The 113684-nt window shown below is 68.9% G+C and carries 102 protein-coding genes, 1 other RNA gene, 1 pseudogene and 1 riboswitch (1 of these 105 running past the window's edge); of the genes and pseudogenes, 49 read left to right on the top strand and 55 right to left on the bottom strand.

Features of this window, described 5'->3' with window-relative positions; all coding sequences use genetic code 11:
• The 4 genes from WDW90_RS07545 to WDW90_RS07530 all read right to left on the bottom strand — a co-directional run.
• On the bottom strand, window positions 1-4331 hold the 5' portion of the coding sequence (locus WDW90_RS07545; RefSeq protein WP_336486723.1) for an NAD-glutamate dehydrogenase. 514 nt of this gene lie to the left of the window's left edge; the window shows 4331 of its 4845 coding nt (coding positions 1-4331); the start codon lies at window positions 4329-4331; its stop codon lies beyond the left edge, outside the window.
• 138 nt (window positions 4332-4469) lie between these two features.
• Window positions 4470-5246, bottom strand: coding sequence for a 5-oxoprolinase subunit PxpA (locus tag WDW90_RS07540; protein ID WP_336486722.1), 777 nt, complete (start codon window positions 5244-5246; stop codon window positions 4470-4472).
• A 53-nt stretch (window positions 5247-5299) separates the two neighbouring features.
• The gene (locus tag WDW90_RS07535; protein ID WP_336486721.1) at window positions 5300-6316 is read right to left on the bottom strand and encodes a 5-oxoprolinase subunit C family protein; all 1017 of its coding nucleotides are present in this window, start codon (window positions 6314-6316) and stop codon (window positions 5300-5302) included.
• A complete protein-coding gene (locus tag WDW90_RS07530) occupies window positions 6313-7056 on the bottom strand; it encodes a 5-oxoprolinase subunit B family protein (RefSeq protein WP_336486720.1) in 744 nt (247 codons plus the stop codon). Before WDW90_RS07530 ends, WDW90_RS07535 begins: the two co-directional genes overlap by 4 nt.
• Window positions 7057-7312: 256 nt before the next feature.
• On the opposite strand from WDW90_RS07530, the gene WDW90_RS07525 reads away from it, so the two are divergent.
• The 3 genes from WDW90_RS07525 (at window position 7313) to WDW90_RS07515 (ending at window position 9866) form a co-directional block, all read left to right on the top strand.
• A complete protein-coding gene (locus tag WDW90_RS07525; RefSeq protein WP_336486719.1) occupies window positions 7313-7564 on the top strand; it encodes a hypothetical protein in 252 nt (83 codons plus the stop codon).
• A gap of 144 nt (window positions 7565-7708) precedes the next feature.
• Complete coding sequence (locus WDW90_RS07520) at window positions 7709-8632, top strand: DUF6328 family protein (protein ID WP_336486718.1); 924 nt, start codon at window positions 7709-7711, stop codon at window positions 8630-8632.
• 103 nt (window positions 8633-8735) lie between these two features.
• Entirely contained in the window at window positions 8736-9866 is a 1131-nt protein-coding gene (locus tag WDW90_RS07515) for an acyltransferase family protein (RefSeq protein ID WP_336486717.1), read from the top strand.
• Here WDW90_RS07515 and WDW90_RS07510 read toward each other — a convergent pair whose 3' ends face one another.
• Genes WDW90_RS07510 through WDW90_RS07500 form a run of 3 tightly spaced genes read right to left on the bottom strand, consistent with a single transcriptional unit; the run spans window position 9867 to window position 12600 of the window.
• Window positions 9867-10736 (bottom strand): SDR family oxidoreductase, encoded by an 870-nt coding sequence (locus WDW90_RS07510; protein WP_336486716.1) that lies wholly within the window; start codon window positions 10734-10736, stop codon window positions 9867-9869.
• On the bottom strand, window positions 10733-11878 hold the full coding sequence (gene queG, locus WDW90_RS07505) for a tRNA epoxyqueuosine(34) reductase QueG (RefSeq protein ID WP_336486740.1): 1146 nt from the start codon (window positions 11876-11878) through the stop codon (window positions 10733-10735). Before queG ends, WDW90_RS07510 begins: the two co-directional genes overlap by 4 nt.
• A 29-nt stretch (window positions 11879-11907) precedes the next feature.
• Entirely contained in the window at window positions 11908-12600 is a 693-nt protein-coding gene (locus WDW90_RS07500) for a glutathione S-transferase family protein (protein WP_336486715.1), read from the bottom strand.
• 246 nt (window positions 12601-12846) lie between these two features.
• Here WDW90_RS07500 and WDW90_RS07495 point away from each other — a divergent pair, with 246 nt between their 5' ends.
• From WDW90_RS07495 to WDW90_RS07475, 5 genes and pseudogenes are all read left to right on the top strand, one after another.
• Window positions 12847-13650, top strand: a complete 804-nt coding sequence (locus WDW90_RS07495; protein ID WP_336486739.1) for an undecaprenyl-diphosphate phosphatase — start codon at window positions 12847-12849, stop codon at window positions 13648-13650.
• A gap of 118 nt (window positions 13651-13768) precedes the next feature.
• Complete coding sequence (locus tag WDW90_RS07490; RefSeq protein WP_336486738.1) at window positions 13769-15637, top strand: methylmalonyl-CoA mutase family protein; 1869 nt, start codon at window positions 13769-13771, stop codon at window positions 15635-15637.
• 94 nt (window positions 15638-15731) lie between these two features.
• Entirely contained in the window at window positions 15732-16118 is a 387-nt protein-coding gene (locus WDW90_RS07485) for a hypothetical protein (RefSeq protein ID WP_336486714.1), read from the top strand.
• A gap of 179 nt (window positions 16119-16297) precedes the next feature.
• Window positions 16298-16726 carry a hypothetical protein gene (locus WDW90_RS07480; protein ID WP_336486713.1) on the top strand — a complete coding sequence of 143 codons (429 nt, stop codon included), beginning with the start codon at window positions 16298-16300 and terminating at the stop codon, window positions 16724-16726.
• A gap of 61 nt (window positions 16727-16787) precedes the next feature.
• Window positions 16788-17512, top strand: a pseudogene (locus WDW90_RS07475) (glutathione S-transferase).
• An 88-nt stretch (window positions 17513-17600) separates the two neighbouring features.
• Here WDW90_RS07475 and WDW90_RS07470 read toward each other — a convergent pair.
• Window positions 17601-19139, bottom strand: coding sequence for a YifB family Mg chelatase-like AAA ATPase (locus tag WDW90_RS07470; RefSeq protein ID WP_336486711.1), 1539 nt, complete (start codon window positions 19137-19139; stop codon window positions 17601-17603).
• Between the two features lie 117 nt (window positions 19140-19256).
• Between WDW90_RS07470 and WDW90_RS07465 the strand changes: the two genes are divergently transcribed.
• The 5 genes from WDW90_RS07465 (at window position 19257) to WDW90_RS07445 (ending at window position 23978) form a co-directional block, all read left to right on the top strand.
• Window positions 19257-19523: a PepSY domain-containing protein gene (locus WDW90_RS07465; RefSeq protein ID WP_336486710.1), complete on the top strand. Its 267-nt coding sequence runs from the start codon at window positions 19257-19259 to the stop codon at window positions 19521-19523.
• Window positions 19524-19579: 56 nt separating this feature from the next.
• An RNA gene (gene ffs, locus WDW90_RS07460) (signal recognition particle sRNA small type) lies at window positions 19580-19675 on the top strand.
• Window positions 19676-19747: 72 nt separating this feature from the next.
• Window positions 19748-21583, top strand: a complete 1836-nt coding sequence (locus WDW90_RS07455) for a DNA polymerase III subunit gamma/tau (protein WP_336486709.1) — start codon at window positions 19748-19750, stop codon at window positions 21581-21583.
• 67 nt (window positions 21584-21650) lie between these two features.
• The gene (locus WDW90_RS07450) at window positions 21651-21974 is read left to right on the top strand and encodes a YbaB/EbfC family nucleoid-associated protein (protein ID WP_336486708.1); all 324 of its coding nucleotides are present in this window, start codon (window positions 21651-21653) and stop codon (window positions 21972-21974) included.
• A gap of 156 nt (window positions 21975-22130) precedes the next feature.
• The gene (locus WDW90_RS07445) at window positions 22131-23978 is read left to right on the top strand and encodes a CHASE3 domain-containing protein (protein WP_336486707.1); all 1848 of its coding nucleotides are present in this window, start codon (window positions 22131-22133) and stop codon (window positions 23976-23978) included.
• 73 nt (window positions 23979-24051) lie between these two features.
• On the opposite strand, the gene WDW90_RS07440 is transcribed toward WDW90_RS07445, so the two are convergent.
• On the bottom strand, window positions 24052-25671 hold the full coding sequence (locus WDW90_RS07440; RefSeq protein ID WP_336486706.1) for a phosphoenolpyruvate carboxykinase: 1620 nt from the start codon (window positions 25669-25671) through the stop codon (window positions 24052-24054).
• A 465-nt stretch (window positions 25672-26136) separates the two neighbouring features.
• Between WDW90_RS07440 and recR the strand changes: the two genes are divergently transcribed.
• On the top strand, window positions 26137-26742 hold the full coding sequence (gene recR / locus WDW90_RS07435) for a recombination mediator RecR (RefSeq protein WP_336486704.1): 606 nt from the start codon (window positions 26137-26139) through the stop codon (window positions 26740-26742).
• A 2-nt stretch (window positions 26743-26744) separates the two neighbouring features.
• Here recR and WDW90_RS07430 read toward each other — a convergent pair whose 3' ends face one another.
• On the bottom strand, window positions 26745-27257 hold the full coding sequence (locus WDW90_RS07430; protein ID WP_336486703.1) for a GAF domain-containing protein: 513 nt from the start codon (window positions 27255-27257) through the stop codon (window positions 26745-26747).
• 202 nt (window positions 27258-27459) lie between these two features.
• Between WDW90_RS07430 and WDW90_RS07425 the strand changes: the two genes are divergently transcribed.
• The 3 genes from WDW90_RS07425 to truA are packed head-to-tail and all read left to right on the top strand — an operon-like array spanning window position 27460 to window position 29730.
• Window positions 27460-27978, top strand: a complete 519-nt coding sequence (locus WDW90_RS07425; protein ID WP_336486737.1) for a peptide deformylase — start codon at window positions 27460-27462, stop codon at window positions 27976-27978.
• A 34-nt stretch (window positions 27979-28012) separates the two neighbouring features.
• Window positions 28013-28942 carry a methionyl-tRNA formyltransferase gene (gene fmt, locus WDW90_RS07420; protein ID WP_336486736.1) on the top strand — a complete coding sequence of 310 codons (930 nt, stop codon included), beginning with the start codon at window positions 28013-28015 and terminating at the stop codon, window positions 28940-28942.
• Window positions 28942-29730, top strand: a complete 789-nt coding sequence (gene truA / locus WDW90_RS07415; protein WP_336486702.1) for a tRNA pseudouridine(38-40) synthase TruA — start codon at window positions 28942-28944, stop codon at window positions 29728-29730. The genes fmt and truA overlap by 1 nt, the downstream gene beginning before the upstream one ends.
• Before the next feature lie 67 nt (window positions 29731-29797).
• Here the strand turns inward: truA and dapE are convergent, their stop codons facing one another.
• A complete protein-coding gene (dapE, locus tag WDW90_RS07410) occupies window positions 29798-30967 on the bottom strand; it encodes a succinyl-diaminopimelate desuccinylase (protein ID WP_336486701.1) in 1170 nt (389 codons plus the stop codon).
• Between the two features lie 133 nt (window positions 30968-31100).
• On the opposite strand from dapE, the gene WDW90_RS07405 reads away from it, so the two are divergent.
• Window positions 31101-31880, top strand: a complete 780-nt coding sequence (locus tag WDW90_RS07405; protein ID WP_336486700.1) for a HesA/MoeB/ThiF family protein — start codon at window positions 31101-31103, stop codon at window positions 31878-31880.
• Window positions 31881-32260: 380 nt separating this feature from the next.
• Window positions 32261-32551 carry a DUF6894 family protein gene (locus tag WDW90_RS07400; RefSeq protein WP_336486699.1) on the top strand — a complete coding sequence of 97 codons (291 nt, stop codon included), beginning with the start codon at window positions 32261-32263 and terminating at the stop codon, window positions 32549-32551.
• Window positions 32552-32569: 18 nt separating this feature from the next.
• Here WDW90_RS07400 and WDW90_RS07395 read toward each other — a convergent pair whose 3' ends face one another.
• From WDW90_RS07395 to rpmI, 5 genes are all read right to left on the bottom strand, one after another.
• Window positions 32570-33418 carry a DUF1186 domain-containing protein gene (locus tag WDW90_RS07395; protein ID WP_336486698.1) on the bottom strand — a complete coding sequence of 283 codons (849 nt, stop codon included), beginning with the start codon at window positions 33416-33418 and terminating at the stop codon, window positions 32570-32572.
• Between the two features lie 12 nt (window positions 33419-33430).
• Window positions 33431-35854 carry a phenylalanine--tRNA ligase subunit beta gene (pheT, locus tag WDW90_RS07390; protein ID WP_336486697.1) on the bottom strand — a complete coding sequence of 808 codons (2424 nt, stop codon included), beginning with the start codon at window positions 35852-35854 and terminating at the stop codon, window positions 33431-33433.
• A gap of 96 nt (window positions 35855-35950) precedes the next feature.
• Window positions 35951-37033 carry a phenylalanine--tRNA ligase subunit alpha gene (gene pheS / locus WDW90_RS07385; protein ID WP_336486696.1) on the bottom strand — a complete coding sequence of 361 codons (1083 nt, stop codon included), beginning with the start codon at window positions 37031-37033 and terminating at the stop codon, window positions 35951-35953.
• A 167-nt stretch (window positions 37034-37200) separates the two neighbouring features.
• The gene (rplT, locus tag WDW90_RS07380; protein WP_336486695.1) at window positions 37201-37572 is read right to left on the bottom strand and encodes a 50S ribosomal protein L20; all 372 of its coding nucleotides are present in this window, start codon (window positions 37570-37572) and stop codon (window positions 37201-37203) included.
• Between the two features lie 46 nt (window positions 37573-37618).
• A complete protein-coding gene (rpmI, locus tag WDW90_RS07375; RefSeq protein ID WP_336486694.1) occupies window positions 37619-37822 on the bottom strand; it encodes a 50S ribosomal protein L35 in 204 nt (67 codons plus the stop codon).
• Between the two features lie 429 nt (window positions 37823-38251).
• Here rpmI and WDW90_RS07370 point away from each other — a divergent pair, with 429 nt between their 5' ends.
• Entirely contained in the window at window positions 38252-39385 is a 1134-nt protein-coding gene (locus tag WDW90_RS07370; RefSeq protein WP_336486693.1) for a glycosyltransferase family 4 protein, read from the top strand.
• 156 nt (window positions 39386-39541) lie between these two features.
• Window positions 39542-41875 carry an amylo-alpha-1,6-glucosidase gene (locus WDW90_RS07365; RefSeq protein ID WP_336486692.1) on the top strand — a complete coding sequence of 778 codons (2334 nt, stop codon included), beginning with the start codon at window positions 39542-39544 and terminating at the stop codon, window positions 41873-41875.
• Between the two features lie 362 nt (window positions 41876-42237).
• Here WDW90_RS07365 and WDW90_RS07360 read toward each other — a convergent pair whose 3' ends face one another.
• The 3 genes from WDW90_RS07360 to WDW90_RS07350 all read right to left on the bottom strand — a co-directional run bounded on the left by WDW90_RS07360 (window position 42238) and on the right by WDW90_RS07350 (window position 45163).
• On the bottom strand, window positions 42238-43083 hold the full coding sequence (locus WDW90_RS07360) for an FkbM family methyltransferase (protein WP_336486691.1): 846 nt from the start codon (window positions 43081-43083) through the stop codon (window positions 42238-42240).
• Window positions 43084-43167: 84 nt separating this feature from the next.
• A complete protein-coding gene (gene infC / locus WDW90_RS07355) occupies window positions 43168-43689 on the bottom strand; it encodes a translation initiation factor IF-3 (protein WP_246696561.1) in 522 nt (173 codons plus the stop codon).
• A 241-nt stretch (window positions 43690-43930) separates the two neighbouring features.
• Window positions 43931-45163 (bottom strand): glycosyltransferase family 4 protein, encoded by a 1233-nt coding sequence (locus WDW90_RS07350; protein WP_336486690.1) that lies wholly within the window; start codon window positions 45161-45163, stop codon window positions 43931-43933.
• A gap of 172 nt (window positions 45164-45335) precedes the next feature.
• Here WDW90_RS07350 and WDW90_RS07345 point away from each other — a divergent pair, with 172 nt between their 5' ends.
• A complete protein-coding gene (locus tag WDW90_RS07345; RefSeq protein ID WP_431310995.1) occupies window positions 45336-46124 on the top strand; it encodes an alpha/beta fold hydrolase in 789 nt (262 codons plus the stop codon).
• Window positions 46125-46168: 44 nt separating this feature from the next.
• Here the strand turns inward: WDW90_RS07345 and WDW90_RS07340 are convergent, their stop codons facing one another.
• Both WDW90_RS07340 and WDW90_RS07335 read right to left on the bottom strand, forming a co-directional pair.
• A complete protein-coding gene (locus WDW90_RS07340; protein WP_336486689.1) occupies window positions 46169-46453 on the bottom strand; it encodes a BQ00720 family protein in 285 nt (94 codons plus the stop codon).
• Between the two features lie 96 nt (window positions 46454-46549).
• Window positions 46550-46978: an Hsp20 family protein gene (locus tag WDW90_RS07335; protein ID WP_336486688.1), complete on the bottom strand. Its 429-nt coding sequence runs from the start codon at window positions 46976-46978 to the stop codon at window positions 46550-46552.
• Window positions 46979-47406: 428 nt separating this feature from the next.
• On the opposite strand from WDW90_RS07335, the gene WDW90_RS07330 reads away from it, so the two are divergent.
• The 12 genes from WDW90_RS07330 (at window position 47407) to WDW90_RS07280 (ending at window position 56695) form a co-directional block, all read left to right on the top strand.
• Window positions 47407-47898, top strand: a complete 492-nt coding sequence (locus WDW90_RS07330) for a hypothetical protein (RefSeq protein ID WP_336486686.1) — start codon at window positions 47407-47409, stop codon at window positions 47896-47898.
• Window positions 47899-47980: 82 nt separating this feature from the next.
• Window positions 47981-48475: a Tat pathway signal protein gene (locus WDW90_RS07325; protein ID WP_431310996.1), complete on the top strand. Its 495-nt coding sequence runs from the start codon at window positions 47981-47983 to the stop codon at window positions 48473-48475.
• Between the two features lie 93 nt (window positions 48476-48568).
• Window positions 48569-49261 (top strand): MotA/TolQ/ExbB proton channel family protein, encoded by a 693-nt coding sequence (locus WDW90_RS07320; RefSeq protein ID WP_336486685.1) that lies wholly within the window; start codon window positions 48569-48571, stop codon window positions 49259-49261.
• 141 nt (window positions 49262-49402) lie between these two features.
• Window positions 49403-49891 carry a protein TolR gene (tolR, locus tag WDW90_RS07315; RefSeq protein WP_336486684.1) on the top strand — a complete coding sequence of 163 codons (489 nt, stop codon included), beginning with the start codon at window positions 49403-49405 and terminating at the stop codon, window positions 49889-49891.
• Between the two features lie 4 nt (window positions 49892-49895).
• Window positions 49896-50927, top strand: a complete 1032-nt coding sequence (locus WDW90_RS07310; RefSeq protein WP_336486683.1) for an energy transducer TonB family protein — start codon at window positions 49896-49898, stop codon at window positions 50925-50927.
• A 169-nt stretch (window positions 50928-51096) separates the two neighbouring features.
• A complete protein-coding gene (locus WDW90_RS07305; protein WP_336486682.1) occupies window positions 51097-52410 on the top strand; it encodes an MFS transporter in 1314 nt (437 codons plus the stop codon).
• A gap of 46 nt (window positions 52411-52456) precedes the next feature.
• Window positions 52457-53716 carry a metallophosphoesterase family protein gene (locus tag WDW90_RS07300; protein WP_336486681.1) on the top strand — a complete coding sequence of 420 codons (1260 nt, stop codon included), beginning with the start codon at window positions 52457-52459 and terminating at the stop codon, window positions 53714-53716.
• 26 nt (window positions 53717-53742) lie between these two features.
• Entirely contained in the window at window positions 53743-55011 is a 1269-nt protein-coding gene (locus WDW90_RS07295) for an arsenic transporter (RefSeq protein ID WP_336486680.1), read from the top strand.
• 51 nt (window positions 55012-55062) lie between these two features.
• Window positions 55063-55542, top strand: coding sequence for a DMT family transporter (locus WDW90_RS40695; RefSeq protein ID WP_431310994.1), 480 nt, complete (start codon window positions 55063-55065; stop codon window positions 55540-55542).
• The gene (locus WDW90_RS40690) at window positions 55539-55985 is read left to right on the top strand and encodes a DMT family transporter (protein WP_431310993.1); all 447 of its coding nucleotides are present in this window, start codon (window positions 55539-55541) and stop codon (window positions 55983-55985) included. The genes WDW90_RS40695 and WDW90_RS40690 overlap by 4 nt, the downstream gene beginning before the upstream one ends.
• Before the next feature lie 77 nt (window positions 55986-56062).
• Window positions 56063-56437 carry a hypothetical protein gene (locus WDW90_RS07285; protein ID WP_336486679.1) on the top strand — a complete coding sequence of 125 codons (375 nt, stop codon included), beginning with the start codon at window positions 56063-56065 and terminating at the stop codon, window positions 56435-56437.
• A gap of 9 nt (window positions 56438-56446) precedes the next feature.
• Window positions 56447-56695, top strand: coding sequence for a BrnA antitoxin family protein (locus WDW90_RS07280; protein WP_336486678.1), 249 nt, complete (start codon window positions 56447-56449; stop codon window positions 56693-56695).
• On the opposite strand, the gene WDW90_RS07275 is transcribed toward WDW90_RS07280, so the two are convergent.
• The 3 genes from WDW90_RS07275 to WDW90_RS07265 are packed head-to-tail and all read right to left on the bottom strand — an operon-like array spanning window position 56696 to window position 58464.
• Window positions 56696-57157: a YaiI/YqxD family protein gene (locus WDW90_RS07275; RefSeq protein ID WP_336486677.1), complete on the bottom strand. Its 462-nt coding sequence runs from the start codon at window positions 57155-57157 to the stop codon at window positions 56696-56698. It lies immediately after the preceding gene.
• The gene (locus tag WDW90_RS07270; protein ID WP_336486676.1) at window positions 57158-57379 is read right to left on the bottom strand and encodes a hypothetical protein; all 222 of its coding nucleotides are present in this window, start codon (window positions 57377-57379) and stop codon (window positions 57158-57160) included. It abuts the gene before it with no gap.
• Window positions 57379-58464, bottom strand: coding sequence for an adenylate/guanylate cyclase domain-containing protein (locus WDW90_RS07265; protein WP_336486675.1), 1086 nt, complete (start codon window positions 58462-58464; stop codon window positions 57379-57381). The genes WDW90_RS07270 and WDW90_RS07265 overlap by 1 nt, the downstream gene beginning before the upstream one ends.
• A gap of 245 nt (window positions 58465-58709) precedes the next feature.
• Between WDW90_RS07265 and WDW90_RS07260 the strand changes: the two genes are divergently transcribed.
• The gene (locus WDW90_RS07260; RefSeq protein ID WP_336486674.1) at window positions 58710-59564 is read left to right on the top strand and encodes an aldo/keto reductase; all 855 of its coding nucleotides are present in this window, start codon (window positions 58710-58712) and stop codon (window positions 59562-59564) included.
• Window positions 59565-59815: 251 nt separating this feature from the next.
• Here WDW90_RS07260 and WDW90_RS07255 read toward each other — a convergent pair whose 3' ends face one another.
• Both WDW90_RS07255 and WDW90_RS07250 read right to left on the bottom strand, forming a co-directional pair.
• Window positions 59816-61369, bottom strand: a complete 1554-nt coding sequence (locus WDW90_RS07255) for a GGDEF domain-containing protein (protein WP_336486673.1) — start codon at window positions 61367-61369, stop codon at window positions 59816-59818.
• Between the two features lie 148 nt (window positions 61370-61517).
• Window positions 61518-63737, bottom strand: coding sequence for a transglycosylase domain-containing protein (locus tag WDW90_RS07250; RefSeq protein ID WP_336486672.1), 2220 nt, complete (start codon window positions 63735-63737; stop codon window positions 61518-61520).
• 240 nt (window positions 63738-63977) lie between these two features.
• On the opposite strand from WDW90_RS07250, the gene WDW90_RS07245 reads away from it, so the two are divergent.
• Window positions 63978-64844 (top strand): glutamine amidotransferase-related protein, encoded by an 867-nt coding sequence (locus WDW90_RS07245; protein ID WP_336486671.1) that lies wholly within the window; start codon window positions 63978-63980, stop codon window positions 64842-64844.
• On the opposite strand, the gene WDW90_RS07240 is transcribed toward WDW90_RS07245, so the two are convergent.
• Both WDW90_RS07240 and WDW90_RS07235 read right to left on the bottom strand, forming a co-directional pair.
• Window positions 64832-65914, bottom strand: coding sequence for an acyltransferase family protein (locus WDW90_RS07240; protein WP_336486670.1), 1083 nt, complete (start codon window positions 65912-65914; stop codon window positions 64832-64834). The genes WDW90_RS07245 and WDW90_RS07240 overlap by 13 nt on opposite strands.
• A gap of 137 nt (window positions 65915-66051) precedes the next feature.
• Window positions 66052-66414 carry an HNH endonuclease family protein gene (locus WDW90_RS07235; RefSeq protein ID WP_336486669.1) on the bottom strand — a complete coding sequence of 121 codons (363 nt, stop codon included), beginning with the start codon at window positions 66412-66414 and terminating at the stop codon, window positions 66052-66054.
• Window positions 66415-66708: 294 nt separating this feature from the next.
• On the opposite strand from WDW90_RS07235, the gene WDW90_RS07230 reads away from it, so the two are divergent.
• Window positions 66709-69000 carry a TonB-dependent siderophore receptor gene (locus WDW90_RS07230; RefSeq protein ID WP_336486668.1) on the top strand — a complete coding sequence of 764 codons (2292 nt, stop codon included), beginning with the start codon at window positions 66709-66711 and terminating at the stop codon, window positions 68998-69000.
• Between the two features lie 240 nt (window positions 69001-69240).
• A complete protein-coding gene (locus WDW90_RS07225) occupies window positions 69241-70683 on the top strand; it encodes a hypothetical protein (RefSeq protein ID WP_336486667.1) in 1443 nt (480 codons plus the stop codon).
• Between the two features lie 199 nt (window positions 70684-70882).
• On the opposite strand, the gene WDW90_RS07220 is transcribed toward WDW90_RS07225, so the two are convergent.
• A complete protein-coding gene (locus WDW90_RS07220) occupies window positions 70883-71725 on the bottom strand; it encodes an alpha/beta hydrolase (protein ID WP_336486666.1) in 843 nt (280 codons plus the stop codon).
• 494 nt (window positions 71726-72219) lie between these two features.
• Here WDW90_RS07220 and WDW90_RS07215 point away from each other — a divergent pair, with 494 nt between their 5' ends.
• The 3 genes from WDW90_RS07215 to WDW90_RS07205 all read left to right on the top strand — a co-directional run bounded on the left by WDW90_RS07215 (window position 72220) and on the right by WDW90_RS07205 (window position 75324).
• Window positions 72220-72522 carry a hypothetical protein gene (locus WDW90_RS07215; RefSeq protein ID WP_336486665.1) on the top strand — a complete coding sequence of 101 codons (303 nt, stop codon included), beginning with the start codon at window positions 72220-72222 and terminating at the stop codon, window positions 72520-72522.
• A gap of 123 nt (window positions 72523-72645) precedes the next feature.
• Window positions 72646-72754, top strand: a riboswitch (TPP riboswitch).
• A gap of 71 nt (window positions 72755-72825) precedes the next feature.
• Window positions 72826-74718 carry a phosphomethylpyrimidine synthase ThiC gene (thiC, locus tag WDW90_RS07210; RefSeq protein ID WP_336486664.1) on the top strand — a complete coding sequence of 631 codons (1893 nt, stop codon included), beginning with the start codon at window positions 72826-72828 and terminating at the stop codon, window positions 74716-74718.
• 216 nt (window positions 74719-74934) lie between these two features.
• Complete coding sequence (locus tag WDW90_RS07205) at window positions 74935-75324, top strand: FlaG family protein (protein ID WP_336486663.1); 390 nt, start codon at window positions 74935-74937, stop codon at window positions 75322-75324.
• 12 nt (window positions 75325-75336) lie between these two features.
• Here WDW90_RS07205 and WDW90_RS07200 read toward each other — a convergent pair whose 3' ends face one another.
• From WDW90_RS07200 to WDW90_RS07190, 3 genes are all read right to left on the bottom strand, one after another.
• The gene (locus WDW90_RS07200; protein ID WP_336486662.1) at window positions 75337-77502 is read right to left on the bottom strand and encodes a tetratricopeptide repeat protein; all 2166 of its coding nucleotides are present in this window, start codon (window positions 77500-77502) and stop codon (window positions 75337-75339) included.
• Between the two features lie 129 nt (window positions 77503-77631).
• Window positions 77632-78831, bottom strand: a complete 1200-nt coding sequence (locus WDW90_RS07195; protein ID WP_336486661.1) for a flagellin N-terminal helical domain-containing protein — start codon at window positions 78829-78831, stop codon at window positions 77632-77634.
• Window positions 78832-79008: 177 nt separating this feature from the next.
• A complete protein-coding gene (locus tag WDW90_RS07190; RefSeq protein ID WP_336486659.1) occupies window positions 79009-80199 on the bottom strand; it encodes a flagellin N-terminal helical domain-containing protein in 1191 nt (396 codons plus the stop codon).
• A 189-nt stretch (window positions 80200-80388) separates the two neighbouring features.
• Here WDW90_RS07190 and WDW90_RS07185 point away from each other — a divergent pair, with 189 nt between their 5' ends.
• Window positions 80389-80790 (top strand): flagellar biosynthesis repressor FlbT, encoded by a 402-nt coding sequence (locus WDW90_RS07185; RefSeq protein WP_336486658.1) that lies wholly within the window; start codon window positions 80389-80391, stop codon window positions 80788-80790.
• Between the two features lie 19 nt (window positions 80791-80809).
• Here WDW90_RS07185 and WDW90_RS07180 read toward each other — a convergent pair whose 3' ends face one another.
• The 7 genes from WDW90_RS07180 to rfbF all read right to left on the bottom strand — a co-directional run bounded on the left by WDW90_RS07180 (window position 80810) and on the right by rfbF (window position 90156).
• Window positions 80810-81934 (bottom strand): FkbM family methyltransferase, encoded by a 1125-nt coding sequence (locus WDW90_RS07180; protein ID WP_336486657.1) that lies wholly within the window; start codon window positions 81932-81934, stop codon window positions 80810-80812.
• Entirely contained in the window at window positions 81931-82986 is a 1056-nt protein-coding gene (locus WDW90_RS07175) for an NAD-dependent epimerase/dehydratase family protein (RefSeq protein WP_336486656.1), read from the bottom strand. The genes WDW90_RS07180 and WDW90_RS07175 overlap by 4 nt, the downstream gene beginning before the upstream one ends.
• Window positions 82983-84845 carry a thiamine pyrophosphate-binding protein gene (locus WDW90_RS07170; protein WP_336486655.1) on the bottom strand — a complete coding sequence of 621 codons (1863 nt, stop codon included), beginning with the start codon at window positions 84843-84845 and terminating at the stop codon, window positions 82983-82985. Before WDW90_RS07170 ends, WDW90_RS07175 begins: the two co-directional genes overlap by 4 nt.
• A 204-nt stretch (window positions 84846-85049) precedes the next feature.
• Window positions 85050-87110, bottom strand: coding sequence for an N-acetylneuraminate synthase family protein (locus WDW90_RS07165; protein WP_336486654.1), 2061 nt, complete (start codon window positions 87108-87110; stop codon window positions 85050-85052).
• Between the two features lie 261 nt (window positions 87111-87371).
• The gene (locus tag WDW90_RS07160; RefSeq protein WP_336486653.1) at window positions 87372-88256 is read right to left on the bottom strand and encodes a class I SAM-dependent methyltransferase; all 885 of its coding nucleotides are present in this window, start codon (window positions 88254-88256) and stop codon (window positions 87372-87374) included.
• Window positions 88253-89404, bottom strand: coding sequence for a CDP-glucose 4,6-dehydratase (gene rfbG, locus WDW90_RS07155; protein ID WP_336486652.1), 1152 nt, complete (start codon window positions 89402-89404; stop codon window positions 88253-88255). The genes WDW90_RS07160 and rfbG overlap by 4 nt, the downstream gene beginning before the upstream one ends.
• Window positions 89389-90156 carry a glucose-1-phosphate cytidylyltransferase gene (gene rfbF / locus WDW90_RS07150; RefSeq protein ID WP_336486651.1) on the bottom strand — a complete coding sequence of 256 codons (768 nt, stop codon included), beginning with the start codon at window positions 90154-90156 and terminating at the stop codon, window positions 89389-89391. The genes rfbG and rfbF overlap by 16 nt, the downstream gene beginning before the upstream one ends.
• A gap of 166 nt (window positions 90157-90322) precedes the next feature.
• On the opposite strand from rfbF, the gene rfbH reads away from it, so the two are divergent.
• Window positions 90323-91675: a lipopolysaccharide biosynthesis protein RfbH gene (gene rfbH / locus WDW90_RS07145; RefSeq protein ID WP_336486650.1), complete on the top strand. Its 1353-nt coding sequence runs from the start codon at window positions 90323-90325 to the stop codon at window positions 91673-91675.
• Between the two features lie 26 nt (window positions 91676-91701).
• Here the strand turns inward: rfbH and flaF are convergent, their stop codons facing one another.
• Window positions 91702-92064, bottom strand: coding sequence for a flagellar biosynthesis regulator FlaF (gene flaF, locus WDW90_RS07140; RefSeq protein WP_336486649.1), 363 nt, complete (start codon window positions 92062-92064; stop codon window positions 91702-91704).
• An 85-nt stretch (window positions 92065-92149) separates the two neighbouring features.
• On the opposite strand from flaF, the gene WDW90_RS07135 reads away from it, so the two are divergent.
• The gene (locus WDW90_RS07135) at window positions 92150-92491 is read left to right on the top strand and encodes a hypothetical protein (protein WP_431310992.1); all 342 of its coding nucleotides are present in this window, start codon (window positions 92150-92152) and stop codon (window positions 92489-92491) included.
• 16 nt (window positions 92492-92507) lie between these two features.
• Here the strand turns inward: WDW90_RS07135 and WDW90_RS07130 are convergent, their stop codons facing one another.
• The 7 genes from WDW90_RS07130 to WDW90_RS07100 form a co-directional block, all read right to left on the bottom strand.
• Entirely contained in the window at window positions 92508-92642 is a 135-nt protein-coding gene (locus WDW90_RS07130) for a hypothetical protein (protein WP_336486741.1), read from the bottom strand.
• Between the two features lie 89 nt (window positions 92643-92731).
• Window positions 92732-93043 (bottom strand): hypothetical protein, encoded by a 312-nt coding sequence (locus WDW90_RS07125; RefSeq protein WP_336486648.1) that lies wholly within the window; start codon window positions 93041-93043, stop codon window positions 92732-92734.
• A 119-nt stretch (window positions 93044-93162) separates the two neighbouring features.
• A complete protein-coding gene (locus WDW90_RS07120; protein ID WP_336486647.1) occupies window positions 93163-93678 on the bottom strand; it encodes a metallophosphoesterase family protein in 516 nt (171 codons plus the stop codon).
• 162 nt (window positions 93679-93840) lie between these two features.
• Window positions 93841-94056: a hypothetical protein gene (locus WDW90_RS07115; RefSeq protein WP_336486646.1), complete on the bottom strand. Its 216-nt coding sequence runs from the start codon at window positions 94054-94056 to the stop codon at window positions 93841-93843.
• Window positions 94057-94618: 562 nt separating this feature from the next.
• Window positions 94619-95761: a response regulator gene (locus tag WDW90_RS07110; protein WP_336486645.1), complete on the bottom strand. Its 1143-nt coding sequence runs from the start codon at window positions 95759-95761 to the stop codon at window positions 94619-94621.
• Between the two features lie 15 nt (window positions 95762-95776).
• Entirely contained in the window at window positions 95777-96145 is a 369-nt protein-coding gene (locus WDW90_RS07105; protein WP_336486644.1) for a response regulator, read from the bottom strand.
• Window positions 96145-98571: an ATP-binding protein gene (locus WDW90_RS07100; protein ID WP_336486643.1), complete on the bottom strand. Its 2427-nt coding sequence runs from the start codon at window positions 98569-98571 to the stop codon at window positions 96145-96147. The genes WDW90_RS07105 and WDW90_RS07100 overlap by 1 nt, the downstream gene beginning before the upstream one ends.
• 242 nt (window positions 98572-98813) lie before the next feature.
• Here WDW90_RS07100 and WDW90_RS07095 point away from each other — a divergent pair, with 242 nt between their 5' ends.
• A complete protein-coding gene (locus WDW90_RS07095) occupies window positions 98814-99509 on the top strand; it encodes a Crp/Fnr family transcriptional regulator (RefSeq protein ID WP_336486732.1) in 696 nt (231 codons plus the stop codon).
• Window positions 99510-99524: 15 nt separating this feature from the next.
• Here the strand turns inward: WDW90_RS07095 and WDW90_RS07090 are convergent, their stop codons facing one another.
• Window positions 99525-101222, bottom strand: a complete 1698-nt coding sequence (locus tag WDW90_RS07090) for an SUMF1/EgtB/PvdO family nonheme iron enzyme (protein WP_336486642.1) — start codon at window positions 101220-101222, stop codon at window positions 99525-99527.
• Window positions 101223-101602: 380 nt separating this feature from the next.
• Here WDW90_RS07090 and WDW90_RS07085 point away from each other — a divergent pair, with 380 nt between their 5' ends.
• A complete protein-coding gene (locus tag WDW90_RS07085; RefSeq protein ID WP_336486641.1) occupies window positions 101603-102490 on the top strand; it encodes a DUF4399 domain-containing protein in 888 nt (295 codons plus the stop codon).
• A 103-nt stretch (window positions 102491-102593) separates the two neighbouring features.
• Here WDW90_RS07085 and WDW90_RS07080 read toward each other — a convergent pair whose 3' ends face one another.
• Complete coding sequence (locus WDW90_RS07080; protein WP_336486640.1) at window positions 102594-102884, bottom strand: hypothetical protein; 291 nt, start codon at window positions 102882-102884, stop codon at window positions 102594-102596.
• Window positions 102885-103180: 296 nt separating this feature from the next.
• On the opposite strand from WDW90_RS07080, the gene lexA reads away from it, so the two are divergent.
• On the top strand, window positions 103181-103909 hold the full coding sequence (lexA, locus tag WDW90_RS07075) for a transcriptional repressor LexA (protein WP_336486639.1): 729 nt from the start codon (window positions 103181-103183) through the stop codon (window positions 103907-103909).
• Here lexA and WDW90_RS07070 read toward each other — a convergent pair.
• The gene (locus WDW90_RS07070; protein ID WP_336486638.1) at window positions 103903-106176 is read right to left on the bottom strand and encodes a ComEC/Rec2 family competence protein; all 2274 of its coding nucleotides are present in this window, start codon (window positions 106174-106176) and stop codon (window positions 103903-103905) included. The genes lexA and WDW90_RS07070 overlap by 7 nt on opposite strands.
• A 159-nt stretch (window positions 106177-106335) precedes the next feature.
• On the opposite strand from WDW90_RS07070, the gene gltX reads away from it, so the two are divergent.
• Both gltX and gltA read left to right on the top strand, forming a co-directional pair.
• Complete coding sequence (gene gltX / locus WDW90_RS07065; protein ID WP_336486637.1) at window positions 106336-107763, top strand: glutamate--tRNA ligase; 1428 nt, start codon at window positions 106336-106338, stop codon at window positions 107761-107763.
• A gap of 225 nt (window positions 107764-107988) precedes the next feature.
• The gene (gltA, locus tag WDW90_RS07060) at window positions 107989-109278 is read left to right on the top strand and encodes a citrate synthase (protein WP_336486636.1); all 1290 of its coding nucleotides are present in this window, start codon (window positions 107989-107991) and stop codon (window positions 109276-109278) included.
• A gap of 191 nt (window positions 109279-109469) precedes the next feature.
• Here gltA and lpxB read toward each other — a convergent pair whose 3' ends face one another.
• The 5 genes from lpxB to WDW90_RS07035 all read right to left on the bottom strand — a co-directional run bounded on the left by lpxB (window position 109470) and on the right by WDW90_RS07035 (window position 113658).
• Window positions 109470-110627, bottom strand: a complete 1158-nt coding sequence (gene lpxB / locus WDW90_RS07055; protein ID WP_336486635.1) for a lipid-A-disaccharide synthase — start codon at window positions 110625-110627, stop codon at window positions 109470-109472.
• Window positions 110624-111505 (bottom strand): LpxI family protein, encoded by an 882-nt coding sequence (locus WDW90_RS07050; protein ID WP_336486634.1) that lies wholly within the window; start codon window positions 111503-111505, stop codon window positions 110624-110626. Before WDW90_RS07050 ends, lpxB begins: the two co-directional genes overlap by 4 nt.
• An 8-nt stretch (window positions 111506-111513) precedes the next feature.
• The gene (gene lpxA / locus WDW90_RS07045) at window positions 111514-112326 is read right to left on the bottom strand and encodes an acyl-ACP--UDP-N-acetylglucosamine O-acyltransferase (RefSeq protein WP_336486633.1); all 813 of its coding nucleotides are present in this window, start codon (window positions 112324-112326) and stop codon (window positions 111514-111516) included.
• A complete protein-coding gene (fabZ, locus tag WDW90_RS07040) occupies window positions 112323-112787 on the bottom strand; it encodes a 3-hydroxyacyl-ACP dehydratase FabZ (RefSeq protein ID WP_336486631.1) in 465 nt (154 codons plus the stop codon). Before fabZ ends, lpxA begins: the two co-directional genes overlap by 4 nt.
• 136 nt (window positions 112788-112923) lie before the next feature.
• Window positions 112924-113658: an ATP-binding protein gene (locus WDW90_RS07035; RefSeq protein WP_336486630.1), complete on the bottom strand. Its 735-nt coding sequence runs from the start codon at window positions 113656-113658 to the stop codon at window positions 112924-112926.
• Window positions 113659-113684 lie beyond the last annotated feature (26 nt).

Genomic DNA, 113684 nt, shown 5'->3' with positions numbered 1-113684 from the left:
TGCACGGCCGCGATGCCCTCGCGGTAGCGGGCGACGATCGGCGCGATGCCGCCGCCGAGGTCGAGGTTGCGGAGGAACCAGACGATCCGGTTGGAGAGCAGGGCCTGGACCTCGGCGTAGAGGCCGAGCTGCGCCTCGCCCGAGATCTTCCCGTCGAGGCTGTCGATGGCGAGGTTCAGCTCCATCAGGCCGAAGGCGTCGCGCGTCACCGCGTAGGCCTTGGCGATGGCCGCCGCGTCGGCGCCGGTCTCGTCCATGAGCCGCGTCACGAGGGCCGGCCCGCCCCGGTTCACGATGATGTTCGAGAGCGCGGTGGCGATGATCTCCCGGCGCAGGCGGTGGCCCCTGACGGCGTCGGGGAAGCGTTGCTTGAGCGCCTGCGGGAAGTAGCGCTGCAATTCGCGGTCGAAATAGGGATCGTCCGGCACAGCGCTCGCCAGGATCGCGTCGTAGAGGGCAAGCTTGGCGTAGGCGAGCAGCACCGCGTATTCGGGCCGGGTCAGGCCCTCGCCGCGTCGCAGGCGCTCGGCGAGGGCCGCGTCGTCGGGCAGGAACTCCACCGCCCTGTCGAGGCGCCCCTCCGCCTCGAGCGCCTGCATCACCCGCATGGAGAAGCCCGTCTCGGCCGGCCCGCGCCGCAGCGCGAGCGAGAGTGCGAGGGTCTGAAGCTGATTGTTGCGCAGCACGAGCGCCGCGACCTCGTCCGTCATGGCGACGAGGAGGGCGTTGCGGCCCTCCGCGTCGAGGCGCCCGTCGCGCTCGGGCGCCATCAGGGCGATCTTGATGTTCACCTCGACGTCCGAGGTGTTGACGCCCGCCGAGTTGTCGATCGCGTCCGTGTTGAGGCGCACGCCCGCGCGCGCCGCCTCGATGCGGCCGCGCTGCGTCAGGCCGAGATTGGCGCCCTCGCCGATCACCTTGGCGCGCAGCATCGCGCCGGTGATGCGGACCGCGTCGTTGGCGCGGTCGCCCGCCTCCTCGTCGGTCTCGGCCGCGGCGCGGACGTAGGTGCCGATGCCGCCGAACCAAAGAAGGTCGACCGGCGCCTTGAGGATCGCCTGGATCACGTCCGCGGGCGTCGCCTCCGCTTGGTCGAATCCGAGCGCCGCCCGGGCTTCGGGCGAGAGCGGGATCGTCTTGAGGCTGCGCGGGAAGACGCCGCCGCCGCGCGAGATCAGCGCCCGGTCGTAATCGGCCCAGGACGAGCGGCCGAGATCGAACAGGCGGCGGCGCTCGGCGAAGCTCGCGGCCGGGTCGGGATCGGGGTCGAGGAAGATGTCGCGGTGGTCGAAGGCGGCCACGAGCTTGAGGCTCTCGGACAGCAGCATGCCGTTGCCGAACACGTCCCCCGACATGTCGCCGACGCCCGTCACCGTGACGGGATCGGCCTGGACATCGACGTCCATCTCGCGGAAGTGGCGCTTGACCGCCTCCCAGGCGCCGCGCGCCGTGATGCCCATGCCCTTGTGGTCGTAGCCCTGGCTGCCGCCCGACGCGAAGGCGTCGCCGAGCCAGTGGCCGCGCTCGAGCGAGATGCCGTTGGCGATGTCCGAGAAGGTCGCCGTGCCCTTGTCGGCGGCGACGACCAGGTAGGCGTCGTCGGGATCGTGCCGCACCGTGTCGGCGGGCGGCACGACCTGGTCGCCGACGATGTTGTCGGTGAGCTCGAGCAGCGTGCGGATGAAGATTCGGTAGGCCGCGGTGCCCTCCGCGAGCCAGGCCTGGCGGTCGGAGGCCGGCGGCAGCCGCTTCGGGAAGAAGCCGCCCTTGGCGCCCACCGGCACGATCACGGCATTCTTGACCTGCTGCGCCTTCACGAGGCCGAGGATCTCGGTGCGGAAATCCTCCGGCCGGTCGGACCAGCGCAGGCCCCCGCGCGCGACGTAGCCGTAGCGCAGGTGCAGGCCCTCGACGCGGGGGGAATAGACGAAGATCTCGAAGAAGGGCCGCGGCAGGGGCATGGCCGAGACCTTGGCGCAGGCGAACTTGAAGGCGATCGTGCTGCGCGGGTGCCCGTCCTCGGCGCGCTGGTAGAAGTTCGTGCGGACCATGGCCTCCACGAGGTTGACGAAGCGGCGCAGGATCCGATCCTCGTCGAGGCTCGTGACGTCGGCGAGCCCGGCCTCGATCTCGGCCCGGATCGCGGCCTGCGCGGCCTCGCGGTCGCCGACGGCAACCGGGTCGAAGCGGGCGTGGAACAGGGCGACGATGCGCGCCGCGAGCGCGCCGTGCCGGCTCAGCGTGGCGGCGAGGTAATCCTGGCCGTAGCGGATGCGCAGCTGCCGCAGGTAGCGCCCGAGCCCGCGCATCAGCGCGGTGTCGCGCCAGTCGAGGCCTGCCTCGAGCACCAAGCGGTTGTAGCCGTCGGATTCCGCCCGTCCTTGCGAGAGCGCGAGCAGCGCCGCCTCCAGCGGCTTCTCGGCCCTGGCGAGGTCGATTGGCGCGCCGGAGGCGCGTTCCAGCAGCATGTCGTGCAGCCAGACGCTCGCCTCCGGCTCGCCGCGCTCGATCCGGTAGGTGCGCTCGTTGATGACCCGGAAGCCGAGATTCTCCAGCGCCGGCACCCGCTCGGAGAGCGGCAGCGAGGCGCCGCGCGAGAACACCTTGAGGCGCACCTGCGAGTCCGGGTCGGTGTCGCGCCGCCCGAGATCGACGGCGCGCGGCGCCTCGGGGCCGAGCCGCTCCAGGATCGCGATGTCGTTGACCGCCACGGTCGGTGCGTAGGATTCGCGGTAGCCCACCGAGAAGGCGTCGGCGTAGCGCGCCGCGAGCGACCGGGCGGCCCGGCCCGGCAGCGTCTGCGAGAGCGCCTCGCGCAGCGCGTCCGCCCAGGTCTGGATGAGGCGGGCGATGCCGGCCTCGAGTGCGGCCGGGTCGCGCTCGCGCGTGCCCTTCTCGTAGAAGCCGATGACGAAGTGGGTGCGCGCGAGCGGCCCCTCGGGGAAGGCCGGGTAGGCGGCCGAGAGGCGCCCGCCATACGCCTCGGCGAGATAGGCGCCGATCCGGGACCGCACGGTCGAATCGTAGCGGTCCTTCGGCACGTAGACGAGGAGCGAGACGAAGCGGCCGAACCGGTCGGGCCGCGACAGCACGCGGATGCGGGGGCGGTCGGCGAGGTCCATGATCGCCAGCGCGAAGCGGTGCAGGCGGTCGACATCGATCTGGAACAGGTCGTCGCGCGGATAGGTCTCCAGCACCTCGATCAGGGTGCGGCCCGCATGGCTCGTCGGGTCGAGCCCGGCGCGGGCCACGACCGCGTCGACCTTGCCCCGCAGATACGGCACCTCCCGGGCTTGGCTCGTATAGGCGGTCGCGGCGAACAGGCCGACGATGCGCAGCTCGCCCGAGAGCTGCCCGGCCTCGGTGTAGAGCTTCACCTCGATGTAATCGAGATGGGTCGGCCGGTGCACCCGCGAGCGGGCGCTGGCCTTGGTCACGATCAGCGCCTGCGGCCCTTCGAGGAAGGCCGCGATCTCGGGCGTCATGTCGACGAGACTGCGTCCGAGGCGCAGCACCTCGACCTTCGGGTCGCGCAGGAGCCCGAGGGCGGCCTCGCCGAGGATCGGGTGGGTGCGCCCGTCGAGGCCGTGGCCGCGCATGCCGAGCAGGGTGAAGTGGCCGTCGCGCAGCCATTCGAGGAAGGCGAGCGCCTCGCGCGCCTCGGCCTCGGCGACGGGCGGCGGCGCGCGGCGGTAGGATTCGATCAGGGCATCGAGCAGGCCGAGCATGGCGGCGTGGTCGTCCGTCGCCACCGCGACGTCCGTGTAGACCCGCGCCAGCCCGTCGGTGAGGCGGGTGCGCACCTCATCCTCGTCGATCCGGTCGAGGTGGATGTGGATGAAGCTCTCGCGCCGGAAGGCGCCCTGCACGTCCGCCGTGGTCTCGCCGACGACCCGGGCAAGCAGGCCCTGCGCGTCCCGCTCGACACCGAGGATCGGGTGGGCGACGAGCAAGGGGGCGAGGCCCTGGTTCGCGAGTTCGGCCAGCGTCGAATCGAGCAGGAAGGGCCGGTTGTCGTTGACGACCTCGAGGATCGTCAGGTCGCGCTCGCGCCCGCCGCGCTCCACTGTCAGGTCGCGCAGCCACAGGCCGGCCGGCGCGCCCGGCGGGTGCGGGTCCGCGAGGTGGCGGCGCGCCGCGGTCGCGATGGCGGCGAGCGCCTCGGCCGCGTAGGGCGCCAGATCCTCCGGCGGCACGCGCCCGAACAGGTCGTTGACGAAGCCGCCCGGGTGGCCCTGGCGCTCGACCAGGGCGGCGGCCGCCTCGATCAGCCCGGTTCGCGAGGCCTTTCCCTGGCTCGAGGCAAGGGCCGTTGCCGCTTCGACCGTCATGACGGGACCTCCCGAGTCGTCTGGCGCGGGCAAGCTTAGACCCACGCGCGCGCCGCAGACAGGCTTCGTGCGGGCCGGAGCCGCGCGAACGCTTTCAAACCGCGGCCGGATGACAGGGTTGTGTCGAGGCCGCGGGCGTCACGGCCGGGGCGCCGCCCCGGCGAAGGCCGCCAGCCGGATCCCGGCGCCGTCGAGCCGCTGCCGTACCGCGCGGGCGGTGGCGACGGCGTGGGCCGAGTCGCCGTGGACGCAGATCGAGCGGATCGGCGTCGGCAGGCGCGCACCGCCCGCCGTGACGATGGCGCCGGCCTCCACCATGGCGAGGACCCGGTCGGCGGCCTCATCCGCCCGCGTGATCAGGGCGCCGGGCTCGCCGCGCGGGATCAGCTGGCCGCCTTCCGTGTAGCCGCGGTCGGCGAAGATCTCCTGGTGCACGGCGAGCCCTAGCGCCTCGCCCGCGGGGACCTGCGCGCTGAGCGCGATGGCGAGCAGCGCGAGATCCGGATCGACGGCGCGCACCGCGCGCGCGACCGCGTCCGCGACCGCGGGCTCGGCCGCCGCGAGGTTGGCGAGCGCCCCGTGCGCCTTGACGTAGGCGACGCGGTGGCCGGCATAGGCCGCGAGCGCCTGCGCGGCGCCGACCTGATAGGCCACGAGCCGCTCGATCTCGGGCGCGGTGAAGGGGATCCGGCGCCGGCCGAAGCCCCAGAGATCCGGGAAGCCCGGATGGGCGCCGACCGCGACGCCGCGCTCGCGCGCGAGCCGGAAGGTCGCCGCCATGATCTCGGGATCGCCCGCGTGCAGGCCGCAGGCGACGTTGGCCGAGGTGACGATGTCGAGCATCGCCGCGTCGTCGCCGCAGGCATAGGCGCCGAAGCCTTCCCCGAGATCGGCGTTGAGATCGACGCTGGCCATCCTGGTCCTCCCTGTCGCGCGCCGCGATGGTAGCAGAGGCCCGGGGCCGGGCCCTACCCGACCACGCCGCCGATGAGGTTGCGGCCGAGCAGGAACTCGGAGCTGAAATCGGTGCGGATCACGGGCTCCAGGGCGACGGGGGCTTCGAGGGAAGCGGCCTCGGCTCGGCGCGCCGCGACGGCCTCCTCGACGGAGACCGCCCGGAAGCGCAGGCGCGTACCGCCCTGCGCCTGCGCCAGCCGGCCGAGATCGGCCCCGATCACGGTGGCGATCTTCGGGTAGCCGCCGGTCGGCTGGCGATCGGCCATCAGCACGACGGGCAGGCCCTCTCCGGGCACCTGGATCGCGCCCATGGCGATGCCGTCCGAGACGATGTCGTGCCCCCGCGCGTGCCGGAGCGGCTCGCCGTCGAGGAAGCAGGCCATGCGGTCGCCCATCGCCGTCACGCTCCAGTCCCGCGACAGGAAGGCGTCGATCTCGGAGGGCGCGAAGGCGTCCTCCTGCGGCCCGGGCACGACCCGGATCATGTCCGGCGGCCGCTCCAGCCAGGGGGCGACGAGGGCGGCGGCCTCGCCGAGGAACGCGCGCGCGTCGGCGACCGCGAGCCCGTCGCCGGCCGCGAGCGCGCGGCCCCCGAGCCCGCCCATCCCGGAGCGGGTGTGGGTTGCAGTCGAGCCGAGGGCCGGCGGCACGTCGATCCGGCCCGCCACCGCGAGGGTGCACCACGCCCCCGCCCGGCCGGCCCGGATCGTCAGGGTCATGCCGGGGCGCAGGGTCAGCGCCACGGCCGGCGGCAGGGGGCGGCCGTCGCAGTCGATCCGGAAGGCGCCCCCCGCGAGCGCCACGTCGACGGGCGCCTCCTCGGCCGTCGCCGAGAGGCCGCCGAGCCCGATCTCGATCGCGGTCGACCCGAGCGGGTTGCCGAGCGCGCGGTTGGCGGTCGCGTGGGCGAGCCGGTCCATCGGCCCGGCCGGGGTGATGCCGTAGCGCATGTAGCCGCGCCGGCCCCCGTCCTGGAGCGTGACGCCGCCGCCGGCCGAGAGGAGGCGCAGGGTCGCCCGCCCGGTCACGGCGCCTCCCTCCGGGCCACGATCTCGCCGGCCGCGGCGCGCCGCTCCAGATCGGCGAAGGCCGAAGCACCGACGGGCTCGAAGCTGAGCGCATCGCCGCTCTCGATCAGGAAGGCCGGGTCGCGCGCCTCCGCGAACAGGCGCTCGGGCGTGCGGGCGAGCACGTACCAGCCGGTCGGCATCGGGAAGGTGCCGATCGCGGCGAGCCCGCCCCCGATCAGGACCGCGCCCGGCGGGTGCGGCGGCCGCGGGCGGGGGCGGCGCGGCACCGCCAGCGCCTTGGGCAGGCCGCCGAGATAGGCGAAGCCCGGGGCGAAGCCGTACATGTAGACGCGGTACTCGGCGCCCGCGTGGAGCGCCGCCGCGGAGGCGGCGTCGAGGCCGGCGAGCGCCGCCGCCTCCGCGAGATCCTCGCCGAAGGCCGGGTCGTAGCAGCAGGGAATCGTCCAGCGCCGCCCCTCGCGGCGGGCGGCGCCTGCCTCCGCCAGCATTCCCTCGACCGCGCCGACGAGCGCCGCGCGGGTCAGAACGAGCGGGTCGTAGTGGATCATCAGCGAGCGGTAGGTCGGAACCGTCTCGGAGAGGCCGTCCGGCGGCCGGGCCGAGAGCGCCGCGTCGAGGGCGAGCACCCGGTCGTTGATCGCCGGGTCGACGGATGCGCCGAACTCCACCACCAGCGCCGCCTCGCCCGCGTCGAGGTAGCGGGGCGGAGCGATCGGGTCCGTGCCGGATGCCGTCATGGTTGCGCCTCTGCGGGGGTGCCTGCGTGTCCGCCCCCGGCACGCCGCGTCCGATCCTGAACCAGCCCCCGCCCCTGTGCACGCGGATTCGCGCGCCGGCGCCAGCACGAGGCTCGCCCAACCGCGCGGCACCTGTCGGCCGACGCCACCGCCCTGAAGTATCACGTTCGCGTGAAAGACAGATCTTCATTTTATCGGTTGTTGACCAGTAAATCATCCGGATCGATCATGGACTTACTGTCTTGGAGATTGCCGGATGGGTATTTGTGGAATCTGCGGCGGCACGGGTTACGTGAAGGACGAGGCCTGCAACGGCACCGGCCGCGTCCGAGGGGCCTGCTCGACCTGCGGCGGGAGCGGGCAGGTCTACAGCAACGGCGATTACGTCCCCTGTCCGAATCCCGAGTGCAGCCAGGGGAGCGTTCCGGTCGAACATTGGGATTGCAACGGGACCGGCCGGTTCAAGCACCAGCTCTGCAACGGGACGGGCCAGTTCCCGCCGCCGTGAGCGGGGCGCCCGCGGCAAGGCGGCGGGCCCGCTCGGGATGTGGCACCCGGGTTCCCGGATCATCGGCGATGCCCGATCGCGCGGGAACCGAGCGCGGCCATATTCTGTTGCAACAGCCCGGCCCGCATTGCCCGGTTGTCGCGTATGTCCCTGTCCAGAAAGGTGAAGATCGGTCTCGACGAGACGCGCATCCTCATCCTGGGCGTGCAGATCCTGCTGGGTTTCCAGTTCCAGGCGGCATTCCGGCCGGGCTTCGAGCGCATCCCGCTCCATGACCGCGTCGTCTGGCTCGCAGCGCTGGCGCTGATTGCCGTGACGGTCGCGCTCCTCATCACGCCGACCGTGCGGCACCGGATGGTCGAGCGCGGCCGGGACACGCGGAGCATCCTGGGCGCCATCGGGCACTTTGCGGGGCTGTCGCTCGCCCCCTTCGCCCTCGCCCTCGGCGCCGACCTGTTCCTGGCCGTCGAGCCGGTCCTCGGCCTTGCCGCCGCCATCGGAGCCGGCCTCGTCGCCGGCGGCCTCGCGCTCGCGTTCTGGTACGGGCTCGAGGCCCTGAAGGCCCGCACCATCGGAGACAGGGAGCGTGCCATGACCCACAGCGAACCCGACGGCGAGCACACGCCCCTGGAGCAGAAGGTCGAGCAGATGCTGACGGAGGCCCGGGTGATCCTGCCCGGCGCGCAGGCGCTGCTCGGCTTCCAGCTCGTCATCACCTTCACGGACGCGTTCGAGGAACTGCCCTTCCCGGCCAAGCTCGTGCATCTCGCCGCGCTCGGGTTCCTGATGCTGACCGTGATCTGGCTGATCGCGCCCGCCGCCTTCCACCGGATCGTCTACGCAGGCGAGGACACGCCGGGCTTCCTGACCATCGGGAGCCGCTTCCTGCTCGCCGCGAGCGTGACGCTGGCGCTCGGCATCGCGGCCGATCTCGGGGTCGTCGTGACCAAGGTCGCCGGCTCGGCGACCGCCGGCTCCGCGGCGGCCGCGGCGGCCCTCGCGCTCCTCGTCGGCCTCTGGCACGTCTACCCGCTGGTTCTGCGCGGGCGGAGCCACACCCCGCGCTGACACGAGCGGATCGGGCGGGATCAGCCGCGCTGCCGCCGCAATCGCCCTGCATCGCCGCGGGCGGCGGTCCGCGACGGGGCCGCCCGCTCACGGAGTCGGCGCGATGCGTGGCTATCGGTACGAGGCGCTCGACGGGGTGCGGGCGCTCGCGGCGCAGGTCGTGCTCGTGAGCCACGGCCTCGGCATGGCGTTCTTTCCGGTCCACAGCCCCGGTGCCGCCGCCGCGGAATGGTTCGGGCGGCTCGCCGTGATGGTGTTCTTCTCGCTCTCCGGCTTCGTCATCGCCACGAGCCTCGTCCGGCTCGTGGCCGCCGACGGCGCCCGCTTCGGCGTGGCCTACGCGGTCCACCGCCTCGCCCGGATCTGGCCGCCGCTGGTGCTCGCGATCCTCGTGACCTTCGCGGTCGGCTGGCTCGGGCAGAACGGGCTGCCGCTCCTGACCAAGACCGGCGATCCCTATCGGCTCGACGCGGTCGCCTTCCTGCGCGGCATCACCCTCACCTTCGCGCCGGGCGACGCCACCTTCGTGATCGACCGGGCGCTGTGGTCGCTGCGCCAGGAGGTCTACCTCTACGCGGTCGCGGCCTTCGCGGCGCTGGCCTACGTCGCCCGCGGCGCTCGCCGCCTCCTCGGGGGGCTCGCCGTGCTCGGGCTCGTCGCCCTGACGGCGGACCGCTTCTTCTACCTGCAATCGCTGGCGCTGTTCTCGGCCGGCGCGGCCGCGGCCCTCCTCGGCGGGCAGGCGCGCCTGCGCGCGCTCGCCGCCGCGCCCTGGCTCGGCCCTGCCCTGCTGGCGCTTCTCGCCGCGCCCCTGCTCTTCGTCGGGCATCCGGGCTTCATCGACGCGATGAGCGACGGATCGCTGTTCCTGGCCTACCAGGCCCTGCTCGGCATCCCCGTCGCCCTCTACCTCCTCGGCCTCGCGAGCGCGGACGGGCCGGCCGCGCGGGGCTTCTCGCGATGGAGCTCAGCGGCCGGCTTCTCGTACACGCTCTACGTCATACACGTACCCGTGATGACGCTGGTCTTCTCGCTGCGCGCCCATCTCGGGCTGGCGCAGGGCCTTGCCGGCACGCTCGCGACGCTCGTCGCGGCGCTCGTCGTGGCCGAGGCCGCCTCCTACGCCGCGGCCCGCGCGGTCGAGCGCCCGCGCGCCTTCCGCCGGGTCCTGTTCCGGCTGCTGACGGCCGCGGGCCTCGCGCGCGCGCCGCTGCGGCCGGCGCCCTCGTCCTGATCAGCCCCGCGCGTCGTCGACGAGCGCGGCGAGCCCCTCCCGATAGGTCGGGTAGGCGAGGTCGACGCCGAGCTCCTCCCGGATCAGGCGGTTGCGCACCCGCTTGTTCTCCCCGTAGAAGCTGCGCGCCATCGGGCTCAACTCCGCCGTCTCGAAGTCGACGGCCGGCGGCAGCGGCAGGCCGGCGAGATCCGCGGCATATTCCGTCACGAGCTGGGGCGGCGCCGGCTCGTCGTCGGTGACGTTGTAGATGCCGCCGCCGCGCGGCCGATCCAGCGAGGCGGCGAGGCTCGACGCGATGTCGTCGACATGGATCCGGTTGAAGACCTGATCCCGCTTGATGATGCGCTGCGCCTTGCCCTCGCGCAGCTTGACGAAGGGGTTGCGGCCCGGCCCGTAGATCCCCGACAGCCGGAACACCTGGACGGCCTTGCCGGTCTCGGCTCCCAGCGCCAGCCAGTCCCGCTCGACCGCGAGCCGCATCCGCGAGCGCTCGCTCCGCGGCGACGGCTCCGTCGCCTCGTCGATCCAGGCGCCGCCCTGGTCACCGTAGACCCCGATCGTCGAGAGGTAGCCGATCCAGCGGATCCGGCTCTCGCGGATGTGACTGGCATGGGCCGCCAGGACCGAGTCGCCGCAGCGGCCAGGCGGCGCCGAGACGAGGAGCGCGTCGCAATCCGCGAGGTCGGCCGCGATGGCGGGATCGTCGCGGTTCTCTGCGAAAGCGTACATGGTTTGTGCCGTTTGCGCGGCGAGCGCCCGGGCCTTGTCCGGCTCCGTCACGGTGGCGGCGATCCGTCCGAAGCGCCCGCGCTCGCGCTCGACGAAGCGCCGCGCCGTGAAGCCGAGGCCGAAGACGAAGAGGTTCATGAAAGCTCCCTGCTTAACCGCCGATCCTTGCCCTGTTCCAGCACGGCCCGCCACTCAGAGAGCACCTGCGCGTCCGTTTCGCCGGACGCGTGGTCCCTGAAGAGGTCGCGGCACTCGGCCGCGGCCAGCAGCCGTCCGCAGGCCCAGACCGCCATGCCGCGCACGAGCGGCGCCGGGTCGCGCAGGCAGCGCACGGCCTCGTCGGCGAGCGCGCGCGACCCGGAATTCCCGATCGCGATCAGCACGTTGCGCAGGAAGCGGTCGCGCCCCGTGCGCTTCACCGGCGTTCCCGCGAAACGCTGCCGGAAGCCCGCCTCGTCGAGCCGCGCGAGCTCGGCGAGCGGCGGCGCGGCGAGGTCCGGGCGCGCCGCGAGCCGTCCCTCGCGGGCCGTTTCGGCGAACTTGTTCCAGGGGCAGACGGCGAGGCAATCGTCGCAGCCGAAGACCCGGTTGCCGATCGCCGCGCGGAATTCCGGCGCGATCGGGCCGGCGTGCTCGATCGTCAGATAGGAGATGCACCGGCGCGCATCGAGCCGATACGGCGCCGGGAAGGCGTCCGTCGGGCAGATGTCGAGGCAGCGCCGGCAAGTCCCGCAATGGTCCCGCTCCGGCTCGTCCGGCTCTATCTCGGCGCCCGTATAGATCGCCCCGAGAAGCAGCCAGTTGCCGAGCGCGCGCGAGACCAGCACCGTGTGCTTGCCCTGCCAGCCGAGCCCGGCGGCCTCGGCGAGAGGCTTTTCCATGACCGGCGCGGTGTCGACGAAGACCTTGACCGGACAGGCGCTTTTCGCCGCGAGATACCCGCCGAGTTCCTTCAGCTTGCCCTTGATCACGTCGTGGTAGTCGCGCCGCTGCGCGTAGGCCGCGATGGCGCCGTGAGCCCGCTGCCCGAGGAGCGCGAGCGGGTCGTCGTCGGGCCCGTAACTCATCCCGAGCATGAGGATGGTGCGGACCTCGGGCCACAGGACCCTCGGGTCTGCGCGCTGATCGGCGCGCTCGGCCATCCAGCCCATCTCGCCCTGCGCGCCGGCTTCGAGCCATGCCGAGAGACGCCCCGGCAGGTCCGGCACGGCGTCCGGCCGGGTCACGCGCAGGGCGTCGAAGCCGAGGTGCCGGGCCCGCGCCTCGACCAGCCGGCGCAGCTCAACCCCTTGATAGATCGTGCGATCGGTCAGAAATCCAGGTCCGCGTAATGGTCGGCCGGAGCCATGCCCGGCACCCGGTCGGCGAGGAGCGCGCGGAAGGACGGGCGCGACTTCACCCGCGCATACCAGTCCCTCGCGATCTCGTCCTCGTCCCATGGCACGTCGCCGAGATAATCCACGCAGCTCAAGTGGGCCGCGGCCGCCAGATCCGCATAGGTCAGATGGTCGCCCGCGATCCAGCGGCGGCGGGCCATCAGGTAGCCGACATATTTGAGGTGATAGCGCACGTTGATGCGCGCGGCCCGGATCGCGTTCATGTCCGGCGGGCCGCCGCCGTCGGAACTTGTCATGAAACGCTTGGAGATCTTCTCGGTGACGAGGTAGCCGGTCACCTCGGCGTCGAACTTCACCAGGAACCAGTCGAGCAGGCGGCGCACCTCGACCCGCTCGGCGGTCGTGTCCGGCAGGAGGCGGCGCCCGCTCAGGCCCAGGCCCCGGGTCTCGTCGAGATACTCGGCGATGATGCCGGCGCCCGGCACGGCGAGCCCGCTCTGCTCCACTAGGACCGGCGTCGTGCCGGCGGGATTGAGCAGGAGGAACTCCTCGCGCCGCTCCCAGGGGCGTTCCTCCACGAGGACCGGCTCCATGCCCATCTCGGCGAGCACGAGGCGGATGAAGCGGGAATTCGGGCAGAAGGGAGAGTGGTGAAGCGTCGCCATCGAGGCCGTAGTCGGACGGGTGGATCTGCCGGCGGGACGCGCCTTGCGAGAGCCCCTGCGGGACCGAGCGCCGGATTAGAGTTATTGCTCGATCGTTGCCGCCTCATTAACACGCTGCGCTGGTGTCGGTAACCGCCCGTCAACCGTGATCGGCAAACGCTCGCGGCCGGTGCGTTTCCGCGCTCCGATCCATTCCGGACGCCCGGCTTCCGGGCCGCTCAACCCAACCGTCGAGGCAGCGAGATGATGGATGCGATGAGCATCGCGAAGGCGATCGTGCTCGCCGTGGTGGAGGGCGCGACCGAGTTCATCCCGGTCTCCTCGACGGGGCACCAGCTCCTCGTCGGCCACTTCATCGGGTTCCACTCGCCCAACAACACCTTCGAGGTGCTGATCCAGCTCGGCGCCATCCTGGCGATCCTCGCCGTCTACTTCCGGCGCCTCGTCGGCGTCGCACTCGCGGTGCCGACCGATCCGAAGGCGCGCCGCTTCGTCATCGGCATCCTGATCGCGTTCCTGCCGGCCGCCATCATCGGAGGCATCTTCTCGAAGATGATCAAGGCGTACCTGTTCAACCCCTGGATCGTCTGCGCGACGCTCGTCGCGGGCGGCCTCGTGCTCCTCGTCCTCGACGACACCGACCTCGAGGTGACGAAGACGGACGTGTACGACTTCACCCTGCCGATGGACCTGAAAATCGGCATCTTCCAGTGCCTTGCCATGATCCCGGGCGTCTCGCGCTCGGGCGCGACCATCGTCGGCGCGATGCTGATGGGCGCCGACAAGCGCTCGGCCACCGAGTTCTCGTTCTACCTCGCCATGCCGACCATGGCGGGAGCCTTCGCCAAGGATCTCCTCGACAACTACAAGAACCTCTCCTCCGACGATCTCGGCCTCATCGTGATCGGCTTCGTCGTGGCCTTCGTCTCGGCCCTGATCGTGGTACGGACCGTGCTCGACTACGTCTCGCGCCACGGCTTCTGGCTGTTCGCGTGGTGGCGCATCATCGTCGGCTCGCTGGGTTTCGCAGGCCTGATCATCTTCGGCTGACGATGGTGGGCAGGCACGCGCATCCGCCCTGATGCCGATTGCCTCGCTTGCGCCGTCGTGCCAGGGCTTGCCCGACGACCTGCAGGCCCGGCGCCTGCGCGAATGCAAGGCCCGCACGATGGAAGACAGACCGCTCGCCGACCTCTTCGAGCCCGCCACGCGCGAGCGCTGGCTCGGCCTCGTCGAGGGCGTTCTGAAGGGCGCGGATTTCGAGAAGCGGCTCGTCTCCAAGACCGCCGACGGGCTGCGCATCGAGCCCCTGTACGAGCCGGCCGAGCCCGTGGCGCAGCCGATGCGGGCGCCGGGCCCCTGGCGGGTCTCCCAGCGGGCCGATCATCCGGACGCCGCGAACGCGAGCGCCCTCGCGCTCGCCGATCTCGAGGGGGGCGCCGACGCGCTGACCCTGGTCTTCGCCGGTGCGCCCGCCTCCCGCGGCTTCGGGCTCACCGCCGCCACGGCCGAGGACCTCGACGCGGCGCTCCGGGGCGTGATGCTCCCCCTGGTCTCGTTGCGGCTCGACGCGGGCGGACGCGCGCTCGAGGCGGCAAACCTCGTCAGGAACCTGGCGGAGCGCCGGGGCGAGGCCCTCGGCACCCTCGACCTCGACCTCGGCATCGACCCGGTCGGGACGCTCGCGGCGACCGGCAGCCTCGGCGCGGTCTGGTCCGAGATCGCCCCGAAGCTCGCGGCGACGCTCGCTGAGTTCGATGCTGCGGGCTTCACGGGCCGGGCTCTCCTCGCGGACGGACGGCCCTACCACGAGGCCGGCGCCAGCGAGGCGGCCGAACTCGGCGCCGTCCTCGCCACGGCGGTGGCGTATCTGCGCGCCCTCGAAGCCGGCGGGCACGACCTGTCGCGCGCGCGAGACGCGATCGGCGTCCTGCTCGTCGCGGATTCCGACGAGTTCCTGACGATCGCGAAGTTCCGGGCGATGCGGCGTCTGTGGGCGCACGTCGAGGCAGCCTGCGGGCTGGAGGCGAAGCCGTTGCGCCTGCACGCCGAGACGGCGTGGCGCACCATGACCCGCCGCGATCCGTTCGTGAACATCCTGCGCGCCACGATGGCAGCCTGCTCGGCCGGGCTCGGCGGCGCGGATTCCGTCACCGCACTGCCCTACACCCAGGCGCTCGGCCTGCCGGACGGCTTTGCCCGCCGGGTCGCCCGCAACAGCCAGATCGTCCTGATCGAGGAATCGAGCCTCGCCAAGGTGGCCGATCCTGCGGCCGGCGCCGGCGGGTTCGAGAGCCTAACGGCGGATCTGACCCGGGCCGCCTGGGACGCCTTCCAGGCGATCGAGCGCGAGGGCGGCATCGTCGCGAGCCTGAGCCTCGGCAAGCTGCAGCGGCGCGTCGAGGACATCCGCGCGACACGCACCCGCAACGTCGCGACGCGCCGCGAGGCCCTGACCGGCGCGACCGAATTCCCGTTCCTCGCCGAGAAGCCCGTGACCGTGCTCGACGTCGAGGCCGCGACGGCGCCCCCGAAGCCCGGCTTCGGATCGGGACAGGCCGTCGCCTGCGATGCCCTCCCGAGCCAACGCCTCGCCGAGCCCTTCGAGGCCCTGCGCGACGCCTCCGACGCCTACGGGCAGCGCACGGGCAGTCGCCCCTCTGTCTTCCTCGCCAATCTCGGCCCGATCGCGGCCTTCAACGCGCGGGCGACATTCGCGGCGAACGCCTTCGCAGCCGGCGGCATCGAGGCGCCCGGCAACGACGGATTCTTGGACCTCGAGACCCTCGCCCGCGCCTTCCGCGACTCCGGCGCCACGCTGGCCTGCATCTGTTCGTCCGACACGATCTACGGGACGCAGAGCATCGACGCCGCCAAGGCCCTCGCCGCGGCCGGGGCCGGGACGATCTATCTGGCCGGCAAGCCGTCGGACCTTGCCGGACCTTTGAAGGAAGCCGGCGTCCACGCCTTCCTGCACGCCGGCTGCGACCTGCTGGCGCTACTCAAGGAGGCGATGCTGCGGGCGACCAGGGCTTGAGGACATGCCGCGACGCGTTTGCGCGGGCACGGCTTGAAACCGATCGGGGGCTGACCAGTTCTTGGCACGACCAAGCTTCGAGATGCGGGACATCATGAGATTTGCGATCCTCGCCGCGGGCGCCCTCACGCTCGTGGCTGCCGGCAGCCAAACGGCCGATGCCGCGCGCAAGAAGGCCCAGGTACCCGACGGCTACGACGGCAGCTGGAGTATCGAGGTCATCACCACGGAGGGCTCCTGCGATCGGGCCTATCGCTACGGCGTGCAGATCCAGCGCGGCGAGGCGCGCTATCCGGGCGGCGATTTCACGATCAGCGGGCGCGTGGCGCCGAACGGCGTCGTGCGGGCGACGATCTCGCGCGGGTCCGACAGCGCCAACGTCGTGGGCCGCCTCGGCCGGCAGGGCTACGGCAACGGGACTTGGACGACGGGTAGCGGCGGGGGCTGCCGCGGCCAGTGGAACGCCGAGCGCCGCGGCTGAGCCTGAGCGCGGTGAAGATAACGTTATCGTTCGGACGGGCATAGCGTCGCCTGTGATCGCCCGGCGACAGCCGCCGAACAAACGCTTTTCAGCCGCGATTGGAGCGGCCGCGGCCCTGTTCCAGACGCATTCTGTGGAGAATACTTCGCCTCGTCCGGACCGGTTCGAGGCTCCCTCCGATGAAGGCACTGTTCTTCGGTATTGTCACTGTCTTCCTCGCATCGGCCGCCGATGCACGCTCGGGCACGCGCGAGCATCCGGACGCCCAGCGCGTCCTGGCTCCGCTCCAGCAGGCGGCGACGGATTGCTTCGCCGACACCGTGATGGCGAACCCCGCCGCGATGAACCATGCGCGCGCGGGCCGCTGGTATCAGGCCGCGGGCGTGATCGGCTTCCTGTGCCGGCCCGAGGTCGACGCGATGGTGCAGGCCCACGATCGTTTCTACGGCGCAGGCTCGGGCGGACGCTACTTCAAGGGCGCCTACGCCAAGCATCTTGATCAGGAACTCGCGGCGCGCCTCCAGCCGCTGCTGGAGCGCAAGGCCGTCGCGAGCGCCGAGCCACCGGTCGAGAAGGCGGATCCCGGCGAGGCCGAGCAGCAGCACTGATCGCCAGCCCGGCAACCATCCCGCGTCACCGGCCTTGACCCATCGGGTCGAGGAGGGCGCGATGGCTTACGAGCTTTACTACTGGCCGACGCTCCAAGGGCGCGGGGAGTTCGTCCGCCTCGCCCTGGAGGATGCGGGCGCCGACTACGTCGACGTTGCCCGAGGGCGCGAGGAGGACGGCCAGGGCATCCCGGCGATGATGCGCCTGATGGAGGATCCTGCCGTGCGCCGGCCCTCCTACGCCCCGCCCTTCCTCAAGGACGGCGACACGATCGTCGGGCAGACGGCCGCGATCCTCCTCTACCTTGGGCCGCGCCTCGGGCTCGTGAGCGACGACGAGGCCGACCGGATCTGGACGCATCGGGTCCAGCTCACCATCGCCGACGTCGTCGCGGAGGCGCATGACACGCACCACCCGATCGCGGTCGGTCTCGCCTACGAGGACCAGAAGATCGAGGCGGCCCGCCGCGCCGAGGACTTCCGCCGGAACCGCATCCCCGAGTTCTTCGCGTGGTTCGAGCATGTGCTGGCCCGCAACGGCGGCCGGCATCTCGCGGGCAACCGAACCTCCTACGCGGACCTGTCGCTGTTCCAGCTCGTCGACGGGCTGACCTACGCCTTCCCGAGAGCGACCGCCGCCGCGCTCGCCGACAATCCCGGCCTCGCGGGACTGCATGCAGCCGTCCGGCGGCGCCCGCGCGCATCGCGGCCTACCTCGCCGGCGAGCGGCGCCTTCCGTTCAACGAGCAGGGCATCTTCCGGCGCTACCCCGAACTCGATCCCTGAGACCGCGCGACGCCGAGATCCGCATCGCGAAGCGACCACCCGGACGTCCTAGGAAACCGTCTCGGGTCGAAGGGTCCGGCGGACCGGATCACGCCGCGGCGGCCGGCCGCTCCGCGCGGGCGCGGTAGGACAGGGCCTCGGCGAGGTGGATGCGCCGCACCGGACCGCCGCCGTCGAGATCGGCGAGCGTCCTGGCCACCCGCAGCGTCCTGTGGAAGCCGCGGGCCGAGAGGCGCAGGCTCTCGGCAGCGCTGCGGATCAGGGCGGCGCCGTCGGCATCGGGCGCCGCCGCCATCTCGATCACGCTCGCGGGACATGTCGCGTTGGTGGTGCCCTCGGGAAGGCCGCGTGCCGCGTAGCGCTCGGTCTGCACCGCGCGCGCGGCCGCGACCCGGATCGCGGCCTCCCGCGAGCCTTCCTCGGGCGCAGGCAGGATCAGGTCCGCCGCCGTCACGGCCGCGACCTCGATGCGCAGGTCGATCCGGTCGAGCAGCGGCCCCGAGATGCGGGCGCCGTACTGCGCCATGCAGCGCTCGTTCGGCCCGCGGCGGCAGGCATAGCCCGGCTCCAGCGCCTGCCCGCAGCGGCAGGGATTCATGGCAGCGACGAGCTGGAAGCGCGGCGGATAGGTGACCCGGTGGTTGGCGCGGGCGATCATCACCTCGCCCGTCTCCATCGGCTGGCGCAGGGAATCGAGCGTCTGCGGATTGAACTCGGGCAATTCGTCGAGGAACAGCACGCCGCCATGGGCGAGCGAGATCTCGCCGGGACGCGCATTGACGCCGCCGCCGACGAGCGCGGCCATCGAGGCCGAGTGGTGCGGCTGGCGAAAGGGCCTGCGATTCGAGAGGGCCCCGTCCTTGAGAAGACCCGCCACCGACTGGATCATCGAGACGTCGAGCAGCTCACGCGGCGAGAGCGGCGGCAGGATCGACGGCAGGCGGGCAGCCAGCATCGACTTGCCGGCGCCGGGAGGCCCGTTCATGAGCAGATTGTGGCCGCCCGCGGCCGCGATCTCCAGCGCGCGCTTCGCGCCCTCCTGGCCCTTGATGTCGACGAGGTCCGGCATCGGCCCTGCGGGTGCGGCCATGGCCGGGACCGGGCGGGCCATGACCTGGCTGCCCTTGAAGTGATTGGCGAGCTGGATCAGCGATCGCGGCGCGAGAACGTCGAGGTCGCCGCCCGCCCAGGCCGCCTCAGGCCCGGTCGCGGCCGGGCAGATCAGCCCGAGGCCGCGGGCGTTGGCCGCCATGGCCGCCGGCAGCACGCCGCTGACCGGCGTGATCGACCCGTCGAGCGCGAGTTCGCCGAGCACGCAATAGCCCGCGAGCGCGTCGCCCGGCAGCGCACCGATCGCCGCCATCACGCCGAGGGCGATGGGCAGGTCGTAATGCGAGCCTTCCTTCGGCAGGTCGGCGGGCGCGAGGTTGACCGTGATGCGCTTGGCCGGAAGGGCGAGGCCGGAGGCGATCAGCGCGCCGCGCACCCGCTCGCGCGACTCGGCGACCGCCTTGTCGGGCAGGCCCACCACGTTGAAGCTCACCGTGCCGGGGATGATCTGGACCTGCACGTCGACGGCACGTGCCTCGATCCCTTCGAAGGCGACGGTGGCGACGCGGGTGACCATGCGGGAGCGTCCTCGGTGTCCGTCACGAAGCGTATGTGGCGATCGTTGCGGACACAACTGGGGAACCGCGCGAAAGCTCGTCGGTTCACCGCCCGCCGATCCAGACAGGAGACCGCCATGCGCCTCACCACAGCTGCCCTCGCCCTCGCCCTCGCTCTTGCCCTGCCCCTCGCTGGCGCGGCGATGGCCGACCAGAAGCTCGCTCCGGACCAGCAGGCCAAGGTCGAGGCCCTCTTGAAGCAGGAAGGCTTCACCAAGTGGAAGGAAATCGAGTTGGACGACGGCATGATCGAGGTCGACGACGCGATCGATGCCAGCGGCAAGAAGTTCGATCTCAAGCTCGACCCGAAGACCATGGCGATCGTGAAGCGCGAGGCAGAGTAGGGCCTGATCGCGGGGCGCGGCTTGCCTTCGCGCCGACGCCCCGCCATATAGGCGTCGGGAGGTTGGTGAGGGACGTTTCACTCGCCAACCGGGTCAGGTCCGGAAGGAAGCAGCCCTAACGAGACCGAGCGGGTCTTTGTCAGCCTCCCACCCGTTCCCACCGCCTTGAGGCCCGCGGTTCGCCACGCCCGGGCGAGCCGGGCAGCAACATCAGCCAAGGCGGCATGGACGCGACCCTCGGCACGCCTGACGACGAGCCGGGTCTTCCCGGTTTTCCGGCGCCCGCCGCGACGCCCTATCGGGTCCTCGCCCGGAAGTACCGTCCCAAGGATTTCGACGACCTGATCGGCCAGGGCGCCATGGTGCGCACGCTGGCGAACGCCTTCGCGGCGAACCGCATTCCCCAGGCCTGGATGCTCACGGGCGTGCGCGGCGTCGGCAAGACGACCACGGCCCGCATCCTCGCCCGCGGCCTCAACTACGTCCGCGCTGGCCTGCCCGATACCGGCCCCACCATCGCGATGCCCGAGCTCGGGCTCCACTGCCAGGCGATCATGGAATCGCGGCACATGGACGTGCTCGAGATGGACGCCGCCTCGCATACCGGCATCGACGACGTTCGCGGCATCATCGACGGCATCCGATACGCGCCGGTCTCGGCCCGCTACAAGGTCTACATCGTGGACGAGGTCCACATGCTCTCCGAAAAGGCCTTCAACGCCTTCCTGAAGACGCTTGAGGAGCCGCCGCCCCACGCCAAGTTCGTCTTCGCCACCACCGAGATCCGCAAGGTCCCGGTGACCATCCTGTCGCGCTGCCAGCGGTTCGACCTGCGCCGCGTCGATGCGGAGACGCTCTCGGCCCACCTCGCCCGCATCTGCGCGGCCGAAGGCGTGAGCGCCGAGGACGAGGCGCTGGCGTCGGTCACCCGGGCGGCGGAGGGCTCGGTGCGCGACGCGCTCTCGCTCCTCGATCAGGCGATCGCGCACGGCGCTGGCGCGGTCACGGCGCAGGGCGTGCGCGACATGCTCGGGCTCGCCGACCGCGGCCGCATCGTCGACCTGTTCGAGGCCGTGATGCGGGGCGACATCCCCGCCTCCTTCGCGGAGCTGCGGGCGCAGTACGATGCCGGCGCCGATCCGTCGGTCGTGATCTCGGATCTCGCGGGCTTCACGCACCTCGTCACCCGCTTCAAGCTCGTGCCGGAGGCGGCCGTCTCCGACCCGACCCTGAGCGAGGTGGAACGGCGACGCGGCGCGGATTTCGCGCAGGCGCTCTCCGTGCGGGTGCTCTCGCGGGCCTGGCAGATCCTCACCAAGGCGATCCCCGAGGTGCAGGCGGCGACGCGCCCGCTCGCGGCCGCCGAGATGGCGCTGGTGCGCCTCGCCTACGCGGCCGATCTGCCGACGCCGGACGAGGCCTTGCGCCAACTCAAGGCGGATGCGCTCGGCCAGGGCGCCCCGATGCCGGCGGGCGTCGCGCCGCGTCCCCTCCCGCCGGTCCAGGGCATCGTCGCGGCCGAGCCGGCGGCGCGCCCGGCCCTCGCGGCGGCGGGCGGTCCCGCCCCGGCACGTGCCGTGCCGGTCGAGCGCGCGCCGGTCGAGCCGGCGGGCCCACGCCTCGGCCGCTTCGAGGATGTCGTGGCGCTGGCCGACGAGAAGCGGGATATCGGGCTGAAGACGGCGCTCGAGCGCGAGGTGCATCTCGTGCGCTTCGAGGAGGGACGGATCGAGTTCCGGCTCGCCGAGGGCGGCCGGCCCTCGATCGCCAACGACCTCGCCCGCGCGCTCGACGCGTGGACCGGCCGCCGCTGGATCGTGGCGCTCTCGAAGGAGGACGGCGCGCCGACACTCGAATCGCGCACCCGCGCCGCGACCGAGACGCGCCACCAGAACGCCGCCGCCCACCCCCTCGTGCGCGAGGTTCTGTCCCGGTTCCCCGGGGCCCAGATCGTCGACGTGCGCGACAAGGCGCCCGAGGGCGGCGAGAACGCCGAGACCGAGATCCTCGGCGAGGCCGACGCGGCGCAGGTCGAGGCCGCCGAGGACGAGGAGCCGTAGCGCCGGTGCGCCTCAACCCCTAGATCTCGTCTTCGACCTTTCGCCACACCAGCCGGGACCGATCCGCATGCGCGACCTCATGGGCATCATGAAGCAGGCTCAGGCCATGCAGGAGAAGATGGCAAACCTGCAGAGCGAACTCGACGCCGTCGAGGTGTCGGGCGCCTCCGGCGGCGGTGCCGTCCAGGTGACGATGACCGCCAAGGGCCTCGTCAGGGCCGTCTCCATCGATCCGAGCCTGATGGTGGCGGACGAGCGCGAGATCCTCGAGGACCTCGTGGTCGCCGCCGTGAACGACGCCCGCTCGAAGGCCGAGCAGACCGCGCAGGAGCGCATGGCCGAGCTGACCAAGGGCCTGCCCCTGCCGCCCGGCATGAAGCTGCCGTTCTGACGCTTCGGCGCGGCCGGGCTGCGGTGATTGGTTCGATTGTGCAGGCCTGTCCGAGACGTTACAGCTTGGGCCAAGCTTCGCGAACCACTCATGCAGCCTTCGGCCGACGACCCATCCGCTCCCGCGCTCCCGGGCGTCGTGCCAGGGACCGGGTGGTTGCGCGGTCTCGGGCCGCTCGCGGCCGGTTTCCTGCTGCTCGTCGCGGTCGTAGCGGCCAGCGGCGCGCTCGTCGGCATGCAGCGGGCGAGCCTCTCCGACATGCGCCGCAGCTTCGAGCTGCGCAACGCGATCGAGTTGCTGCTCTCCACGTTGACGGATGCCGAGACCGGGCAGCGCGGCTACCTGCTGACCGGGGACGAGACCTATCTCGCACCCTTTTCCGAGGCGGCACCGCGTCTCGAGACGGGCCTTCGCCGGGTCGAGGCCTCGGTCTCCGCCGATCCCGGCATCATCGAGACCGTCCGGGAACTTCGCTCAGCGGCAACCGACAAGGTGGCGGAGCTGCGCCGCACGATCGAGCTGCGCGAGGCCGGCCAGCCCGAGGCGAGCATCGCCGTCGTGCGCGCGGGCGACGGAAAGCGCCTGATGGACCGCGTCCGCGACCTCGTCGCCAAGCTGCAGGCCGAGACCAACCGCGCCCTCGAAGAGAGGCAGCATCGCGCCGCCTCGACGGCGCGGCTGCTTCAATTGAGCGTCGCGGGCGCGGCGCTCCTCGCGCTGGCGCTGGCGGCCTACACGATCGTCGACGCCCGAGCGCGGACCCGGCGCCTCGCCACCGCGCACAACGCCCTGCGGGCGAGCCACGACACCCTGGTCGCCACGATCGCGAGCCGCGACGAGCTGGAGGACCAGCTTCGGCAGTCGCAGAAGATGGAGGCGATGGGCCAGCTCACGGGCGGCCTCGCCCACGACTTCAACAACATGCTCGCCATCATCATGGGCAACCTGAACCTGCTCAAGCGGCGGCTCGGTCGCGGCGAGACGCGGGTCGAGACCTTCATCGACCAGGCCCTGCAGGGCGGCGAGCGCGCGGCGACCCTGACCCATCGGCTCCTCGCCTTCGGCCGGAAGCAGCCGCTGATGCCCGAGCCGGTGGATTGCAACCGGCTCGTACCGGGCATGTCGGAACTGCTGCGCCGGACCCTCGGCGAGGCCGTGCGGGTGGAGACCGTGCTGGCGGGCGGGCTCTGGATGACGCGCGCCGACGCGAACCAGCTCGAGAACGCCATCGTCAACCTGGCGATCAACGCCCGCGATGCGATGGCCGCCAGCGGCCGCCTCACGATCGAGACCGGCAACGCCCATCTCGATGACGGCTACGCGGCCGAGAATCTCGGCGTGCCGCCGGGCCAGTACGTCCTGATCGCCGTCACCGACACGGGCACCGGCATGCCGCCCGAGGTCGTCTCGCGGGCCTTCGATCCCTTCTTCACGACGAAGCAGGTCGGCCAGGGGACCGGCCTCGGCTTGAGCCAGGTCTACGGCTTCGTGAAGCAGTCGGGCGGCCACGTGAAGATCTACTCGGAGCCCGGCCGCGGCACGACCGTGAAGATCTACCTTCCGCGCCACACCGGCACGGTGCCGTCCGCCGGCGGCCGGGCGGTCCACGTCGACATTCCCGAGGGGCATCCGGGCGAGATCGTGCTCGTGGTGGAGGACGAGGACGCGGTGCGGCGCGTCGCCGTCGAGGCCCTGCGCGACCTGCGCTACACGGTGATCCACGCGCGCAACGGCCGGGAGGCGCTGCAGCTCCTCGACACGCACGGCGCCGTCGCGCTGCTCTTCACCGACGTCGTGATGCCCGAGATGAGCGGCAAGGAACTGGCCGACGCGGCTCACAGGATCCGACCCGGGCTGCCGGTTCTCTACACGACGGGCTACACGCGCAACGCCATCGTCCACAACGGCATCGTCGATGCGGACGTGCAGCTTCTCAGCAAGCCCTACACGCTGGACCAGCTCGCGCGGAAGGTCAGGCAGGTGCTCGCGGCGGAGCCGGTCTGAAGGCCCTCGCGAGCGGGCCGGCCCGATACCGGGGCCGCCGAGGGGGCCCCGGGACGACGCCTGGCGCTCCGCTTCAGGCCGCGATGGCCTGCGTCGTCGGCTCGGCCGCCTTCACCTCGGCATCCACGTGCGCTTCGAAGCGCTTGAAGTTCTCCTTGAACATCGCGACGAGCCTCGTCGCGGTCTCCGCGAAGGCGGCCTTGTTGTTCCAGGTCTTGACCGGCTCCAGCACGTGTTGCTCGACACCCGGCACCGCGGTCGGCACCGCGAAGCCGAAATACGGATCGCGGCGGAACTCGGCCTGCGCCAGCGAGCCGTCGAGGGCCGCGCCGAGGAGACGGCGCGTCACCCGGATCGGCATGCGCCGGCCTGTGCCGACGCCGCCGCCCGTCCAGCCCGTGTTGACGAGCCAGCAATCCACCTGATGCTCGGCGATGAGGTCGCGCAGCAGGTTGCCGTAGACGCTCGGATGGCGCGGCATGAAGGGGGCGCCGAAGCAGGTGGAGAAGGTGGCCTCGGGGCCGGTGAGGCCGCGCTCGGTGCCCGCAACCTTGGCGGTGTAGCCCGACAGGAAGTGGTACATCGCCTCGGCGCCCGAGAGCTTGGCGATCGGCGGCATCACGCCGAACGCGTCGCAGGTCAGCATGACGATGTTCTTCGGATGCCCTGCCCGCCCGGTCGCGCTCGCATTCGCGATGAAGTCGAGCGGGTAGGCGCAGCGGGTGTTCTCGGTGAGCGAGGCATCGTCGAAGTCCGGCACGCGGGTCCCGGGATCGATCACCACGTTCTCCATCACCGTGCCGAAGCGCTCGGTGGTCGCGTAGATCTCGGGCTCGGCATTGCGCGAGAGGCGGATCGTCTTGGCGTAGCAGCCGCCCTCGAAGTTGAAGATGCCCTCCGGGCTCCAGCCGTGCTCGTCGTCGCCGAGCAGCATGCGGGACGAGTCGTTGGAGAGCGTCGTCTTGCCGGTGCCCGACAGGCCGAAGAACAGGGCCGAGCCGCCCTCCGCATCGAGCGCGGCATTGGCCGAGCAGTGCATCGGCATCACGCCGGCCCCGGGCAGGGTGAAGTTCAGGTAGGTGAAGACCGACTTCTTCATCTCGCCGGCATAGGCGGATCCCCCGATCAGCACGATCCTGCGGGCGAAGTTGATGGCGATCACGGTCTTCGAGCGGCAGCCGTGCCGGGCCGGGTCGGCCTGGAAGCTCGGCAGATCGATGATCGTCAGGTCGGGCACGTAGGCCGCCAGATCTTCGCGCTCCGGCCGAATCAGCAGGTTGCGGATGAACAGCGAGTGCCAGGCAAGCTCGGTGAAGACCCGCGCCTTGACCCGGTGCGCCGGATCGGCGCCCCCGTAGAGGTCCTGGGCGAACAGCTCCCTGCCCTCGGCATGCGCCAGGAAATCCGACAGCAGCGCGTCGAACTGGTCCGGCGTGATGGCGCCGTTGTTCTCCCACCAGATCTCGTTCTCGGTCGCGCCATCGCGAACCACGAACTTGTCCTTCGGCGAGCGTCCGGTATGGGTGCCGGTGGTCGCGACGAGCGCGCCGCCGCGGGCAAGCTGGCCCTCCCGGCGGCTCAGGGATTCCTCGTAGAGGCGAGGCGCGTCGAGATTCCAGTGGACCGCCTTCAGGTTGCGCAGGCCGATCGCGTCCGAGCCGTGGCCCGCGTTGAACTCACCGATATTGGTCAAGAGCGTTACTCCCGGGCCCCTGATCGCGCCGTTGACGTGTGACCGGGCACCCTGCCGGGACCCGGGCTTCGCGAGGAAACGTCCGTGCGATCGTTCAGGACCGCCGCACGCAGGTTCACCGCCCCTCGTCGCCTTACCTGGATAGGCGGCGGATCTTCGCCGTCAATCGGACTAACGAGGGATGTCGAGACTGGGTGGCATCATTGTTAGCCCGAATTTCCCTTGGTCTGGCAGAGCACGATCTTGAGCGAACCGCCCTGTCAGAGGGATGAACGGGATCGGGCGGGAACGAGGCCGTCGCCCGCGCGTGCGCGCGAGGCCGCGTATCCCTATATGGAGGCTTGGGACTTCCATGCGGGTTGGGACTTCGCCGACGGCTTCGCTCGTCGGCACCGATCCGCTAGGCCCTGCCCCGACACGTCGCCGATCCCGTGCGCGGGTCGCCCTTCACGAGACGGAGACCCGATGCCTCAAGCCGTGGCCGGCCCCGAGATCGAGCGCCTCATCCAACTCCTCGCCCGCATGCCCGGCCTCGGCCCGCGCTCGGCCCGGCGCGCCGCGCTTCAGCTCATCAAGAAGCGCGACACCCTGCTCGGACCGCTCGCCGAGGCGATGCGCGTCGCGGCCGACCGGATCGTGGTCTGCCATTCCTGCGGCAACGTCGATACGAACGATCCCTGCACGATCTGCCGTGACGCCGCCCGCGACCTCTCGACCCTCGTCGTCGTGGAGGACGTCTCGGACCTCTGGGCGCTCGAGCGCTCGGGCGCGGTCCAGGCCCGCTACCACGTGCTGGGCGGCGTGCTGTCGGCGCTCGACGGCGTGCGACCGGAGCACCTGAACCTCGCCTCGCTCGTCGAGCGGGCGAGCGACCCGGCCGTCAAGGAGATCATCCTGGCCCTCAATGCCACGGTGGACGGCCAGACGACCGCCCACTACGTCACGGAATCGCTGAGCCATCTCGGCCTGAAGGTGACGAAGCTCGCTCACGGCGTGCCCGTCGGCGGCGAGCTCGACTATCTCGACGAGGGCACGCTCTCGGCCGCCATCCGAAGTCGCACGGCCTTCTGACGTCAAGCCTGGCACAGGGTGCGCAGGTTGCTCTCGATCAGGTCGCGCATCAGGCCCATCACGTCGCGGTCCTGACGACCATAGGCCTTCTCGCGCTCGTCGAGGACGCAGAGCGTGCCGAACAGCGTCCCGTCCGGCCAGCGGATCGGATATCCGAGATAGGTCATCAAGCCGTGCCGCTCCAGGCAGGGATTTCCGCGCCAGGACCGGCTGTCGGTGAAGGCGTTCTCGACGACGAGCGGCTCGCCACGGCGCAACACCTGCTCGCAATAGATCCCGGATCCTTCGAGGCCCAGCCGCTCGCCGACCGCGTGCGAGTTGCGCGCGTGGCCGGTGGCGGCGCAGACCTCGATATCGGCGCCGCTCACGCGCATGATCAGGCCGACCGGGACGCCGAGCCGGGACGCGACCTCGTTGACGATGTACTGCCAGCTCTCCAGCACGTCGTCGGGCACGTTGGCATAAGATCCCGCGCGCGTCGCGTCGGCGGGACCCTGCCCCCGGCACTCCCCCATGCCCCCCTCCTCGTTCCTACGGTGCGGAATTCCTTACGGCGCCGGCCGCCGCCTCGTTTCGGTCGCGATCAGAGCCGGCGGAGCGGGCACGGAATCGTTCCGCGCCGCCCCGGAGCGCCCATTTGACCGGTCCGGTGTCGCATCTTATCTGCAGGAACCTGCAGGCGCCGCTCGTGGCCGCCCTCGCCCAACCGGTTGCGTCATGGCCGTTCGCCCCCTCGTCATTCTGCCCGACTCCCGGCTGCGCCTGAGCTCGGAGCCGGTCGGCCCTGTCACGGACGAGATCCGCAAGCTCGCCGCCGATATGCTGGAGACCATGTACGATGCCCCCGGCGTCGGCCTCGCGGCGATCCAGATCGGCGTCCCGAAGCGGGTTGTAACCATAGATACGTCAAAAGACGAGAATGCACGTGAACCGCGAGTGTTCCTGGATCCGGAGATCGTCTGGGCGTCCGAGGAGAAGCGGGTCTACGACGAGGGCTGCCTGTCGATCCCCGAATATTACGCCGAGGTCGAACGGCCCGATCGCGTGCGCGTGCGTTACCGTGATCTTGATGGCCAAGTACAGGAGATCGAGGCGGATGGGCTGCTGGCGACCTGCATCCAGCACGAGATCGACCACCTGAACGGCGTCCTGTTCATCGATCACCTGTCGAAGCTGAAGCGTGACCGCGTGAACAAGAAGTTCGCCAAGGCGGCCAAGCGCGGTGAGGCCGCCTGATTACTGAGCAGGCCGGCGAGCGAGGGCCGGAGTGTTGAGAATCGTCTTCATGGGCACCCCGGATTTCGCGGTGCCGACACTGGCCCGCGTCGCGGCCGATGGCCACACGATCGCGGCCGTCTACACGCGCGCGCCGGCGCGGGCCGGGCGCGGCATGGCCCTGCGCCCCTCGCCCGTGCACGCGCTGGCCGATACGCTCGGGCTGCCGATCCACACCCCGACGACGCTGAAGGACGCGGCCGCTGCCGAGACGTTCCGGGCGCACGGGGCGGATGTCGCGGTCGTCGTCGCCTACGGCATGCTGCTGCCGCCCGCGCTCCTCGCCACCCCTCGCCACGGCTGCCTGAACCTGCACGGCTCGCTGCTGCCGCGCTGGCGCGGGGCCGCGCCGATCCAGCGGGCCGTGATGGCGGGCGATGCGGAGAGCGGCGTCGGCGTGATGCGCATGGAGGCGGCCCTCGACACCGGGCCGGTGGCGATGGAGGCGCGCCTGCCGATCGCGCCCGGCATGACGGCGGGCGAGCTTCACGACGCCCTGATGCCGCTCGGCGCCGACCTGATGAGCCGCGCGCTGTCTGCCCTCGAGCGTGGCGACCTCGCCTTCACGCCGCAGGCGCAGGAGGGCGTCGTCTACGCGCACAAGATCACGAACGAGGAGGCGCGGATTGACTGGCGCCGGCCGGCCTCGGCCCTCGCGAGCCACGTGAACGGCCTGTCGCCCTTTCCGGGCGCGTTCTTCGAGGCCGATCTCGGCCGGGGGGCGGAGCGCGTGAAGGTCCTGCGGGCCGGGGCCGTCGCGGGCTCGGGGACGCCCGGGACGCTGCTCGACGGCGCCGGCACGGTGGCCTGCGGCGAGGGAGCCCTGCGCCTCCTCGAGCTGCGCCGGGCCGGCAGGGGCGGCTCCGTATCCGGGTCCGAGTTCCTGCGCGGTGCCCGGCTCGAACCGGGCGCGCGCCTGCCCTGATGGCCCGCTACAAGCTCGTCATCGAGTACGACGGGGCGCCCTTTCACGGCTGGCAGCGCCAAGCCGAGGATCTCACCGTGCAGGGCGCGATCGAGGCCGCGGTCGTGCGCTTCTCGGGCGAGAGCCCGCGGCTGACCTGCGCGGGCCGGACCGATGCCGGCGTCCACGCAACCCATCAGGTCGCCCATCTCGACCTCGTGAGGGCGTGGCGCACCGACACCGTGCGGGACGCCCTCAACGCGCATCTGCGGCCGCTCCCCGTCGCGATCCTCTCGGCCGAGATCGTGGGGCCGGAATTCGACGCGCGCCACTCCGCCATCCGCCGCCACTACCGCTACCGCATCCTGAGCCGCCGCAGCCCAGCGGCGCTGACGCGGGCCCATGTCTGGCACGTGCCCTGGCCGCTCGATGCCGGGCTGATGCACGCGGCCGCGCAGCGGCTCCTCGGACGCCACGATTTCACGGCCTTCCGCGCCGCCGAGTGCCAGGCGAACAGCCCGGTCCGCACCCTCGAGCAACTCGACGTCGCGGTCCGGACGACGGGGTTCCAGGAGGAGATCGTGATCGCGACCTCGGCCCGGTCCTTCCTGCATCACCAGGTCCGCGGCATGGTCGGCACGCTGATGCTCGCCGGCAGCCGCCGCCTCAGCGCGGACGACGTCGCCGGCATCCTCGCCTCGCGCGACCGCGCCCGCTGCGGGCCGATGGCGCCGGCCTGCGGCCTCACCTTCGTGGGCGTCGACTATGCCCCCGGCGGTCGGCCGCCGTCCGCACCGGATCTCGGGTAGCGCCTAGAGCATTGATCTGGCGCGATTTCTGATCGCCAAACCGGCAACCGCTTTGGCGAAAAGCGCGCTAGCTTCCGGGGAAGTAGGCGTCGAGCACCCGGCCATAGATCGCCGTCAGCCGGTCGAGGTCGGCGACCGCCACGCCCTCGTCTGTCTGGTGCATGGTCTCGCCCACGAGGCCGAACTCGATGACCGGGCAGGCATCCTTGATGAAGCGGGCGTCCGAGGTCCCGCCCGTGGTCGAGAGCGCGGGGCGCAATCCCGTCTCGGCCTCGATGGCGCGGGCGACGAGATCCACGAACGCGTCCGGCCGCGTCAGGAAGGCCGGGGCGTTCGAGGGCTGCAGGTCGAGGGTGAAGCGCACCGCATTGCCGGCCGCGCGCTCGAGGCGCCGGCGGATCTCGGCGCCCAGGCTCTCGGCGCTCCAGCCCTCGTTGAAGCGGATGTTGAACACGGCCCGGGCATCGGCCGGAATCACATTGGTGGCCGGGTTGCCGACGTCGATCGTCGTGAATTCGAGGTTCGAGGCGTCGAAATGCGCGGTGCCGCCGTCGAGGGGCTCCTCCAGGAGGGCGGAGGCGAGCCGCAGCAAGCCCGGGATCGGGTTCTCGGCACGGTGCGGGTAGGCCACGTGGCCCTGGCGCCCGTGCACGGTGATCCTGCCCGTGAGCGATCCGCGCCGGCCGATCTTGATCATCTCGCCGAGGCGGCTCGGATTCGTCGGCTCGCCGAGCAGGCAATGGCTGAAACGCTCGCCGCGCCCGAGCGTCCATGCGAGCAGCTTAACGGTGCCGTTGATGGCCGGACCCTCCTCGTCGCCGGTGATCAGGAAGCCGATCGAGCCGCCGAAATCCGGACCGCGGCGCCGCAGGAAACCGAGGGCGCTCGCCAGCATGCAGGCGACGCCGCCCTTCATGTCGGCGGCGCCGCGTCCGTAGAGGATGCCGTCCTCGACCGTGCCCGAGAAGGGCGCGTGGCGCCAAGCGGCCGCGTCCCCCGGCGGCACCACGTCGGTATGTCCGGCAAACAGCAGGCAGGGAGCGCCGCTGCCGATCCGGGCGTAGAGGTTGTCGATGTCGGGCGTGCCCGCTTCCGAGAAGACGGGTCGATGCACCGTGAAGCCGGCCTCGGCGAGGATGCGCTGGAGGAGGTCGAGAGCACCGCCCTCGGCGGGCGTCACCGACGGGCAGCGGATGAGGGCTTGGGCCAGGGCGAGCGGCGAGGAATCTGTCGGCACGGGTACGATAGGGTCTCGGTCGGGTGCGGAACGTCACCCTAGAGAAGCCGGCGCGAAAGAAAACCGGAGCGCGAAGGATCGGGGCCGCGGATCGGGCTTCCGTCGGCGGAGGGGTGGGGCTATCTCGCGCCGCATGGCACTTTCCGGCGACGAGATCGAACGCTACGCCCGCCACCTCGTCCTGCGCGAGGTGGGTGGCCCCGGACAGGCCAGGCTCAAGGCGGCGCGCGTGCTCGTGATCGGCGCCGGCGGCCTCGGCGCCCCGCTGATCCAGTACCTCGCCGCGGCGGGGATCGGCACGATCGGGATCGTCGACGACGATTCCGTCTCGCTGTCGAACCTGCAGCGGCAGGTGATCCACGGCACGCCCGACATCGGCCGGCCGAAGGTCGAGAGCGCGTCCGAGGCGGTGTCGCGCCTCAACCCGCACGTGCAGGTCGTGCCTCATCCGTTCCGCATCACGTCCGAGAACGCCGTCGACCTTATCGCCGCCTACGACATCGTGGCCGACGGCTCGGACAACTTCTCGACCCGCTACGCGGTCTCGGATGCCTGCTTCCGGGCCGGGCGCCCGCTGGTGACGGCGGCGCTCGGGCAGTTCGACGCTTCGCTGACCACGATCCGGGCCCACGAGACCGGTCCGGACGGGCGCCCGAACCCGACCTACCGCTGCCTCTTCCCGAATCCGCCGCCGCCGGGCTCGGTGCCGCCCTGCGCCGAGGCCGGCGTGCTCGGCGCGCTCGCCGGCGTGATGGGCTCGCTCATGGCGCTTGAGGTGATCCGCGCCGTCGCGGGCTTCGGCGAGCCGCTGGTCGGCCGCCTGCTCATGGTCGACACCCGCGCGATGCGGTTCGAGACGCTGCGCTACGCCTGGGACGAGGCGAATCCGCTGAACGGCAGTCCCGGCTCCTGAAGCCGGGCTGCGAGCCGCGCCTCGTCCCGCGCGGCGCTGATTCGCCTCGCTAGGCGGGGCCCCTCGACTGTTGGATCGGGGTTGCAGGACCGCCGGGCCTTGCGTCCGCACCTGTTCGATCGGGCAAACTTTGCTCAGTAGATTCTCCGCGGCAGTCGGAATGAACAAAAATATCTAGCATGTTGTCTGGAAGAATGATCTTTTTCCCAAAACTTTTTATTTGATCTGCATGATGGTTTCGCTAGAATTCGTGACGTACAAGCGTCGAAATTTCCGATCTGCGACATTGTTGCTTTGCCGCCCGGTTTCGTTATCGGAGCGGCCCGGTGCCGGTTCTGAAAAAATGACGCTGCGCCCACGCGAAGATTGGAGAGAACCGTATGCCGCGCTTCCATCTTCACGTCCGGACGCCGACCGCGGTCCACAGGGACGAGGAGGGATCGAGCTTCGCTAGCCTGGAGCAGGCCTATCTCGAAGCCTGCCACGCCATCCCCGACATCGCCGCGGATCTGCGGCAGAGCCGTCTGCGGCGCGTCGGCGACGATCCGTTCAGCTACTGCTTCGAGATCACCGACACCGAGGGCCGCGTTCTGATGGACGTTCCCTTCATGGAGATCCTCGACCCGGGCTGGTATCGCCGAAACGCGGTGCTGCGGTCGGATCACTGCTGAGAGCCGACCTGTCGAGGATCAGCGCGGGATCTCTGCCAAATCGAGACAGCACTTCTTGAATTTCTTGCCGCTGCCGCAGGGACAGGGATCGTTGCGGCCGACATCCTTGAAGGGATTGCGCACCGGCTCCCCGGCCCCCTCCCTGGTCCAGGCGAGGGCCGCGACGGGGTCGTCGAGGTAGCCGAGGCCGCGCTGATCGAGGTCGCTCCGGTCGTCCGGGCGCGCCTCGGCCCTGCGGAGTGCCGACTTGAACCAAGCCGGATCGCTGGTCTCCGCGTCGAGCCGCCCGTCCCTCCGGGCCACATCGACGCGCGGGCCGAGTTCCCTCAGGCCGAGCAGCGCGATCGCCTCCTCCCAGCCGAGCCAGCCGATGTCACCCTCCACGGCCACGCGCTTGTCGTCGAACCGGACGAGCAGGTCGCGGACGGAAGCGCGCGCGACCCGATCCTCGCGCGCCAGGAAGGCGAGCGCCACGAGCGCCTCGTTGCGCACGAGGTCATCGATCGTGGTGTCGAGGATCAGGGCGAACAACTCCGACGGATCATCGCCGTAGAGGCTCGCGATGACGCGCGAGAGGGTGGTTCCGGCGGCGTCGCCGAGCACTGCGTCGATCGCGTCGGCGTCCTGCCGCAGGAGCTTCAGGAGAGGCGAGAGGGCCCGCGTGTCGCGGACCGCCGCGAGCACGTGCAGGCCCCAGAACAGGAGGTTCGCCTCGCGATCGGTCAGTTCGGTGCCCGCCGCGGCCGCCTCGAGCAGCCGCAACGCCTCGTCGGCGATGGCGCCCGGCTCCGCGACGGCGCCGCGAATGGCATCCTCAGGCAGGTAATCCGCGCCCGAGAGTGCCTCGATCAGGTCGCTCCGCGCCATGGCCGCCTCGTCTCAGCCGCGGAGCGTCGCGCCGGTCTTGCGCGCGACTTCCTGGACGATCCTCGCGCTGACCGCCTCGATCTCGGCATCCGTCAGGGTCTTCTCGACCGGCTGCAGGCGCACCGCGATCGCCACCGACTTCGAGCCCTCCGGGATACCGGCGCCCTCGTAGACGTCGAACACGTCGATGCCGGCGATGAGCTTGCGCTCCGCCCCTTGCGCCGCCCTCACCACGTCGCCCGCCGCCACGTCGCGGCCGACCACGAAGGCGAAGTCGCGGGAGACCGGCTGGAAGTCGGAGAGGGCGAGAGCCGGCTTGGCCTTGGTGGGCTTGTATTTCGGAAGCGGCAGCGCCTCGAGGGTGATCTCGAAGGCGACGAGCGTCCCCTTGAGGTCGAGGGCCTTCATCACCCGGGGGTGGACCTCGCCGAAATGGCCGATCGGGTTCTTCGGCCCGAATTGCAGGGTTCCGGAGCGGCCCGGATGCAGCCAGGCTGGTCCGCCGGCGGCGATCTGAAGGCCGCCGGTGGGGACGCCCAGCGCCGCGAGCAGCGCGAGCGCGTCGGCCTTGGCCTCGAACACGTCGACCGTCGCGGCGGCGCCGTCCCAGTGGCGCCCGCCGCCGGCATGGCCCGCGCTGCCCCGGCGCGTGGCCGCCGCGCGGATGGTCTGGCCCTCGGGCTCGTCATTCGCGAAGCATTGCCCGACCTCGAACAGGGCCGCGTCCGGATAGCCGCGGTCGGCGTTGCGCTGGGCGGCCCGCAGCAGCCCCGGGACGAGGCTCGGCCGCATGTCGGACAGGTCCGAGGCGATCGGGTTCGCGAGCGCGAGGTCCGCACCGCCGCCGCCGAACAGAACGGCATCGGCGTGCGGGATGAAGGACCACGTCAACGCCTCCATCAGGCCGCGGCTCGCGAGCGCCCGCTTGGCGAGGCGCGTGCGCTTCTGAATGACGGTGAGGACGGGCCTGCCCACGGCCTGCGCGGTGCGCGGCAGCGGCTTCGGCTCGATGCGGTCGAGGCCGGCGATGCGGATGATCTCCTCGACGAGGTCGGCCTTGCCCTCGACATCGGGCCGCCAGGAGGGCGGCAGCACCTTCACGCGGTCGCCCGTGCCGGCCACGTGGAAGCCGAGCGTCTCAAGCGTCACCTTCATCTCGGCCCGCGACAGCTCGATCCCGGCGAGCCGCCGCACCTCCGTCCAGGGGAAGTCGATGATGTGCTCCGTCTCGGGCGGCTCGCCCGCGATCGCGGGCTGGCTCGGGGCGCCGCCGCAGATGTCGAGGACGAGGCAGGTGGCGAGATCGAGACCCGGCAGCGTGTAGGCCGGATCGACGCCGCGCTCGAAGCGGTAGCGCGCGTCCGTGATCACGCCGAGGCGGCGCCCGGTCTGGGCGATGTTGGCCGGGTCCCAGAGGGCCGACTCGATCAGCACGTCGACCGTGCCCTCGTCGCAGCCCGAGCCCTCGCCGCCGATGATGCCGGCGAGCGACTCGACACCGCGCGCGTCGGCAATCACCACCATGTCGTCGGTCAGCGCGTAGGTGCGCCCGTCGAGGGCCTTCAGCGACTCGCCCGTGCGGGCGCGCCGGACGGTGAGGCCGCCCGCCACCTTGGCGGCGTCGAAGACGTGCAGCGGCCGGCCGCGGTCGAACGTCACGTAGTTCGTGATGTCGACGAGCGCGTTGATGGGGCGCAGGCCGATGGCGCGCAGGCGCGCCTGCATCCAGGCGGGCGACGGGCCGTTGCGGACCCCCCGCACGAGACGCAGCGCGAAGATCGGGCAGAGGCCGCGATCGGCCGGCTCGAAGTCGAGGCTGACCGGGACCGGGCAAGCCCCCTCCCCCCGCACGGGCGGCAGCGGCTCGCGCTTGAGCGTGCCGATCCCGGTCGCCGCGAGGTCGCGGGCGATGCCGTGGACCGAGGTGCAGTCGGGGCGGTTCGGCGTGAGGTTGATCTCCACGACCGGGTCGTCGAGGCCCGCATAGAGGGCGTAGGGCTCGCCCACCGGCGCGTCCTCGGGCAATTCGAGGATACCCTCGTGGTCGTCGCCGAGGCCGAGTTCCGCGCCCGAGCACAGCATGCCGCGGCTCTCGACCCCCCGGATCGTGCCGACCGCCAGGGTGATGTTCTTGCCCGGCACGTAGGTGCCGGGCGGCGCGAAGACGGATGTCATGCCCGCGCGCGCATTCGGCGCGCCGCACACGACCTGCAGGGGCTGCCCGTCGCCCGCATCGACCGTGCAGACGCGGAGGCGGTCCGCATTCGGGTGCTGCTCGGCGGTGAGGACCTTGGCGACGACGTAGGACCTCAGCTCCGCCGCCTTGTCCTCGATGCCCTCGACCTCGAGGCCGATGCGCGTCAGCGTCTCGGCGATGGTATCGAGCGAGGCCTCGGTGTCGAGGTGGTCCTTGAGCCAGGAGAGGGTGAATTTCATGGGTGCCGTCCCTCGGCGCCCGACCCGCGCAGCGGCGGGGACGCCCGTCAGGAAGTGAGACGACCCGGTCCGGGCCGGGTCGCGCGGATGATCAGGTCAGCTCGTCAGCCCGCCGACGAGGCTCGGCACGTCGAGCGGCCGGAAGCCGTAATGGTCGAGCCAGCGGAGGTCCGCATCGAAGAAGGGGCGCAGGTCCGGAAGGCCGTATTTCAGCATGGCGATGCGGTCGATGCCGACGCCGAAGGCGAAGCCCTGCACGCTGTCGGGATCGAGCCCGCAATTCCTCAGCACGTTCGGGTGGACCATGCCGCAGCCCAGGATCTCGAGCCAGTCGTCGCCCTCGCCGAAGCGGATCTCGCCGCCTTTGCGCGAGCACTGGATGTCGACCTCGGCCGAGGGCTCGGTGAAGGGGAAGAAGGAGGGCCGGAAGCGCATCTTCACGCCCTCGACCTCGAAGAACGCCTTGCAGAACTCCTCGAGCACCCATTTCAGGTTGGCGATGTTGGCCGAGCGGTCGATCACGAGCCCCTCGACCTGGTGGAACATCGGCGTGTGGGTCTGGTCGGAATCGTGCCGGTAGGTCCGGCCCGGGATGATCACGCGGATCGGGGGGGCCTCGGCGCGCATGGTCCGGATCTGCACCGGCGAGGTGTGGGTGCGCAGCACCTTGCGCTGCCCGGTCCGGTCGGGCGCCAGGAAGAAGGTGTCGTGCATCTCGCGGGCCGGGTGGCCGGGCGGGAAGTTGAGCGCAGTGAAGTTCAGCTCGTCCGTCTCGATGTCGGGCCCCTCCGCCACCGAGAAGCCCATATCGGCGAAGATCGCCGTGATCTCGTCGATCACCTGGCTGATCGGATGGATGCGCCCGCGGGCCTCGGGCGCCTCGCGGACGGGAAGCGTGACGTCGACCCGTTCGGCGGCCAGGCGCGCCTCGAGGGCGGCCTCGGCCAGGGCCTCCCGCCGCCCGGAGAGCGCGCCCTGCAGGCGGTCGCGCAGGCCGTTGATCAGGGGGCCGCGCGCCTTGCGCTCGTCGGGCGTCATGGCGCCGAGCGTCTTCAGGAGATCCGAGACGCTGCCCTTCTTGCCCAGAGCCGAGACGCGCACGGCTTCGAGCGCGGCCTCGTCGGCGGCCGCCTCCACCTGGGAGAGAAGGTCGCGTTCGAGAGTGTCGAGATCGGTCATCGCTGTCTCTGGCCGGATGCGCCTCGGGAACGACGCGCGGGAGGTTTTGCGGTTCGCGCACGCGGATGCAAGCGCGGGCGGACATCGAAACCGTCCGAAAATGACGAAGGCGCGGCGCTCCTGGTGCGCCGCGCCTCTCGCCGGAAGTCCTGTGATGCGAGGGCTGCTCAGGCGGCCTTGGCCGAGGGCAGCGCGGCCTTGGCCTTCTCCACCACGGCCGCGAAGCTCGCGGGCTCGTGGATGGCGAGTTCCGACAGCGCCTTGCGGTCGACCTCGATGCCGGACTTCGCCAGGCCGTCGATGAAGCGCGAGTAGGTCAGGCCGTGCTCGCGGACGGCGGCGTTGAGGCGCTGGATCCAGAGGGCGCGGAAGGTGCGCTTCTTGTTCTTGCGGTCGCGGTAGGCGTATTGCAGGCCCTTCTCGACCGCCTGCTTGGCGATGCGGATCGTATTCTTGCGGCGGCCGTAATAGCCGCGGGCGGCCTTGAGGACTTTCTTGTGCTTCGCGTGACTGGTCACGCCGCGCTTGACGCGGGCCATGGTCGATCTCCTGGATTACGAGAAAAGCAGTTCGGCTAGTGAAGGATTACCGGCTGTTGGGCAGGAAAAACTTCTTCACGTTGGCGGCGTCGCCCTCGAACAGGGTCGTGGTGCCGCGCAGGTTGCGGATCTGCTTCGTCGTCCGCTTGATCATGCCGTGACGCTTGCCGGCCTGGGCGTACATGACCTTGCCGGTGCCGGTGATCTTGAAGCGCTTCTTGGCGCCCGACTTCGTCTTCAGCTTGGGCATTTGGCTCTCCTACGCGCAAAACCTGTCCGGCCGGTGAGAACCGGGGAGATGCGCTCGATGGATGCTTCTGGTGGAGCAACACGAACCGCCACGGCAGCCCTGTCTGGCCGGGCGGTTCGACGCGGGCGGGCTTATGACAGAAAAGCGTCGGCCTTTCAATCGCCTCCGTGGCGATGGGCGGTCGGCATGCCTGTGCCGGGCGTCCGGGCGCACCGGGGTGGCCCTTTTCCTGCTTCGACGCCGCGAGAACCGCGGTCGGCCCGCCCCGGACAATCAGCATTTCGGGGACATCCGGGGAGTATCGCGGAACAGTTGTAGCCGCAGGCGAGGCGCAGGAACCATAACCTTGGCTGTCAGTTTCGTTCATGTCCCACTCAGGCCGGATCGGGTTAGCTCTCCGAAACGTTCGCCCTCACAGGAGACTTTTTCGTGCGCATTGCCCAGATCGCCCCGCTCTCGGAGGCCGTGCCTCCGAAGTTCTACGGCGGCACCGAGCGCGTCGTGTCCTGGATCACCGAGGAACTCGTCCGGCAGGGTCACGACGTCACGCTCTTCGCGAGCGGCGACTCGGAGACCTCGGCGAAGCTCGCGGCGTGCACGCCCGAGGGTCTGCGCCTGCTCGGCTACCGGGACCACACCGCGAGCCACCTCGCGATGCTGCACCAGATCCGCCGCCGGGCCCACGAGTTCGACATCCTCCACTTCCACATCGACCTGCTGCAGTACCCGTTGTTCGAGGACCTGAACCACAAGTGCCTCACGACGATGCACGGCCGCCTCGACGTGCCGGACTTCATGCCGGTCTACAAGACGTTCACGGGCATGCCGCTGGTCTCGATCTCCGACAACCAGCGCGAGCCGATGCCGCCGAACGTGAACTGGCTCTCGACGATCCATCACGGCCTGCCGAAGGAGAACTGCCCGTTCTACCCGGAGGCGAAGGGCGGCTACCTTGCCTTCCTCGGCCGCATCTCGCCCGAGAAGCGTCCGGACCGCGCCATCGAGATGGCCAAGCGCTCGGGCGTGCCGCTGAAGATCGCGGCCAAGGTCGACAAGGCGGACCAGGAATACTGGGATGAGGTCATCGAGCCGATGACCCATCACCCGCTGATCGAGTATATCGGCGAGATCAACGAGGAGCAGAAGAAGGACTTCCTCGGCAACGCCCTGGCTCTCGCCTTCCCGATCGACTGGCCGGAGCCCTTCGGCCTCGTGATGATCGAGTCGATGTCGGCCGGCACGCCCGTGATCGCCTTCCGCAACGGCTCCGTGCCGGAGGTCATCGCCGACGGCGTCAGCGGCGTCCTGTGCGGCAGCATGGACGAGGCGGTCGCGGCCGTCGAGACCGTGAAGGGCATGAGCCGTGCCGGCGTCCGCCGCCACTTCGAGGGCCAGTTCACCGCCGAGTGCATGGTGAAGAAGTACGTGGCGGCCTACGAGCGCCTTCTCGCCGGCCAGCACGACGTCATCAAGCTGCCGACCGCCGCGGCCTTCGCTCCGCATTACGGCGAGATGAACGGCTCGGCGCGGCCCTCCCTCTCGGCTGCCGCGATGCCGGCCTGAGGCCACGCATCGGCGAGCGCCGGCCAGGGTTAACAGAGCCTGGCCGGCGTCGTATGATCGCCTAACTGAGTCGGTCCCAAGGGCCGCCGCTTCGCCGAACGAGCGATCCGGCGGCCCTTTCGATTCGTGCCCCTCGACATCCGGAGATGCCCAAGCATGGCGGCAGAAGACATGACGGCGAAGGCGCACCCCGCCGCGAGCCAGGCGCCGCAGCGCGTCCAGGGCTTCCAGAACGCCGACGAGGTTCTTCCGCAATACCACATCGAGGCGCAGACCTCGCTTGTCGAGCGGCCGCTGCGCTCCCTGAAATACGGCGAGGCCTTCGCGGTGCTCGACAGCTACGGCGATATCGGCGTGCTGCCGGGTCCGGAGGGCCTCTACTTCCAGGACACGCGCTACCTGTCGCGCCTGCACTTCACGGTCGAGGACCAGCGCCCGCTCCTGCTCTCCTCGGTGATGCAGGACGACAACGGCGCCCTCAGCGTCGACATGACGACGCCCGATATCCGCATCGACGCCCACGACGAGACCACGATCCCCCGCGAGGTGATCGCGATCGAGCGCACCAAGTTCCTGTTCAAGGGCAGCTGCTACGACCGCATCGGGCTGCGCTCCTACGATTCGCGGCCCCGCAGCTTCCGCCTCACCGTCACGTTCGACGCCGATTACCGCGACCTGTTCGAGGTGCGCGGCACCAACCGGGCGCATCACGGCAAGCGCTCCGTGCAGGTCGCGAGCGACCACGAGGTGCAGTTCCGCTACGTCGGCCTCGACGAGGTGGTTCGCACCACGGCCGTTCACTTCGGGCCCAAGCCTCGCGAGATCGAGCCCGGCCGGGCGACGTTCGCGCTGACGCTGAAGCCCGGCGAGCGGGCCTCGCTGTTCATCCGGGTGGTGTGCGAGTCGCACCGCGCCTTCACCAGCGCGCCCGCCGCCGAGAAGGTCGGCGAGGATGCGGCCGCGGGGCTCGCGCTCGCGGCCGGCAGCACGGGCGTGCGCCCGCCCAAGGGCCTCGCGGAGGGCGTCATCTTCGCCCGCGCCTATCGCGACGCGCGGCGCGACCAGCGCCAGCTCACCGCGGGCATCACCACAATCATCTCCTCGAACGACCAGTTCAACGAGGCGGCCTGCCGGGCCACCGCCGACCTCTACATGCTGGCGAGCCGGACGCCCGAGGGGATCTACCCCTTCGCCGGCATCCCCTGGTACTCCACCGTGTTCGGGCGCGACGGCATCATCACGGCCATGATGGCGCTCTGGATCGACCCGAACTTCGCCAAGGGCGTGCTGCGCTACCTCGCCTCGACCCAGGCCAAGACCGTCGACCCGGCCGCCGACGCCCAGCCCGGCAAGGTGCTCCACGAGACCCGCCGCGGCGAGATGGCGATGCTCGGCGAGGTGCCGTTCCGCCACTATTACGGCACCATCGACGGCACGCCGCTCTTCGTGATGCTGGCCTGGGAGTACTACGCCGTCACGGGCGACCGGGACACGATCGCCCATATCTGGCCGGCGCTCGAACGCGCGCTCACGTGGATGAACGAGTACGGCGACCGCGACGGCGACGGCTTCGTCGAATACGCCCGCGACACCGACAAGGGCCTGGAGAACCAGGGCTGGAAGGACAGCCACGATTCGATCTTCCACGCCGACGGCCAGCTCGCGAAGGGGCCGATCGCGCTCTGCGAGGTGCAGGGCTACGTCTACGCCGCCAAGAACGGCATGGCCAAGCTCGCCGCGATGCTCGGCCACGACCCCATGGCGGAAGCCCTGACCCATCAGGCCCGGGCCCTGCGCGAGGCGTTCGACAGGTCGTTCTGGAACGCCGAGATCGGCACCTACGTGCTCGCCCTCGACGGCGAGAAGCGCCAGTGCGCCGTGCGCTCCTCGAATGCGGGCCACGCCCTCTTCACCGGGATCGCGCTGCCGGAGCGGGCGGCGAGCGTGGCGGCGCAGCTCCTGTCGAAGGACGGCTTCAACGGCTGGGGGGTGCGCACGATCGCCCGCGGCGAGGCCCGCTACAACCCGATGTCGTACCATAACGGCTCGATCTGGCCGCACGACAACGCCCTGATCGCCCTCGGACTCGCGCGCTACGACCTGAAGCCGGAAGCCTCGCGCATCTTCCAGGGCATGTTCGATACCGCGCTCTACCAGGACCAGAAGCGCCTGCCGGAGCTGTTCTGCGGCTTCATGCGCCGCCGCCAGCGCGGGCCCGTGGCCTACCCGGTCGCCTGCAGCCCGCAGGCCTGGGCGGCGGCCGCGCCCTTCGCCTTCCTGGCCGCCTGCCTCGGGCTCGAGATCGACCATGCCCGCAACCGGGTGCGCTTCCGCAACCCGACCCTGCCGGCCTTCCTCGACGGCGTCTCGATCTTCAACCTGAAGCTCGGCCAGTCCCGGATCGACATCCGGCTGCAGCGGCACGACGACGACGTGACGGTCAATGTCTTGCGCCGCAGGGGCGACGCCCAGGTGGCGATGGTGAAGTAGGGAGCGGCGCGACGCCGCTCCGGCCCGGACGCGGAAAGCACATCGCGGCGGGTGCGAGGCTCGCCCTCCGCCCGGGCGGGAGAAGGGGCCAGGCGCAAGGCGTCGCGACGCTCGCCTACCCCGCCCGGACCCGCCTCATACGGCGTCCGCTCGATCCCTTCGGTTCGGCGTTGACCGTCCCGCCCTCGGCCTCATCCTAAGGCGCCGCAGCGTAGCGGAGGCCTCGAAGGAGGGTTCCAGGGAGCGCAGGGGCCGCTGGAGGCCTCCTTCGAGGCCGCTGGCGCAGCGCCTCAGGATGAGGGCGAGGGTGGGACGAGGTCGAGAGCCCTTACCTATACCGAAGGGATCACGCAGATCCCGCCTCAGAACCCGAGCCGGCGCCGCCAGCCCCTGATCCCGCCCTCCCGCTGCATCGCCTTGAGGCGATCCAGCCGAGCGCCCGAGCGGGCACCGACGAGGTCGGTGTTGCAATGGTGCTGGATCAGGTGCGTGTGCAGGAAGTTGTAGACGCCCATCTCCCGCACGGAGGTCAGGCGGCCGTAGCGCCAGACGTGGAGTTCCGGGAAGGCATCGAGCAGCCATTCGAGGAAGCGGCGCGGGCTCCTGTCGTAGGACGCGATCTGGCACCAGGAGTTGAACTCGAGCATCACGAGCGGCTCGAACCGTGCGAGCGTCGCCTCGGCGCCCGCGAGCGCCTCCTGCTCGAAACCCTCGATATCCATCTTGATGAAGTCGAGCCGCTCGAGCCCGCGCTCGGCCACGAGATTGTCGAGGGTGCGCAGCGGGACCGGCGTTCCGGAGGATGCGGCCATGTCGCCCTCGGCGACGACGTAGCCGAAGGTCGAGTTGTCGAAGAACGGGACGGTGCCCTCCCGCGCGCCCACCGCGCAGTGGATTGGCCGGATCACCGAGGCGCCGTGCTCGTAGACGTTGCGGGCGAGCGCCGCGAAATTCCGGGGCGCCGCCTCGATCGCGTAGATGCGCCCGCGGGTCGCCACGTCCGCGGCGATCAGGGTCGTCAGCCCGATATTCGCGCCGACGTCCAAGGCCACCGAGTCGGGATCGAGCACCGCCCGGCAGAGCGTGCCGAAATGCCGAAAGCCCCGGCCGCTCGTGTAGCGCGAGAAGGCGTAGTCGCCCGCCGGCGCATGGATCAGCCGGAGCCGGCCGGCCAGCGGCACGCGCCGCGAGAGGAAGGCTTCGCTCACAGGGGGCCACGCACAAGACGGCGCCGCCCCGGTTGAGGCGGCGCGGACGGAAGGTCGGGCATCATGGAAGGCGGCGCGCCACGCTCAGCGCGGCGCGAGGATCATGATCATCTGCCGGCCTTCGAGCATCGGCTCGCTCTCGACCTTGGCGATCTCGGCGGTCTCCGACTTCACGCGCTCGAGGAGCCGCAGGCCGATGTCCTGGTGCGCCATCTCGCGGCCGCGGAAGCGCAGCGTGACCTTCACCTTGTCACCCTCCTCGAAGAAGCGGTGCACGGCCTTCATCTTCACGTCGTAATCGTGCTTGTCGATGCCGGGGCGGAGCTTGATCTCCTTGACCTCGACCGTCTTCTGGCGCTTGCGGGCCTCGTTCTGCTTCTTCTGCTCGTTGAAGCGGAAACGCCCGTAATCCAGGAACTTGCAGACGGGAGGCGTGGAGTTCGGTGCGATCTCGACGAGATCGAGCCCGGCCTCCTCGGCCATCTGAAGGGCATCGAAGAAGGGGACGACACCGCGGTTCTGGCCGGTATCGTCGATGAGCTGCACTTCGCGGACGCCGCGGATGTCCCGGTTGGCGCGCGGCCCGTCCTTCTGCGGGGCCGGCATGGCTCTCATAGGTCTACGAATGGCTGTGTTCTCCTAAGTCAACGACGAAACGGCGGCCCTCGGCATCACCCAATGGGCTGCCCGACCACCGATCGCTCCGGCCTTTCCCGGATGCGACACCTTGGCCGAACCACGCGACAAGTCAACATCGCTCGTCTGCTTTGGTTCATGAGTCGCGGCCCGATGTCACCCGGGAACCGCGAAGTTGTCTCGAATTCTCGGGGCTCGAACCTCCGCCGCATCAAGTCATCGTGCTGCCGCGCTGCAACAGCTCCGTGTAAACCGCGAGCGTATCGCCGATCATGCGCTCCAGCGAGAAGTGCGCCTCGACATGCGCCCTCCCCCGCCGCGCGAGGGCATCGCGCGCGCTGGCGCCGAGCGCGAGGGCGTCGCCGATGGCGTCGGCGAGCGCCCTCGCATCGCCCGCCGGCACCCGCCAGCCGGTCCGCTGCGCCGGGGCGGCGTCGGGCGGGCTCAGCACGGTCTCGGGCACGGCGCCGAGATCCGACACCACGACGGGCGTGCCCAGCGCCTGCGCCTCGACCGCCGAGCGCCCGAAGGCCTCGGGCTCGGTCGACGGCACCGCCACCACCGAGGCCGCCCGGAACGCTGCTGGCATGTCGGTGCAATGGCCGACCCGCCGCACGATACCCTGCAGGCCGCGCGCGGCGACGAGCGCGTCGAGTTCGCGCTTGTAGGCGACGCGGCCCTGCGGATCGCCGGCCAGCACGATGGCAAGGTCGCCGACGCCCCGGTCGCGCATCAGCGCGGCGGCCTCGATCAGCACCCGCTGGCCCTTCCAGGCCGTGAGGCGGGCCGCCAGCAGGACCACCCGCTCGTGCGGCGCCACGCCCCAGGCGCGCCGCAGGGCCTCGACGCGGCCCGGCCCGACCGCCACCGGACTGAAGGTCGCGAGGTCGGTGCCCCGGTGGATCACCCGTACGCGGCCGCCGGCCTGCTCCGCGTGGAGGCTGCGGATCAGGTCGGCGGTGTAGTGGGAGTTGGCGATGACGACGTCGCCGCGGGCCATCACGGAATTGTACAGCACCTTGACGCCGGTCCGGCCCGAGTAGCTGCCATGGTAGGTCGTGACGAGCGGGATCCCGAGCCGCCGCGCCGCGCCGAGCGCGACCCAGGCCGGGGCGCGCGAGCGGGCATGGAGGATCTGCACGTTCTCCCGCCGGCAGAGCCGCACGAGGCGCCCGACGTTGAGCGCCATCGCGACCGGGTTCTTGGAGGAGGCCGGGAAGGGCAGCCAGACGCCACCCTTGGCCTGGAGCTCGCCGACGAGCCGGCCGCCCTCGGTCGCCACCAGCGCCCTGGCTCCGGCGGCGGCGAGGCCGGCCGAGACATCGACGGTGGTGCGCTCCGCGCCCCCCGCATCGAGCTCGGGGATGATCTGCAGGATGCGGGCGCCGACGAGCGGCGCGACCTCGGTCGGGAAGCCGACGGGAGGACGAGCTTCGCTGTTCATCGCCCCCGCCGCCCCCGCGGATCGCCTGCCGTGGATGCCGGGGTCCGGCCGCGTGCTCTCGTTCCGCTCATCGCCTGAGGATCGCCGCGCCGCTTTACGGTCGGGTAAACGAATGGCTGCCGCGAAGCGTTCACGTTGAACGATTCGGAAGCGGCGAGGGAGAACGGTGCCGGTGGATACGAGCGCGAGTACGCAACAAACTGACCCTCAATTCATCGTGGCGGGCGACGGCGCCGAGCGCCGCCGGATCGCCGTGCGGGTCCGGGACGGCGCCGGTCCGACCGTGGTCTGGCTCGGCGGCTTCCGCTCCGACATGGGCGCCACCAAGGCGATGGCGGTGGATGCCTGGGCGGCCGAGGCGCGCCGCAGGCTCGTGCGGTTCGACTATTCGGGGCACGGCGCCTCCGAGGGCGCGTTCGCGTCGTGCACGATATCCACGTGGCTCGCGGACGCCGAGGCGGTGCTCGCCGCCTTCGCGCCCGAGCGCCCCGTCCTGATCGGTTCGTCGATGGGCGGATGGATCGCCTGCCTCGCCGCACGGGCACGCCTCGCCCGCGGTGAGATGCCGGCCGCCGGCCTCGTGCTCATCGCGCCCGCCCTCGACTTCACCGAGGACCTGATGTGGGCGCAGTTCCCGACCGAGGTGCGCGCGACGCTGGAGCGGGACGGCGTCTTCCTGCGCGAGAGCGCCTACGCGCCGGAGCCAGACGCCATCACCATGGCGCTGATCGAGGACGGGCGCCGCAACTGCCTGCTCGGAGGAGCGCTCGATCTCGGCTGCCCCGTCCATATCCTGCAGGGGATGCAGGACCCCGACGTGCCCCATGGCCACGCCTTCAAGATCCTCGACCGCCTGCCGAGGGCTGGCACGGTCCTGACGCTGATCGCCGACGGCGACCATCGCCTGTCCCGGCCGCAGGACATTGCGCGGCTGCTCGGGGCGGTCGCGGAGATGCGTTGAGCGGCGCCCGCCCGTGCGGGCGCCGGCCTTCCGGGAGAAGGGGATCAGTGCAGGCTGACGGTGTGGAGGTCGTGCGCCATCGCGTTCGCCACCACCACGTCGCGCGAATCGGCGAGCAGGATCGGCGCGCCGCTGGCCGACAGCAGGGCGAAGAGCTCGAGGCCCGGCGTCAGGTCCGGCGCCTGCGGGAAGAACCGCTTCACCTCATCCGAGCGGATCGGCCGCACGTAGGCGATGTGGCCCTCGCCGAGGGCTGCGAGATCGGCGGCCCGGAATTCGGTCGGATCGAGATCGGCGGGGGTGATCGGGTTCTGGCTCAGTTCGGTCATGTCGTGCCCTCCTTTCGAGGCAGAGCGTTCGGTCGGTTCAGGTCCCGTAGCGACGACCCGACCTGGACGGAGAGATGGTGTTCCGCGCGGCAGTGTTCAATCGCGGGACGCGATGGCGATCTTGCGGACGACGCGCTCGGGCTCGGGCCGGGCGAGGTCGATCGAGAGGAGGCCGTTCGAGAGGTCGGCGCCCAGCACCTCCATGCCGTCCGCGAGCAGGAAGGCGCGCTGGAACTGGCGCGCGGCGATGCCGCGATGGAGGAACTGCCGCTCGCGCTCCTCGACCTGACGGCCGCGCACGACGAGCTGGTTCTCCTCCAGCATCACGTCGAGCTGGTCGCGGGTGAAGCCCGCCACCGCGAGCGTGATGCGCAGGCGCTCCGGCTCCTGCTCGGTGCGCGTCAGGCGCTCGATGTTGTAGGGCGGATAGCCGTCGTTGGCGGCCTTCGACACACGGTCGAGGGCCTGCTCGATCTCGTCGAAGCCGAGCAGGAACGGGTGTCCGAACGGGGATGGACGCGTCATTGGCGGGTCAGAGTCCCTTGCGAAGCCCTCGGCGTCAGGCAGACAGGCACTTCGTGTTTGGAGCCCGCGAACGCAGCGCTCCGGCCGGCAGAGCCTGCCGGCAACACCGATATGGAGGCCGGCCCGAGGGCCATCAAGTGGCCGGCACCGGCCATCCCCGGGAAGCAGCGTCCAGCGCCGCGCCCTGCCCGGCGGCCCGTCGCGTCATGCGGGGAGAACGGGAGCATTCCGCAATATCGACCGGGACGAATCGGCAAGAGCGCGCGGCCAGGCTTCAGCATCGGAGAGTAACAGTTTGGAATTCCTCTGATATTCAGCACAGACCTTGATCAAGGGGTGGCACCCGGGATACTTCCGCCCGCAAGCGTCATGCGGGGTCCCGCCGAGCGGGGCCGGTCCGGTGGGCTCAGCGCTTGACCGGAGGCCGTATGAGCGCGTCGTCGATCCCGTCCGTGCACGCACGGATGCTGAAGGTGGGTGAGGTCTGCGGCGATGACGCGGATGTGCTCGCGCTCTCGGTCGCGCGGTTCGTCGCCTCCGGCTACCTGACGAGCGACGTGGCCTGCTGGGACGCCGCCTTCGACGGGGCCGAGCGCCTGCTCGGAGCTGCCGAGGGCGGCCGGCTGGTCTCGGGGGTCGTCGGCATCGTGCGGGCGCTCCGCGCGGAGCGGGAGGGCGACTGGCAGTTCATGCCGGCGACCTGCTGCCGGGTGACGGCGAACGAGTGCGCCCTCGTGGCGCTGATCGGTCGCGGGCGCCGGCGCCTCTGGGACGAGGTGCGGCGCGACGCGGCCGCGATCACGGGCCGGGCCGAGGCGCCCCGGCTCGTCGCGGCGGTGCGAGACGCGGCCGATACGTTGAACACGGCCGCTCTGCGCCTCGTCGACGCGGCGGGGCCGGCCGAAGCCGCGCTGCATTAGGTTCGAGCCGGGACAAGCCGCCCGCCGGGGGAGCATGGGGAGGATGGGACAGGTGAAGGAGCAGGTCAGGGAGAACGCGCAGGTGCCGAGCCGGGGTGTGCCATTCCATCGCCGCAACCGGATCGGACGGTTCGCCCCGATCGCGGCGGCCTGCCTCGGCGCGTCGATCGCGCTCGCCGCGCCCGTTCTCGCGCAGGATGACAAGCCGCCGGCGGATGCCTCCAAGGGCGTGCCGATCAAGCTCCAGCTCAACCGCCTGGAGCCGGCCGGCGACTCGTGCCGCACCTATCTCCTCGTCGACAACAGTCGCGGCCCGGCGCTCAAGTCGCTCAAGGTCGACCTGTTCGCCTTCGACCAAGAGGGCGTGGCGCAGAAGCGCGTCGCCGTCGAGCTCGGCCCCCTGCCCGACAGGAAGACGAGCGTGAAGATCTTCGACTTCGCCGGCATCGCCTGCCCGAAGCTCGGCCGCGTCCTCCTGAACGACGTGCTCGCCTGCGAGGGCGGCGAGGCCAGCCGCGAAGGCTGCCTCGAGCGCATGGAAACCGAGAGCAAGGCCGGCGTACCCTTCGACCGCTGAGGCCCGACACCATTCGATCCGTCCGGCGCCCGCGGCACCGGACGGCAAGCGGCATTTCCGTCCGCACCAGACACGAGCATTGGGGAGTCCGTCATGGATCCGACATCCGCGCCGGCAGAGGTTGTTCACGATTTCTCGTTCCTCGGCCTGTTCCTGCAGGCCGACCCGATCGTGAAGGGCGTGATGATCCTGCTGGTCGTCGCCTCGGTGGCCTGCTGGACCGTCGTGTTCGAGAAGATCGTCCGGCTCGCCGCCGCCAAGCGTCAGGCCAGGGCCTTCGAGACGCTGGTGCGCTCCGGCGGCGCCCTGGAGACGGACCGCAAGGGCATCGCCTCCCACGTGGTCAACGCCGCGCTCGACGCCTGGCGCGACCAGGATCCGACCGAGACCCGCGCCGAGCGTCGCGACCGCATCGAGCGCGCCATGCGGGCCGCGCTCGGCCTGGAGATCAAGCGCCTGCAGGGCGGCCTCGCGCTGCTCGCGACGGCAGGCTCGACGGCCCCCTTCGTCGGCCTGTTCGGCACAGTCTGGGGCATCATGAACTCGTTCTCGTCCATCGCGAAGAGCCAGGACACGTCGCTCGCGGTGGTGGCGCCGGGCATCGCCGAGGCGCTCTTCGCCACCGCGATCGGCCTCGTCGTCGCGATCCCGGCCGTCATGGCCTACAACAAGCTCACGAACGACGTCGGGCGCATCCAGGGCGCGTTCGTCTCCTGCATCGGCGTGCTGGGCAACCGCCTCGCCCGCGACCGCTCCGCGCACGGACGCGCCGCCGCCGCCGAGTAGCGGGGCGCCCTCCGCGCGGCCGGGGCTGCGCGGCCCGACCCTTTCAGCACGATGTCCGCCGGGCTCGCGAGGCTCCGGCGGCGAAGAGACATCGCGGCGGCGCCCGGCAGCGTCCGTCGCCGGAGCCCCGGAGGGCAGACGATGGCCATGGGTTCGATCCGCGCGAGCGGCGACGACGAGGACGGTCTCGACACGACCCCGATGTCGGAGATCAACGTCACGCCGATGGTGGACGTGATGCTGGTGCTGCTCATCATCTTCATGGTGGCCGCGCCCCTGATGACGACCGGCGTGCCGGTGCAGCTTCCCAAGACCACGGCCGCCAAGGTCGCGCAGGCCAAGAAGCCGCTCGAGGTCACGATCGACAAGGACGGCAATCCCTCGATCGCCAAGGAGATCTTCACGCCCGAGACGCTGATGCCGCGCCTGCGCGCGCTCGCCGCCGAGGATCCGACCCAGGTGATGCTGGTGCGCGGCGACCGCGACGTGCCCTACGGCAAGATCATGGAGGTCATGGGCCTCGTCGGGCAGGCCGGCTTCACCAAGGTGTCGCTGATCGCGCAATCGCCCGGCGGAGCCGCCGCCCCCGCCTCCCCGGCACCCGCCCCGAGCCGCGGGGCAGCACAGTAGACCGATGAGCACCTTCGTCTCGACCGGTGATTCCGGGCGCGGGCCGTCCGGCCTCGCCGCCGCCTTCCTGGCCGCCCTGGCGCTGCATCTCGCGGCGCTCGTCGGCATCGCGTTCTATCGCCTGACGCCGCCCGCACCTCCGGGAGAGAACACGATCTCGATCGACCTGGCGCCGCAGATGACCGAGGCCGACACGCAGGCCCCGTCGCAGGTGGAGGAGGCGCAGGTCGCCCCGCCGGAGGCCTCGACGGTCGAGCCGCCGAACCCGGTCGAGGCGGTGAAGCCGCCGGAGGCTGCCGAGATGGTGCCCGAGGAGGCGGTCGCCGTGAAGCCGCCCGAGGCCGTCGCGCCGCCGCCGCCCGACGCCGTGGCGGTCGAGCCCGAGAGCCAGGTCATCACCTCGACGGCGGAACAGGCCGAGCCGCTGGCGCCGCCGCCGCCTCTCGTGGCCCAGGCGCCCGAGCCGAAGCCGATCGAGGAGACGAAGCCCAAGCCCGACCCCGCCAAGGTCGCGGCCGAGCGCGAGGCACGCCTCAAGGCGATCCGCGACGCGAAGCGCAAGGCGGAAGCCGAGGAACGCCGCAAGGAACTCCTGGAGGAGCGGCGCGAGGCCGCCCAGGAGGCCAAGGAGAAGGCCGCCCGCGAGGCGAAGGCCCGGGCGGCGGCGACGGCGCGCGCGGGCCGCGACGCCAGCAACTCCGCTTCGGCCTCGCGGCAGAGCGCCGGCGGATCCGCGGCCGCCGGCAACGATCCGAACGCGCTCCGGCAATGGCAGGGCGCGCTCAGTTCCGCCATCCACGGCCGCATGAACCGGAACGCGGCGGCCGGCACCGGCGGCGGCGTCGCGACGGTGCGCTTCACCGTGGCCCGGTCGGGCCAGGTCCTGAGCGCGGGCCTCGCGGGCAGCAGCGGGATCGGGGCGATCGACTCGGCCGCCCTCGCGGCCGTGCGCGGGACGCTGCCCGCCGCGCCGGCCGGCGTCACCGTGTCGAGCCTGTCCGTCACCGTACCGATGCGGTTCAGCCCGGGCCGCTGAGGACAGTACACACGCTGTACTTGTATTGATCGGTTTCGTGCAAGCACGTCTTCACGAAACTGTTAATCCTGTGCCCGGAACGATTCGATCTCCGCCTCGATTGCGCAGGCGTCGATCGGGGCTCGGCCGTTACGCCGCGCCATCCTCCGCGACGTTTCGAGGACATGCCATGCCGGGGATGGTCACGACAAAAGGGACGGCGACGGCGCGCACCCCGTCCGCGCGCTCGCTGCGCGGGCTCGACGCCCTCAACTTCTTCCTGGCGGACGTGCGGGACGGGCTTGGTCCCTACCTTGCCATCTACCTCCTCGCCGTGCGCGGACCGGAACAGGGCTGGAACGAGGCGACGATCGGCCTCGTCATCACGCTCTCCGGCATCGCCGGGCTGGTCGCCCAGACGCCCGCGGGCGCCCTGATCGACCGGAGCCGGCAGAAGCGCCTCATCGTGATCGCGGCAGCGCTGGCGGTGACGCTGAGCTGCCTGATCCTGCCCTTCATCGCGAACTTCTATCTCGTCGCCGCCACGCAATCGCTGGCCGGGATCGCGGGCGCGATCTTCCCGCCGGCACTGGCTGCCATCACCCTCGGGGTGGTTGGGCCGAAGCTGTTCTCGAAGCGCATCGGCCGAAACGAGGGCTTCAACCACGCCGGCAACGCAGTCTCGGCGGCGGTGGCGGGATCGACCGCGTTCTTCTTCGGGCCGATCGTCGTGTTCTGGCTGATGGCGGTCCTGGCCGCTTTCTCGATCTGCGCCATGCTGATGATCCCGGCCGAGGCGATCGACGACGATCTCGCGCGCGGGCTGGAGCACAGCGAGACGAAGTCCGACGAGCAGCCCTCCGGCATCGCCGCGCTCCTGCAGAACCGGACGCTCCTCGTCTTCGCGGTGCTCTGCGCGCTGTTCCACCTCGCCAACGCCGCGATGCTCCCCTCGGTCGGGCAGCTCCTCACCAAGATCTCGGGCAAGGATCACGCGACGTCGCTGATCGCCGTCTGCATCGTGGCCGCGCAATGCGTGATGGTGCCGGTCGCCGTGTTCGTCGGGGCGAAGGCCGACACGATCGGGCGCAAGCCCATCTTCCTCGCGGCCTTCGGCGTGCTGGCGATCCGCGGCGTGCTCTACACGCTGTCCGACAATCCGTTCTGGCTCGTCGGCGTGCAGCTGCTCGACGGAATCGGGGCCGGCGTCTACGGCGCCCTGTTCCCCATCGTGGTGGCCGACCTCACGCGCGGCACCGGCCGCTTCAACGTCGCGCAGGGGGCGGTCGCCACCGCGCAGGGGATCGGCGCCTCCTTCAGCGCGTCGCTCGCCGGGCTGATCATCGTGGCGGCCGGATTCTCGGTCGCCTTCCTGTCCCTCGCGGGGATCGCGGCCGTGGCCTTCGCGGGCTACCTCCTGCTGATGCCCGAGACGCGCGGCGCGACGGCGCCCGGCGCGGAGACGGGCGGATCCGGGCCGCTTCCGGCGGCGGCGACGGCCTGACGCCGAGCTCCGCCCCGTTCCGCTCCCGCACCGCCCGAGGCCAGCGATGCCCTATCTCCAGCCCGATGCCTCGGCCGATCTGCCGCGGCCCTTCGTCTTCGTGCATGTCGGCGACCTCCACCTGACCGTCGCGGACGCTCAGAACGCGCGCGACCTCGACGCGATCTTCGACCAGCTCCGCTCCCTGCATCCGTCGCCCGGGGCCCTCGTCGATATCCTCTACCTCCCGGGCGACATCGCGGAGGACGGCCGCGCGGATCAGTACGACGTGCTGCGGCGCGCGCTGGAGCGGGCGCCGCTCGATCGGATCCGCCTCATCGCCGGTGACCACGATCGCCAGCACGGCAGCCTGGAGGCCTTCGCCGCGCTGTTCCGGGACGTGATGGGCGAGGAGCGCGTCGCCGCCGCCAGGGACGAGCCGCCGCGCCGCCCGCTGCCGGAGCAGTATTACTACGCCGAGGACATCGCGGGCGTCCGCTGCCTCTTCCTGGACCTCTGCAGCGCCGGCTACGGCGAGGCCGGGAGGGGCCTCGATTTCCGGCTCGGCTGGGCCCAGGCCGAGTGGCTCGCGCGCGAGGTCCGCGCCACCCTCAATGTCGAGGGCGACCCGGTGCGCCCCTGCGCGGTCTTCATGCACACCTATCCGGACGACCTGAGCCTGCCCGCGGAGCGGGCCGACACGGCGGGCTTGTTCCGGGCCGGTCGCGTGCAGCTCGTCGAGATGGGCCACACCCATTACAACGAGCTCGCCCATGACGGCGTCAGCCTCTACGCCGCCGCCCGGTCGGTGGGTCAGAACGAGGACGGCTCGGTCGGCTACGCGGTCGCGGCAATCGAGGGCGACGCCGCGAGCTGGCGCTTCAAGCCCCTCGACCAGGGCTGGCCCTTCGTGCTGATCACCAGCCCCGCCGACCGGCGGCTCGCGACGGCTCCGCGCCGCGACGACGGCCGCCTCGAGGTGCGGGCGCTCGTTCTCTCGGACGAGCCGCCGAGCGCGGTCCACTGCCGGGTCGACGATGGCCCCTGGACCGAGATGACGCCGCCCGGCACCGACCGCTGCTACGGGGCGAGCGTTCCCTATCCCCCCGGCAGCCGCACGCTCAGCGTCCGGGCCGCCCTGCCCGCCTGGGACGGAGAGAGCCCGCGCGGCGTCGACACCGACGTGATCGAGCCGGCCGGACCGGACTGGGTGCCGCCCGGACGCCGCGGCCCGCCCGGCAGCGACGCCTTCAGCCTCGGCCGCTGGCTGCAGAAGGGCCTGCGCGGGGATCAGCTCGGGCCGAACCGCAACGGGCGGCACTGGTAATCGACGAGAAAGGCCTCAGACACGCCATGGGCGCGCTCACCCTCACTCCGAACCTCGCCACCTGGGGCATCGCCGTCATCGCCACCCTCGGGGTGATCGTGCGCCCGTTCTCCTGGCCGGAGGCGATCTGGGCCGTGCTCGGCGCGGCCGCCCTCGTCGCGCTCGGCCTGCTGCCGGTCGGCGCGGCCCTCGACGGCGTCCGCAAGGGAACCGACGTCTACCTGTTCCTGATCGGCATGATGCTGCTCGCCGAGGTCGCCCGGAAGGAGGGGCTGTTCGACTGGCTCGCCCAGGTCGCGGTGCGGCATGCGAAGGGCTCGGCGACGCGGCTCTTCACCCTCGTCTACCTCGTCGGCACCCTCGTGACGGTGTTCCTGTCGAACGACGCCTGCGCGGTGGTGCTGACACCCGCCGTCTACGCCGCCGCCAAGGCCACGCGGGCGGAGCCCCTGCCCTACCTCTTCATCTGCGCCTTCATCGCCAATGCGGCGAGCTTCGTGCTGCCGATCTCGAACCCGGCGAACCTCGTGGTCTTCGCGGAGCACATGCCGCCGCTAGGCCGCTGGCTCGCCACCTTCGCGCTGCCCTCGGCGCTCGCGATCCTCGCCACCTACGCGGTGCTGCGCTGGACACAGAGCCGGGCGCTCGCGGGCCAGGAGATCGAGACCGACCCCGTGACGACGTCGCTGTCGGGCACCGGCAAGGTCGCGGGCCTCGGGATCGTGGCGACCGCGGGCGTCCTGCTCGCGGCGTCCGCTGCCGGGCTCGAGCTCGGCCTGCCGACCTTCCTGGCCGGCCTCGCCACCAGCCTCGTGGTCCTGGCGCTCAAGCGCGGCGGGCTCGTCGAGGTGGTGAGCGACATCTCCTGGGGCGTGCTGCCGCTGGTGGCGGGCCTGTTCGTCCTCGTCGAGGCGCTGGAGAAGACCGGCGTCCTGAGGATGCTCGCCGACCTGCTCCGGCAATCCGCGGCCGGTGCGCCGGAGGCGACCGCCTGGGGCGGCGGGATCCTGGTGGCGGTCGTCACCAACCTCGTGAACAACCTCCCGGCCGGGCTCCTGGCCGGCGCCGCCGTGCAGGCCGCGGACGTGTCCCGGACGATCGCGGGCGCCATCCTGATCGGCGTCGACCTCGGGCCGAACCTCTCCGTCACCGGCTCGCTCGCCACCATCCTGTGGCTCACGGCGATCCGCCGCGAGGGCGAGGACGTCGGCGCCTGGCGCTTCCTCAAGCTCGGAATCCTGGTGACGCCGCCGGCGCTGGTCCTGGCGCTCGCCGGACTTCTCCTGGTCCCCTGAGATTCCGCCCCAAGACCTTGGCTCCCCTTGGCTCCCCGGAGGCCGCCCGCCGTGAATCCGATCCTGCTCTATCCCTTCATCCTCGTGGCGGGCGCGCTCCAGGCCGCCGGCAATTCCATGAACGCGCGCCTACGCGGCGTCGTGGTCAATCCGTGGCTCGCCGCAACGATCTCGTTCGCGCTGATCGTGTTCGCCTTCACGACGCTGTTCCTCGTCATGCCGACGCCGCTGCCCGGCCTCGACGACCTCGCGCGGATGCCGTGGTGGGCGCCGCTCGGCGGCCTCGCCGGCGCGGTCGCGGTGTTCGGCGGCCTGGCCCTCGTGGACAAGGTCGGCGCCGGGCCGTTCAACGGCCTCCTGATCACCGCCAACATCCTGACCTCGCTCGCGATCGATGCCCTCGGGCTGTTCGGCATGCAGGCGGGCGGCTTCAAGCCGCTGCCCTGGCTCGGCGGCGCTCTGATGGTCGGCGGCATCGTGCTGATCGCGCGCTCGCGGAACCCGGACGCGACCCGGGAGGCCGCGCCGTGAACGGGCGGCTCCTCTATCCCTTCGTCCTCGCGGCCGGCGCGCTGCAGGCGATCGGCGTCACCATGAACGCGCAGCTGCGCGCCGCATTCATCAACCCGTGGCTGGCCGCGACGGTCTCGTTCCTGCCGATCGTGTTCGTGTTCCTCGCCATGCTGGCGATCCGCCCGACGCCGCTGCCGACGCGGGACGACCTCGCGCGGATGCCGTGGTGGGCGCCGCTCGGCGGCCTCGCCGGCGCGGTCGCGGTGTTCGGCGGCCTCCTGTTCGTCGACACGATCGGGGCCGGGCCCTTCAACGGCCTCCTGATCACCGCGAACCTCCTGACCTCGCTCGCGCTCGATCATTTCGGCTGGATCGGCATGCCGAGGCACCGCGCCGGCGGCCAGCGCCTCGCCGGTGCGGCGCTCATGGCCGCCGGCATCGTGCTGATCGCCCGGTTCTGACGGGGACGGCGCAGCCGCATTCGCCTTCCGGCGGAGAGGCGTGCTACACCGATGGGATCCAGCCCGGAGCGATGCGCGTGACGGGCCTGTGGAACACGCCGTCGGCCGCTCACCCCTCCCTCCCCGAGCCGGCCGGGCTTGCCCTCGCCCGCCCACTGGCCGCGCCCGATGCGCCGCGCATCGACGGCCGGCCGCGCGGGCCGGGGCAGCGAGAAAGGACCACGATGAGCCAGGACAGCGACACCCGGGCCCGCGCCGAGGAGCGCGCGGAGCGAGCCGAGCGCATGGCCAAGGAGGGGGCTCAGGCCATGGCGGAACATCTCGCGGCGATCAAGGCCGTGGACGAGCGGACGGCGCGGCTGCGGGCGCTGCGCCTCGCCAAGGAAGCGGCCGACGCGGAGGCGCGGGCCGCAGCGCCCCCGCCCGCACCCCGGAAGCGCAAGCGCAGCTGAGAGGCAACGATGGTCTACGATCGAACCCGCCGCACCGGCGACGCGCGACAGGCGGCCGAGGCCGCCTTCAAGGCCGCGACGACGAAGCCCGTCGCGCCGGCTCCCGCTCCCGCTCCGAAGCCGCCGGTCGCCGCGCCGGGCGCGCGCGAGAGCGTGACGCTGCGTCTCGACAGCGCGGTGCTGGAGTACTTCCAGAAGGACGGGCCCGGCTGGCAGGACCGGATCAACGACGCGCTGAAGCGCCTGATCGGCGCCTGATCAGCCCGCGCCGGCGCGCCGCAGCCGGTTCACGGCGCGATCGAGGGCGCCGAGGAACTCCGACCGGTCCCGGGCGGAGAAGGGCCTCGGCCCGCCCGTGACCGCTCCGGCCTCGCGCAGGTCCTGCATCAGGTTCCGGGTCGCGAGCGCCATGCCGATGGAGGCGTCGGTGAAGGCCTTGCCGCTCGGCGCGATGACGCTGGCCCCGGCCTTCACGCAGCGGCTCGCCAGCGGCACGTCCGCCGTGATCACGATGGAGCCGGGACCGGCGCGCTCGGCGATCCAGTCGTCGGCCGCGTCAAGCCGGTCGCCGACGATGACCCGCTCGATCCAGGGCTCGCGCGGCACGTTGAGGACGCTGTTCGCCACCACGAAGACGTGCAGCCCGTAGCGGGCGGCGACCCGGTAGGTCTCGTCCTTCACCGGGCAGGCATCGGCGTCGATGTAGATGGTGATGCCCATTCAGCGCCCGGGCACGAGCCGCGCCGAGACGCTCAGCGCGACGAGGAGGATTGCGAGGGCGAAGCGGGCGCGGCTGATGTCGCCACCGATCGAGTCGACGACGGCCCCGCCCGCCACCGCGATGCCGACCAGCGGCAGCCCGAAGCGCAGGGCGAGCCTCAGCGGCGTGCGCCAGGTCCGGGGGCTCCTCGCCCGGTCCGGGCCCGACGACGCGGCCGCCATCAGCGCCGGCCCGCCGCGACGCGGGACGGCACGGCCTCGTCGGTGGGACCCGCCTCGGGCGCGGCCGGCGCCGTCCGCTCGAGCGTCGCCACGGAAAGCGGCTGGCCGCGTCCGCGCACCGTGTGGGCGCCGAGGGACCGGGCCGTGATTCCGGGCGGCAGCGCCGGCAGGCGCGCGAGGAGATCCTGCGAGATCAGGATCTCGGTCTGGAGCGGGCGGCAGAGCGCCTCGATCCGCGACGTCACGTTCACGGCATCCCCAAAATACGCGATCTTGTGACGGTCGACGCCGACCTCCGCCGTCACCACCGAGCCGCCGTGGAGCGCCGCGCGCAGGCGCGGCACGGTGCCGAAACGGGCCTGCCACGCCTCGGCCTCGGCCTCGATCCGGTCGAGGACGTCGAAGACGCAGGCCACGCAGCGCGCGTCCTTCAGGCCGCGGGCCATCGGCCAAGTGATCATGGCGAGGTCGCCGATATAATCGTCCGTGGAGCCGGCATTGCGCCGCACCGGCTCGGCGAGCGTCGCGAACACGGCGCTCAGGTAGGCCTGCGCGCGCAGGTCGCCGTGCGTCTCCGCGAAGGCCGTCGAGCCGACCACGTCGAGGAACAGGAAGATGCGCTCCTCGCGCACGGGCTGGTGGTAGCGCCCGACGAGGAAGTTCACGAAGACCTCGCCGCCGATCAGGTCGCGCATGCGGACCACGAAGACGAGCAGCGCCGAGACCGCGAGCGAGTAGGCGAGCACCCGCGGCGTGATCTTGACGGCCGTCGCGAGGTCGTCGTTGGTGAGGCCGAGCGTCCAGACCACGAGTCCGCCGAAGGCGATGCCGATGGCGATCATCAGGACGTAGGCGAGCTCGGCCGCCGGAACGTAGAGCATGGCCGGCAGGCGCCGCATCCGGGTCTGCAGCCCGGCCAGGATCAGGCCCCGGTCGAAGGCGAGCCCGGCCGCGCCGACAGCGAGCCCGTAGGTGAGCCCGGCGAGCGGCGTCGCCCCGCCGGCGAAGAGGATGTTGTAGAGCAGCCCCGCTCCGCCGCAGGCGACGAGGATCAGGATCCAGAACCAGCGGTGCTGCGGCAGCATCAGCGCACCTCCAGCCGCGCGGGGCTGCCCGGCCGGTCCGCGCGTCGATGGATCGGGGCGGTGGGCACGGCGCGTCCTTGGTCTAAAGTCCAGCGCCGCCTCTGGCACCGCCCCATTGCTCATTCCCCCATGATGGCGCGAATAAGGCGCGGGCGATACCGCGACTCGATCGCGGAACCGTGCCCGATGCCGGCCGCCCGGCGGTTCGCCGCCCCGCGCCGGCCCAACGAGACGCGGAGACAGGCATGAGGGTACGCGCCTTCGGTTCCACCGGGAGCAGGGTGTCCGTCATCGGGCAGGGAACCTGGCGCATCGATGCGGCCGACCGGCGGGAGGCGATCGCGACCCTGCGGGCCGGGATCGATGCCGGGATGACCCATATCGACACGGCCGAGATGTACGGGGAGGCCGAGGCCATCGTCGGCGAGGCCATCGTCGGCGAGGCGACGGCGGGCTTGCGCGAGGAGGTGTTCCTCGTCTCGAAGGTGGTGCCCGGCAACGCCAGCCGTCGCGGGGTCGCGCGGGCCTGCGAGCAGTCGCTGCGCCGCCTGAACACCGACCGGCTCGACTGCTACCTGCTGCACTGGCCGGGCCAACACCCACTGGAGGAGACGATCGCGGGCTTCGAGGACCTGCGGCGCGACGGGAAGATCCTGACCTGGGGCCTCAGCAACTTCGACGTCGACGACCTCGAGCGGGCGCTACGGATCGCCGGTCCCTACCGGATCGCCTGCAACCAGGTCCTCTACCATCTCGGCGAGCGCGCGATCGAGCACGCCGTCATGCCGTGGTGCGCGCGCAACGGAGTGGCGCTCGTCGGCTACTCGCCGTTCGGCAGCGGCGATTTCCCCGATCCCAACAGCGCCGGCGGCGCCCTCCTCGCGCGGATCGCGCAGGCGCACGGCACCACGGCCTACGGGGTCGCGCTCGCCTTCCTGACGCGGTTCGAGAACACCTTCACGCTCCCGAAGACAGTCCGGCCCGATCGGGCGGTCGCGAATGCGGATGCCGGCGACCTCGTGCTCAGCGACGCGGAGATCACCGCGATCGACGCCGAATTCCCGCGCGGCCCGCGGCCGAGGATGCTACCGATGCTGTGAGCGCGGATCCCGGCTGGCCGCCCGGCCACGGTACCGCACAGCGTGCCCGCTCCCGCTTGCGGGGAGGCGCCTATCCCGGGCAGGCCCGGGATAGGCCGGGGAGGAAAGCCGCGCCGCGATGCATGTACCTGCAGGCCCGTGCGGGAGAGGACAGGGCGAGGGTCAGGTCCATCCGGCCAGGGCGGCCCGTCGCCCGGTCCGCGTTCCGCGGACCGGCCTCTCCCGCACGGGCGTGGTGAGGCGCGCCCGCGTCAGGCGCGGATCGCGCTCGGCGCCTCGGGCGTGACGGTCTCGATCAGGCGGACGCGGTTGCGGCCGCTGCGCTTCGCTTCGTAGAGGGCGGTGTCGGCTTCCGCGAAGAGAGCCTCCGGCGTGTCCTGCGCGCCCGGCACGACGTGGGCCACGCCGATGCTCACGGTGACGACGCCTCCGACCTCGGGAGCATGGGGGATCTGCAGGCCGACCACGGCCCGCCGGACGCGCTCGGCCACGCCCCGGGCCTCGGCGGCGGTGGCGCCCGGCAGGACGATGCCGAATTCCTCGCCGCCGATCCGGCAGGCGATGGCGTCGACCGGGTCGAGCAGGCCCTTCAGACAGCCTGCCACCGCACGCAGCACCGTGTCGCCGTGCTGGTGCCCGAAATGGTCGTTGAAATGCTTGAAGTGGTCGGTATCGAGCACGAGCAGCGACAGCGGCGCCCAGGTTCTGCTGGCCCGGCGCCACTCGCGGGCGATGACCTCGTCGTACCGGCGCCGGTTCGGCAGGCCCGTGAGGCTGTCGGTCAGCGCGAGGGTGGCAAGCTCCGCATTGGCCGCCCGCGATGAGGCTTCGCGCGCGGCGCGGCGGACGACCTCGCGCTGGAGGAGCACGGTGAGGCCCAAAGTCGCGAGGCAGAGCCCGAGGATCAGCGCACCGACCATCACGGCCTTGGGCACCCAGATCGCCCGGATGCTGTCCGCCCCGATCGCGACGTCGACGATGAGCGGCATCCCGTCGAGCTGCGCGAAGGCGTAGAGGCGCTGGGCGCCGTCAATAGCGGAATTCTCGACGAAGCTCCCGCGCCGGCTTGCGGTGAAGCGGCGATGGGTGCTCCCGCCCGCGATGCTGCGGACGACATTGCCGGGCACGAAGGGCTCGCGCAAGATCAGCGTGCCGTCGGCCTGGAACAGGTTGATGGCCCCGCCCTCCCCGATATGCAGCTTGGCGAAGAGATCCTGGAAATAGGCGAGCTCGATCGCGCCCGTGACCATGCCCCCGAAGGACCCGTCCGGATTCTCGATCCTGTGGTTGAGGGTCATCACGGGGCGGCCCGTCACCTTGCATTGCAGCGGGCCGTTGATCACGAGACCGGCCGCCTTGTCCCGCCTCAGGGACTGCAGGGCCGGGAGGTCGGTCAGCGAAAGGTCGTGGGCGACGAGCGGATCGGAGGCGGCGCGCAGGCGGCCGCCCGCATCGACGACCAGGATCGCGCCGAGGCCGGTCGCCCTCGCGGAGCTGTCGAACAGGGCGAAGTCGCGCAACTCAGGATCGAGCGCCGCGACGTCCGGGCGTTGCGCCCGCGCCGCGGTGGCCCGCAGCGAGAGATCGTACATCTCGACGCTGCGCGCGACGCTCTGCTCGATCAGCGTGAGCAGGTTCGTGGCGTTCCGCTCGGCCTGCCGCCAGGCCGCGTCGCGCATGTCGCCGATCAGGTACACGCCCAGCGTGCAGAGACCGGCCGTCACGCCGAGACCCAGGCAGGCGATGAGCCGCGAGGCGCGATCCTGCAGGTGGCACGACGCGGTGCGAAACCATTTCGAGACCACCGTCGCCCTCCCGGCTCAGCCAAGCCTCGAGCCTTTTTGGCTCACAGGGATGAGGCGATACCTACCAGGCAGGCTTAACGGAGACTTATCGCCGGCTATCCTCAACGGAACGCAAATGCGGGTGGCGGGAGAGGCCGGCGCAGCGCGGCTACTCGCCGATCCCGAACAGCTTCTCGAGGAAGTTGCGGTCGTCCTGGGTCGGTCCCTGCGCGCGCGGGTTGGCCTGGGCGCGCGGCGCCGGGGCGGGCTGCGGCTCGCCGAGCAGCGTGCCGAGGAGGCCGCCGGGATTGCCGCCCGTGCTCGCCACCGAGGCGGTCGTCTCCGGCGCCTTGCGCCAGCGGTTGAGGCCGGGCAGCGGCGCCGGCGTCTGGCCCTTGAGGGCCACGCTCATGTAGGTCTTCCAGATCTCGACGGGGAGGTTGCCGCCGGACGCCTTCTTGGTCGGTTCGCCGTCGTCGTTGCCGAGCCAGATCCCCGTGACGAGATTGCCCGAGTAGCCGATGAACCAGGCATCGCGGAAATCCTGGCTGGTCCCGGTCTTGCCCGCGAGGTCCCAGCCCGGGATGTCGCCCTTCTTGGCGGTGCCGATCACGAAGGTCTCGTGCATCATGGCGTTCATCATGCCGACGGCGTTCGGGTCGATGACGCGCCCGAGGCCGCCCTCGCCGCGCTTGTACAGGATCTTGCCGTCCGCGCTCTTCACGCTCGCGATCACGTAGGGGATCACGCCGGTACCGCCATTGGCGAAGGCCCCGTAGGCGCCCACCATCTCGAGCGGCGTCACCTCGGAGGTGCCCAGCGCGATCGAGCCGTTGGCCTGCAGCGGCGAGGTGATCCCGAGGCGCTGGGCCGTCTGCACCACGGCCTTCGGACCGACCTCCTGGCCGAGCCGCACCGCCACCGTGTTGAGCGAGAGCGCGAGCGCCGTGCGCAGGGTGACCGCGCCCTCGTACTGGTGCGAATAGTTCTCGGGCTGCCAGTTGCCGATTCGGATCGGCGCGTCCTCCCGCACGGTGTCGGGCGTCGCGCCCCGCTCCACCGCGGCAAGGTAGACGAAGGGCTTGAAGGAGGAGCCCGGCTGACGCTTCGCGGTTGTGGCGCGGTTGAACTGGCTCTGCGCGTAGTCGCGTCCGCCGATCAGGGCCCGGATCGCGCCGTCAGGCCGCATCGAGACGAGGGCGCCCTGGCCGACATTGTAGCGGCCGCCCTTGGCGTTGAGCTCGTCGACGAGCGCCTTCTCGGCGGTGGCCTGCAGGCTCGTGTCGACGGTCGTCTGCACCACGACGTCGGCGTCGAATTTCGGCACGAAATCGTCGAGCACGTCCATGACGAGGTCGGCGACGTAGTTCGCCGAGCCGCCACCGCGGCTGCCCGCCGGCCGCGCCGGCTGGGCGAGCGCAACCTTCGCGTCCTGGGGCTTGATGAAGCCGAGATCCTGCATGGCGGCGACGACCTGCGCGGCGCGCGCCTGGGCCGCGGCCAGGTTGCGGTTCGGGGCGAGCCGGGACGGCGCCTGGACGAGGCCGCCGAGCATCGCGGCCTCGGCGAGGCTGACGTTCTTGGCGGGCTTGCCGAAGTAGCGCTGGGCGGCCGCCTCGACGCCGTAGGCGCCGGCGCCGAAATAGACCCTGTTCAGGTAGAGTTCGAGGATTTCGTCCTTCGTGTACTTGTGCTCGAGCCAGAGCGCCAGGATCGCTTCCTGGATCTTGCGCGAGGCCGAGCGCTCGGGCGTCAGGAACAGGTTCTTGGCGAGTTGCTGCGTCAGCGTCGAGCCGCCCTGCGCGACGCCGCGGCGGGTCAGGTTCTGCGCGACCGCGCGGGCGATGCCGACGGGGTCGACGCCCATGTGGCTGTAGAAGCGCCGGTCCTCGATCGCCACGAAGGCGCGCGGCAGATAGGGCGGCAGTTCCTTGATGCTCACGACGCGGCCGCCCGTCTCGCCGCGATTGGCGAGCAGCGAGCCGTCGCTCGCCAGGATCGCGATGTTCGGCGGGCGCTTGGGAACGCTGAGCTGGTCGATCGGCGGCAATTGCGAGGCGTGGTAGGCGATGAGGCCCGCGAGCCCGATCACCGCCCAGAGCCCGACGACGATGCCGGCATAGGCGAGGCGCCCGAGGACGGATCCGCGGCGCCTGGCCGGCCTGCTGCCGCGCGAGGCCGGCGCCCGGCGCCCGTTGCCGCCGCGCGAGGCCGGGGCGCTCGCCCGCCCGCGCTGATCCTGTGCTGTGGTCCCGCGCTTAGCCACGCCGCCTCCCGGGCGATCCTCGCGGGACAGGCGCAGGTCGAGATCGCCCGGAACCGCGGCGCGCCCCTCCGGCACGTCGAAGTTCGGCTCCCCTCGGCCGGCCCGTCCGCGTCCGTTCGCCATGCGTCCCGTCTGTTCCCTGGGCCTCGCCCGGCCGATGCCGCCCGCGCGGCGTCCCCTTCCGGTCGGGCCCGGTACGGCACCGTAAATGCGGCGGGTTTAAGAGTTCTTGACCATGCGGGCCCGGGCCCTGCGGCGACCGGTCCTGCGGCCTGCGCGGAACGGCGCAGCCGACGCCTCGTTTGGTCAGGCCGCCGGCGTGGCGGGACGTCCCGACTGAGTCCCCGAACGGATCCGAGACCGATGCTGAACCTCCTCGTCGCGGACGGGAATGCCCGCGGCGGGCGCGAGCGCCATGTTGCCGCGACCGGCCGGACCTCGGCGCAAGCCTACGCAGACATCCTGCGGGCGCTCGCGCCGGACGCGAGGCCGACGGTCCTCAACCCGGCCGATGCGGAGGCCACGCTCCCGGCGGGGGCGGGCCTCGGCGATTTCGACGGGCTGATCGTCACGGGCTCCGAGCTTCACGTCACGGACGACAGCCCCGCGGTGCGGCGGCAGATCGCTCTCGTGCGCGACGGGCTCGCGGCCGGGCTGCCCGTGTTCGGCTCGTGCTGGGGCGTTCAGGTGGCGGCCGTGGTGGCGGGCGGCCGCGCGGCCCGCAACCCGCGCGGGCCCGAATACGGCTTCGCCCGCCGGATCGCGCCGACGCGCGAGGGGCGGGAGCATCCGCTCCTCGACGGGCGGCCCCCCGCCTACGACGCGCCCGCCATGCATCTCGACGCGGTGCTGGAGCCGCCGCCGGGTGCGCGCGTGCTCGCCGGGAACGGCCTCCTGTCGGTGCAGGCGATCGAGATCGCGCGCGGACCGGGCGTCTTCTGGGGTACGCAGTATCACCCCGAGCTCGACCTCGACGTTCTCGCCGCGATGCTGAGGCTGAACGGCGCCGTCGTGATCGGGGCGGGCTTCTGCCGCGGCGCCGCGATGCTCGATGCCTACGCGGCGGAGCTCGAAGCCCTGCACGCCGACCCCGAAGGCCGGATCGACCTGATGTGGCGCCACGGTCTCGGCCCGGAGGTGACGGGGGCGGCCCACCGCCGGCGCGAGATCGCGAACTTCCTCGATCGCCTCGTGCGCCCGCGGGCCGGGCGGCGCGCTCAGGCCGGCTGAAGCACCGGGCGGGCGGGCCGCTCGGCCCCGGCCGCGATGTGGAGGGCGCGCGGGCGGCGGAACAGGAAGGCCAGGGCGGTGCCGCGGATCAGGCGCTCGAAGGCGAGCGGCGCCGCGACCGCGACCCCCGTCACGACGAGGCTCGCGAGCCCGACATCGGCGATCAGACCGGCCTTCGCGATGAGGGTCCGGGTCGCCGCCATCGGCAGGAAGAAGCCGAGATAGATCACGATCGAGCGCTGGCCGCAGGCCCGCAGGGCCCCGGTCAACGGGCCGCCGAGCCGCGTCAGCAGGCTCGCTGCGGCGACGATCGCGAGGGCCCCGGCTCCGCCGAGGACGAGGCTGAGGCCGGGCAGGCTCGCGAGCGTGCGAAAGCCGGGCAGGCCGGAGGGCGCGAAGGCGAGCCAGCCCTCGATCACGGCCCAGGCCGCGAGCCCGGCCGAGGCCGCCGCGGGGCGCCGCCGCGCGAGGTCGGCGAGCGCGAAGATCCGCGGCGCGAACAGGTAGCCCGCCACGAAGTAGACGTAGCGCGCGCAGAACTCCTCGAGGAGGTAGGACGGGGTCTCGACGGGCACGATCTGCAGGAGCGCCGCGCCCGCGAGCAGCACCGGTCCGGGCAGGCGGCGCAGAAGCTTCGTGACCACCGAGAAGACGGCGAGCAGGTAGATGAACCAGAGGGTCGCGTAGGGTTCGACGAGGGCGCCGGCGAGATGCGCCAGGAAGGCGCCCGGGCCGGCATCGCCGACGATCTTGCCGTACTTGACGAGCGACTGGATCACGACCCAGAGGCCGTAGAAATAGGCGAAGTGCACCACGCGGCGATCCGCGAACAGGCGCCAGTCCCGATCGATCACGCGGCCGAGGAAGAGGCCGGAGAGCAGGAAGAAGTCCGGGATGCGGAACGGCTTGGCGAAGGCCACGACCGCGTGCAGGACGCCCTCTCCCCCCATCGCCTCGCCGGTCCCGAGCGTCGCGTGCATCATGACCACGAGCAGGATGCAGAGGCCCTTGGCGACGTCGACCCAGGCGAGGCGCATCGCCTCCTCGGGTGTCCGCTCTGCCCAAACCATCGCCGCCATCGCAGTCGACCCCCCCCTGCAAGCCCGCGCGGCAGGGTGGCGCAGCGATCGTAAAGGCCGGGCTAGGCGCCTGACCCGAACCCGCAAACATGTCGAACGCGCGGTAAACGCCGGGGCGCGGACGCGCCCTATCTCTGGCGCCGGGCGGCGCGCCGGTCGCGCGTCAGGCGGGTCGCGGCGTGGAAGTCGTCGGGCTTGGTGCGCACCCATTCCACGAAGCGGACGATCTCGGGATCCTCGCGCAGCGACGCGACGTCGGCGAGGCGCCGGGCGATCTCGGCTTCGCTGAAGCGGGCGTGGATCGCCGAATGGCAGATCTGATGGAGGCGCACGGTGCCGCGATGGGTGCCGCCCTTCAGCTTCGGCGTCAGGTGATGCAGGCTCGAGCGGGCGCGGTGCGGGATCGCACGGTCGCAGAGCGGACACACGGGCGCCGGCGCGCCCGGCGCCGTCGGATCGTCGTCGCGCCAGCGGCGGCTGCGCCGTCCCAATGCCCTGCTCCTCGTGATCGCTACGCCTGATCTGGGGCGCCCGGTCCCGCACGGCGAGGCGCCGCGTCATCGCGCCCGACCGGGATCCCGTGCGGATGGCGGCGACCGGACCGGTCTTCGGCTCGTTGCATATGCATCACACGGCGCGCATAGCTGCGCCGTCCCCCTTGTGCACCGACCGGTCCGGCCGTAGCCAGAAGCCAGAAACACAAGCTCGCACAATACTTTAGCATTATTACAAACTGCGGCTCGCGACACGCGCGGGCCCATCGCGGGCGCTTGTCTTCGAGGCACATGATGCAGGTCTCCAGGCCCCGGCACCCCCTCCCGCCGCTGCGCGGCGCCCTCGCCCGTTCCCCCTTCGGCCGCATCGCGCTGGCCGGGATCTCGCTGGCCTGCCTCGGCGCCGCCGCCCAGGCGCAGCAGGCGACCGGCACGCGGCGCGGCGCCGCCCCGCCCGCCGAGGCCGGGGTGCAGTTGCAGGAGCTCAGCGTCGAGGGGACCGGCAACGGCGCCGGCGCCGGCGCCCCGGCCGTCGCAGGCGGCGCCCGCCCGGTCGAGAGCCCGACCGGGCCGGTGAGCGGCTTCGTAGCGACCCGCTCGGCGACCGCCACCAAGACCAACACGCCGCTGATCGAGACCCCGCAATCGATCACCGTCGTCGGCCGCGAGCAGATCGACGCGCAGCAGGCCCAGACCCTGACCCAGGCGACGCAGTACGTGGCCGGCGTCTATTCCGGCACCTTCGGCGCCGACACGCGCATCGACTACTTCATCCTGCGCGGCTTCGTCGCGAGCGATTACGGCCTCTACCGGGACGGGCTGCAGCTTCTGAACTACGGGTTCGGCGCCTTCAAGGTCGAGACCTTCGGCATGGAGCGCATCGAGGTCCTGCGCGGACCGGCGGCCGTGCTGTTCGGCGCCGGCACCCCGGGCGGCCTCATCAACCAGGTCTCGAAGCGCCCTCCCCTCGATCCGCTGCACTATGTCGAGGTCGGCGGCGGCTCCTTCGGCCAGAAATACGCCGCCTTCGACGTCGGCGGCCCGGTCGACGCCTCCGGCCACTGGTATTACCGCCTCACCGGCATCGGCCGGAACGGGGGCACGCAGGTCGACGGCGCGCCGGACGACCGGGTCTATATCGCGCCCTCGTTCACCTACAAGCCGGACGGGGCCACCAAGCTCACCGTGCTGACGAGCTATCAGCACGACAACACGGCCGTCACCTCGAACTTCCTGCCCTATTACGGGACCGTCCGGCCGAACGTCTCGGGGCTTCGCATTCAGCGCTCCCTCAACGTCGGCGATGCCGGCTTCAACACCTACCGGCGCGACCAGGCCTTCGCGGGCTACGAGTTCGAGCACGCCTTCGACGAGACCTGGACGTTCCGGCAGAACCTCCGCTACTCGTTCAGCGAGAGCTTCCAAAATTCCTATATCGGCCAGCTCGGCTACAGCGATCCCGCGCAGACGCGGCTCGCCCGCTACCAGTTCCTGACGAGCAGCAAGATCGGTCTGTTCCAAGTCGACAACCAGGCCGAAGCGCGGTTCTCCGACGGGCTGTTCCGGCACGACCTGCTCATCGGCCTCGACTACAAGAACTTCCAGCTCCACGACAATCAGGGCACGAACTTCGCGGCGGGCTATTCCGTCCCCGACCTCAGCATCATCGCCCCCGTCTACGGACCCGCCGCCGGCCGGCCGCTGCCCTACCTCGTCAACGCCGACTCGTTCCAGCAGCTCGGCCTTTATGTCCAGGACCAGATCAAGCTCACCGACCGCCTGAGCCTCGTCCTCGGCGGGCGCCAGGACTTCGCCGACAACCGCGTCCGCGACCTGCTCTTCGGGACCGGCAGCAACGGGCGCAGCGACAACGCCTTCACCTACCGCGCGGCGATGATCTACAATTTCGACTTCGGGCTCGCGCCTTACGTGAGCTACTCGACCTCGTTCCAACCGGTGATCGGCACCGACATCACGGGCCGTGCCTTCGCCCCCGAGACCGGCGACCAGATCGAGGCCGGCGTGAAGTTCGAGCCGCCGGGCGCCGGCTACTTCCTGACGCTCGCGGGCTTCGACATCCACCGCTCCAACGTGCTGACCGCGAACCCGGCCAACACGATCTTCCAGATCCAGCTCGGCGAGGTCCGCTCGACGGGCTTCGAGGCGCAGCTCGTGGCGAGCCTCGCCGACGGCCTGAACGCGGTCGCCGCCTTCACGACCTACGACCTCGTCACCGTGAAGGGCACCCCGGACCAGGTCGGCCGCACGCCCGTGAACATCCCCGAGACCTTCACGTCGCTGTTCGTCGACTACACGATCCCGACGGGCGCGTGGCGCAGCTTCGGCTTCGGCGGCGGCGTGCGCTACATCGGCCGCTCCTTCGCGGACGTCGCCAACACGCTCAAGGTCCCGGACTACGTGCTGTTCGACGCGCAGGTTCACTACAATTGGGAGAACTGGCGCATCGCCGTGAACGCGACGAATATCGGCGACCGCCGCTTCGTCTCGTCCTGCCAGTCGGCCTTCTCGTGCTTCTACGGCGACGCACGTCGCGTCGTGGCGAGCCTCAGCTACAAGTGGTGAGGGGCGGACCTCGTCACGGTTCGGGGCAGCCGCGATCCTCGCACGAAGGCAGGGTGCCTGCGGCCCGTTCGGCCGGGGCGGACCCCGCCTGAACATCAACGTCCCAGGCGGCGGGTCCGCCGAACTCCCGGCCAGCAGCCGCCCGCTGGCCGCAAGTCAGCGATACGTGCGTTCGGTCCCGGCCCTAGACGACTTCCCTCAACCCTCCGATCATGCCTAGAGGGCACCGGAGGCGAGCCCATGGCCGCAACAGTAACGCTTAATGGCGTAAACGGCAGCAACTGGGAGGTTAAGCTTCCGGATGGGGTCTCGTTCTCGCAGGCTGGCGTGACGACCGGTCCCTATTCCTTGAACGGCACCAATCCGGTACTAAACATAAACTACAAGTACGACCTCGCTGCCGTGTTCGATCCAACAGTAACGCACGGCATCACATCGATCGAGTTCAAGGACTTGGTCGGCGGCGGCGAGAACAACGATCAGCCCAATGGGCTGCGCGGTCCGATCTCCATCAACTTCGTCAACGATCTGGGCGTGCCGATCGGGACCAGCACGGGCACGCCGTTCTTCGTCTATCTCGGCGACTTGCAGCCGGACTCAGAGAATACGCCCATGGTGGTGCATCCTCTCTATGCCCATTTCCATGGGGTGCTGACGACCTACGGCAGCCTCACCGCGACCCCCGGAACCTTCTCCGGCGCAGGCACGCCCGGGGCGCCGAGCACGATCAATCTGACGGGCATCATCGCTGCCGGCACCACCGCTAACATCGGGCCGTTCACGCTGCACGAGCGCGACCAGGCGAATATCGACGACAGCTTCTCGCTGAACTTTTTCCCGACCAAGGACACGATCAGCCCCAGCGACTTCGCGAAGCTGCAGGCCCAATGGGATGCTCTGCATCCGCCCGTCTACTCGATCGCCAACGCGCCTGACGTGGTCGAGGGAGGCAAGCTCCTGTTCACGGTCACCGGCACGACCGCGCAGGGCAGCCAGGATGTCACGATCACCACCAACCAGGGCAACGTCCTGATCAAGGCCGGCCAGACCACCGGTATCCTGGAAGTCCAGACCCAGGACAACACGACCAGCGGCCCGAACCCGGATGTGACGGTGACGCTGGCTGGCACGGTCGTCGGCACGATCAATCAAGCCGCCAAGACGGCGATCGGCCACGTGATCGACAACGATACCGCGCCTTCCGAGCACTTGAATGCGGTCTACCGATTCTTTGACACCAAAACCCAGGACCACTTCTATACGACCAGCGTCGCCGAGAAGAATTTCATCCTGCAGACGCAGCCGTCTTACAACTATGAGGGCGCGCAATGGGCCACGCCCGACGGTGGCGTCAACACCATCGACGTATTCCGCTTCTTCGACAGTGCTCACAACAGCCACTTCTTCACCACGAGCGTCGCCGAACGCGACTTCGTGATCCTGACGCAGCCCAATTATCACTTCGAGGGCGTGGCGTTCGAGGCATACGCCAATGCGGCGGCCGCCGGTTCCGGAGCGCTGACGCTGGAGCGGTTCTTCAACACGAATACGGGGCTGCACCACTACTCGGCCAGCGCCAGCGAGACGAACGGCATCAAGCAAGGTGCGGCAGGCCCGGGTTGGATCGACGAAGGCCCGGGCTTTACCGTTCATGTGCCCACCGACGGCATGTTGAACGTCTGACCGTACCGGAAGCTGAGCTTCAGGCATGGCCGGCTATGCCGGCACAGGCCCGAATGGTCCGCCGGCACGTTCCATCGACCCGGACCGCGAATGTCCACGTCGCATCGCGAGGCTCCCGGTCCCGGGGATGGCGAGCGTCATTCGTCGACCGCTGCCAGGCCGGGGTCTCAGCACGCCAAGACCTCAGCACGCCAAGACCTCACCGGGCCAGGACCTGAGCGGTCGGCGGGCAGCCCTCGCCGATCCGGCTCCGGAAGAACGGCTCGGCCTCCTGGTCCCGCTGCCCCAGGATCGAGACGTGATCGCCCGCCAGAGCCTCGAACCGGGCCTCGGACCCGGCCGCGACGGCGAGGCGTCGGGCGAGCTTCACCGGAACGACCGGGTCCGACAGGCCGTGGACGATCAGCACCGGCTCGCCCGTTCGCGCGATGCGCAGGTCCGTCCGGTAGGTGTCGCGCAGGAGCCAGTTGGGGGCGAGCGGGTAGCGCAGGCGCGCCAGGGCCTGCAGCGAATCGAAGGGCGATTCGAGGTAGAGGCCGAGATGGGCCGTGCGCTCGGCCACGGCGGCCGCCACCGCGGCCCCGAGCGAGTGGCCGTGCAGCAGGATTGGGGCGCCGGGCGCCCGGCTGGCGGCTTCGAGATAGGCCGCGATGCCGTCCGCGATCAGCCCGTCCTCGCTCGGGCTTCCGCTGGAGCCCGTGTAGCCGCGATAGGCGATCGCGAGGACGCCCCAGCCGCCGGCCGGCCAGGGCCCCGCGGCGAAGCGCGACGCGTGCGCCTCGGGACGCGAGGCGTTTCCGTGAAATGTCAGCACCACGCCGCAGCCGGGACGCGGCGCGCGCCAGAGGGCGTGGAGGCGCTCGCCGTCGCGGGTCGTGACCGTGATCGCCGCGTAGCCCGGCGGCACCGCGCGGTCGATGCGATCGCTGCGGAGCGCGAAGGCGCCGGGATAGATCAGGTTGCGCTGATAGAATGCCAGGGCGCCCACGGCGAGCGCGTAGAGGGCGGCGGCGGCGGACAAAATGCGGGTAACGAGGCGCATGGCCGCTCAACGCGGAAGGCCGGCGATTCGGCGCGGCCGCGCACGCAGAAATGCTCGGCCGTGCCTCCACGCCCGCCGGAGGCCCGACATCGCCGCAAATCCGCTGCCGGCGATGCACCGGACCGCGGAACGGTTTCGTGCCACGGAGCGCGCAGCGGCGACTGAGCGAGGATTATTTTATGTCAGCGTGAGACAATTCGATTGGGTGCTTTGCGCGGTTCGATCACGAGCACAGAAATACTTTCCTGCGGCGAAGCAAGATAATTTTTCATCTGTTCTCGCCGGATCAATTCCCGCCGACATCTCAGACCGGCGCGCGTTCTTGCCCGGATGCGACCACGATCGTTCCGGTCGACTGAACGAATAAGTCAGGCGTCGAGAGCCGCTCGCCGATACGCACCTGAGGTTTACCAATGCCCGGTTGATTAGCTTAGAGTTAACAAGATACTCCCCGGGCGGCCGAGGAACGGGCCGCAGCTCCAGGGAGGTCAACGATGCAGATCAAGGTGAACGCCAACGATTGGAACGGCATCTCCGACGCCGATCGCGAGGCCATCAAGGAGATCCTGTCCAAGTCCTTCAAGAACGACCCGCAGATCGTGACCGATCCGCAGGTGCAGAGCGTGACGCAGGCCGCGGGCGGCGCAGTGGAGGTGGCGTCGATCTGCACGACCCTGTGCAACGTCGCCCAGTCGGCGGCCGAGGCGCTGTGCAACAAGATCGGCAACCCGACCGCCAAGCAGGTCTGCATCGTGGCGGCCCAGACGGCGGGCGACGTCTGCCGCAGCAAGTGCTGAGCACCCGCGCCCCGACGCCGTGATCGAAACCGCCGCGCCCGCCGGCGCGGCGGCCCCGTCGCGCGCTCCGGCGAACTCGGGCGGCGCACCTGATTGACAAATCCGTCCATCCGTGAAGATTTGAACCGTTCCGAGGGGAGCCCCGAGACAGGGGGCTGAGATAGGGCCTGAAGCCCTGACCCTTGAACCTGATCCGGCTCATACCGGCGGAGGGACGGGAACTTGCGGCCGGACACACGGCGGCCGCGCCCTTATCTCACCTGTGACGAGTTCGGATCGCTCCAACGCCAGGAGAGATCCACGATGAACGCACCCGTCCTGCCCAAGGATCTTCCCAAGGGAAGTCCCGAGAGTGTCACCACCGGCCCGATCAACGGCTCGCGCAAGGTCTACGCGAGCGCGGCCGGGCGCCCCGACATCCGGATTCCCTATCGCGAGATCGTGCTGACGGATGCGAACGAGCCGCCGGTGCGCGTCTACGATCCGTCCGGGCCCTATACCGAGGCCGACGCGGCGATCGACCTGAACCGGGGCCTGCCCGGCCTGCGCGAGCCGTGGATCGCCCGGCGCGGCTACGCGGCGGTCGAGCCCCGCGCCGTCAAGCCCGAGGATAACGGCTTCGTGGGCGCCGACAAGCTCGTGGCTCCCTGCCCGGCCGAGCGCGTCATCCGCAAGGCCGCGCCCGGCCAGATGGTGACGCAGTACGAGTTCGCCCGGGCCGGGATCATCACCGAGGAGATGATCTACGTCGCCCACCGCGAGAATCTCGGCCGCGAGCGGATGCTCGACGAGGCGGAGGCGAAGCTCGCCGACGGCGAGAGCTTCGGCGCCGCGGTGCCCCCCTTCATCACGCCCGAATTCGTGCGGGACGAGGTGGCGCGGGGCCGCGCGATCATCCCGGCCAACATCAACCACACCGAGCTCGAGCCGATGGCGATCGGCCGCAACTTCCTCGTGAAGATCAACGCCAATATCGGCAACTCGGCCGTCACCTCGTCGGCGGCCGAGGAGGTCGAGAAGCTCGTCTGGGCGACCCGCTGGGGCGCCGACACCGTGATGGACCTCTCCACCGGCCGCAACATCCACAATATCCGCTCGTGGATCGTGCGCAATTCCCCGGTGCCGATCGGCACCGTGCCGATCTACCAGGCGCTGGAGAAGGTCGGCGGCGACCCGCTCAAGCTCGATTGGGAGGTCTTCAAGGACACGCTCATCGAGCAGGCCGAGCAGGGCATCGACTACTTCACGATCCACGCGGGCGTCCGCCTCGCCCACGTGCCGCTCACCGCGCGGCGCGTCACCGGCATCGTCTCGCGCGGCGGCTCGATCATGGCGCGCTGGTGCCTCGCGGGGCACCGCGAATCGTTCCTCTACGAGCGCTTCGACGAGATCTGCGACATCTGCCGGGCCTACGACGTCTCGTTCTCATTGGGCGACGGCCTGCGCCCCGGCTCGATCGCGGACGCGAACGACGCTGCGCAGTTCGCCGAGCTCGAGACGCTCGGCGAATTGACGAAGATCGCCTGGGACAAGGGCTGCCAGACCATGATCGAGGGCCCCGGCCACGTGCCGATGCACAAGATCAAGGTCAACATGGAGAAGCAGCTCAAGGAGTGCGGCGAGGCGCCCTTCTACACGCTCGGCCCGCTGACGACCGACATCGCGCCGGGCTACGACCACATCACGAGCGGAATCGGCGCCGCGATGATCGGCTGGTTCGGCACCGCGATGCTCTGCTACGTCACGCCGAAGGAGCATCTCGGCCTGCCGAACCGCGACGACGTCAAGACCGGCGTCATCACCTACAAGATCGCCGCACACGCGGCCGATCTCGCCAAGGGCCACCCGGCCGCGCAGGTGCGCGACGACGCGCTCTCGCGCGCCCGCTTCGACTTCCGCTGGGAGGACCAGTTCAACCTCTCGCTCGACCCGGACACGGCCCGCAGCTACCACGACGAGACCCTGCCGAAGGACGCCCACAAGGTCGCGCATTTCTGCTCGATGTGCGGGCCGAAATTCTGCTCGATGAAGATCACGCAGGATCTGCGCGCCGAGGTGCTCGCCATGGAACAGGCTGGCGCGGTCATCCACACCGCGCCGGTCATGTCGGAGGCGCAGCGCGAGGCGGGGATGCGGGCGAAGTCCGAGGAGTTCCTGGCCGAGGGCGGCAAGCTCTACGTCGACGCGGCCGAGTGAGGCCGGCGGGGGCCGCCCTGGCCGGGGTGGCCCCCGAGCCGACAAATCTTATCATTTGATGGATGCGGCCCGGGCCCTGCCGCAAAAATAGAAAATCTTTTCGCCGCCCCGGTAACCCGGTGTTCACGCTCACTCCCGGACGCCCTGCCCCGTTAACGGCCGGGTAAGCAGCGCCTCGCGAAATAGGCACAGTGTCTCATTCGCAGGAGTGCAGCGGTGAGCGAGATCAGCAGCGTCCGCGCGCCGGAGCGTCCGGCCGCGCCCTCCCCGGCCGACCTTCCCGCCCCGGTGCCGGAGGCCCGCACGGATGCCGGGCCGCCGGGCCCGAGCCGCCTCGAGCCCGCGGTCACGGTCGATGTCCGCCCGGGCGGCGAGCCGCGCGCCAGGGCGGGCGCCGAGAGCGACTACCAGGCCCGGTTCGTGCGCGACGCCGACACGCAGCAGATCGTGTTCCGGGTGGTCGACCCGGCCTCCGGCTCCGTCGTCGAGCAATTGCCGAGCGTCCAGGCGCTGAAGGAGCGCGCCTATTCCGAGGCGCGCGCGCGGGCGGCCGAGCTCCTGCCGGTCACGGCCGAGTCGCAGCGGCCCCTCGACGTCGTCGCCTGACCGGGCCCGCGCTCAACGGGACGGCGCCTCGCCCGCACGCTCCACCCAGAGCCGCCACATCGCCCGCCAGGCATCCCGGACATCGTCGGCGAGGCGCTGGTTGTCCATGAGCGGGCTTGCCGCGAAACGCGCGCGCAGGCCGGCCCGGATGCCGTCCCGCCACGCGTGATCGTCGGCGAGCCGGCAGGCCAGCGCGACGTAATCCTCGCGCGTGCGCCCGCTCAGCGCGGCGAGCCCCGCATGGTTCAGGATGGAATGGCCCATCCGCGCCACGAAATGCGCGCCCTCCAGCGCCACGAAGGGGACGCCCATCCAGAGGCTGTCGAGACTCGTGGTGCCGCCGTTATACGGGAAGGGGTCGAGCCCGATATCGACGCGGTTGTAGAGCACGTAGCGGTTCTGCGGGGTGCGGGGCTCCAGGATGACCCGGTCGAGGGGCAGGCCGAGGCGGGTGAGCCGCGCCTCGACGTCGGCCCGCATCTCGGGCGCGTCGATGTTGGCGATCTCGAGGAGGAGCCGCGCATCGGGCACCCGCGCGAGGATCTCGGCCCAGGCCGCGAGCGCGTCGTCGCTGACCTTGGTGAAGCGGTTGAAGCAGCCGAAGGTCACGTAGCCGTTGGCGCTGTGAGGCGCCTCCGCGGCGACGTCGGGGCTATCCGGGTTCGACTGGTAGCAGGAGGCCACGCCGGGCAGCCGCCACAGGGCCTCGACGCTGAGGTCGTCGCCCCGGCCGGGCGGCTCCGCGTAGAGGTCGGTGAAGCGGTAATCCATCGCCGCCATGCCGGTCGTGCCGGGGTAGCCGATCCAGCCGACCTGGATCGGCGCGGGCTTGCGGGCGAGGACGAGCAGCCGGTTGCCCGAGGTGTGGCCCGAGAGGTCGACCAGGATGTCGATTGCCTCGGCCTCGATCAGGTCGGCGGCGGCCTCGTCCTCGAGCCCGGCAATGTCGTGCCAGGCGTCGAACGCGAGGCGCAGGCGCTCCGTCGCCGCGTCGTCGTTGGCGTTGTTCGAGAAGGCGACGAGCTCGAGCGCCGCGCGGTCGAGGCGGCGCAGGGCCGGCTCGAAGAAGTAGTTGACCGCGTGCTCGCGGAAATCCGCCGAGACGACGCCGATGCGGAGCCTGCGCTCGGGGTCGCGGTCGTTGCGGAAGGGGCGGTTCCGCCGCAGCGGGTCGGCGATGAGGCTGCCGAACAGCTTCGCGTCGGCCAATTGCTCGGCGGGCGAGATGCCCGCGGCGTACATCTTGGCGAAGAGGCGGTTGCTGTGCGCCATCGCGAAGGTGGGATCGAGGCGCAGGGCGGCGTCGTAGCAGGTCACGGCCTCGTCGAGCCGGCCGACCTCCTTCAGCACGACGGCGAGGTTGCTGTAGGCGCGCGGATAGGCCGGATCGAGCTCGATCGCGCGCTCGATCGAGGCGATCGCGGCCGGGAGGTAGCCGAGCTTGTGATAGACGACGCCGAGATTGCTGTGCGCGATGGCGTTGGTGGGGTCGAGCGTCAGGGAATGCTGAAGGCAGGCGCCCGCATCCTCGTACCGCTCCTGCTTGCAGAACACGTTGCCGAGGTTGGCGTGGTAGCCCGCGACCCCCTCGTCGAGCGAGATCGCGATGTTGATGAGGTCGGCGGCGAGTTCGAAGCGGTGCGTGCGGACCGCGATGTTGCCGGCGATGTGGATCGCCTCCGCGTGCCCGCTGTCGAGCAGCACGATGATGTCGATCAGCGCCTCCGCCTCGGCGAGCCGGTCCTCGGAATAGTGCCGGTGGGCATCGCTGAAGAGATTGGCCACGATCGCGGTCTTGGTCGCGGCGGTCTGCGGATCGGAGAAGCCGCGCTCGGTGAAACGCTGCAGGACGGCGCGCGCATCCGGCACGCGGCCCGAGCCGAGGAGCGCCGTGGCGAGCGACAGCCAGTACCGGGGCTGGTCCGGGTCGGCCTTGAGCGCCGCGGCGAGATGCGGAACGGCGAGGTCCGTGCGGCCGCCCTCGTTCGCCAGGATTCCGAGCTTGTAATGCGCTTCCGGATGGTCGGGCCGGCTCTCCAGGATGCGCCGGTACTGTCGCTCCGCATCGCGCTGGCGCCCCGCCCGGTGATGATCCGCGGCCTTGCGCAGGATCTTCTCGGTCAGCGATGCGCCGGCCGCGCGGCTTGCCGCGACCTGCGCCTGACTTGCCCGCGTCATCGCACTCCCCCGTCCCCGCCGATCGTGATCCGGCACGGTTAAGCGCCGGTAAACGACGCACGCGAAGCGGCGGAGCCTTGGGGCCCGCCGCCTCGCCGTCGCGTCACCGGCCCGCCGCCGGGCGCCGCCCTAGCGGAGCAGCTGCAGTATGCCCTGCTGCGCCTGGTTGGCGAGGGAGAGCGCGGAGATACCGAGCGATTGGCGGGTCGTCAGCGCCTGCGAGTTCGCGGCCTCCTCGTTGAGGTCCGCGTCGGTCAGGTTCGACGAGCCGGTCTGCAGCACGTTGATGATGTTCTTGGTGAAGTCCTGGCGGTTCTGCACCACCGACAGGTTCGAGCCGAAGGTCGAGGCGTTCGAGCGCAGCGTCGAGGAGGCGTTGGTGAGGCTCGTCAGCGTCGACTTGATGTCGGTGTCGAGCAGGAAGTTGCCCTGCCCGTTCGTGCTGGCGCCGCTGTTGCCCGTGATCGCCGTCAGCGAGAGGCCGCCCGAGGTGGCGTCGACGCCCTGGATGTCGAGGTTCGACGTGTCGCGCTCGTTGAAGGCGATGTGGAGCTTGTTGTTGACCGACGAGGAGTTGATCAGGTTGACGCCGTTGAAGCTCGCGTCCTTGGCGAGCTGGTCGATCTGCGTGAGCAGGCTGTTGTACTGGGCCGCCAGGGCCGTGCGCTCCTTGACGCCCGTGACCGTGAGATCCGCGCTCTGGCCGGCCGCCGAGGCGGCGCCGTACTTGGCGGCCGCGGCGCTGCCCTGGCTGAAGCCGAGCGCCGCTTGGTCGGTCGTCGCCGCGAATTCGATATCGGCGCTGGCATTCACCACGAGGTTCGTGCCGGCCGTGTTCTTGCTGAAGGCCGTTCCCGCGCCGAGGCCGCTCACGGCGGTGTTGAGCTTGGTGATGGCGGTGTCGATCGAGTCGGTGGAGGCGATGCTCGCCGTCGTCGAGGTGCCGTTGACGTAGAGCGTCACGGTCGTGGCCGAGCCGGGGGCCGCGAAGGCGGTCTTGGCCGTGCCCGAGGTAGTGATCTGCGTCGAGAGCGCCTGGTTGGCGGTGGACTTGGCCGAGTCGACGAGCTTCTGGATCGAGGTCAGGCCCTGGTTGGCCGCCTGGATCGTCTGCACGCCGTTCGAGATGCTGTCCAAGAGCGTGCCGAGGTCCGACGAGCGGTTCGACAGGCTCTGCGCCGTGAAGAAGTTCACCGGGTTGTCGAGGGCCGAGGAGACCTTCTTGCCGGTGGCCAGACGGTTCTGGGTCTGCGACGTGAGGGCCGCCGTGTCCTGCAGCGAGAGCAGGTTCTGGCGCGTTGCTGCGGAGAGCGTGACCTCGGAGGACATGACGGCGACTCACGGCTTGAAACGGTGTTAAGGTTAATCAAGCATGGTTTTCCTTGCGATTTGGTTAATCGATTTCAAGAGATCTGCGGCGTCGGGATCTGCAGCACCGTTGCGCGCAAAATAAAAACGGCCGGGCTTTCGGCCCGGCCGCCTCGAAGAACTGCTCTGTTCCGTGATTTAGCGGAGCAGCTGCAGGATGCTCTGCTGAGCCTGGTTGGCGAGGGAGAGCGCCGAGACGCCGAGCGACTGACGGGTCGTCAGGGCCTGGGAGTTCGCGGCCTCCTCGTTCAGGTCGGCATCGGTGAGCTTGGACGCACCGGTGTCGAGCACGTTCTGCAGGTTCTTGGTGAAGTCCTGGCGGTTCTGCACCACCGACAGGTTCGAGCCGAAGGTCGAGGCGTTCGAGCGCAGCGTCGAGGACGCTCCCGTCAGCTTCGTCAGCGTCGAGTTGATGTCGGCGTCGAGAAGGAAGCTGCCCTTGCCGTCAGGAGAACCGCCCGAGTCCTTGGTGATGGACTTGAGGCTCAGGCCCGAGGACGTCACGTCCACGCCCTGCACGTCGAGGTTCGACGTGTCCTTCTCGTTGAACGAGATGTGCAGCTTGCTCGACGAGCCCGTCAGCAGGTTGGTGCCGTTGTAGCTCGCGTCCTTGGCCAGCTGGTCGATCTGCGTGAGCAGATTGTTGTACTGCGTGGCAAGAGCCGAGCGCTCCTTGACGCCGCTCACGGTGAGGTCACCGCTCTGGCCAGCCGCCGAGGCCGCGCCGTACTTGGCGGCGGGCGCGGTGCCGGCCGTGAAGCCGAGCGTCGTCTGGTCGGCCGTCGAGGCGAATTCGATGTCGGCGCTGGCGTTCAGCGTGATGTTGGTGCCGGCCGTGTTCTTGCTGAAGGCGTTGCCGGCGCCGAGCGAGCTTACGGCGGTGTTCAAGGTCGCGATCGCCGTATCGATCGAGTCGGTGGAGGCGATGCTCGCCGTCGTCGAGGTGCCGTTGACGTAGAGCGTCACGGTCGTGGCCGAGCCGGGGGCCGCGAAGGCGGTCTTGGCCGTGCCCGAGGTGGTGATCTGCGTCGAGAGCGCCTGGTTGGCGGTGGACTTGGCCGAGTCGACGAGCTTCTGGATCGAGGTCAGGCCCTGGTTGGCCGCCTGGATCGTCTGCACGCCGTTCGAGATGCTGTCCAAGAGCGTGCCGAGGTCCGACGAGCGGTTCGACAGGCTCTGCGCCGTGAAGAAGTTCACCGGGTTGTCGAGGGCCGAGGAGACCTTCTTGCCGGTGGCCAGACGGCCCTGCGTCGTGGCGGTGAGGCTCGCCGTGTCCTGCAGCGAGAGCAGGTTCTGACGCACGGCGGAGGTGAGGGAAACGGAGCTCATGGTCTGTGATCCATATTGATCGAAACGCCGTCGTTTTGACGACGCTGACCAGAGACCATGCCGGCGCCTACCCCGGCCTTAACCGGGTTGGGTCAATTGCGCGGAATCGCACCGTCGCCGCCCCGAACTTCAAGCATCGTTAACGAAATCTGACCGATGGTCGGGCGCTTGCCAGAACGGAGCGACGCCATGCCCCTCAGAATCGAGCTGAAGCCGTCCGAGCGGCTGATAATCAACGGCGCCCTGATCAAGAACCTCGACCGCAAGTCCGCCTTCCTGGTCGAGGGACAGTGCAAGTTCCTGCGCGAGAGCGAGATCATCCGCGAGAGCGAGGCCGACACGCCCTGCAAGAAGCTCTGCGTGACGCTGCAGGTCATCTACCTCGCCGACGACCCGGCCGAGGCCGAGAACCTGTTCGTGCTGCAATCGACCGAGATCCTGCGGCAGATGCCGAGCGCCGCGCCCTACCTGCTCGCCATCCACGACGAGCTCGCGGCCCGGCAATATCACCGGGCCATCAAGGCGGGCAGGCAGCTCGTCGCCTTCGAGGCGTCATCGGCCCCGGCCGCCGAGGCGTCGGCCGCGGGCTGAGGCCGCGTTCCTTCAGGGGTCAATCGCCCGGCGTCACGTACAGCACCGTGTCGAAGCCGTTGTGGAGGTGCTGCCGGAGCCTCAGGCACGGCCGCGGGTAGAGCGCCGCGATCGCCTGCGGGATCGTCCAGAGGTGCTCGGGCTCGTGATAGACGCTGACCGCGAGCATCGGCCGCTGTTGCAGGAGCTTTGCCATCCCATGCAGGGCGGCGAGTTCCGCGCCCTCGATATCGAGCTTGACGTAGACGTCGCCGGAGCAGCGCACCACGTCGTCGAAGCGGAACACCTTGATGCTCGATCCGCCCTCCGCATCGGAGCGCGCGATGTGGGAGGCTTCGCCCTTGGCCTGCGCGAAGCGCACCTCGCCGGTCTGGTCGGACAGGCCGGCATTCATCAGGGTGTAGCGGCCGACGGCGTCGCGGAGCCGGTCGGCGGTCCCGATCAGTGCGGCCATGTTGGTCGGGTCGGGCTCGAAGGCCACCCAGTCGCGGACCTCGACGCCGCTCTCCAGCAGGATCTCGAGCGTGTCGCCGGAGAAGGCCCCCCCGTCCACGAAGGTCAGCGGCCGGCCCCGCAGCCGCAGGAAGTCGGGCCGGTAGAAATCCGCGGTGCCGACCGGCGGGTGCAGGCGCGGGTCCGTCGTGACGCGGTAGAGGAGGAGCTGCTCGAGGAGCGCGCGGCTCTCGTCGTCGGCGAGTACCTCGTGCAGCCAGGCGATCGCCTCCCGGTTGCGCAGAATCCGTTCCGGCGCGCCGAACCAGTAATTGTCGAGCGCGAAGCCCGGGATCGCGAAAAGCGCGGCCGGGAAGCGCACCTCCGCGAAGCCCCGCCGCGCCGCCCATTCGGCAACGTCCCGCACGCAGACCGCATGGTTCATCAGTCCGTGCAGGTAGCTGCCCGACCGCGCCTGCCCGTCGGTCAGGTCGTCGGGGTGGAGGCAGGGCAGGCCGTCGATCCGGCCAAGCTCGCGCGCCCGCAGGTCGATGAAGCCGAGAACCGGGCGTCCGAGGCGGACGAGCTCGCGCGCCAGCCGCCGCCCGAACCCGCCCGCGCCGTAGATCCAGAACGGGTGGCGATCCGGAACGGAACAATCCCGAATACCCGCGAGCCGGGGCCAGAGGGCCGAAAGGGTATCGGCGTTCATGAAATGTCCCTTTTTGCGCGCGCGGATTCTGCGGTCCGCAGGATGGCCGCGTCGAGCGGCGTCCACACTTCGAGCCCGAGCGCGCGCGCCTTCTCGATCGACGGCACGTAGCGGTTCCGGGGCGTGCCCGGGGCCGGCTCTCCCTTCACGAGGACGGCGCCGGCTCCGGGGATCAGGCTGCCCACCCTGCGCGCGAGCTCACCGATGCTAACCGGTTGATCCGAACCGACATTATAGGCTTCTCCAGCGTTCCCGCGCACGAGCAGGGCGATCAGCCACGCCGCGAGATCGCCGGCGTAGAGATAGGACCGCAAGGGCGTCCCGTCCCCGGAGACGACGATCCGCCGGCCGGCCAGCGCATCGCCGATGAAGTTGCCGATGGCGAAATGTCCGTCGAGCGGCATTCCCGGGCCCACGAAGGCGAAGCACCGCGCCACGACGCAGGACGGGCCCGGTCCGATGGATGCGATCGCGCACATGTGCTCCGCAAGACGCTTCGCATTCCCATAAGCCGCGCGCGGATCGAGGGGATCGCAGCCCCCCGCGTAAGTCTCTGATAACGCTGCCAGATCGTGCGGCTGGGCGCCGTAGACGGCGCCCGAGCTCAGGTAGAGCAGGCGGCCTGCCCCGCAAGCCCGCGCGACGTCGAGCACATGGCGGGTCCCGTCGATAATCGCCCCGATGAGCTCCATCGGCTCCCGTTCGGCGTCGGCCCGCGTATCGGTCGCCGCGTGAATCACATGCGAGAAGCGGCGTCCTGGCAACTCGACATCGCGTACATCGCCGCCAACCACGTCGACAAGGGACAGATCGACATGCATCGGCGCACGCGCCAGATAGTCACCGGGACGCCGCGACAGCACCGTAACCTTGAACTTGAGCGCGAGACGCGCCCTCGCATGGGACAGAAGCGCCAGCAGCCATCCGCCGAAGAAGCCGGTTCCCCCTGTCAAAAGCAGCGAAGCGCCGTTCAGTTCTAGCAACGCAGATTCGACGCGCTCGAGCGCTGCGTCGAGATCGTGCCGCAACGTTTCATCCGGATCGACACTCACGGGCGCCGCTGAGCCAGGAGATGCTCCGGTACGGTCTCGGAAGCCGGGTCGATCGGCACGATCATGTTTGCGCGAAACTCGTCACGCGGCAGGAGCGGAGACATGTCCTCCAAGGGCATCGACCGCATCGACCCGTCCGCCTGCGGAAGGGCCGCCGATTTCGGGAACAGAGCTTCGTCCGAAAGGACCCGCACGTCCACGAGGAGCGGTCCGCGCTGGGCAAGCGCATGCCGAACTCCCTCGCGCAGATCCGCAGCATCCTCGATGCGGAAGGCGTTCCAGCCAAACGCTCGGGAAACCGTGACAAGATCCGGAATATCGAGCTTAGCCTGAGGGCCGCTGCCGACATATCGGCCCTCGAAATAGTTGCGCTGGGTGTTCCGGATCGAGGCGTAGCCGCCGTTGTTGATCACGAACAGCCGCACGGGCATCTGCATGCTCGCGATGGTTTGCAGTTCTTGAATGTTCATCATCAGAGAGCCGTCGCTCTCAATGCCGACGAAGGGCGCACGATCTGACGCCATGTAGGCCCCGATCATGGCGGGAAGGCCATAGCCCATGGCCCCGAGCCCTGCCGTGTGGAAAATACGCTGACCGGGCCTGTTCTGAAAGCCGGTATAGAAAAACTCGACGCCCAGACCAGAACTGCCCGTCACTATGAGCATATCGCTCGGAATTTCTTCCGAGAGAGTCTGCGTCATGTGAAAATGACTGATCGGCCCCTCGGTTGGAAAGGGGTTGCCATCATTGACTGGATAGCGGCGTTTCCAATCCGCGCAACGCGCGATCCAGCTTGATCGATCCGGCTGTTCAGCCACACGAATACCGCATAACAGGCGCTCGATAAATTCTGCGGCGTCGGCCTCGATCTTCATTGAAAACCCGGCATTATCCGGGAACTTGGCAAGCTCTGCCGGATCGACATCGACGACAATTTTCTGCGCACAACGCCCGAACTTTGCTGGATTATAGGCCGTAACGACCTGATCTAGACGTGCCCCGATTGCCAGGATCAAATCTGAATTTTGGACTGCGAAATTCGGCGCGCGGAGGGCAACGGTGCCGACTTTCCCGACGCTGAGCGGATGCGTCGACGACACTAAATCGGTTGCAGGCCAAGTGGTGACGACGGGGATATGCAGAAGATCTACAAGTTTGCGAAAGGAAGTGACTGCCTCTGCGAGCCGAATTCCGTGGCCTGCCAAGATCACGGGCCGCTCTGCACGATTGAGCATCGCCAGCACGTCGGACACCCGAGAGGAGAGAGCGGCTGACCGAGCCAAATCGGCACGAGGCGACGAGAAACCTTCCAATCCGCTCGGATCGATTGTTGCGGCCTGCACATCGAGGGGTATGTCGAGCCAGACCGGCCCCCGCCGTCCCGTCGTCGCATGGTGAACGGCTTCTTCGAGGTGACGACGGATCAGGTTCGCGTCCATCACTGTGGCGGCGTATTTTGTGATTGGCCGCACCATCGAGATGATGTCGACCTCCTGCGGCCCCATCTGACGGACCCCGCTATCGCCCACCATCGTCGCCCGACTGACCTGACCCGAGATGATCAGGAGGGGCAGCGATTCGATCCATGCGCCCGTGCACCCCGTGATTGCGTTCGTCGCACCAGGTCCCGTGGTCACGAGGGCGCAGCCAAGCCGCCCATTAATGCGGGCGTAAGCTTCCGCGGCGATTGCGGACGCCTGCTCGTGGTGGTTCGGGACGTAGGTGAGATCTGGGCAACGCCCGACAGCGTCGACGAGATGCATCGCTCCTCCTCCCGGAACTAGAAAGACGCATTCGACACCTTGGCGTGCGATGAAATCTGCGACGTAATCGGCTAAGCGCTGGCTCTTCGCTGACATGATGCCTCTCTTGGCCATTCCACGAAACTGAACGGCATTGTTGTCAAAATCCCCTCGGTCGAACTCCACCTTGGGTACGAGATGACCATCTTTCAGCCGGCGGTAGCAGCTTGCGCCAGGCTGATCGTTCGAGCATGACCCGCACCCTACAAAAATCCCGCATAGAACGAAATTCAGATTAAGAAGACCGGATGTTTATGGAAATCAACACGTCGCCTGACATGAAGCGCTGGCGCGGATTTCTTGAATGAGCGTCAAAGCTTTCCGAAACCCTGCACCATCATCTTCGTGACCTTGCCAAACTTCTGGAATGAAGGAGGCAGTTGGGCAATGTCGGTCAAGTGCGTTCAGGAGATTTTGAAAATCGATCTCTCCGTCACCCACCTGCAAGCCCTCACCATCGGCGCCGCTCGCATCGGCGATGTGGATATGAGCGGCAAGCGGGGCGACGGAATCAAGGAACGCGTCGAACGACGTTCCGGCCACGTTGCAGGCAAGCTTCGAGTGTGACGTGTCGAGGCACACGCGCAACCCGATTTGGTCGCACAATCTGACGATGTCGTTCGATGTCACGAAGAGATTGTGAAAGCGCTGACCACCGAAATGCCAGGGATAGGGCGGCATCGTCTGCGGCCAAATCTCAATTTCCGGATCGCTGATCACAGCCAAGCTGTCACGGAGGATAGCCTCGCGCGTCCGGCACTCCTTCGCGCTCAGAAAATTATTCTCGGAGAACCCGCCGACGTTGCAGACAATCCCGACGCGGCTCGTATGACCGAAGCGCCGTTTGAGCGACTTAGTCTTTGCGACAACCCGTTGCATCTCGAAGATCGAGCGACGGCGATAGTCGTGATCTGGAGATGTCAGGTCCAACAGATGATCCGAGGCGAATAGCTCCGGAGCGTGAACAATGATCGTATACTCGCCTTCAACGTTGCTGATTTTCTCATCAGCGAGGTCAAGGTCCATGTAACTCAGGTGAAACTCTAGAACCGGAGGCTTGAACAGGCGCGACAGCTTCGCAACGTCGCGATGCCTGACTGGAATGCCCCACGGTCTGCCGAATGAGAAACTCATCTCGATCGACGCGGAATGGCTCTGGATATCGCTGTCGTAGAAGGCGGTGCCAACCATGATCTGGCGGCCCGCCGGGCGGCCGATCAGATCACCAAGTCTGTTCGGCGGCAATCCTTGGCCTGGACCGCGCACCGTCACCATGTCCGATCGGATTGCTTCGCCTGGCTCGATCGTGCGTTTCGCGAACAGCGATTTTCCGAGGCTGACTCGGTTGAGCCGTTCGCCCTGCGTCAGGGATCTCGGTCGCGCAGACCCCAAGGCTTCCTGCACCTGTCGGATACCCCGAACCATGAGGGCGAATTCGTCCGGGTGCAGCGACACTTTGTGATCACTGCCCTCCATATCGCGGTTCAAACTGATATGTCGCTCGATAATTCGCGCACCCTTCGCCACTGCCGCAACCGACACGAAGACGTCGCGCTCGTGCCCGGAATAACCAACTGCGCATGCCTCGAATTCTTGCAAACGTGCAATGTATTCAAGATTGATGTCTTTGAACGGCGCCGGATAGGTCGAATTACAATGCAACAGGGCGAACTGTGCGCCAAAAGAATGCAGGAGATCGACGCTGTTTTCGATGTCAGTCTCTTCACACATGCCGGTCGAGCAAAAGAGCGGCAGATCCCGGCTTGCAATATAGGATAGCAACTCATGATTTGTGAAATCAGCGGAAGACGTTTTGAGCGCGGGAAGACCGGCATCGATGCAGACATCAGCGCTCGGAAGATCCCATGCCGTGCAAAGGGGTATAAGACCACGACGCCTGGTGTAATCGAAACATTTGAGCAGACTGTCATTTGAGAGCTGAAAGCGTTTCAACAGGCTCAAGACGTACTCAACGCCGAGATTATCGGCCATGTCCTGGGCCGCTCGTCCATAAAGTGCGTCCAAGTTGCGCATCTGAAACTTGGCACAGTCCGCGCCTGCATCCGCGGCCGCATCGATCAGGCCCATGGCCAGATCGAGCGAGCCATTATGATTGTTGCCGATTTCCGCAATAATGAAAGTTGGCGAGTCGGCCGAGATCCTTCGTCCGGCAACCGTCATAAAATCCCGGGACTGCTTCAATTTGGGCGAGGCAGAAAAGACGCTAGCCTCTGATCCGTAATCGGAAAATCGACCGGCCGTCTTCTGCCTGGAAACATCTTCTCGAAACAGGGTATCGGAGATTTTGTGTTCTGCGTTCATCGGGAATCTTTTGCCTCGTGCGGCAGGCACAACATGATTTTCGGCTCTGACACTGGGAACCGGGCTCGCGGTCTGGAGCTGCTCAGCCTCGCTCTAGGACGTTGCTCTCATGCCGTCCCAGTGTGGCCGCGAGAAGGCTTGCCCGTCCGGTGTCACTCGTGCGCGGGCCGGCCTGGCACGGTGCCCGCAGGGTCCGAATGACATTGGTTTGGGCACCGCGAGATGAACCTGTCCGATTTGCTCGGCGTCGTGGCAGAACGGTTATCGCGCGCATATCGCGTGGGTCCCAGGCTTTAGGCGAGCCAGAAGCGAGAAGACATGTCCGGGCTGCCCGCCCGCTACGATGCTATGCGAGATGCACATCAGGGTCTCAAGGCCGGCCTGATCAAGAAGGGTCTCGATTGCGCGCTCGGTGAAGAAGTTGATGTGCTCGTGCCAATGTCGCTTCATACTGGACTTTGACGCTATGCTTATTTCAAGCCGCATCAAATTCTCATGCGGAAGCTCAATATAAAGCAGCGTGTCGCGTGTGAGCACAGGGATAATGTCCGCGATCACGTCGCGCGGAAACGAAACGTGTTCCAGCACATGGCTCAGCACGACCAGATCGTAAGTGCTTGCAGCGACATCATTGCGCGTAACCCGGACTGCGCCACCGACAAGCGGGCGTACCGAGATATCGTAGACGTGATGGCAACCGCACCGGGCGCGGAATGGCGTATTGACACCTGTATCGCCACCCCAATCGAGAATGCGCGGCGCGGCTGACAGGTGTGGCTCCAGAAGTTCTTCGACACGCGGAATGTAATTCGAGCCTGCAAGCAGGAGATCATTGCGATGTCCATAACCTGGCTCGAAGCGCTCCCGGTCCATGCGGTAAGTGTCGCCGCGATAATCGGCATAAAGAGCGCTCATCTCCTCGTCGTCGAACCGCATGTCCAGAAAGATGAGGCCACAGGACATGCAGGCTAAAGTATTGCAGAGCGCGTAGGCACGCCCCGGCGCGACGTCGCGCAACTTCCAATCGGCGGTGATGTCGACGCTCTGCCAACCGAAGACCCGCCAAGCCAGGAACGGCATCACGATAGCTGGCGATCGAGTAAGGGATGCGCCTTCGCAACACACGCATCGCCTGGCAATCTTCATGGCCCGACATCCGGAGTCTGCGCCGGCCAGTCAGTTCCACCGCTTGCGACATCAACGGCTGCGGTCGCGTAGGCAGAAATTTGCTTCGCCGCGAATTCGCGAAGATCAGCGCCTCTGAATTCCGAACGGTAGAACGCAACGGTTGCCTCGAGTGCGGTCGGCAAATCCCAGCGTGGGAACCATCCGAGCGTCTGCCGCGCCTTGCTCGAATCGAGCCGCAGGATGTCGGCCTCACGCACCGGATCTCCGCGATCGGCGCGACACCAGCCGTCGGGCGTGGACCAAAGGCGGCACACCGCATCGGCAATATCGCGAACCGGTCGTTCCGACGCCGGATCTGGACCGAAGTTCCAGGCTTGCCCGGCGAACGTGTCGTCCACGAAGGCGCGCTCGCAGAGGAGCAGGTAACCGCTGAGCGCCTCGAGGACATGCTGCCAGGGCCGGACCGCACCCGGACTGCGTATCTCGATCCTGCGACCCGTCAGGAGGCCGCGGACGAGGTCCGGCATCAGCCGATCTCGCGCCCAATCGCCTCCACCGATAACGTTTCCCGCTCGTGCCGACAGGACCCGGAAACCGCCGCTCACGGCAAACGAGCGCGCATAGGCCGAAGTCAGGATCTCCGCGCCAGCCTTGCTGGCACTGTAGGGATCTGCACCGCCCAGTGCATCACTCTCGCGATATCCCCATGGCCAGGCGCGGTTCTCATAGCACTTGTCGCTTGTCACGATCAGGACGAGGCATGGAGCGCCCGATTTTCGAGCGGCCTCCAGGACGTGCACCGAACCCATCACGTTCGTGGCAATGGTCGAGACAGGATCAGCGTGCGCTTCGCGAACGAGCGCTTGGGCCGCAAAATGCAACACGATCTCGGGCGCGGCCCGATCGAAGGCGGCGCGGACAGCTTCCTGGTCCCTGACATCTCCTCGACCATCCTCAGCCAACGTGAGACCGAGGCCGCCGAGATCACCAAAGAGGCTCCGCCCGCTCAATTCGCCGTTCGAGAAGCCGAATACCCGCGCGCCGAGAGAGCCGAGCCAGAGCGCCATCCAGGTGCCCTTGAAGCCAGTATGGCCGGTGAGCAGAACACGGCGATTACGCCAAAAGCGTTCGCTCGGAAGATCGGCGCCTGTCACCAGCGCTTCCACGGCGCTTCGCCCCTGGCCCAAAGATCCTCCAGCTGGATCTTGTCTCGCAACATGTCCATGGGATGCCAGAACCCATCGTGGCGGAACGCGAACAGGCTGCCTTCCTCGGCAAGCGTCTCCATCGGCTCCCGCTCCCAAACCGTGCTGTCGCCCTCGATCCGGTCGAGCACGCGCGGGGACAGCACGAAAAATCCGCCGTTGATGTAATCCTTGGCGTCCGAAGCCTTTTCGCGGAACCGAGTGACCTGCTCCGCATCGAGCGCGAGTGCCCCGAAACGGGCCGTCGGTGAAACGGCCGTCACCGTAGCAAGGCCCGAATGCCCGCGGTGGAACTCGATCAACGCGGCCAGATCCATGTCGGTCAGACCGTCGCCATACGTCATGCAGAAATCATGATCGTCAAGGTGATGGCGAATTCGGCGAAGCCGCCCGCCAGTCATGGTCGCTTCACCAGTTTCCACCAGTGTAATTCGCCACGGTTCACTGGCATTACTATGAACTATTGTTTTATTTTCTGACAAGTCGATCGTTACATCCGATACGTGAAGTAAATAATTCGAAAAGAATTCTTTAATCATGTACCCCTTGTAGCCAAGACAAATTACAAAATCATTCAAGCCAAATGATGAGTAATATTTCATAATATGCCAAATGATCGGCTTGCCGCCAAGTTCGACCATCGGCTTCGGACGGATCGTAGTTTCCTCGCCGAGGCGCGTACCACGGCCTCCGGCCAAGATAACGACCTTCATGGCGGACATCCCCCTCCCGATTACCTTCGCCTAGGGCGCTCGGTCGAGAAAGGCAAGGGGAGGCCGCCGCGCTGCGGTGCGGTTGCAGGTGGCCTGTGGCTGTCATAACGCTTCGCACGACCGCGCGAGACGCGGAACAGACGAGGGGACCGGGGGAACCTCACCGATGACGGACGTTGCTGAGGACGGGTACGGCGATCGCTTCGATCGATCGACACCGGAAGCGCTTCGCGCGGAGATCCTACGTCTCGTCGCGGCCTACAGCGAAGCGGCACATCAATCACAGCCCTTTCGACCCGGTGTCTCGCCGGTACCCGTTTCGGGACGCGTCTACGGTGTCGGAGAAATGCAGCTCCTCGTTGAATCGGCATTGGATTTCTGGCTGACGACCGGACGGTTCAACGAAGCTTTCGAAGCGAAACTCGCTCGCTATCTTGGCACGCGTTACCTGATGACCTGTAATTCTGGCTCATCGGCCAATTTGCTTGCCGTCACCGCGCTGACGTCTCATCTCCTCGGCGATCGACGTCTAATCCCCGGTGACGAGGTCATTACATGTGCGACCGGCTTCCCGACGACGATCAACCCGATATTGCAGAACAATCTCGTTCCGGTATTTCTCGACGTCGATATACCGACATACAACCTCAATGTCTCGGGGCTTGAGGCCGCCCTGTCGCCGAGGACCCGAGCCGTTGCGCTGGCTCACACGCTTGGGAATCCCTTCGACGTTGCTACGGTGACCGACTTCGCGCGTCGGCACGATCTGTATCTCATCGAGGATTGCTGTGACGCCCTTGGCGCCACCTACGACGGCGCCAAGGTGGGAATGTTCGGTGATGTCGGAACTCTCAGCTTCTACCCGGCCCATCACATCACGATGGGCGAGGGAGGCGCCGTCTTCTGCCAATCAAGCCGTTTGAAACGAGCGCTGGAATCGCTGCGCGACTGGGGCCGCGACTGTTACTGCGCACCAGGACACGACGACACCTGCAAGAAGCGGTTCGGCTGGGCCATCGGCGAATTGCCGTACGGATATGATCACAAATACATCTACTCGCATCTCGGCTACAATCTGAAGATCACCGACATGCAAGCGGCGGTTGGTCTTGGGCAACTCGACAGGCTCGACGCCTTCATAGCGGCCCGCAAGCGCAATTACGGGCATCTCAGATCGGGCCTCGCAGGAATGGAGGATCGCCTCATCCTACCGGAAGCGACGCCCGGCAGCGATCCCTCGTGGTTTGGATTTCCGATCACGCTACGCGATGCAGGACGGCGCAATGCGCTCGTCGAATTCCTCAACGGTCGACGGATCGGCACGCGTCTGTTGTTCGGCGGGAACCTGACCCGCCAACCCTACATGCGTGAGCGGAGCTTCCGCACCATTGGCGATCTTGCTGCGAGCGATCGCGTCATGAACGACACGTTCTGGATCGGCGTTTATCCCGGCCTCGTTCCAGATGCCATCGGCTACATGATCGATGCGATCGGCGATTTCTTCGCGGGACGTGCGTGAATCCCGGACATCCGCAGGACACGGCCTCACCGGCCGTGCAAACCTGCGGCGAGGTTGTGGTTGATCGAGATCAGCGCCGAGAGTTTGTCGGCCTTCGGTTCCGCCATGGTATCGATGATGCGCCTGAAAACGAACACGGCGAGATTCGCCAAATTTTGCTTGACGTCGGGCGGCAGCGGATTGTCCGCCTCCGTCGCGGCCGAGGCGAGAATCGTCCATACTTTCTGGTTAAAAACGAGCGCCTGATTGAGGGCCGGCGCCTGATTCGCCCAATCGTCGCGAACGCTCTGAAGCTGACGCGCCGCCTTGATCAGGACAGCTGCTTCGGCCTCGCGCGGCGACATCGCGACCTGCGAGACCCTCGCATATGCGCTCGCACCATAGGACATCGACGCCTTCCCCCCAACAGCGCGGCCGTTTCCACGAATCACCGCACCCGAGGCTAGACAGCACCGTCTTAAAACAAGGTAATGCGTGATCCTGCCGCATTCGTGCCGACAAGGTCCGTCAGGAACCTTGAGCGATCGCGCGACGGAAATCGGAAACGATCAGACGCGGGAATCCGCCGGGATGATGAATTTTGTGCTCGGTTTGGTCGCCGGTGGCCTGATCGCCTGCGTAGCAACGATCGCGGCAGCCCGACATCCGGAGGTTCAGATCCGGTTGGGTTTGCGGGCGCAGGGGCCGGCCGTCGTGATGCCAGGACCCGTGCTGCGCCCCGAACCCTGCTCGCCGAAGGCCGTGGACGCGCCGAAAGTCGGTAGTCCCGAGATGCTGCTGTCGAAGCGCCGCTTCTGGTCGGTTGCTCCGCAGTAACGGCGCGGATGTGGGTTCAGACGCTGCTGAGCAGGAACATCAGCATGGTAGTGGCGACGGTGGTGCTGAGGAAGCCGCACAGAGCAGCTGCGAAGGACGGGCCTGTGGCGGCCATCGCTTCGACGGCGACGACTTTGGTCTGAGCAGTCATGGCAGCAGCCTCTCTCGCGACTCGATCGCCGCATCTGATGTGGAAGATGTCCTGAATGGATCCGGTCGGGTGTGCGTGGCCGCACGCAGTCAGTCGCAGCGGTTCACGCGCTTCGCTGCGCGCAGCGCGCGCAACTCGCTACGTAGATCGATGGCGATGACGCCCGCGCCGCAATCCTCGAAAGCGTCCCGGGCTTCGTTGTAGCGGTCGCCGACTTCGTCAAGAGTATCGCAGACGCGATCATGGTTGCCGAAGCGCGCCTCCTGCCGGGCCTGGAAGCGCAAGGCATTCGCCTCATCGACTTTGCGCTGAGCCTCCAGGCATGATGGCAGAGCCGAGGCAGGGACAGCACAAGCAATCAGGCTCAGCCCGACAAGAGCTGAGAGAGTAGCCTTCAACATGGGGCACCGTAGACTTGGTCACGCGAGCGCGCGTCATTTGCACAGCCTAAGTTTAAAAACGCTCGATCATCGCCTGTTCAGGTGCAGAAACGGGGCAGCCGTCGGGATGGTTCCGCTCGTCACTCAAGCTTCGTTCGACGGCGGCGCGACGCGAGGATCGTCGCGAGGTGGACGGGGTGGAGGCGCTGGGCATCGACGCCGACATCGTACTGCCGGGGGATCGGCTTAAGCCGCCCATGAGAGTGACCGTGCAGATTCACGGCGCCCCGGCCAATCCCGTTCCATGTCCGGAAAGCGTAGTGGCACAGAACGAGGCGCCGGTCATCGACGGCGATCTCGGCATAATGGCCGACGGCCGCCCATCCCGGCGCCTCGATCGTCCCAGGCCCATCGTTGTTGCCGATGATCAGGCGCTTCGTGCCGTTCAGGACATCGAGGATCTCACGCACGCGCTCGGCAGGTGGGCCGAGCGCGAAATCCCCGAGATGCCAAACCTCGTCGTCGGGACGCACGATGGCGTTCCAGTTCGCAATCAGGGCAGCGTCATGAGACGCGAGGTCAGGGAAGGGCCGTCGGTCGAGACGCAGGACCCGCGGATCGCCGAAATGAGTGTCGCTCGTGAAGAAAATCGCCATCCGCGCCTCGTGTGCCCGGGCGGAACAACGCGGACGCTGCGCGAGAGATGCTGCGCCAGTATGGAAAGCCGCACCGGGCTGGGCCAGACGCTCGTGCCGACAAGTCTCGATCAGCCTGCTCGGTTCGTCGAGGCACCGAGCTTGTTCGGGCCTCGTGCCGATTCAGTTCAGATAGGTCCGGATCCATATCGGCGCGAGCAGATCGCCGTCCGACGTGACGATCCAAGGTTGCTTGTCCGGATCGTCGAGCGCTGCAGCCGCTGCGGCGATCGCCTCCCGCAGGCTGCCGAACCGCTCAGGCTGAGCGGGCGAGAAGCACGCGGGCATGGCGTGCCATATCTTGAGATCGGCGGGCCGTTCGAGGGCTTCGGTTTCCATGTTCAATCATCCTGCTTCGGCTTGAAACGACCGGCATCCCGGGTGCCTCGACTCGCATCGGAGCAGGCAAGCTGCGAGGTGAGCAGCGCCTACGCGTCGCCGCTGCTTCGACCGATCCTGGTCTGGGACGATCGGGCATTGGGCCGGCTCCCGCCGCGATGAAGGGCGAGTTGCCGATCGAGCTCGCGTAGGACCCAACTCTTGGCTCGCATTTCGCTCGACCGCTTCATCGCGACCTCCTTACCGGGTACGCGCGGCAGATGAGGGGGCCGGGACCTCGATCGTCACGTTGTGGCCGGTACGGGGATCGAAGATCGTGAGGGTCATGGGAACCTCCTGACGTTTCGATGCGACTATTCCACCGAGCAACTCCCCCGACTGTGACGCACCTCACCCTCGCAGTGTCAGCCTCATGCGGTCTGGGATGCCATGAGTCAGGCGGGGCGTATGATCGCCATTCCGGGTTAGCCTCGAAGGCACGCCCGGGAGATTTCTGCGCAACGCTGCACGCGCTCGCCGATGATGGAGTGACCACGGGATCGGACGAAGGTTCGGCCCGGCTTCAATCACTCGTGGCGCGCAAGGCCACGAGATCGTAGGCTGTGACCGGCCGGTAAAAGCCCTTCAGCTTCAGCTGACCGAGCGGCACGGTCTCGACGACGCGCTCGGTCAGGTGCTGCGTGCGCTGGCTCACGATGATCTGGCCGGATGCCGCCTCGTCGCAAAGGCGCGAGGCGAGATTCGTCACGCTGCCGAATGCCCCGTACTCGAGCCGGCCCTCGAAGCCGAATTGGCCGAGCGTCGCGTAGCCCACAGCGATCCCGATGCCGAAGCCGATTGTGTAGCCGCGCTTGTCCCACTGAACCGAGAGCGCGGCGATCCGGTCCCGCATCGCCAGCGCCATTCGGGCGGCGCGCACCGGGTGATCGGCGCAGGGCAAGGGATCGTTGAAGAACACCATGATGCCGTCGCCGGCGAAGTGCTCCAACGTTCCCTCGAATTCCGAGATGATTTCGCCTGTTGCCGCATGATACTCGCGCAGCACCTGCAGAGCGTCCTCGGGCGCTGCCGTGTCGGTGAAGGCCGTGAAGCCGCGCAGGTCGCAGAACACGACCGAGATCTCACGCCGGTGGCTCTCAAGAAGTGAGCGGTCGTTTCCCTCGGCCGCAATCAGGTCGGCGATCTGCGGAGACAGGAAACGCCGGAGCCGGCCGATCCGCTCGATCTCACCCACCTGCGTCTCGACCCGCTCGGCGAGCAGAGTATTGTAACGGGCGAGTTCGGCCTTCTGCGCTTCCAGCGTCTCGGCCTGAGCACGAACGGTGTCATTCAATGCCTTGATGCGCAGCATGGAGCGCACCCGCGCCATGAGCGCCGCATGCTCGTAGGGTTTTGTCAGGTAATCGTCGCCGCCGGCATCGAGACCGCTGACGATGTCCTTGGTCTCGGCCCGCGCAGTCAGGAGGATGACCGGCACGAATTTGAGCGTCTCGTGACGCTTCAGCTCGCGCAGGACGTCGATGCCGCTCAGCTTCGGCATCATGATGTCGAGAAGAATGAGATCGGGGTTCGTCTCCTGGGCTCGGGCGAGCCCTTCCTCACCATCTCGCGCGGTAACCACCTCGTATCCGCCTGACTCCAGCCGGACCTTCAGGATCTCGAGGTTTTCAGGAGCGTCGTCGACTGCAAGAATGCGGGCCGGCATGGTGAGCCTCCGCGGTCAGGGTTCGTTGAGGATCTGCCGTACCAGACCGAGGATCTTCCGCGGACTGAACGGCTTCGCGACGTAGGCGTCGCAGCCTGCCGCGAGCGCCTTGCCCTCGTCGCCTGAGAGTGCGTAGGACGTGACGGCAACAACCGGGATATGGCGCGTCGACGGGTCGGCCTTGAGGCGGCGCGTCGCCTCGTACCCGTCCATGACCGGTAGCTGGATGTCCATCAGCACGAGATCCGGCTTCTCCTGAACCGCGAGTTCCACGCCGCCGCTCCCGTCCGTCGCCTCGAGCAGCGCGTAGCCAGCGCCCGTGAGAAGATCGCGCAGGATACGGCGGTTGTCCTCGGTATCCTCCACGACCAGGATGCGTTTCATCAAGCCGCCTGCCTTTCCTCACTGGCCCGGATCGGCAGGATCACCCGGAAGGCAGCGCCCCGCCCGACTTCGGATTCCACCTCGATCCGGCCACCATGCAGCAACACAAGCTTTCGGGAGATCGACAGGCCGAGTCCCGTTCCCCCCTGCTTGCGCGTGCTGGAGCTGTCAATCTGCTGGAACTCATCGAAGATGCGCTCCTGATCCGCCGCGGCGATGCCTGGGCCGGTATCGGTGACCGTGACGGTGAACCAGCCGCCCGAAGCCGTTGCGGTGACCCGGACTGAACCTTCTTCCGTGAACTTGATGGCATTGCCGACGAGGTTCATCAGCACCTGGGTCAGACGTCGCTCGTCCCCCTGCCCCACCGGCAGCCCCTCCTCGGTCTCGACGGTGAGCGCCAAGCTCTTGTTCTGTGCCAGCGACGCGGCCGCATCGGCGACCGATTGGATCATCGCCGGCATCGAGTAGTCCTGGAAGCTCAAGGTCAGAGAACCCGCCTCGATCTTGGTGAAATCCAGGACATCGTTGATCAGGCTGAGAAGGTGCCGGCCATTGATCTGGATGCGCTCGAGCGCATCGAGCGCCCTTTCGCTGAGCGGCCCGTAGAGTCCATCTACCAAGAGTTCGGAATAGCCCAGCACGGCGTTGAGGGGCGTGCGGAGCTCGTGGCTCATATTGGCGAAGAATTGCGTCTTGTGCAGGTCCGCCGCAGCGAGTTGGCGGCCTTTCTCGTCGACCTGATGGAAGAGGCTCGCATTGCGGATCGCCAGCACGGCCTGATGGGCGAAGGTTTGGACGACATTTGCCGAGGCATCCGTGAAGGACCCGCTCTGTCCCCGCATCAGCAGCACGAGGCCGAGCGGACCTTCGACATCGGCCAGGGGAATCACGAGGCCGGCGCGAAAGCCGTGCGCGTCAAGGTTAGCCGGTCGGATCCAGGACGCGCCGGAGAGGTCAGGTATTTCGATCGTGCCCTGAAACGGTGCTGCGCTGGGAAAAAACTGCTCCGCCTCCGGCTGCAGACTTCTCAGGCTGTCCTCCGGAGCAGAGTCAAGCTTGCGGGATCCTGCCAGAGCGAGCGTCCTCGACGCGGCGTCGATCAGATAGATCGCACCGGCCTCGGCGCCTGTGAGGGCGACGGCCCGCGCCGCGATCGCCGCGACAACCTCGTCGAGGTTCAGGGATGACACGATGGCGCGGCCCGCTTCCTCGAGAGCCTTGAGCTCGTCCACGGAACGGGCCAGGGCGCGTGTCCGCTTCTCGATCTCACCCTCGAGGCGCGCATAGGATCCCGAGAGTTGGTCGGCCATGTGGTTGAAGCGGTCGGCGAGGTGCTCGAACTCGTCACCGGTCCGCAGCTCGATGCGATGGTCGAACCGGTTCGCGGCGAGATGTTCGGCGCCGGCATGGAGGGCGCGGATCGGCACGATGAGGCGGCGAGCCAGCACGAGGCTCGCGCAGATCGCAACCACGAGCCCGAAGGCGAGCAGGGATGCGAGGCGCAGAAGAAGATCGCGGATCGGTGCGAACGCTTCGATGAGCGGCTGCTCGACGATCACGCGCGATGGCAGCGTCGCGACAGCGGCTTGGGACGCGATCACGAGCCGCCCGCTCGGATCGCGTCCGGTCACGCCCGCCTCGCCAGCCGACGCGGAAACCTGGGGAAGCGTGCCGATCTCGTCCCCGACGGCGAGAGGACTCTTGGGGGACCGCGCGACCACGCGCTCGCCGTCACCGGCCAGGTAGGCGGAGCCGCTCGCTCCGGGAATGCCGGAAGGAAACGCGCCAGATAGGCCGTCGAGGCTGACTTGCGCCACCGTCACGCCGGCGTCGATGCCGGAATGTCGAATCGACAGGGGCGCGAAGGGTTCAGCACCGATGAAATACGGCTTGCCGAAACCGGCATGCCCCGACAGAGCCGTCACGTCCGGCAGATGGTCAGGCATCGGCGTGCTGCTGCGACGAACGCGGACCTGCTCGCGGCCCTTGCCGTCGACGAAGGCGAGCGCCAGAACGGATGGTGCTTGCTGAAGGAGCAGATCGTAGTCGTCGCGGTGCTGCGCCAATGTGACGGCGCTTGCGCGCGTCACCCAACTCACCTGGCGCTCAAGTTCGGACAGGGCGTCCTGCATCGCGGATGCGGCCGCCGCGGCGTAATCCGCCTGTGCCCGGGCGACACCGGTCCTGGTCTGCCGATACAGGATCCAGGTTTCAACGACCGCGTTGATCGATAGGACGAGCGCGACCAAGCTGACGAGGGTCAGCACGTATTTCCGAAAGAGGCTGCCGCGCCAGGACGGTTTGAGCAGGACGTGCTTAGCGATACGGGCTCGCAAGTTCATGGAGGCGCCCTGTGACGGCGCCGTTCTCCATCCGACGCACGCCCCCCCATCATGCCCTCCGTTGACCGAGAAGCCCGACACCGATCTTTCGGCAACCAGCGCGCCGGTCTCGATTTGGGAATGTCGGCTTACCCGGAGACCGACGATATAACATTCGTGAATGAGGGACCGTGGGCGCACTTCTAAGCAGGCCGTGCGGGCTTCGCCGCAACGGCTCGCCGGGTCTCGCACCGTGCTCGTCCGTGACGCGGGCCCGCAGGTGCCGAGGCCGACCGTTCGAGGCGACTTGACAGGTCGGGCCTGGACTGCCGTCGAGGTCAATGATGACCAAAGTCTCCGATTTCAGCGTCCTTCTCCGGCTCAATCCGCTGTTCTCCGATCTTGGGCCCAACGTGATCGACGCGCTCGCGGCGATGTGCACGACCCGGACCCTGCGTGCAGGCGAAGTCCTGTTCCGCGAGAACGATCCGGGCGACGCACTCTACGGCATCCGCCGCGGCGAGGTGCTGATCGAGACCGGTACGGCCTCTGGCAAGCGCGTCCTGCTCAACACGCTCGGATCGGGCGACCTCTTCGGGGAGGTAGCGCTTCTCGACGGCCGGCCGCGCACGGCGGACGCTGTCGCGGTGGAGGCGACCGAGCTTTTCGTCCTGCGCCGATCGGATGTCCTCGCCTATCTCGCCCGCGAACCGGCCATCGCCATCAAGCTGATCGAGTTGCTCTGTGCCCGCGTCCGCTACATCGCAGGCCAGATGAACGAGATGACCGTGCTTCCCCTCGCGACCCGCTTGGCGCGGCGCCTCACCGTCCTCGCCGAGGATTTCGGCAGCGAGATCCAGATCTCGCAGGAACAACTCGGCGCCTATGTCGGCAGTACCCGCGAGAGCGTGAACCGGCAGCTTCAGGCATGGCGGAAAGCCGGACATCTCGACCTCAAGCGCGGCTGCATCCTGCTGCGGGACAAGGAGGCGCTGTCCCGCCATGCGGGCCATTCCGACGGTGTCGACGCTCGCTGGTGACACCGGCCCTGGGCGTCACGGCGTGGTCCGGACGACGCGAAAGCCGTTGGCGTAATACCGCACATCCGCATCGTACCGGAAGCGCGCCGAGGGTTTGACGTAGCTCGCCGCGCTGTCGAAGGACCCGCCGCGCAGCACCCGCTGACTGCAATTGCCGCGCATCCATGCCTTTCCGTCCTGGGGAGCTCCGCGGTAATCGTCGTTCCAGCAATCCTCGACCCATTCCGCGGCATTCCCGGCGAGGTCGAACAGTCCGTATCCATTCGGTGGGAAATGCCCGGCTTCGAGGATCTGGGGGCTGGTGCCCGGACGGCAGTCTCGGCAATTCGCCTTCGCAACGCCGACCTGCGGTCCCCAGGCAAAGGCTGATCCCGTTCCGCCATGGGCTGCATATTCCCATTCCGCCTCGGTCGGCAGGCGGTAGGTCTGATGGGTCTTGGCAGAGAGCCAGCCGGCATAATCCTTGGCATCGTACCAACTGACGTTCGTCACGGGCTTGTTGCCCGAACCGGGACCAGCCTCTGGCGGCCGGAACTTGCAGGCGCCGCTCTCGACACAGCGATTCCACTCGTCGACTGTCGTCTCGTAGCGCGCGATCGCGAAGGGCTTCGCGATGGTGACGCGGTGGACCGGGCGTTCGAAGGGCGCCGCGCTGGACCCCATCTCGAAGGAGCCCGCGGGCAGCACAACCATCTCGGGACAGTCGCCACAGTCCCGAAAAGACTGCCCCGTCTGCGAAGCGGCCGGAGGAACGGGTGCCGGTGGCGGCAGCGCGGCCAGTTGCGGCTGCGCCGGTGCGGGCGGTGTCGGCGGCGGACTCGGAGCCACGATTGGAGAGGCCGATGATTGCTGGGCGGGTGCTGCGGCGGGAGCGCGCTGGCGCCCGGTGCGCGGCTGCGCGGCATCGTCGGGCGCCCGCACCACCGGGCCGGGTGATGACGGGATGCCAGCGGCGGTCGGCTTGGAAAAATGGAACTCCTCCATGAGGGAGGATGCCACCCAGGGGACCTGCTCAGCGTTCGACGCACGCGAAACGCCCATCCGCGTATGGGCGAAGGCCTCTTCCGCCGTGAGGTTGGGCGTGCGCAGTTCCTTGAGCAACTCACCCATGAAGAGGCTCAGGTCTCCGCTTCCGTCCCGCACCACCTTGCCGGGAGGCGCTGCGAGGAGGACGAGGGTTCCCTCGGGTGCATCGACGGGCGCAAGACCCGCGGACGAGGCACGGAAACGGCGCTCGTAAGGATTCGATCGGGCAGCGTCGACGATCGCGATCTTCACCTGGGCGCCACGGCGATTCATCTCCGTGAGCACGGTATCGAGGTTGATGCTGTCGCGGCGCGTCTCGGTCTCCGACCAGATCTGCGCATTGACCGGGAGGAGGTAGCTCTGGCGCCCGACCTGGATCCCGAAGCCGCCGAAATAGAAGAGCGCCGCCGATCCAGCATTGATCTTTGCGTAGAAGGCATCCAGTGCGCTCTGTGCATCCTCCCGCGTCAGGTTCTCGCGCAACTCCACGTCGAAATCATTGCGCCGCAATTCATCGGCAAGGGATCGCGCGTCCTTGCCCACCGTCGGCAGTGGAACATTGGCGTCTGGATAACGGACGTTCGCGATGAGCAGGGCGAACCGCCGTGCCGTGCCCGTGGTTCCCTGCGCGGAAGCCAAGTCGGCGAGCAGCAGGGTGACGGCGATCAACGCCAACCGGACAAGCATGGTCCGGGCTCTCCGAGCCGCAGGACGAACCGTCGCGTCGCGCGCGCCTCGACCGTCGCTCCGAGCGTCGGATTTTCTGGCGGCCGTAGGGCAAAATCTCTTGGACATCAATCCTATCATCGGGGGCGGCCTGAGGATCATCCATCTCACCGAGACCACCGATTCTAACGTGACGAATCGCCGGGCATAGAGCTACGGTAGCCTGTTCGACGGGTATTGGTATTCTGGGTACGCGCCCATCGCCAGTAATTACAACTTTTTGGGTATGGAGATTGCTCTTTTTAGAGGGTCCTACGCCTTTTTTCCGGCTCGGCGTGCGGCCACGGAACGTGCGCCTATTGGCATTTCGCAATGCTATGCTTGGCAGCGGGAGGAATGTGATGGGAGCGTCATCGGGATGGGTCCACCGGTGCTGCGGCCTCGCGGCTCCGCTGCTCCTGATCACCGGAGCGGCCGTCGCGCAGGAGACCAAGGCCGGGCCGACGCCGGCGGCGCCCGGCGCGGCCGTCTATTTCATCGACATCAAGGATGGCGCGGTCCTGCCCCGCAAGGCGATGATTCGATTCGGGCTACGGAACATGGGCGTGGCGCCGGCTGGATCGGACCGCATCAACTCGGGCCACCACCATCTGCTGATCGACGTTGCGATGCCGCCGGTCGACAGGCCGATTCCGAACGACTTCAATCACCTGCATTTCGGAGCCGGCCAGACCGAGGCGGAGATCGACCTGCCGCCCGGCGAGCACACGCTGCAATTGCTGCTGGCCGACAAGGATCATATCCCGCACAACCCGCCCGTCGCCTCGGACGTCGTGAAAGTCCGGGTCGTCGAGGCGCCGGCGGGCGCGGCCGCAGCGGCGGCCCCGACGGTGCGGAGATCATCGCCCCCTGGAGCACGTGTCTATTTCGTGCAGCCTCACAACGGCGCAGTGGTCTCGCGCAAGACAACGATCCGGTTCGGCCTCGTCGGAATGGGCGTGGCGCCAGCGGGCTTCGACAAGGCGAACACCGGCCATCACCATCTGCTGATCGACGCGCCTCTGCGCTCGCCGGATGAACGCATTCCGAATGATTTCAATCATTTGCATTTCGGGCTCGGGCAGACCGAAGCTCAGGTGACGCTCCCGCTCGGCACCCACACGCTCCAACTCGTGCTAGCGGATACCGACCACGTGCCGCACAATCCGCCGATTATGTCCGAGCCGATAAAGGTGCTGGTCACCAAGAGCGGGCGGCGCCCACGCGCGCGGCACGCACGCGGGCGATAGTCTGTCCAAGGTCGCCCGCGGGCATCGTTGTGCGCAACAGCGGCCAGCCTTTGAGCTTGGGTTGCTCCTTCCTCGCTGAAGATCGAACGCGGCCAGATGGCCATCAGAAGGCATCGTAGGCCGAGTTGGTGGTGGCTTGCGTGTGCCGTGTCAGTTCCTGAATGTCGATCCCTGCAGACGCCCTGCCCTGAGGCACAGAAGGCTGCGGCATCAAGGCCAGCCATATGAGCGTCGTAGCGATCGTCAGTGCAACCGCAATCATGCCGAATTTGATCATATAATGCTCCTGATTTCGAACGATGAACGCCGAAGTTCTTGCATCGATGCGAGAGGCTGAACGTGCTCTCAAATCATCGTATGCTTCCACCAAAATCCCGAATGTGATCTTGATCACACTCTTTTACGGGAATTTCTCTGCTTCGAAGCAGGATGCGGCTGCCGAGCGACACGCTGCAGCACTTAGGCCGCGGGGCTATAGCGCTCTTTAAAGGCTCCGTGCCCATGCACGACTTGGCATCACGTTTCGGCGGACCATCGACGGGTCGGAGTATCGGCGCAGGGGCACCGTGAGGTGATGACACCTCCACCACGGCGAACCCTTGCAGAACACTTGTGGAACGTTTAACGTGTTCGCGGTTTGTTTCCGCGAGCGTCGATGCCGGCGCTCGTCTTGAGCGATGAGTCTGCGGAATGCTGACGCGTAAACAGCTGGATCTGCTCCGTTTCATCCAGCAGCGCATGCGGGAAAGCGGCGTACCCCCCTCCTTCGATGAGATGAAGGACGCGCTCGATCTGAAGTCGAAATCCGGCATCCATCGACTGATCACGGCTTTGGAGGAGCGGGGATTCCTCCGGCGCCTGCCCAATCGCGCGCGAGCGATCGAGGTCATCCGGATGCCCGAGAGTCTCTCAGGTGCGAATGCCGGCGCCGGCAACGGCGAGGTTCGCCGATTCACGCCGAGCGTGGTCGAGGGTGGTCGGGCGAAGATTCCGTCCGTCAAGACCCCCATGACGCAGGCGACGGACGAGAACGGTCGCGCCATGACGATCCCGGTGATGGGCCGCATCGCGGCGGGCACGCCGATCTCGGCAATTCAGAACCAGAGCCACTCCATCACGATGTCGCCCGACTTCCTGGCAGGCGGCGAGCACTATGCTCTCGAAGTCCGCGGCGACTCGATGATCGAGGCCGGGATCCTGGACGGCGATCTCGTGGTGATCCGCAAGCAGGATACGGCGAACACGGGCGACATCATCGTGGCCCTGATCGACGATGAGGAGGCGACCTTGAAGCGTCTTCGGCGACGCGGCTCGTCGATTGCGCTGGAGGCGGCCAACCCGGCTTACGAGACGCGTGTCCTCGGTCCGGACCGCGTTCAAATCCAAGGTCGGCTTGTGAGTCTCGTCCGGCGCTACTGAACGGTTTCGGGGCGGTTGTCGGTACTTGCATCCGCCTCGTCAGGATCCTCCGCTTGTCGACTGGGCGACTTGGTTAGCCTGAGCTGAACGGACGCCTTCTGTTCGAGACCTGTCCGGTGACCGGAGCGCCATGGCAGCGATGCGTTCGCCGGCCTCGCATGGGAGATGATTGGGCCGCTCGCGGTGAAGCGGATCGCAGTGGCCCCGAAGCGTTCGAGATAGGCCCTGTCGATCACGAGGCTGGCAGCACAGGCCGCCGGCGCCGTTCGGGTCGTGATCAGGATGTCGGCGCGGGCGCAGTCTTCCGGGAAACCGCGCTTGTCCCGCAGCCATGCGACCTGTCGGCCGTCGGCCGTCCGTCTCGTACACCCGAGTCGATCGCAGGATTCGCCTCGCGCCAAATCGTCCGGCTTGCGGGCGTCGCCATCGGCCTTCAACCATTGTTCCAGAACAAACGGTGGGGGTCGGCCGAGGACGACAAGGCGTCCCGAGCGGTCCCGGACGGCCGCGCCGCTCCCGTCGCGGTCGATGAAGATATCGAAGCGTTGTGGACTTGCGGCGAAGCCCAGTCCGATCATTACCGGGAGCACAGCAAGCCAGCGCAATCGAGAGACCGGCAGGGTCGCCAGCAAGAGGCCGGCGGCGAGAAGCGCCATGGCACCCGTACCGAAAGCGGGCACCACCAAGTTGGCTTGACCGAAACCGCCGATCCAGGTCGAGATCGACAGCATGCCGCGCACGGCGAGCCCCATCAGCCACCACACCGGCTGATCGAGCGCGAGGGGATAGGCGAGGATGCCGATCACGGCGGCGGGCATGACGGCGAGCGACACGAGCGGCAGCGTGAGTGCATTGCCCACCAGGCCAAAGGGCTGGATCGTCTGGAAGTGATACGTCGCGAAGGGAGCCGTCGCGATCTGCGCGACAAGCGTGGTGAGCAGCGTACCCACCACGGCGGACGCCACAACGGCGATGGCTCGGCCGATCGCTCCGGCACCCTCCCGCCGGAACAGGCGCCCATCGAGCCAGCGCGAGCAGGCAATCAGGCCGGCGACGGCGCCGAACGACATCTGGAAGCTTGGTCCGAGCAAGCCCTCCGGCTCGCGCGCCAGGGCCACGATTGCCGCGAGTGCGAGATTGCGCATGCTGAGCGCTGGCCTGTCGACCAGGATCGCTCCGAGCATGATCAAGGTCATGATCAGTGACCGCTCGGCGGCGATATCCCAACCGGAAAAGGCGCAGTAGGCGGTCACCCCGACCATTGCGAAGCCGGCGGCGATCTTCTTGATCGGCAGACGGAGGGCTAGGATCGGAACCAGGGCGAGAATGGCTCGCACAAACCAGAACACGACGCCAGCCGCCAGAACCATGTGCAGCCCAGATATCGACACGACATGATAGATCCCGGCCGTCCGCAGGATATCATTCGTCTCCTGCGTGATCAGGCCGCGCTTGCCGGTGACGAGCGCCGCGGCCACGGCCCCGGCCTGGCCGCCGTTGGCGTCGGTGATGCGTCGGGTCAGGGCGTTGCGCGCGTCGTCGATCGTGGCCGCCGCTCGAAGCCCGAGCGGCACCGGCCCCGGTGGTGGCCGAACCTCGATCTTGCCCGTCAGCGAGCCCACGGCGCCGATTCCGCGAAAGTAGGCGTCTCGGGCGAAATCGTAGCCGCCGGGGCGCGCGGCCTCAGGCGGTGGCAGCAGGCGCGCCGTTGCGGCGATGAAATCGCCCGGCTTGAGGGCTTGTGCCTGGCGATACGACACCCGGACTCGGGTCGGCTTGGCTTGCTCAGAGAGGGTGCCGATGGTGGCAACACGGATGATGAGACGCGCGCCTGCGTCGCGCTCGTCGAGCGCTTCGATGAAACCGCTCAGTGGCGCGATGGTGGTGCGCGCGAGGACCGGCGCCGCCACCGTGGTGACTCGCCAGGCACCGTCGGCAAAGCCCAGGAAGGCGGCACAGAATCCGAGCATGATCGCGCGCGCGAGCGGCTGCGCGCCGAGAACGACAATCGCCGCGAGGCAAGCAGCGGCCGCGACGAGGGGGGCGGCGATGGAGGGTTCGCCGTCGGTCGCGGTGAAGAAAAGGAGGATTCCACCGCCGAAAGCGACCGCGAGCCAGGGGAAGAGGCGTCGCTGCTCGGCCTCCCGGGCCAGTTCGAGCCCTGTAAAATCCCGCAGTGCGGGAAGCCATTCGGCCGGCGCGGGCAGCCGGACGGGCGACGGAGCGACCAGAGCTCGTCCGACAGGCGTTGCGCCTCCCTCGCTCATCGGTGTTCGATCGTCCTTACGCGCGCCGGCCGAACCGGCCGGCCATTACGACGATTCCTTAACGCATCCGCGCGCGCATGCTACAGGCGCGCGACCGGGCCGGCCGATCCGCCCCCGTTCCATTCATGCGTCCGCCCACTCGAACATCTAACTGGATCGATGTCGTCAGCCGTCGTCACGCGCTTCGCGCCCTCCCCCACCGGCTACCTCCATATCGGCGGTGCCCGCACCGCCCTGTTCAACTGGCTCTATGCGCGCCGGTTCGGCGGCCGCATGCTGCTGCGGATCGAGGACACGGACCGCGAGCGGTCGACACAGGGAGCGATCGACGCCATCCTCGATGGGATGCGCTGGCTCGGCCTCGATTGGGACGGCGACGTCATCTACCAGTATGCCCGCGCGGCCCGGCACCGGGAAGTAGCCGAGAGCCTGCTCGCCTCGGGCAACGCCTATCACTGCTACGCAACGCCCGAGGAACTGGCCGCGATGCGCGAGGCCGCCCGCGCCGAGGGACGACCGATGCGCTACGATGGGCGCTGGCGCGACCGCGATCTCGCGGAGGCGCCGGCCGGCATCAAGCCGGTCATCCGCCTGCGGGCTCCGACGGATGGCGAGACCGTCGTCGATGATGGCGTGCAGGGCCGCGTCACCTGGCAGAATCGCGACCTCGACGACCTCGTCCTGCTGCGCTCGGATGGCAACCCGACCTACATGCTGGCAGTCGTCGTCGACGACCACGACATGGGCGTCACCCACGTGATCCGCGGCGACGACCATCTGACGAACGCCGCCCGACAGAGCCAGATCTATCAGGCCCTCGGCTGGGACGTGCCGACCATGGCGCATATCCCGCTGATCCACGGATCGGACGGGGCGAAGCTCTCGAAGCGCCACGGGGCCCTCGGCGTCGATGCCTATCGCGATCTCGGCTACCTGCCTGCGGCGTTGCGCAACTACCTCGTCCGCCTCGGCTGGAGCCACGGCGACCAGGAGGTGTTCTCGACCGGGGAGATGATCTCGGCGTTCGACCTCAAGTCGATTGGGCGCTCGCCGGCGCGGTTCGACTTCGCCAAGCTCGAGAATCTCAACGGGCTTTATATCCGGAATTCGCAGGACACGGCCCTTGTCGACGCGATCGAGACGGTCCTGCCGACGATCGGGGCCGAGCGCGGCCTCGCGGCGCCCCTGCCCCCGGATCTGCGGGCGAAGCTCACGTCTGCGATGCCCGGCCTGAAGGAGCGGGCCAAGACCCTCGTCGAGCTCATCGACAGCGCGTACTACCTCTACGCTCCGCGGCCACTCGCTCTCGACGAGAAGGCGCTCGGCCTCCTGAGCAATGAGGCGCGCGCGCGTCTCGCCGCGATCCTGCCTGTTCTCGAAGCCCTTCCCGAATGGTCCCCCGCCGCGACGGAAGGTGCAGTGCGGCATTTTGCGGAGGGAGCGGCCCTCAAGCTCGGCCAAGTGGCACAGCCCCTGCGGGCGGCGCTGACCGGGCGCACGACCTCTCCGCCGCTGTTCGACGTGATGGCGGTCCTCGGACGTGACGAGAGCCTTGCGCGCCTGCGCGATCAGGCGCAGAGCACCTGATGCGGAGCCCGCGGCAACGGCTTCTGCCCTCGGCCGCGGCCCGGATTTCGCTTGGTGTTCCGGGGCGGATGTCACCCGCCCCGTTGCTGGCAGCCGGCCGATCCGTTAACCGGTTGGTCCTGTGAGCAACCGCAGCAAAGCTGCCGTTCCGCCCCGGCCCGGCTAAGGCTGATGTCGTCGCCCCGGCCGGCGCCGTCCTGTTGCTAGGAAAGGGTCCACGTTTCCATGAGCGCATCCAGCACCATCACCGTGGACGACAAGCAGATCGACCTTCCGGTCAAGACCGGGACGATCGGCCCGCACGTCATCGATATCGGCAAGCTGCACGCGAAGACCGGCGTCTTCACCTTCGACCCCGGCTTCACCTCGACCGCGTCCTGCGAATCGAAGATCACCTACATCGACGGTGACGAGGGCGTGCTGCTCTATCGCGGCTATCCGATCGAGCAGTTGGCCGAGCACGGCGACTTCCTCGAGACCTGCTACCTGATGCTGTTCGGCGAGTTGCCGACGCCCTCGCAGAAGGCGGATTTCGACTACCGGGTCACGCGCCACACCATGGTGCACGACCAGATGAACCGCTTCTTCCAGGGCTTCCGCCGTGATGCCCACCCGATGGCCGTGATGGTCGCCTGCGTCGGCGCGCTCTCGGCCTTCTATCACGACTCGACCGATATCTCGGACGAGAAGCAGCGCATGGTCGCTTCCATGCGCATGATTGCGAAGATGCCGACGCTCGCGGCGATGGCTTACAAGTATTCGATCGGACAGCCATTCGTATATCCGAAGAACGAGCTAGATTATACTTCTAATTTTCTGCGGATGTGCTTCGCTGTACCGTGCGAAGATTATCAGATCAACCCAATCTTTGCTCGCGCGCTGGATCGAATCTTTATCCTGCATGCTGACCATGAGCAGAACGCCTCGACCTCGACGGTGCGCCTCGCCGGCTCGTCGGGCGCCAACCCGTTCGCCTGCATCGCGGCCGGCATCGCCTGCCTGTGGGGACCGGCGCATGGCGGCGCGAACGAGGCGGCGCTCAAGATGCTGATGGAGATCGGCACGCCCGACCGCGTGAAGCAGTACGTCGACAAGGCCAAGGACAAGAACGATCCGTTCCGCCTGATGGGCTTCGGCCATCGCGTCTACAAGAACTACGATCCCCGCGCGCGGATCATGCAGAAGACGACCCACGAGGTCCTCGGCGAGCTGGGCATCAAGGACGATCCGCTGCTTGAAGTCGCTGTGCAACTCGAGCAGATCGCGCTCAAGGACGAGTACTTCATCGAGAAGAAGCTCTACCCCAACATCGACTTCTACTCGGGCATCACCCTCAAGGCGATGGGCTTCCCGACCGACATGTTCACGGTGTTGTTTGCGCTCGCCCGCACCGTCGGCTGGATCGCGCAATGGGCCGAGATGATCGAGGATCCCTCCCAGAAAATCGGCCGTCCGCGCCAGCTCTACATCGGTCCGGACAAGCGGGAATACGTGCCGATCAACAACCGCGGATGAGGGCGGATGGCGAAGGGGCGCTCCGGCGCACCCTTTTTGCCGCTCGGCATCATGTCGAACGAGCCTGGCCGAACTCAGGGATAGGGTCGCGGCCAGATGGCGTTGCCCGCGCGTATATCACGCGCGGGCGAGATCCCAGCGCTCTACGAAGCGCCGAGACCGCGAGGCTGCCGAGGAACACGCGTTTTCGCTCACGCGGCGTGGGGGGAACAGGTCGCGAGCACGATGCGCGCGGCGCTTCTGCTCGGCTCGTCGCCGTCGGGCAGACGCATCAATCCGTCGATCCGATCGAGCGCTCGGACCTGAGCGGCCCGCGCGGGACCGTCCTCGATCAGGAGCGCGAGCGCGTCGGCGAGCGCTTCGGCCGTGCAGTCGGACTGAACGAATTCCGGCATGGCGCTCTCGCCGAGGATCAGGTTCGGCAGCACGATGGTCGGCACCTGGATGAGGCTGCGCGCCACCGCTTCCTCGATCCGCGAGACCTTATAGGCAACCACCATCGGGACGCCCGCCAGCGCCAGTTCCAGCGTGACCGTCCCGGAGGCCGCGAGCGCCGCGCGCGCGCGGCGGAAGACCCGGAGCTTGGCCTCCTCTCCGTGCACGATGCGCACCGGAATGTCCCAAGCCCGGGCGTGGCGCTCGATCAGGGCGCGATGGCGCGTCACGGCCGGAAGGACCCCCTCGATCGATCCGACGCGCTCTTCGAGGCACTTCAGGGCAGCGCCGAAGACCGGCATCAGCCGCTCGATCTCGGAGCGGCGCGAGCCCGGCAGCACGGCGACTTGCCAGGGACGCGCCTCTCGGACCGCAATCTCATGGGCATCGGGCCGAAGATCCGCCAGCCGCTCGATCAGCGGGTGGCCGACATAGGTGCAGACCGGCCCGTTGAGACGGCGGTGCGCATCCGGCTCGAATGGCAGGAGCGCCAGCACGTGATCGATGAAGGGCCGCATGCCGGCTGCCCGCCAGGGACGCCAGGCCCAGACGCTCGGCGACACGTAGTCGACGATCGGCAGGCTGGGCATTGCCTTGCGGACGCGCTTCGCGACGGCGTGGGTGAAACCCGGGCTGTCGATAATGACGAGGATGTCGGGCTTGGCCGCAACAATGTCGGCGACGGTCTCGCGGATGCGGCGGAGCAGCGTCGGCAGACGCGCGAGCACGGGGAGATAGCCCATCACGGCGACGTCATCGAGGGGAAACAGCGAGGCGAAGCCCTGCGCGGCCATGGCTTCCCCGCCGACCCCCCCGAAGTAGATCGGCTCCGGCGCGAGATCGCGCAGGCTCCGCATCAGCTTGGCGCCGAGCTGATCGCCCGAATCCTCTCCGGCCACCAGCCAGACCCTCATGAGGCAGCTCCGAGACCCAGGAGGAACATGCCGTGCCGATCGATGGCCGCGACCGTCTGAGGGCGGTCGATCACCAATGTGCATCCCGCCTGGATCGCGATGCCGACGCAGCCCGCAGCCGCCGCCGCCTCGACCGTCCGCGGCCCGATCGCCGGGAGGTCGATGCGCAGATCCTGACCGTCCTTGGCGACCTTAACGAGGACGGTGGCCGCGAGCGGCCGGCCGCGCCCGAACGGCTTGCGGCCGATGGCCCGGGCGCGCGCGAGCATCCGGTCCGTGCCCTCAGGTCCCTCGACCGCGAGGACACGATCCGCGGACACGATTGCAGCCTGCCCGACATCGAACGGCGAGAGCGCCGAGAGCAGCGCCCGGCCAGTGGCAATCGAGCCTTGAGCGGCCTCATCCGGCCCATAGAGGCCAAGGCGGCCGGCAGGGCTCAGAAGGTCCGGGGCGACCTCGTGGACACCGAGGACCTCGTGACCATTCTCCTCCAGCAGCGCCAGGACGGCGCGCAGGAGCCGGTCGTCGCCGCCCCCGGCGATGGCCCGCAGGGCATCGCGATTGCGCACGGCCGCGGCGGCATTGAAAATGGCGGCCGGGCTCGGCCGAGCGACGCCGCCGGCCGGCACCACGGCTGCCGGACCCCAGTGGTGCAGGATGCGGAGCGTGCCCGCGATATCGAGGAGGTCGACGGTCGCATCCGCGCGGGCGCGCAAGGGCCGGTCGGTGAAGCCGCGCACGCCGAGCACCTTGAAGGGGCGCCCGGCCCTTTCCAGCGATTCGGCGACGAGTTCGGGCAGGCGGCCGGCCCCTGCCACGAGAACGAGGACCCGTTCCCGCACGCCTCCGGCAGAATGCGGCGACGAGAGGCTGGGCATGACGCCGCTCAGGCCGCGCTCGCGGGCGCCTCGCGGGGCGTGCAGATCGAGCGCTTGCCGCCGACCCGGATGAAGTTGAGGATCTCGTTCACGGCCGGGTGCTTCTCGAACTCCGCGGCCACGTCCTCGACCCGCTCCATCAGGGTGCCCTCGGCGGCGAACAGGGCCCGATAGGCCCGCCTCAGGGCGTGGATGTCCTCGCGAGCAAACCCGCGGCGCTGAAGTCCGATGACGTTGAGGCCCGACAGGTAGGCGCGGTTGCCCAGCACCATCCCGTAGGGGATGCAGTCGTTCTCCAATCCCGAGAGACCGCCGACGAAGGCATGCGCTCCGACTCGCGCAAACTGGATCACGGCGGCACCTCCGCCCAGGATCGCGTAATCGCCGACGCTGCAATGGCCGGCCAGCATCACATTGTTGGAAAAGACGACGCCGTTTCCGACGTGGCAATCATGCCCGACATGGGAATTGGCCAGGAAGGTGCAGCGGTCGCCCACCACCGTCTCGAGGCCGCCGCCCGCGGTTCCGGGGTTCATCGTGACCCCCTCGCGGATCAAGCATTCGGCGCCGACCCGGAGGCTCGACGCTTCGCCGCGGTATTTCAGGTCCTGAGGCGGATGGCCGATCGACGCGAAGGGATAGATCCTCGTGCGTGCGCCCACATGCGTATCGCCCGCGACCACCACGTGGCTGACGAGCTCGCAGCCCTCCGCCAGAACGACGCCGGGGCCGATGTGGCAGAATGGCCCGACCCTGACGTCGTCCCCGACCCTGGCCCCGTCCTCGATGACCGCGCTCGGGTGGATCATCGCGGCGCTCACTCGGTCACCAGCATGGCGCCGATCTCGGCTTCCGCGACGAGCGTGTCGCCGACGCGGGCCTCGCCGCGGAACCACCACATGGTCCGGCGCTGGTTGAGCTTCTTCATATGGTAATGGACCGTGTCGCCTGGCACGACGGGCTTGCGGAACTTGCACTTGTCGATGGTCATGAAGAAGACCTGCTTGGTGCGCAGCTCGTCGGTCATGATGTGGCGGCAGCAGATGGCGCCCGCGGTCTGGGCCATGCCCTCGATCAGCAGCACGCCCGGGAACACCGGCAGGTTCGGGAAATGTCCGGTGAATTGCGGCTCGTTGATCGTGACGTTCTTGATGCCGATGCAGCTCTCGTCGCGGTCGATCTCGACAATCCGGTCGATCATCAGGAACGGATAGCGGTGGGGCAGAAGCTCGAGCACCGTCTGGATATCGGCCGAGCCGAGCTCACGCACCATCTCACTCATCGGTTCCCGTGCCTCTTCAGTCCATCGCGCCGGCCGCCGCTCTCAGGGTCGCTCCGGCTGATTTGCCCTCTTCGGCAGAAAAGGAGGCGGAAGCAAGCCCTTGCGCGGGTTCGCCGAGCCGGCCTCGGCACATCGGTCACTCGGCGAGCAGCACCGCGCGGGCCTTGCGGCCCAGGCTCGCGGCCGTGAAGGGCTTGCCGATAAGGTTGACGCCCTCGTCCAGGCGGCCGTGATGGATGATGGCATTGCGGGTGTAGCCGGTGGTGAACAGAACCTTGAGGCGGGGCTGCCGACGCAACGCCTCGTCGGCGAGTTGGCGGCCATCGAGCGGCCCGGAGAGAACGACGTCGGTGAAGAGCAGCGCCGTCTCCGGATGCGCGTCGAGAAGCGTCAACGCCTCGGGTCCCTCGGCGGCCTGGAGCACGCGATAATCCGCCTCCTCCAGGGCCGCCACCGTGAAGGCGCGAACCATCGGATCGTCCTCCACCGCCAAGACCGTCATTCCAGGTTCGGGTGCACGGTCCAGCACACCCGGAATCAGCGTCGGTGTCTCCATCGCGGGCCGCGCCTCGTCCGGCATCTCCGGCACGGCCCGCTTCAGGCGCGGGAAGTAGAGCTTGATCGTGCTGCCGTGCCCGGGTTCGGAATAGATCGCGACATGGCCGCCGGTCTGCCGCATGAAACCGTAGACCTGCGCGAGGCCGAGTCCCGATCCCTTGCCGACGGGCTTCGTGGTGAAGAACGGCTCGAAGGCGCGGCCCAGGGTCTCCGGATCCATGCCGGTGCCGGTATCGCAGACTGATCCTCCTCTGAATGAGTGGACACCTCTGCTACGCTCCCATGGGGGCTGGAAGGTGTCTGATGGGGACAACGAAACGAACGTTCACGCCGGAGTTC

It is taken from the genome of Methylobacterium nigriterrae (assembly GCF_037106235.1).
Lineage (GTDB): Bacteria > Pseudomonadota > Alphaproteobacteria > Rhizobiales > Beijerinckiaceae > Methylobacterium > Methylobacterium nigriterrae.
The sequence above is the reverse complement of the archived record's forward strand: the minus strand, read 5'-3'. Positions and strand labels throughout refer to the sequence as shown.

Bases quoted from the DNA above. Each gene is read 5' to 3' on its own strand.
- WDW90_RS07405 (WP_336486700.1), top strand. From the start codon at position 31,101: ATGGCACTTTCCGGCGACGAGATCGAACGCTACGCCCGCCACCTCGTC.
- WDW90_RS07480 (WP_336486713.1), top strand. From the start codon at position 16,298: ATGAAGGCACTGTTCTTCGGTATTGTCACTGTCTTCCTCGCATCGGCC.
- WDW90_RS07395 (WP_336486698.1), bottom strand. From the start codon at position 33,418: ATGGCGCGGAGCGACCTGATCGAGGCACTCTCGGGCGCGGATTACCTG.
- lexA (WP_336486639.1), top strand. From the start codon at position 103,181: ATGCTGACGCGTAAACAGCTGGATCTGCTCCGTTTCATCCAGCAGCGC.
- pheT (WP_336486697.1), bottom strand. From the start codon at position 35,854: ATGAAATTCACCCTCTCCTGGCTCAAGGACCACCTCGACACCGAGGCC.
- WDW90_RS07125 (WP_336486648.1), bottom strand. From the start codon at position 93,043: ATGTTGAAGGCTACTCTCTCAGCTCTTGTCGGGCTGAGCCTGATTGCT.
- WDW90_RS07195 (WP_336486661.1), bottom strand. From the start codon at position 78,831: ATGTCCTCCGAGGTCACGCTCTCCGCAGCAACGCGCCAGAACCTGCTC.
- WDW90_RS07490 (WP_336486738.1), top strand. From the start codon at position 13,769: ATGGAAGACAGACCGCTCGCCGACCTCTTCGAGCCCGCCACGCGCGAG.
- WDW90_RS07190 (WP_336486659.1), bottom strand. From the start codon at position 80,199: ATGAGCTCCGTTTCCCTCACCTCCGCCGTGCGTCAGAACCTGCTCTCG.
- rplT (WP_336486695.1), bottom strand. From the start codon at position 37,572: ATGGCCCGCGTCAAGCGCGGCGTGACCAGTCACGCGAAGCACAAGAAA.
- WDW90_RS07220 (WP_336486666.1), bottom strand. From the start codon at position 71,725: ATGCGCCTCGTTACCCGCATTTTGTCCGCCGCCGCCGCCCTCTACGCG.
- WDW90_RS07530 (WP_336486720.1), bottom strand. From the start codon at position 7,056: ATGACGGCATCCGGCACGGACCCGATCGCTCCGCCCCGCTACCTCGAC.
- fabZ (WP_336486631.1), bottom strand. From the start codon at position 112,787: ATGAGTGAGATGGTGCGTGAGCTCGGCTCGGCCGATATCCAGACGGTG.
- rfbF (WP_336486651.1), bottom strand. From the start codon at position 90,156: ATGAAGGTCGTTATCTTGGCCGGAGGCCGTGGTACGCGCCTCGGCGAG.
- WDW90_RS07340 (WP_336486689.1), bottom strand. From the start codon at position 46,453: ATGACCGAACTGAGCCAGAACCCGATCACCCCCGCCGATCTCGATCCG.
- WDW90_RS07170 (WP_336486655.1), bottom strand. From the start codon at position 84,845: ATGTCAGCGAAGAGCCAGCGCTTAGCCGATTACGTCGCAGATTTCATC.
- infC (WP_246696561.1), bottom strand. From the start codon at position 43,689: ATGCCGGCCCCGCAGAAGGACGGGCCGCGCGCCAACCGGGACATCCGC.
- WDW90_RS07455 (WP_336486709.1), top strand. From the start codon at position 19,748: ATGGACGCGACCCTCGGCACGCCTGACGACGAGCCGGGTCTTCCCGGT.
- WDW90_RS07110 (WP_336486645.1), bottom strand. From the start codon at position 95,761: ATGCCGGCCCGCATTCTTGCAGTCGACGACGCTCCTGAAAACCTCGAG.
- WDW90_RS07400 (WP_336486699.1), top strand. From the start codon at position 32,261: ATGCCGCGCTTCCATCTTCACGTCCGGACGCCGACCGCGGTCCACAGG.
- rpmI (WP_336486694.1), bottom strand. From the start codon at position 37,822: ATGCCCAAGCTGAAGACGAAGTCGGGCGCCAAGAAGCGCTTCAAGATC.
- WDW90_RS07085 (WP_336486641.1), top strand. From the start codon at position 101,603: ATGGGAGCGTCATCGGGATGGGTCCACCGGTGCTGCGGCCTCGCGGCT.
- WDW90_RS07230 (WP_336486668.1), top strand. From the start codon at position 66,709: ATGATGCAGGTCTCCAGGCCCCGGCACCCCCTCCCGCCGCTGCGCGGC.
- thiC (WP_336486664.1), top strand. From the start codon at position 72,826: ATGAACGCACCCGTCCTGCCCAAGGATCTTCCCAAGGGAAGTCCCGAG.
- WDW90_RS07330 (WP_336486686.1), top strand. From the start codon at position 47,407: ATGAGCGCGTCGTCGATCCCGTCCGTGCACGCACGGATGCTGAAGGTG.
- tolR (WP_336486684.1), top strand. From the start codon at position 49,403: ATGGCCATGGGTTCGATCCGCGCGAGCGGCGACGACGAGGACGGTCTC.
- WDW90_RS07515 (WP_336486717.1), top strand. From the start codon at position 8,736: ATGCGTGGCTATCGGTACGAGGCGCTCGACGGGGTGCGGGCGCTCGCG.
- WDW90_RS07450 (WP_336486708.1), top strand. From the start codon at position 21,651: ATGCGCGACCTCATGGGCATCATGAAGCAGGCTCAGGCCATGCAGGAG.
- WDW90_RS07520 (WP_336486718.1), top strand. From the start codon at position 7,709: ATGTCCCTGTCCAGAAAGGTGAAGATCGGTCTCGACGAGACGCGCATC.
- WDW90_RS07295 (WP_336486680.1), top strand. From the start codon at position 53,743: ATGGGCGCGCTCACCCTCACTCCGAACCTCGCCACCTGGGGCATCGCC.
- WDW90_RS07275 (WP_336486677.1), bottom strand. From the start codon at position 57,157: ATGGGCATCACCATCTACATCGACGCCGATGCCTGCCCGGTGAAGGAC.
- WDW90_RS07500 (WP_336486715.1), bottom strand. From the start codon at position 12,600: ATGGCGACGCTTCACCACTCTCCCTTCTGCCCGAATTCCCGCTTCATC.
- lpxB (WP_336486635.1), bottom strand. From the start codon at position 110,627: ATGAGGGTCTGGCTGGTGGCCGGAGAGGATTCGGGCGATCAGCTCGGC.
- WDW90_RS07540 (WP_336486722.1), bottom strand. From the start codon at position 5,246: ATGGCCAGCGTCGATCTCAACGCCGATCTCGGGGAAGGCTTCGGCGCC.
- WDW90_RS07240 (WP_336486670.1), bottom strand. From the start codon at position 65,914: ATGGTTTGGGCAGAGCGGACACCCGAGGAGGCGATGCGCCTCGCCTGG.
- recR (WP_336486704.1), top strand. From the start codon at position 26,137: ATGCCTCAAGCCGTGGCCGGCCCCGAGATCGAGCGCCTCATCCAACTC.
- WDW90_RS07180 (WP_336486657.1), bottom strand. From the start codon at position 81,934: ATGAACGCCGATACCCTTTCGGCCCTCTGGCCCCGGCTCGCGGGTATT.
- WDW90_RS07430 (WP_336486703.1), bottom strand. From the start codon at position 27,257: ATGGGGGAGTGCCGGGGGCAGGGTCCCGCCGACGCGACGCGCGCGGGA.
- WDW90_RS07115 (WP_336486646.1), bottom strand. From the start codon at position 94,056: ATGGAAACCGAAGCCCTCGAACGGCCCGCCGATCTCAAGATATGGCAC.
- WDW90_RS07270 (WP_336486676.1), bottom strand. From the start codon at position 57,379: ATGGCGGCCGCGTCGTCGGGCCCGGACCGGGCGAGGAGCCCCCGGACC.
- WDW90_RS07350 (WP_336486690.1), bottom strand. From the start codon at position 45,163: ATGAACAGCGAAGCTCGTCCTCCCGTCGGCTTCCCGACCGAGGTCGCG.
- WDW90_RS07165 (WP_336486654.1), bottom strand. From the start codon at position 87,110: ATGAACGCAGAACACAAAATCTCCGATACCCTGTTTCGAGAAGATGTT.
- WDW90_RS07200 (WP_336486662.1), bottom strand. From the start codon at position 77,502: ATGACGCGGGCAAGTCAGGCGCAGGTCGCGGCAAGCCGCGCGGCCGGC.
- WDW90_RS07335 (WP_336486688.1), bottom strand. From the start codon at position 46,978: ATGACGCGTCCATCCCCGTTCGGACACCCGTTCCTGCTCGGCTTCGAC.
- WDW90_RS07470 (WP_336486711.1), bottom strand. From the start codon at position 19,139: ATGGTCACCCGCGTCGCCACCGTCGCCTTCGAAGGGATCGAGGCACGT.
- WDW90_RS07485 (WP_336486714.1), top strand. From the start codon at position 15,732: ATGAGATTTGCGATCCTCGCCGCGGGCGCCCTCACGCTCGTGGCTGCC.
- WDW90_RS07300 (WP_336486681.1), top strand. From the start codon at position 52,457: ATGCCCTATCTCCAGCCCGATGCCTCGGCCGATCTGCCGCGGCCCTTC.
- WDW90_RS07280 (WP_336486678.1), top strand. From the start codon at position 56,447: ATGGTCTACGATCGAACCCGCCGCACCGGCGACGCGCGACAGGCGGCC.
- WDW90_RS07225 (WP_336486667.1), top strand. From the start codon at position 69,241: ATGGCCGCAACAGTAACGCTTAATGGCGTAAACGGCAGCAACTGGGAG.
- gltA (WP_336486636.1), top strand. From the start codon at position 107,989: ATGAGCGCATCCAGCACCATCACCGTGGACGACAAGCAGATCGACCTT.
- WDW90_RS07215 (WP_336486665.1), top strand. From the start codon at position 72,220: ATGCAGATCAAGGTGAACGCCAACGATTGGAACGGCATCTCCGACGCC.
- WDW90_RS07090 (WP_336486642.1), bottom strand. From the start codon at position 101,222: ATGCTTGTCCGGTTGGCGTTGATCGCCGTCACCCTGCTGCTCGCCGAC.
- rfbH (WP_336486650.1), top strand. From the start codon at position 90,323: ATGACGGACGTTGCTGAGGACGGGTACGGCGATCGCTTCGATCGATCG.
- pheS (WP_336486696.1), bottom strand. From the start codon at position 37,033: ATGACCGATCTCGACACTCTCGAACGCGACCTTCTCTCCCAGGTGGAG.
- WDW90_RS07245 (WP_336486671.1), top strand. From the start codon at position 63,978: ATGCTGAACCTCCTCGTCGCGGACGGGAATGCCCGCGGCGGGCGCGAG.
- flaF (WP_336486649.1), bottom strand. From the start codon at position 92,064: ATGTCCTATGGTGCGAGCGCATATGCGAGGGTCTCGCAGGTCGCGATG.
- WDW90_RS07130 (WP_336486741.1), bottom strand. From the start codon at position 92,642: ATGACTGCTCAGACCAAAGTCGTCGCCGTCGAAGCGATGGCCGCCACA.
- WDW90_RS07265 (WP_336486675.1), bottom strand. From the start codon at position 58,464: ATGCTGCCGCAGCACCGCTGGTTCTGGATCCTGATCCTCGTCGCCTGC.
- WDW90_RS07070 (WP_336486638.1), bottom strand. From the start codon at position 106,176: ATGAGCGAGGGAGGCGCAACGCCTGTCGGACGAGCTCTGGTCGCTCCG.
- WDW90_RS07525 (WP_336486719.1), top strand. From the start codon at position 7,313: ATGGGTATTTGTGGAATCTGCGGCGGCACGGGTTACGTGAAGGACGAG.
- WDW90_RS07310 (WP_336486683.1), top strand. From the start codon at position 49,896: ATGAGCACCTTCGTCTCGACCGGTGATTCCGGGCGCGGGCCGTCCGGC.
- WDW90_RS07365 (WP_336486692.1), top strand. From the start codon at position 39,542: ATGGCGGCAGAAGACATGACGGCGAAGGCGCACCCCGCCGCGAGCCAG.
- WDW90_RS07495 (WP_336486739.1), top strand. From the start codon at position 12,847: ATGGATGCGATGAGCATCGCGAAGGCGATCGTGCTCGCCGTGGTGGAG.
- truA (WP_336486702.1), top strand. From the start codon at position 28,942: ATGGCCCGCTACAAGCTCGTCATCGAGTACGACGGGGCGCCCTTTCAC.
- WDW90_RS07465 (WP_336486710.1), top strand. From the start codon at position 19,257: ATGCGCCTCACCACAGCTGCCCTCGCCCTCGCCCTCGCTCTTGCCCTG.
- WDW90_RS07185 (WP_336486658.1), top strand. From the start codon at position 80,389: ATGCCCCTCAGAATCGAGCTGAAGCCGTCCGAGCGGCTGATAATCAAC.
- WDW90_RS07305 (WP_336486682.1), top strand. From the start codon at position 51,097: ATGCCGGGGATGGTCACGACAAAAGGGACGGCGACGGCGCGCACCCCG.
- WDW90_RS07105 (WP_336486644.1), bottom strand. From the start codon at position 96,145: ATGAAACGCATCCTGGTCGTGGAGGATACCGAGGACAACCGCCGTATC.
- WDW90_RS07050 (WP_336486634.1), bottom strand. From the start codon at position 111,505: ATGCCCAGCCTCTCGTCGCCGCATTCTGCCGGAGGCGTGCGGGAACGG.
- gltX (WP_336486637.1), top strand. From the start codon at position 106,336: ATGTCGTCAGCCGTCGTCACGCGCTTCGCGCCCTCCCCCACCGGCTAC.
- WDW90_RS07095 (WP_336486732.1), top strand. From the start codon at position 98,814: ATGACCAAAGTCTCCGATTTCAGCGTCCTTCTCCGGCTCAATCCGCTG.
- WDW90_RS07425 (WP_336486737.1), top strand. From the start codon at position 27,460: ATGGCCGTTCGCCCCCTCGTCATTCTGCCCGACTCCCGGCTGCGCCTG.
- WDW90_RS07320 (WP_336486685.1), top strand. From the start codon at position 48,569: ATGGATCCGACATCCGCGCCGGCAGAGGTTGTTCACGATTTCTCGTTC.
- WDW90_RS07160 (WP_336486653.1), bottom strand. From the start codon at position 88,256: ATGAAGATTGCCAGGCGATGCGTGTGTTGCGAAGGCGCATCCCTTACT.
- WDW90_RS07260 (WP_336486674.1), top strand. From the start codon at position 58,710: ATGAGGGTACGCGCCTTCGGTTCCACCGGGAGCAGGGTGTCCGTCATC.
- WDW90_RS07250 (WP_336486672.1), bottom strand. From the start codon at position 63,737: ATGGCGAACGGACGCGGACGGGCCGGCCGAGGGGAGCCGAACTTCGAC.
- WDW90_RS07120 (WP_336486647.1), bottom strand. From the start codon at position 93,678: ATGGCGATTTTCTTCACGAGCGACACTCATTTCGGCGATCCGCGGGTC.
- WDW90_RS07510 (WP_336486716.1), bottom strand. From the start codon at position 10,736: ATGAACCTCTTCGTCTTCGGCCTCGGCTTCACGGCGCGGCGCTTCGTC.